The 113,031-nt window shown below is 63.4% G+C and carries 108 protein-coding genes and 2 riboswitches (1 of these 110 only partly in view); of the genes, 62 read left to right on the forward strand and 46 right to left on the reverse strand.

Annotation, left to right across the window (positions count from 1 at the left end):
- Positions 1–2,105, reverse strand: a 2,105-nt coding sequence (locus tag EKN06_RS12960; RefSeq protein WP_240654971.1) for a DUF5801 repeats-in-toxin domain-containing protein, incomplete at its 3' end; no start/stop codon positions are given.
- A gap of 573 nt (positions 2,106–2,678) precedes the next feature.
- Positions 2,679–3,242, reverse strand: coding sequence for a type 1 glutamine amidotransferase domain-containing protein (locus EKN06_RS12965; RefSeq protein WP_127613347.1), 564 nt, complete (start codon positions 3,240–3,242; stop codon positions 2,679–2,681).
- Positions 3,243–3,478: 236 nt separating this feature from the next.
- Here EKN06_RS12965 and parC point away from each other — a divergent pair, with 236 nt between their 5' ends.
- Both parC and EKN06_RS12975 read left to right on the forward strand, forming a co-directional pair.
- Complete coding sequence (parC, locus tag EKN06_RS12970; RefSeq protein ID WP_205693898.1) at positions 3,479–5,803, forward strand: DNA topoisomerase IV subunit A; 2,325 nt, start codon at positions 3,479–3,481, stop codon at positions 5,801–5,803.
- 126 nt (positions 5,804–5,929) lie between these two features.
- Positions 5,930–7,552 (forward strand): long-chain-fatty-acid--CoA ligase, encoded by a 1,623-nt coding sequence (locus EKN06_RS12975; protein ID WP_127613348.1) that lies wholly within the window; start codon positions 5,930–5,932, stop codon positions 7,550–7,552.
- 24 nt (positions 7,553–7,576) lie between these two features.
- Here EKN06_RS12975 and EKN06_RS12980 read toward each other — a convergent pair whose 3' ends face one another.
- The 7 genes from EKN06_RS12980 to EKN06_RS13010 all read right to left on the reverse strand — a co-directional run bounded on the left by EKN06_RS12980 (position 7,577) and on the right by EKN06_RS13010 (position 14,106).
- Positions 7,577–8,977, reverse strand: a complete 1,401-nt coding sequence (locus EKN06_RS12980) for a DEAD/DEAH box helicase (protein WP_127613349.1) — start codon at positions 8,975–8,977, stop codon at positions 7,577–7,579.
- Positions 8,978–9,186: 209 nt separating this feature from the next.
- The gene (locus tag EKN06_RS12985) at positions 9,187–9,849 is read right to left on the reverse strand and encodes a retropepsin-like aspartic protease family protein (RefSeq protein ID WP_127613350.1); all 663 of its coding nucleotides are present in this window, start codon (positions 9,847–9,849) and stop codon (positions 9,187–9,189) included.
- A gap of 76 nt (positions 9,850–9,925) precedes the next feature.
- On the reverse strand, positions 9,926–11,107 hold the full coding sequence (locus tag EKN06_RS12990) for a CCA tRNA nucleotidyltransferase (protein ID WP_127613351.1): 1,182 nt from the start codon (positions 11,105–11,107) through the stop codon (positions 9,926–9,928).
- Entirely contained in the window at positions 11,104–11,715 is a 612-nt protein-coding gene (locus EKN06_RS12995; protein WP_240654940.1) for a CoA pyrophosphatase, read from the reverse strand. Before EKN06_RS12995 ends, EKN06_RS12990 begins: the two co-directional genes overlap by 4 nt.
- Positions 11,712–12,272 carry a DUF1285 domain-containing protein gene (locus EKN06_RS13000; protein ID WP_127613352.1) on the reverse strand — a complete coding sequence of 187 codons (561 nt, stop codon included), beginning with the start codon at positions 12,270–12,272 and terminating at the stop codon, positions 11,712–11,714. Before EKN06_RS13000 ends, EKN06_RS12995 begins: the two co-directional genes overlap by 4 nt.
- Before the next feature lie 28 nt (positions 12,273–12,300).
- Positions 12,301–12,813 (reverse strand): GNAT family N-acetyltransferase, encoded by a 513-nt coding sequence (locus EKN06_RS13005; protein ID WP_127613353.1) that lies wholly within the window; start codon positions 12,811–12,813, stop codon positions 12,301–12,303.
- Between the two features lie 129 nt (positions 12,814–12,942).
- Entirely contained in the window at positions 12,943–14,106 is a 1,164-nt protein-coding gene (locus EKN06_RS13010; RefSeq protein WP_240654943.1) for a PQQ-dependent sugar dehydrogenase, read from the reverse strand.
- A 102-nt stretch (positions 14,107–14,208) separates the two neighbouring features.
- Here EKN06_RS13010 and EKN06_RS13015 point away from each other — a divergent pair, with 102 nt between their 5' ends.
- A complete protein-coding gene (locus EKN06_RS13015; protein ID WP_127613355.1) occupies positions 14,209–14,793 on the forward strand; it encodes a ribonuclease HII in 585 nt (194 codons plus the stop codon).
- 22 nt (positions 14,794–14,815) lie between these two features.
- Positions 14,816–15,727: an oxidoreductase gene (locus tag EKN06_RS13020; RefSeq protein ID WP_127613356.1), complete on the forward strand. Its 912-nt coding sequence runs from the start codon at positions 14,816–14,818 to the stop codon at positions 15,725–15,727.
- Between the two features lies 1 nt (position 15,728).
- Here EKN06_RS13020 and EKN06_RS13025 read toward each other — a convergent pair whose 3' ends face one another.
- A complete protein-coding gene (locus EKN06_RS13025; protein WP_127613357.1) occupies positions 15,729–16,424 on the reverse strand; it encodes a sulfotransferase family protein in 696 nt (231 codons plus the stop codon).
- A gap of 279 nt (positions 16,425–16,703) precedes the next feature.
- Between EKN06_RS13025 and EKN06_RS13030 the strand changes: the two genes are divergently transcribed.
- The 3 genes from EKN06_RS13030 to EKN06_RS13040 are packed head-to-tail and all read left to right on the forward strand — an operon-like array spanning position 16,704 to position 19,544.
- A complete protein-coding gene (locus EKN06_RS13030; RefSeq protein ID WP_240654974.1) occupies positions 16,704–17,798 on the forward strand; it encodes a site-specific DNA-methyltransferase in 1,095 nt (364 codons plus the stop codon).
- A gap of 49 nt (positions 17,799–17,847) precedes the next feature.
- Positions 17,848–18,990 carry a dihydropteroate synthase gene (gene folP, locus EKN06_RS13035; protein WP_127613359.1) on the forward strand — a complete coding sequence of 381 codons (1,143 nt, stop codon included), beginning with the start codon at positions 17,848–17,850 and terminating at the stop codon, positions 18,988–18,990.
- Positions 18,987–19,544, forward strand: coding sequence for a DUF1643 domain-containing protein (locus tag EKN06_RS13040; protein WP_127613360.1), 558 nt, complete (start codon positions 18,987–18,989; stop codon positions 19,542–19,544). Before folP ends, EKN06_RS13040 begins: the two co-directional genes overlap by 4 nt.
- Here the strand turns inward: EKN06_RS13040 and EKN06_RS13045 are convergent.
- Together EKN06_RS13045 and EKN06_RS13050 are read right to left on the reverse strand one after the other, a co-directional pair.
- Positions 19,534–20,301, reverse strand: coding sequence for an SDR family NAD(P)-dependent oxidoreductase (locus EKN06_RS13045; RefSeq protein ID WP_127613361.1), 768 nt, complete (start codon positions 20,299–20,301; stop codon positions 19,534–19,536). The two genes, EKN06_RS13040 and EKN06_RS13045, sit on opposite strands and share 11 nt — an antisense overlap.
- A 51-nt stretch (positions 20,302–20,352) precedes the next feature.
- Positions 20,353–21,768: a sigma-54-dependent transcriptional regulator gene (locus EKN06_RS13050; RefSeq protein ID WP_127613362.1), complete on the reverse strand. Its 1,416-nt coding sequence runs from the start codon at positions 21,766–21,768 to the stop codon at positions 20,353–20,355.
- 329 nt (positions 21,769–22,097) lie between these two features.
- Here EKN06_RS13050 and EKN06_RS13055 point away from each other — a divergent pair, with 329 nt between their 5' ends.
- The 16 genes from EKN06_RS13055 (at position 22,098) to EKN06_RS13130 (ending at position 37,088) form a co-directional block, all read left to right on the forward strand.
- The gene (locus tag EKN06_RS13055) at positions 22,098–22,220 is read left to right on the forward strand and encodes an aa3-type cytochrome c oxidase subunit IV (protein WP_127613363.1); all 123 of its coding nucleotides are present in this window, start codon (positions 22,098–22,100) and stop codon (positions 22,218–22,220) included.
- 18 nt (positions 22,221–22,238) lie between these two features.
- Positions 22,239–23,378 carry an NAD(P) transhydrogenase subunit alpha gene (locus EKN06_RS13060; protein WP_240654946.1) on the forward strand — a complete coding sequence of 380 codons (1,140 nt, stop codon included), beginning with the start codon at positions 22,239–22,241 and terminating at the stop codon, positions 23,376–23,378.
- Between the two features lie 11 nt (positions 23,379–23,389).
- Positions 23,390–23,707, forward strand: a complete 318-nt coding sequence (locus EKN06_RS13065) for an NAD(P) transhydrogenase subunit alpha part 2 (protein WP_127613364.1) — start codon at positions 23,390–23,392, stop codon at positions 23,705–23,707.
- Complete coding sequence (locus EKN06_RS13070; RefSeq protein WP_127613365.1) at positions 23,707–25,191, forward strand: NAD(P)(+) transhydrogenase (Re/Si-specific) subunit beta; 1,485 nt, start codon at positions 23,707–23,709, stop codon at positions 25,189–25,191. Before EKN06_RS13065 ends, EKN06_RS13070 begins: the two co-directional genes overlap by 1 nt.
- Positions 25,192–25,342: 151 nt before the next feature.
- Positions 25,343–26,503 carry a S8 family serine peptidase gene (locus tag EKN06_RS13075; protein ID WP_127613366.1) on the forward strand — a complete coding sequence of 387 codons (1,161 nt, stop codon included), beginning with the start codon at positions 25,343–25,345 and terminating at the stop codon, positions 26,501–26,503.
- A 108-nt stretch (positions 26,504–26,611) separates the two neighbouring features.
- A complete protein-coding gene (locus tag EKN06_RS13080; RefSeq protein WP_127613367.1) occupies positions 26,612–27,307 on the forward strand; it encodes an aspartate/glutamate racemase family protein in 696 nt (231 codons plus the stop codon).
- A gap of 43 nt (positions 27,308–27,350) precedes the next feature.
- Positions 27,351–28,604 carry a deoxyguanosinetriphosphate triphosphohydrolase gene (locus EKN06_RS13085; RefSeq protein ID WP_127613368.1) on the forward strand — a complete coding sequence of 418 codons (1,254 nt, stop codon included), beginning with the start codon at positions 27,351–27,353 and terminating at the stop codon, positions 28,602–28,604.
- Entirely contained in the window at positions 28,597–29,325 is a 729-nt protein-coding gene (locus EKN06_RS13090) for an NAD(P)H-binding protein (RefSeq protein ID WP_127613369.1), read from the forward strand. The genes EKN06_RS13085 and EKN06_RS13090 overlap by 8 nt, the downstream gene beginning before the upstream one ends.
- A gap of 36 nt (positions 29,326–29,361) precedes the next feature.
- Positions 29,362–29,471, forward strand: a riboswitch (glycine riboswitch).
- Positions 29,472–29,589, forward strand: a riboswitch (glycine riboswitch). It abuts the riboswitch before it with no gap.
- Positions 29,590–29,641: 52 nt separating this feature from the next.
- On the forward strand, positions 29,642–30,793 hold the full coding sequence (gcvT, locus tag EKN06_RS13095) for a glycine cleavage system aminomethyltransferase GcvT (protein ID WP_127613370.1): 1,152 nt from the start codon (positions 29,642–29,644) through the stop codon (positions 30,791–30,793).
- 6 nt (positions 30,794–30,799) lie between these two features.
- Positions 30,800–31,171 (forward strand): glycine cleavage system protein GcvH, encoded by a 372-nt coding sequence (gene gcvH, locus EKN06_RS13100; protein ID WP_127613371.1) that lies wholly within the window; start codon positions 30,800–30,802, stop codon positions 31,169–31,171.
- A gap of 2 nt (positions 31,172–31,173) precedes the next feature.
- Positions 31,174–31,920 (forward strand): class I SAM-dependent methyltransferase, encoded by a 747-nt coding sequence (locus EKN06_RS13105; RefSeq protein ID WP_127613372.1) that lies wholly within the window; start codon positions 31,174–31,176, stop codon positions 31,918–31,920.
- Between the two features lie 23 nt (positions 31,921–31,943).
- Positions 31,944–33,305, forward strand: coding sequence for an aminomethyl-transferring glycine dehydrogenase subunit GcvPA (gene gcvPA, locus EKN06_RS13110; protein WP_127613373.1), 1,362 nt, complete (start codon positions 31,944–31,946; stop codon positions 33,303–33,305).
- Complete coding sequence (gene gcvPB, locus EKN06_RS13115) at positions 33,302–34,906, forward strand: aminomethyl-transferring glycine dehydrogenase subunit GcvPB (RefSeq protein WP_127613374.1); 1,605 nt, start codon at positions 33,302–33,304, stop codon at positions 34,904–34,906. The genes gcvPA and gcvPB overlap by 4 nt, the downstream gene beginning before the upstream one ends.
- Positions 34,907–34,964: 58 nt before the next feature.
- Entirely contained in the window at positions 34,965–35,984 is a 1,020-nt protein-coding gene (locus EKN06_RS13120; protein ID WP_127613444.1) for a bile acid:sodium symporter family protein, read from the forward strand.
- A complete protein-coding gene (locus EKN06_RS13125) occupies positions 35,984–36,463 on the forward strand; it encodes a methyltransferase family protein (protein ID WP_127613375.1) in 480 nt (159 codons plus the stop codon). The genes EKN06_RS13120 and EKN06_RS13125 overlap by 1 nt, the downstream gene beginning before the upstream one ends.
- Positions 36,420–37,088 (forward strand): DUF938 domain-containing protein, encoded by a 669-nt coding sequence (locus tag EKN06_RS13130; protein WP_338068107.1) that lies wholly within the window; start codon positions 36,420–36,422, stop codon positions 37,086–37,088. Before EKN06_RS13125 ends, EKN06_RS13130 begins: the two co-directional genes overlap by 44 nt.
- 61 nt (positions 37,089–37,149) lie before the next feature.
- Here the strand turns inward: EKN06_RS13130 and EKN06_RS13135 are convergent, their stop codons facing one another.
- Entirely contained in the window at positions 37,150–37,278 is a 129-nt protein-coding gene (locus EKN06_RS13135) for an entericidin A/B family lipoprotein (protein WP_127613377.1), read from the reverse strand.
- 60 nt (positions 37,279–37,338) lie between these two features.
- Positions 37,339–38,262 carry a DMT family transporter gene (locus tag EKN06_RS13140; protein ID WP_127613378.1) on the reverse strand — a complete coding sequence of 308 codons (924 nt, stop codon included), beginning with the start codon at positions 38,260–38,262 and terminating at the stop codon, positions 37,339–37,341.
- 68 nt (positions 38,263–38,330) lie between these two features.
- On the opposite strand from EKN06_RS13140, the gene EKN06_RS13145 reads away from it, so the two are divergent.
- Entirely contained in the window at positions 38,331–38,552 is a 222-nt protein-coding gene (locus EKN06_RS13145) for a hypothetical protein (protein WP_127613379.1), read from the forward strand.
- Between the two features lie 13 nt (positions 38,553–38,565).
- Here EKN06_RS13145 and EKN06_RS13150 read toward each other — a convergent pair whose 3' ends face one another.
- Complete coding sequence (locus EKN06_RS13150) at positions 38,566–39,948, reverse strand: TadA family conjugal transfer-associated ATPase (RefSeq protein WP_420810796.1); 1,383 nt, start codon at positions 39,946–39,948, stop codon at positions 38,566–38,568.
- Between the two features lie 696 nt (positions 39,949–40,644).
- Between EKN06_RS13150 and EKN06_RS13155 the strand changes: the two genes are divergently transcribed.
- A complete protein-coding gene (locus EKN06_RS13155) occupies positions 40,645–41,868 on the forward strand; it encodes a glycosyltransferase (protein WP_164844070.1) in 1,224 nt (407 codons plus the stop codon).
- The gene (locus tag EKN06_RS13160; protein WP_127613382.1) at positions 41,837–42,634 is read left to right on the forward strand and encodes a glycosyltransferase family 2 protein; all 798 of its coding nucleotides are present in this window, start codon (positions 41,837–41,839) and stop codon (positions 42,632–42,634) included. The genes EKN06_RS13155 and EKN06_RS13160 overlap by 32 nt, the downstream gene beginning before the upstream one ends.
- Positions 42,635–42,641: 7 nt before the next feature.
- Here EKN06_RS13160 and EKN06_RS13165 read toward each other — a convergent pair whose 3' ends face one another.
- The 5 genes from EKN06_RS13165 to EKN06_RS13185 all read right to left on the reverse strand — a co-directional run bounded on the left by EKN06_RS13165 (position 42,642) and on the right by EKN06_RS13185 (position 49,202).
- On the reverse strand, positions 42,642–43,544 hold the full coding sequence (locus EKN06_RS13165; protein ID WP_164844071.1) for a glycosyltransferase family 2 protein: 903 nt from the start codon (positions 43,542–43,544) through the stop codon (positions 42,642–42,644).
- A gap of 162 nt (positions 43,545–43,706) precedes the next feature.
- Positions 43,707–44,804, reverse strand: a complete 1,098-nt coding sequence (locus EKN06_RS13170) for a glycosyltransferase family 4 protein (RefSeq protein WP_164844072.1) — start codon at positions 44,802–44,804, stop codon at positions 43,707–43,709.
- A 4-nt stretch (positions 44,805–44,808) separates the two neighbouring features.
- The gene (locus EKN06_RS13175; RefSeq protein ID WP_127613385.1) at positions 44,809–46,488 is read right to left on the reverse strand and encodes an ArnT family glycosyltransferase; all 1,680 of its coding nucleotides are present in this window, start codon (positions 46,486–46,488) and stop codon (positions 44,809–44,811) included.
- Positions 46,488–48,080, reverse strand: a complete 1,593-nt coding sequence (locus EKN06_RS13180) for an ArnT family glycosyltransferase (protein WP_205693899.1) — start codon at positions 48,078–48,080, stop codon at positions 46,488–46,490. Before EKN06_RS13180 ends, EKN06_RS13175 begins: the two co-directional genes overlap by 1 nt.
- A gap of 84 nt (positions 48,081–48,164) precedes the next feature.
- Entirely contained in the window at positions 48,165–49,202 is a 1,038-nt protein-coding gene (locus EKN06_RS13185) for a glycosyltransferase family 2 protein (RefSeq protein ID WP_127613387.1), read from the reverse strand.
- Positions 49,203–49,388: 186 nt separating this feature from the next.
- Here EKN06_RS13185 and EKN06_RS13190 point away from each other — a divergent pair, with 186 nt between their 5' ends.
- Both EKN06_RS13190 and EKN06_RS13195 read left to right on the forward strand, forming a co-directional pair.
- Positions 49,389–50,291, forward strand: coding sequence for a DMT family transporter (locus EKN06_RS13190; RefSeq protein ID WP_127613388.1), 903 nt, complete (start codon positions 49,389–49,391; stop codon positions 50,289–50,291).
- Positions 50,251–51,957 (forward strand): tetratricopeptide repeat protein, encoded by a 1,707-nt coding sequence (locus EKN06_RS13195; RefSeq protein WP_164844073.1) that lies wholly within the window; start codon positions 50,251–50,253, stop codon positions 51,955–51,957. Before EKN06_RS13190 ends, EKN06_RS13195 begins: the two co-directional genes overlap by 41 nt.
- Positions 51,958–52,039: 82 nt before the next feature.
- Here the strand turns inward: EKN06_RS13195 and EKN06_RS13200 are convergent, their stop codons facing one another.
- The 6 genes from EKN06_RS13200 to EKN06_RS13225 form a co-directional block, all read right to left on the reverse strand.
- Entirely contained in the window at positions 52,040–52,297 is a 258-nt protein-coding gene (locus EKN06_RS13200; RefSeq protein ID WP_127613390.1) for an ATP synthase F1 subunit epsilon, read from the reverse strand.
- Between the two features lie 2 nt (positions 52,298–52,299).
- On the reverse strand, positions 52,300–53,769 hold the full coding sequence (gene atpD, locus EKN06_RS13205) for a F0F1 ATP synthase subunit beta (protein ID WP_127613391.1): 1,470 nt from the start codon (positions 53,767–53,769) through the stop codon (positions 52,300–52,302).
- A gap of 50 nt (positions 53,770–53,819) precedes the next feature.
- Entirely contained in the window at positions 53,820–54,701 is an 882-nt protein-coding gene (locus EKN06_RS13210) for a F0F1 ATP synthase subunit gamma (protein WP_127613392.1), read from the reverse strand.
- Positions 54,702–54,741: 40 nt separating this feature from the next.
- The gene (gene atpA, locus EKN06_RS13215; RefSeq protein WP_127613393.1) at positions 54,742–56,271 is read right to left on the reverse strand and encodes a F0F1 ATP synthase subunit alpha; all 1,530 of its coding nucleotides are present in this window, start codon (positions 56,269–56,271) and stop codon (positions 54,742–54,744) included.
- Between the two features lie 40 nt (positions 56,272–56,311).
- Positions 56,312–56,866 carry a F0F1 ATP synthase subunit delta gene (locus EKN06_RS13220; protein WP_127613445.1) on the reverse strand — a complete coding sequence of 185 codons (555 nt, stop codon included), beginning with the start codon at positions 56,864–56,866 and terminating at the stop codon, positions 56,312–56,314.
- Positions 56,867–57,096: 230 nt separating this feature from the next.
- On the reverse strand, positions 57,097–58,635 hold the full coding sequence (locus EKN06_RS13225) for a trypsin-like peptidase domain-containing protein (RefSeq protein ID WP_240654952.1): 1,539 nt from the start codon (positions 58,633–58,635) through the stop codon (positions 57,097–57,099).
- 254 nt (positions 58,636–58,889) lie between these two features.
- On the opposite strand from EKN06_RS13225, the gene EKN06_RS13230 reads away from it, so the two are divergent.
- Positions 58,890–59,918: a bifunctional transcriptional activator/DNA repair enzyme AdaA gene (locus EKN06_RS13230; protein ID WP_127613446.1), complete on the forward strand. Its 1,029-nt coding sequence runs from the start codon at positions 58,890–58,892 to the stop codon at positions 59,916–59,918.
- Between the two features lie 45 nt (positions 59,919–59,963).
- Positions 59,964–60,995: a CPBP family intramembrane glutamic endopeptidase gene (locus tag EKN06_RS13235; RefSeq protein WP_127613395.1), complete on the forward strand. Its 1,032-nt coding sequence runs from the start codon at positions 59,964–59,966 to the stop codon at positions 60,993–60,995.
- Here EKN06_RS13235 and EKN06_RS13240 read toward each other — a convergent pair.
- The gene (locus EKN06_RS13240) at positions 60,980–63,145 is read right to left on the reverse strand and encodes a primosomal protein N' (RefSeq protein ID WP_127613396.1); all 2,166 of its coding nucleotides are present in this window, start codon (positions 63,143–63,145) and stop codon (positions 60,980–60,982) included. The two genes, EKN06_RS13235 and EKN06_RS13240, sit on opposite strands and share 16 nt — an antisense overlap.
- 73 nt (positions 63,146–63,218) lie before the next feature.
- Between EKN06_RS13240 and EKN06_RS13245 the strand changes: the two genes are divergently transcribed.
- The 5 genes from EKN06_RS13245 (at position 63,219) to cysS (ending at position 68,739) form a co-directional block, all read left to right on the forward strand.
- Positions 63,219–63,902 carry a DUF4197 domain-containing protein gene (locus EKN06_RS13245; RefSeq protein WP_127613397.1) on the forward strand — a complete coding sequence of 228 codons (684 nt, stop codon included), beginning with the start codon at positions 63,219–63,221 and terminating at the stop codon, positions 63,900–63,902.
- A 115-nt stretch (positions 63,903–64,017) separates the two neighbouring features.
- Entirely contained in the window at positions 64,018–64,674 is a 657-nt protein-coding gene (gene fsa / locus EKN06_RS13250; RefSeq protein ID WP_127613398.1) for a fructose-6-phosphate aldolase, read from the forward strand.
- A 19-nt stretch (positions 64,675–64,693) separates the two neighbouring features.
- The gene (cobT, locus tag EKN06_RS13255) at positions 64,694–66,517 is read left to right on the forward strand and encodes a cobaltochelatase subunit CobT (RefSeq protein WP_127613399.1); all 1,824 of its coding nucleotides are present in this window, start codon (positions 64,694–64,696) and stop codon (positions 66,515–66,517) included.
- The gene (locus EKN06_RS13260) at positions 66,514–67,173 is read left to right on the forward strand and encodes a nitroreductase (RefSeq protein WP_127613400.1); all 660 of its coding nucleotides are present in this window, start codon (positions 66,514–66,516) and stop codon (positions 67,171–67,173) included. The genes cobT and EKN06_RS13260 overlap by 4 nt, the downstream gene beginning before the upstream one ends.
- Positions 67,174–67,233: 60 nt before the next feature.
- The gene (gene cysS, locus EKN06_RS13265; RefSeq protein ID WP_127613401.1) at positions 67,234–68,739 is read left to right on the forward strand and encodes a cysteine--tRNA ligase; all 1,506 of its coding nucleotides are present in this window, start codon (positions 67,234–67,236) and stop codon (positions 68,737–68,739) included.
- Here the strand turns inward: cysS and EKN06_RS13270 are convergent, their stop codons facing one another.
- From EKN06_RS13270 to EKN06_RS13280, 3 genes are all read right to left on the reverse strand, one after another.
- Complete coding sequence (locus EKN06_RS13270) at positions 68,740–69,651, reverse strand: YihY/virulence factor BrkB family protein (protein ID WP_240654954.1); 912 nt, start codon at positions 69,649–69,651, stop codon at positions 68,740–68,742. It lies immediately after the preceding gene.
- 75 nt (positions 69,652–69,726) lie between these two features.
- On the reverse strand, positions 69,727–70,098 hold the full coding sequence (locus EKN06_RS13275) for a hypothetical protein (RefSeq protein WP_164844074.1): 372 nt from the start codon (positions 70,096–70,098) through the stop codon (positions 69,727–69,729).
- Positions 70,088–70,300 (reverse strand): hypothetical protein, encoded by a 213-nt coding sequence (locus EKN06_RS13280; protein ID WP_127613402.1) that lies wholly within the window; start codon positions 70,298–70,300, stop codon positions 70,088–70,090. Before EKN06_RS13280 ends, EKN06_RS13275 begins: the two co-directional genes overlap by 11 nt.
- Positions 70,301–70,418: 118 nt before the next feature.
- Here EKN06_RS13280 and EKN06_RS13285 point away from each other — a divergent pair, with 118 nt between their 5' ends.
- From EKN06_RS13285 to EKN06_RS13315, 7 genes are all read left to right on the forward strand, one after another.
- Positions 70,419–71,078: a S24 family peptidase gene (locus EKN06_RS13285; protein WP_127613403.1), complete on the forward strand. Its 660-nt coding sequence runs from the start codon at positions 70,419–70,421 to the stop codon at positions 71,076–71,078.
- A 97-nt stretch (positions 71,079–71,175) separates the two neighbouring features.
- Complete coding sequence (locus EKN06_RS13290; RefSeq protein ID WP_420810795.1) at positions 71,176–71,865, forward strand: MBL fold metallo-hydrolase; 690 nt, start codon at positions 71,176–71,178, stop codon at positions 71,863–71,865.
- Between the two features lie 161 nt (positions 71,866–72,026).
- On the forward strand, positions 72,027–72,206 hold the full coding sequence (gene rpmF / locus EKN06_RS13295; RefSeq protein ID WP_127613404.1) for a 50S ribosomal protein L32: 180 nt from the start codon (positions 72,027–72,029) through the stop codon (positions 72,204–72,206).
- 31 nt (positions 72,207–72,237) lie between these two features.
- Positions 72,238–73,284 carry a phosphate acyltransferase PlsX gene (gene plsX / locus EKN06_RS13300; RefSeq protein WP_127613405.1) on the forward strand — a complete coding sequence of 349 codons (1,047 nt, stop codon included), beginning with the start codon at positions 72,238–72,240 and terminating at the stop codon, positions 73,282–73,284.
- 5 nt (positions 73,285–73,289) lie between these two features.
- A complete protein-coding gene (locus EKN06_RS13305) occupies positions 73,290–74,270 on the forward strand; it encodes a beta-ketoacyl-ACP synthase III (protein ID WP_127613450.1) in 981 nt (326 codons plus the stop codon).
- 153 nt (positions 74,271–74,423) lie between these two features.
- A complete protein-coding gene (locus tag EKN06_RS13310) occupies positions 74,424–74,720 on the forward strand; it encodes an integration host factor subunit alpha (RefSeq protein WP_127613406.1) in 297 nt (98 codons plus the stop codon).
- A gap of 3 nt (positions 74,721–74,723) precedes the next feature.
- Positions 74,724–75,236, forward strand: a complete 513-nt coding sequence (locus tag EKN06_RS13315; RefSeq protein WP_127613407.1) for a MerR family transcriptional regulator — start codon at positions 74,724–74,726, stop codon at positions 75,234–75,236.
- A gap of 56 nt (positions 75,237–75,292) precedes the next feature.
- Here the strand turns inward: EKN06_RS13315 and EKN06_RS13320 are convergent, their stop codons facing one another.
- From EKN06_RS13320 to EKN06_RS13345, 6 genes are all read right to left on the reverse strand, one after another.
- Positions 75,293–75,844 carry a SixA phosphatase family protein gene (locus EKN06_RS13320; RefSeq protein ID WP_127613408.1) on the reverse strand — a complete coding sequence of 184 codons (552 nt, stop codon included), beginning with the start codon at positions 75,842–75,844 and terminating at the stop codon, positions 75,293–75,295.
- Positions 75,845–75,850: 6 nt separating this feature from the next.
- Entirely contained in the window at positions 75,851–78,622 is a 2,772-nt protein-coding gene (locus tag EKN06_RS13325; protein ID WP_127613409.1) for an ATP-dependent DNA helicase, read from the reverse strand.
- A 119-nt stretch (positions 78,623–78,741) separates the two neighbouring features.
- Positions 78,742–79,371, reverse strand: coding sequence for a hypothetical protein (locus tag EKN06_RS13330; RefSeq protein ID WP_127613410.1), 630 nt, complete (start codon positions 79,369–79,371; stop codon positions 78,742–78,744).
- A 79-nt stretch (positions 79,372–79,450) separates the two neighbouring features.
- Positions 79,451–79,981 carry a thermonuclease family protein gene (locus EKN06_RS13335; RefSeq protein ID WP_127613411.1) on the reverse strand — a complete coding sequence of 177 codons (531 nt, stop codon included), beginning with the start codon at positions 79,979–79,981 and terminating at the stop codon, positions 79,451–79,453.
- Between the two features lie 71 nt (positions 79,982–80,052).
- Entirely contained in the window at positions 80,053–80,463 is a 411-nt protein-coding gene (locus EKN06_RS13340; protein WP_205693900.1) for a response regulator, read from the reverse strand.
- Positions 80,464–80,599: 136 nt separating this feature from the next.
- Positions 80,600–82,648, reverse strand: coding sequence for a protein-disulfide reductase DsbD family protein (locus EKN06_RS13345; RefSeq protein WP_127613412.1), 2,049 nt, complete (start codon positions 82,646–82,648; stop codon positions 80,600–80,602).
- Positions 82,649–82,779: 131 nt separating this feature from the next.
- Between EKN06_RS13345 and EKN06_RS13350 the strand changes: the two genes are divergently transcribed.
- On the forward strand, positions 82,780–83,997 hold the full coding sequence (locus EKN06_RS13350) for a UbiH/UbiF/VisC/COQ6 family ubiquinone biosynthesis hydroxylase (protein ID WP_127613413.1): 1,218 nt from the start codon (positions 82,780–82,782) through the stop codon (positions 83,995–83,997).
- Here the strand turns inward: EKN06_RS13350 and EKN06_RS13355 are convergent.
- The 3 genes from EKN06_RS13355 to hemC are packed head-to-tail and all read right to left on the reverse strand — an operon-like array spanning position 83,994 to position 86,668.
- Positions 83,994–85,025, reverse strand: coding sequence for a hypothetical protein (locus EKN06_RS13355; protein ID WP_127613414.1), 1,032 nt, complete (start codon positions 85,023–85,025; stop codon positions 83,994–83,996). The two genes, EKN06_RS13350 and EKN06_RS13355, sit on opposite strands and share 4 nt — an antisense overlap.
- Before the next feature lie 24 nt (positions 85,026–85,049).
- Positions 85,050–85,748, reverse strand: coding sequence for a uroporphyrinogen-III synthase (locus EKN06_RS13360; RefSeq protein WP_127613415.1), 699 nt, complete (start codon positions 85,746–85,748; stop codon positions 85,050–85,052).
- Positions 85,745–86,668 (reverse strand): hydroxymethylbilane synthase, encoded by a 924-nt coding sequence (hemC, locus tag EKN06_RS13365; protein ID WP_127613416.1) that lies wholly within the window; start codon positions 86,666–86,668, stop codon positions 85,745–85,747. The genes EKN06_RS13360 and hemC overlap by 4 nt, the downstream gene beginning before the upstream one ends.
- A gap of 143 nt (positions 86,669–86,811) precedes the next feature.
- Here hemC and tsaD point away from each other — a divergent pair, with 143 nt between their 5' ends.
- The 6 genes from tsaD to EKN06_RS13390 all read left to right on the forward strand — a co-directional run bounded on the left by tsaD (position 86,812) and on the right by EKN06_RS13390 (position 92,051).
- Positions 86,812–87,855, forward strand: coding sequence for a tRNA (adenosine(37)-N6)-threonylcarbamoyltransferase complex transferase subunit TsaD (tsaD, locus tag EKN06_RS13370; protein ID WP_127613452.1), 1,044 nt, complete (start codon positions 86,812–86,814; stop codon positions 87,853–87,855).
- On the forward strand, positions 87,852–88,871 hold the full coding sequence (locus EKN06_RS13375; protein WP_127613417.1) for an NAD(P)H-dependent glycerol-3-phosphate dehydrogenase: 1,020 nt from the start codon (positions 87,852–87,854) through the stop codon (positions 88,869–88,871). The genes tsaD and EKN06_RS13375 overlap by 4 nt, the downstream gene beginning before the upstream one ends.
- Before the next feature lie 113 nt (positions 88,872–88,984).
- Positions 88,985–90,460, forward strand: coding sequence for a lipopolysaccharide biosynthesis protein (locus EKN06_RS13380; RefSeq protein ID WP_127613453.1), 1,476 nt, complete (start codon positions 88,985–88,987; stop codon positions 90,458–90,460).
- Positions 90,461–90,473: 13 nt separating this feature from the next.
- Positions 90,474–91,232, forward strand: a complete 759-nt coding sequence (locus EKN06_RS13385) for an OmpA family protein (protein ID WP_127613418.1) — start codon at positions 90,474–90,476, stop codon at positions 91,230–91,232.
- Positions 91,233–91,243: 11 nt separating this feature from the next.
- Positions 91,244–91,420: a hypothetical protein gene (locus tag EKN06_RS15830; RefSeq protein ID WP_205693901.1), complete on the forward strand. Its 177-nt coding sequence runs from the start codon at positions 91,244–91,246 to the stop codon at positions 91,418–91,420.
- On the forward strand, positions 91,413–92,051 hold the full coding sequence (locus EKN06_RS13390) for a hypothetical protein (RefSeq protein ID WP_127613419.1): 639 nt from the start codon (positions 91,413–91,415) through the stop codon (positions 92,049–92,051). The genes EKN06_RS15830 and EKN06_RS13390 overlap by 8 nt, the downstream gene beginning before the upstream one ends.
- Before the next feature lie 37 nt (positions 92,052–92,088).
- On the opposite strand, the gene EKN06_RS13395 is transcribed toward EKN06_RS13390, so the two are convergent.
- The 3 genes from EKN06_RS13395 to uvrB all read right to left on the reverse strand — a co-directional run bounded on the left by EKN06_RS13395 (position 92,089) and on the right by uvrB (position 96,519).
- Positions 92,089–92,688: a hypothetical protein gene (locus tag EKN06_RS13395; protein ID WP_127613420.1), complete on the reverse strand. Its 600-nt coding sequence runs from the start codon at positions 92,686–92,688 to the stop codon at positions 92,089–92,091.
- Positions 92,689–92,789: 101 nt separating this feature from the next.
- Positions 92,790–94,280: a S10 family peptidase gene (locus EKN06_RS13400; protein ID WP_240654957.1), complete on the reverse strand. Its 1,491-nt coding sequence runs from the start codon at positions 94,278–94,280 to the stop codon at positions 92,790–92,792.
- 52 nt (positions 94,281–94,332) lie between these two features.
- Entirely contained in the window at positions 94,333–96,519 is a 2,187-nt protein-coding gene (gene uvrB / locus EKN06_RS13405) for an excinuclease ABC subunit UvrB (protein WP_127613422.1), read from the reverse strand.
- A 111-nt stretch (positions 96,520–96,630) separates the two neighbouring features.
- Between uvrB and EKN06_RS13410 the strand changes: the two genes are divergently transcribed.
- From EKN06_RS13410 to EKN06_RS13440, 7 genes are all read left to right on the forward strand, one after another.
- Positions 96,631–97,224, forward strand: coding sequence for a DUF3617 domain-containing protein (locus EKN06_RS13410; protein WP_127613423.1), 594 nt, complete (start codon positions 96,631–96,633; stop codon positions 97,222–97,224).
- Positions 97,225–97,340: 116 nt separating this feature from the next.
- A complete protein-coding gene (locus tag EKN06_RS13415) occupies positions 97,341–98,279 on the forward strand; it encodes an esterase/lipase family protein (RefSeq protein WP_205693902.1) in 939 nt (312 codons plus the stop codon).
- A complete protein-coding gene (locus tag EKN06_RS13420; RefSeq protein ID WP_127613424.1) occupies positions 98,276–99,706 on the forward strand; it encodes a circularly permuted type 2 ATP-grasp protein in 1,431 nt (476 codons plus the stop codon). Before EKN06_RS13415 ends, EKN06_RS13420 begins: the two co-directional genes overlap by 4 nt.
- Positions 99,707–99,715: 9 nt before the next feature.
- Positions 99,716–100,660, forward strand: coding sequence for an alpha-E domain-containing protein (locus tag EKN06_RS13425; protein WP_127613425.1), 945 nt, complete (start codon positions 99,716–99,718; stop codon positions 100,658–100,660).
- A gap of 12 nt (positions 100,661–100,672) precedes the next feature.
- Positions 100,673–101,485: a transglutaminase family protein gene (locus tag EKN06_RS13430; RefSeq protein ID WP_127613426.1), complete on the forward strand. Its 813-nt coding sequence runs from the start codon at positions 100,673–100,675 to the stop codon at positions 101,483–101,485.
- Between the two features lie 82 nt (positions 101,486–101,567).
- Positions 101,568–102,317 carry a proteasome-type protease gene (locus EKN06_RS13435; RefSeq protein ID WP_127613427.1) on the forward strand — a complete coding sequence of 250 codons (750 nt, stop codon included), beginning with the start codon at positions 101,568–101,570 and terminating at the stop codon, positions 102,315–102,317.
- Between the two features lie 137 nt (positions 102,318–102,454).
- Complete coding sequence (locus EKN06_RS13440) at positions 102,455–103,084, forward strand: response regulator transcription factor (protein ID WP_240654960.1); 630 nt, start codon at positions 102,455–102,457, stop codon at positions 103,082–103,084.
- A 76-nt stretch (positions 103,085–103,160) separates the two neighbouring features.
- Here EKN06_RS13440 and EKN06_RS13445 read toward each other — a convergent pair whose 3' ends face one another.
- Positions 103,161–103,733, reverse strand: coding sequence for a TMEM165/GDT1 family protein (locus EKN06_RS13445; RefSeq protein WP_127613428.1), 573 nt, complete (start codon positions 103,731–103,733; stop codon positions 103,161–103,163).
- A gap of 321 nt (positions 103,734–104,054) precedes the next feature.
- On the opposite strand from EKN06_RS13445, the gene EKN06_RS13450 reads away from it, so the two are divergent.
- Positions 104,055–104,987, forward strand: coding sequence for an META domain-containing protein (locus tag EKN06_RS13450; RefSeq protein ID WP_164844075.1), 933 nt, complete (start codon positions 104,055–104,057; stop codon positions 104,985–104,987).
- Positions 104,988–104,997: 10 nt separating this feature from the next.
- On the opposite strand, the gene EKN06_RS13455 is transcribed toward EKN06_RS13450, so the two are convergent.
- Complete coding sequence (locus EKN06_RS13455) at positions 104,998–105,705, reverse strand: extensin-like domain-containing protein (RefSeq protein WP_127613430.1); 708 nt, start codon at positions 105,703–105,705, stop codon at positions 104,998–105,000.
- A 207-nt stretch (positions 105,706–105,912) separates the two neighbouring features.
- On the opposite strand from EKN06_RS13455, the gene EKN06_RS13460 reads away from it, so the two are divergent.
- From EKN06_RS13460 to EKN06_RS13480, 5 genes are all read left to right on the forward strand, one after another.
- Positions 105,913–107,034 (forward strand): phosphoserine transaminase, encoded by a 1,122-nt coding sequence (locus tag EKN06_RS13460; RefSeq protein WP_127613431.1) that lies wholly within the window; start codon positions 105,913–105,915, stop codon positions 107,032–107,034.
- Positions 107,035–107,109: 75 nt separating this feature from the next.
- The gene (gene serA, locus EKN06_RS13465; protein WP_127613432.1) at positions 107,110–108,693 is read left to right on the forward strand and encodes a phosphoglycerate dehydrogenase; all 1,584 of its coding nucleotides are present in this window, start codon (positions 107,110–107,112) and stop codon (positions 108,691–108,693) included.
- 158 nt (positions 108,694–108,851) lie between these two features.
- A complete protein-coding gene (locus tag EKN06_RS13470) occupies positions 108,852–109,430 on the forward strand; it encodes a carboxymuconolactone decarboxylase family protein (RefSeq protein WP_240654963.1) in 579 nt (192 codons plus the stop codon).
- Between the two features lies 1 nt (position 109,431).
- Positions 109,432–110,151, forward strand: a complete 720-nt coding sequence (locus EKN06_RS15995; RefSeq protein WP_240654966.1) for an EthD domain-containing protein — start codon at positions 109,432–109,434, stop codon at positions 110,149–110,151.
- Between the two features lie 67 nt (positions 110,152–110,218).
- Positions 110,219–111,337, forward strand: coding sequence for an ATP phosphoribosyltransferase regulatory subunit (locus EKN06_RS13480; protein ID WP_127613433.1), 1,119 nt, complete (start codon positions 110,219–110,221; stop codon positions 111,335–111,337).
- A gap of 75 nt (positions 111,338–111,412) precedes the next feature.
- On the opposite strand, the gene EKN06_RS13485 is transcribed toward EKN06_RS13480, so the two are convergent.
- Together EKN06_RS13485 and EKN06_RS13490 are read right to left on the reverse strand one after the other, a co-directional pair.
- Complete coding sequence (locus tag EKN06_RS13485; protein ID WP_127613434.1) at positions 111,413–112,252, reverse strand: aldo/keto reductase; 840 nt, start codon at positions 112,250–112,252, stop codon at positions 111,413–111,415.
- Between the two features lie 152 nt (positions 112,253–112,404).
- A protein-coding gene (locus EKN06_RS13490) for an alpha/beta hydrolase (protein ID WP_127613435.1) crosses the window boundary here: on the reverse strand, positions 112,405–113,031 show its 3' portion. 267 nt of this gene lie beyond the right edge of the window; 627 of the gene's 894 nt are visible here — the last part of the coding sequence; its start codon lies off the right edge, out of view — the gene reads right to left on this strand; the stop codon is at positions 112,405–112,407.

Raw genomic sequence — 113,031 nt, forward strand, 5'->3', positions numbered from 1 at the left:
GGGCCGTCGTCCTCGATGGTGAAGGCGCCCGCGATGTCGAAGCTGGCGGTGTCGAAGTCGCCGTCGGCGTCGGTGACGGTGAGCACCACGTCGATGGTCTCACCCTCGGGCAGGGCCAGCGAGACCGGCTCGTCGTATTCGCCGTCCGAGTTGTCGCCCGCATCGGGATGCCAGACATTGTCGAGCTGGGTGAAGGTCACGTCGCCGAATACGCCGTCGGCGTCGTTGGTGGCATCGGTGGGGTCGTTGTTGACCGCGATGGTGAAGTACACCGCATCGGGCGCTTCGGGATCGGCACCGGTATAACCGATGACCGTGCCGTCGGCCTGCTGGTAGAGCAGGATCGGATCGCCCGCCGCACCGTCGGTGCCTAGCGTGAACAGGCCCGAGGCAATGCTCTGCGTGCTCAGCGCCAGGGCATAGCTGGTGGAGCCTGCGCCGTCGGTGCCGAAGTCGGAGCCTGTGAAGTTGTCGATGACGTTGAAGCTGGCCGAGCGGATGCCGTCGCCGCCTGGCGCCAGCGGGCTCTCGTCGACGAGCGCGACGTCCTCGCCCAGCGAGCCGGTGCCCGCCTCGGGGCCGTCGTCCTCGATGGTGAAGGCGCCCGCGATGTCGAAGCTGGCGGTGTCGAAGTCGCCGTCGGCGTCGGTGACGGTGAGCACCACGTCGATGGTCTCACCCTCGGGCAGGGCCAGCGAGACCGGCTCGTCGTATTCGCCGTCCGAGTTGTCGCCCGCATCGGGATGCCAGACATTGTCGAGCTGGGTGAAGGTCACGTCGCCGAATACGCCGTCGGCGTCGTTGGTGGCATCGGTGGGGTCGTTGTTGACCGCGATGGTGAAGTACACCGCATCGGGCGCTTCGGGATCGGCACCGGTATAACCGATGACCGTGCCGTCGGCCTGCTGGTAGAGCAGGATCGGATCGCCCGCCGCACCGTCGGTGCCTAGCGTGAACAGGCCCGAGGCAATGCTCTGCGTGCTCAGCGCCAGGGCATAGCTGGTGGAGCCCAGGCCATCACCGCCCGCACTCGCGTCGGGAAAATTGTCGATGACGTTGAAGCTGGCCGAGCGGATGCCGTCGGCGGACAAGGGGCTTTCGTCGACGAGCGCGACGTCTTCGCCCAGCGAACCGGTGCCCGCCTCGGGGCTATCGTCTTCGATCGTAACGGTCAGCGAAGTGGGGACGCTTTCCGTCCCGTCGTCGACCGTTACCGGGAAAACGATGTCGAAAGCGCCTTCGATATTGCCGTCGCCGCCGGGAATCTCACCGTGAAAGACAGGGCCGTCGAGGAACACATCGTATTCACCGGTAGCAGTGTTCAGCACAACGTGAATGACGGTATCGCCGCCTTCGCCAGCAGTGCCCGTCAGAGTCTGGATCCCGTCGACGGTTTCGCTGCTCCATACGACCTCGGTTCCATCGGCGGCGTAGAATACGTCGAGCGGAGCACTGATCGAGTACGTAAGATCGTCGCCGTTCGGATCGGTGAACTCGAACTGGCCGCTGAACGATGCGCTGTCAGTGCTATCGGATCCGGCAGGGTTCCCGTCCGGGTTGCCGCTCGCCAGTCCTTCTTCCGAGACGACCGCGAAAGCAGGAAGATTTTCGGGCGGTTCGTTGACGACATAGGGGATTATTTCTTCGCTCTGCTGCTCCGGAAAGAACAGTTCGGTATAGGGGAGAAGGTCGCCGATATCGTAGGCTGGATCGATCGGATTGACCGCGTCTGCAAAATTGCCGCCCGAGCTGCGGGGATTACCGGCGGCCGGTTCCGGCACGTCGGAATCCAGCAGCGCCGCCAGGTTCATCGGCGGGACGGTCACGCCGTTGATGACGATTTCCGGCATGTAGATGGCGCCGTTGATGACGATCATCTCGGTACCGTCAGGAAGCTTGATGACGAGATCGTCGCCCCGCACGTCTATATCGTCCAGTGAAACGCCGGCGGGCAGGACGAGGACGTTTTCACGCGCAGGATCGGCGATCACGCGCTTCACGCTACTCGTTCCGTTGAAGATCGGCGTTGCCTCTGTCAGGCCGGAAGTTGCGTTTTCGCTGTTCGAACCGTTCGACTGGAAATCCATCTTCTTCTTGCCCCACATCCGGGCCACGCATTCATACGCAGCCGATCATTCCGTTTTTCGATCGCCCGGACATTCCGGCGCGTTCGTTGCAAGGCATCGAATGAAGAAGAGAAGGCAACGACAGAAAGGTTCTGTAATCCGGAGGTTCCGCTCAGTAGCGACAACCCCGACCGTGCTACTTCCTCAACTTGATAATCAAGCCCTACTCAGGCCCATACCTTAAGACATTAAGATGCAATCGTTAAAGCGAATGATTCAAGCACACGCTCGCGAGTGCCCCAATATGGGAAAAATGGGTGGGTGGCAATGAACGTCCGTTAATTAAATTATTGAAAATGTGACTTTTTAATTTGTTCGCTTGTTTAGGCCGGGATGCTCAGATCATCAATTCAAGTCTAACAGGAATGGTTAACGATTGCCGCCAATTTGGCGCTCTACTCTAGCGACTCGGAAAGTTTGGGGCTCGCCCAAACACTCAAGATCAGCCCTGCGATGAACCGGCGTTAGCCCGCGCAGACCGCCAATGTGGAAGACCCGCCCATGGCCTTCACTTGCCATGGACGGGTCTTCGAACGTTGACTCAAGTTAGTATTAATGTGTGGTCGAAAGTTCTTCGGTCGGGGCAGATGCGCTGCTTTCCAGAAGCGCGATGAATGCTTTGCTGAAAGCCGGGATATCGTCGGGGTTTCGACTTGTCACAAGATTGTCGTCTTCGGCGACCTCTGCATCGACCACGTTCCCGCCTGCGTTGGCGAGATCGGTTCTGACCGAGGGCCAGGCCGTCACGGTGCGTCCGTCTACGATATCCGCTTCGATCAGCAACCATGGCGCATGGCAAATGGCGGCGATCGGCTTGCCAGCCTCGTCAAATGCGCGAACGAGGTCGATCACCCTTTCATCCATACGCAGGATGTCGGGGTTCATCTGGCCGCCCGGCAGCAGCAAACCGTCGAAGTCATCGACCGATACATCGTCGATACTGACGTCAACCTTTACGCTTTCGCCCCAATCCTTTTGGTCCCAACCCTTGATCGAGCCGGATTCAGGACTGGCGAGCGTTGTCGCAATGCCTGCGTTTTCGAGGTTTTCACGCGGTTTGAGCAATTCTGACTGCTCGAAACCGTTGGTGGCGATAATAAGGACCTTGGCGGCCATGGGCGTCTCCATATTTCTGTGAGGTTCGTTTGGTTAATGAACGGTGATTGGCGCTCTACGTTCCGGCGGTTGCGACAAGGCGTCGCAAGGGTCGGACCAATGCGGTCGGCAGAGTGGCGGACGTGGTCGCTCTCAAGGGCTGATGCGCGCTCACACCATTCTTAGCGCCGTAACCGTGGACGGGATGATGAAGGACGTTTTCGCCTGGAGAGCCGCCTGCTAGACGGTCAGGCCTGATGGCCGATGATATCTCCGAAATTACCGAACCCGATCCTTTCGACCGGCTGATCGACGCACCGTTCGACGCGGCGTTGTCCGAACGATACCTCGTCTATGCGCTGTCGACGATCACCGCCCGATCGCTCCCCGACCTTCGCGACGGTTTGAAGCCTGTGCACCGCCGCCTGTTGTGGGCGATGAGGATGCTGAAGCTCGATCCGCAGTCGGGCTTCAAGAAGTCGGCCCGCGTCGTCGGCGACGTGATCGGCAAGTACCACCCGCACGGCGACGCCAGCGTCTATGACGCGATGGTTCGCCTCGCGCAGGATTTCGCCCTGCGCTACCCGCTCGTCGAAGGGCAGGGCAACTTCGGCAATATCGATGGCGATAACGCCGCCGCCTACCGTTACACCGAAGCGCGGCTGACCCGCACGGCCATGCTGTTGATGCAGGGGCTGGACGAGGGGACTGTCGACTTCATCCCGACCTACAACGGGGAGGAAGAAGAGCCCGAGATATTCCCCGGCCTGTTTCCGAACCTTCTGGCAAACGGCTCCAGCGGCATCGCGGTCGGCATGGCGACCAGCATCCCCAGCCACAACGTCGCCGAAATCATCGACGCGACGCTGAAGCTGATCGACAATCCGAAGACCGAACACCCAGAATTGATGGAGGTATTTCACGGTCCCGATTTCGCGACTGGCGGATTGGTCGTCGACACCGCTGCCATCATCAGCCACGCCTATGAGACGGGACGCGGGTCATTCCGTATGCGCGGGCGCTTTCACGCGGCGGAGGTGGAAAAGGCCGAGGATCGCGATGCCGGGATCGAACGGCTTGGCGGCGGGCAGTGGCAGCTGGTCATCAGCGAAATCCCGTATCAGGTGCAAAAGGGCAAGCTGATCGAGCAGATCGCAAGCCTTATCGCCGACAGGAAACTGCCCATCCTGGAAGACGTGCGCGATGAAAGCGACGAACAGATCCGCATCGTCATCGTGCCGAAAAGCCGGAACGTTGATCCCGAACTGCTGAAGGAAAGCCTTTACAAGCTCACCGACATGGAGAGCCGGTTTTCGTTGAACCTCAACGTGCTGGACGCACAGCCGGGGGGCGGTCGCACGCCGGTCGTCATGGGGCTGGGCGAATTGCTGCGGCACTGGATCGTGGCGCAGATCGAGATTCTCGTTCGCCGGGCGCGCTACCGGCTTGAACAGATCGCCAAGCGGCTGGAACTCGTCGAAGGCTATATCATCGCCTACCTCAATCTCGACCGGGTGATAGAGATCATCCGCACCGAGGACGAGCCCAAGCCGATCATGATGGCTGAATTCGCCCTGACCGACCGTCAGGCCGAAGCAATCCTCAACATGCGGCTGCGGTCCTTGCGCAAGCTTGAGGAGATGCAGCTTCGCAAGGAACGCGACGAGCTGATGGCCGAACGTGAGGAACTGGACAAGCTGGTCGAAAGCCCGGCCCGCCAGCGCACCCGGCTGAGGCGCGACCTGACCGCGCTTCGCAAGGAATATGCCGAAACGACTGTGCTAGGCCGCCGCCGCACCACGATCGCGGAGGCCGCGCCGACGGTCGAATTCAGCATGGACGCGATGATCGAGAAGGAGCCAGTGACGGTCATCCTGTCCCAGCGCGGCTGGATTCGCGGGATGAAGGGTCACGTCGACCTTGGCCCCGATGGCATCGGCGGCGAATTCAAATTCAAGGAAGGCGATGGCCCCGCCTTTGCCGTTCACGCGCAGACGACCGACAAAGTGCTCATCGCCAGCGCCGACGGGCGGTTTTACACGCTGGGCTGCGACAAGCTGCCGGGCGGGCGTGGCTTCGGGGAACCTGTGCGCAGCACGCTGGACATCGACCCCAATGCCCCGATCATCGCCATGCTGGTCGCCAAGCCCAAGGGCCAGGTCCTGCTGGCGTCGAGCAACGGGCGTGGGTTTGCGGCAGGGATGGACGAACTGCTGGCCGAAACGCGCAAAGGCCGCGCGGTTGTCAATGTGAAGCCCGGCGTGACGTTGAAGGTCGTGCGCGAAATACCGTCGGACCACGACCACGTCGCGATTGTCGGCGACAATCGCAAGCTGGTGATGTTCAACCTCGAAGAACTGCCGGTGATGACGCGCGGGCAGGGTGTGCAGCTGCAACGGTATCGCGACGGCGGGATGGCCGACGCGACGACGCTCAAGCTTGAAGACGGCCTGTCGTGGAAGATGGGCGGCGATAGCGGGCGGACCCGGACGGAAAGCGACATGTGGCAATGGCGGGTCGCGCGCGGCGCGGCCGGTCGCTTGCCGCCACAGGGTTTTCCGCGCGACAACAGGTTTGATTGACACCGGAACGGGCGGGGTGATCTCGCCGGACTGATCACGATTTTAACAACCGGCGATTGCCTTGCGCGCAAATCCCCATCACCCTTGCGACCGTTCCGAAAGAGAACGGCGAAAAAGGGCAGCAGGATGTTGGGTCAGATGCAGGATTGGCCGCTCACGGTCGACAAGGTACTCGACCGTGCGGCGCAATATGCCGGCGACAATGAAATCGTGACGCGGCGGGCCGATGGGTCGATCCACCGGTCGAACTACGCCACACTGCATGCCCGCGCGAAACAGGTATCCGCAGCGCTCTTGGATCTTGGCATCGTACCGGGCGACCGGGTCGCAACTTTGGCCATGAACAGTGAGCGCCATCTGGAAAGCTGGTACGGCACGATGGGGATCGGTGCGGTGCTCCATACGCTGAACCCGCGGCTTCATCCCGATCAGCTGGCATGGATCGCCAACCACGCCGGCGATCGGGTCGTGATCCTCGACAGCATGTTCGTGCCCCTCATCGAAGCGGTGAAGGACCGCATCGCAGCCGAACATTATGTCATCATCGCAGACCGCGACCAGATGCCCGAAACCAGCTTTGCGGCGATCTGTTACGAAGACTGGATAGGCGGACACGGCACCGATGTGCAGTGGGGCGGGTTCGACGAAAACGCCGCATGCGGACTATGCTATACCTCTGGCACAACGGGCGATCCGAAGGGCGTGCTCTATTCGCACCGGTCCAACGTGCTGCACGCCATGATCTCGCTGACTAACGACTGCTTCGGCCTTGGCTATCAGGACACGGTGATGCCGGTCGTCCCGATGTTCCATGCCAATGCCTGGGCGCTGGCCTTTGCCGCCCCGATGGTGGGCGCAAAAATGGTCATGCCGGCTGCGGGGATGGACGGCGGATCGCTTTACGAACTGCTTGATACGGAACGGGTCACGGTCAGCGCTGCGGTACCGACCTTGTGGATGGGGTTGCTAGATCACTTGCGCGCACACAACCTGATGCTGCCGCATTTGCGCTTCGTCGCGATCGGCGGCTCGGCCTTGCCCGAAGTGGTGCTTCGCGCGTTCGAACAGGAATACGACGTGCGCATCGGCCACGCGTGGGGAATGACGGAGATGTCGCCCATCGGCACGGTGTGCCGCCTGCCGCTGGGTGGCGAAGATGCGCCACTGGACGAACAGATCGTCCACAAGCTGAAACAGGGCGTGCCGTTGTTTGGAACCGAAGTGAAGGTGGTGGGCGACGATGGCGCCGAACTGCCGTGGGGAACGGGGCGTTCGGGCCGCCTGCTGGTGCGCGGGATGGCGGTGGTTGATCGCTATTTCCGCGCGGACAAGACGGCGTTGGACGCCGACGGCTGGTTCGATACCGGCGATCTTGCAACGGTCGATGACAGCGGTGCGATGAAGCTGACCGACCGGGCCAAGGACGTCATCAAGTCGGGCGGCGAATGGATCAGTTCGATCGATCTGGAAAACGCGATATTGTCACACCCCGGCGTGGCGTTTGCCGCTGCGATCGCGATGCCCGATCCGCGCTGGGGCGAAAGGCCGCTGCTCGTCATTCAGCCCGCGGCGGGCGCAAATCCCACCGAAGCGGACTTGCGCGCGTTTCTTGCCGACCGGATCGCGAAATGGTGGATGCCGGACGAATTCGCCTTTGTCGACGCGATCCCGTTGGGTGCGACGGGCAAGGTGAACAAGCTGGCGCTGCGCGAGACCTTTACCGGCCGGGCCACGGTGGGCCCGGCCTAGGTTCGCGCAGCAGCAGCCTATGCGTCAGCTCGCGCGGACGGCGTTCTTGTGCGATCCGACGGTCTTGGGACCCTTGGGCCGGAAGCGGCGCTTGGGGTTGCCCATGTCGTCGCGCGGCTGGCCGTCGCCGCGGTTTTCCGAAGTCTTGCGGGCCTTGCGCTGGTCGAAGTTGCGGCTGTCGCCACCCTTCTTCGGCTGACGCGGGCGGCGATCGCCACGGTCGGCATATTCGGCACCGGCCGGTTCGCGTCCTGCCTTGGGCAGGGCGGCGGCACGCGCCTGGAAATTCTCGACCAGCGGCATCGTCGTCAGTTGCACGCCAGTGAGCTTTTCGATGTCGCGGATATAGGGCTTCTCGTCCGGCGCGATGTAGCTGATCGCCACGCCGTCAGCGCCGGCGCGCGCGGTGCGGCCGATGCGGTGGACGTACTGTTCGGCCACATTGGGGATTTCGAAGTTGAAGACATGGCTAACGCCCGTCACGTCGATGCCGCGTGCCGCGATGTCCGTCGCGATCAGCACGGGCACTTCACCCTTGCGGAAACCGTCAAGGGCGCGGGTGCGTTGGGCCTGCGACTTGTTGCCGTGGATGGCGGCGGCGCTGATGCCTGCGGCCACGAGATGGCGGACCACCCGGTCGGCGCCGTGCTTGGTGCGGGTGAAGACCAGCGTCTTCTCGATCTCGCCACTGGCAAGCCCGGCCTGAAGCGACAGCGTCAGCAAAGCCTGCTTTTCGGCTTGGTTCACGAAGGTTGCGTATTGTTCGACACGCTCTGCCGTGGTGGCCTGCGGCGAAACTTCGACCTTCACCGGGTCCTTGATGAACTTGCGGGTCAGGTCGGCGATGGCGCGGGGCATGGTCGCCGAAAAGAACAGCGACTGGCGATTTTCGGGCAGCATGTTGGCGATGCGGGTCAGCGGCTTGATGAAGCCGAGATCCATCATCTGGTCGGCTTCGTCGAGCACGAAGATTTCGACATGGCGCAGCGTCAGCGCGCGCTGATCGATCAGGTCGAGCAAGCGACCCGGTGTCGCCACCAGCACATCGACGCCGGGGACAAGGCGCCGCGACTGCTTGCCGACGGGCACGCCGCCGAACACGCATTCGACATTGAGCGCGAGATGCTTGGCATAACGGCTCATGTTTTCGGCGATCTGCGCGGCCAGTTCGCGGGTCGGCGACAGCACCAGCATCCGGCACGAAGCAGGCTTGGGCTTGTACGCATCCTTTGCGAGGCGGTGGAGTGATGGCAGAGAAAAGGCGGCGGTCTTGCCGGTACCGGTCTGGGCGATGCCCAGAAGGTCGCGACCTTCCATCAGCGCGGGGATCGCCTGACGTTGGATCGGGGTCGGTTCGGCATAACCCTTGGCGTTGAGCGCACGAAGGATAGGCTCGGCAAGGCCGAGGGATTCGAAATAGGACATGAAAACACTCACATAGGCGCAGCAGCCGTATCGGCCGCGCGCGGGGTCGAAACAGGCGACCCGTGCGTGAAAGGGGAAGCTTAACGAATGTGACCTTCGATCCGCTGCGGGCCATCCCGCACATTTCATGCGGGTGATCACGCTGGCAGCAAATGGCCGATCTGGCCGTCACATGGGCGCTATCTAGTGCTGCAATTGCGAAAAAGCAATCAACTTTGTGCAGGCGCTTGCGGATCGTGGGGAACGAGCACGAGCGTACCGTCCTCGACGCTCCACCGTTCGAGCCGCGACAGGAAGTTCATGCCCAAGACGTTCATCCCGTTCATCGTGGGCGCAATGACCGCGCGCAGGTCCTTCGCCCGGATGGTGCCCGTCTCCAGCCTGTCGATGCTGGTGAGGTGCGCAGGCGCGCTGCCGTTCGCGGTTTCAAGCCGCACGGTGCCTAGCACCGACTGCGCGTCTATGCCCGCAGCCTCCGCCGTTTCGGGAGAGATGGCCGTCAGGCTCGCGCCAGTGTCGACAAGAAAGCGGACGGGGTGCCCGTTCACTCGCGCATTGATCCAGTAATGCCCGTCACCCGCCAGCGGCACGTGCGTTTCTTCGCCGTCAACAACCTGTTCGGGCACACCCAATTGCGGCATGGCCAGATCGGGGTTCAGCCGGGCGAGGTCGATCACGGTCAAGACCAGTACGGCGACAAGGCCGAAACTGCCCACGCCGCGCATCAGCCCGCCGATCGCGGGCGCACCCTTGCGTATCGCGCCGCCCACCATGGACAGGCACAGCGCCAGCAAGGCGACGGCAAGCAACGGGTTCGCGGCAAAGACGTCGCCATATGGCAGGGTGTGAAGAAATTCGATGAAATCGGCCATGGCGCGGCATTAGCACGATTTGGCTTTCGCCAACCTGACGGATTTCGCCCGACCGCCCCGACCGCAAGGCGCAAAACTAGGCCAGAGCGGCAATTTCCTCGGCAAGAATGACCCGGGTCCTAACCTCGTCGGGAAAGCCTTCTTCGATCCAGCGGGTCTCGATCTTGCGGAGCACGCGGGCCACCTCCGGCCCGGCAGCTACGCCCGCAGCGACGATTTCGCCGCCTTTTACCGGAAGTCTCGGCACGTCCCAGTCCTTCAGCCGGTCGATCGGCGCGTCGCACAGCAACAAGCGATCGCAAGCGACCTCCTTGCCCAACCGATAAGCCAGCGCGCGCGGATCGTCGCAATCGGCATCCTGCCGCGCGGTATCCTCCTTGATCCGCTTCTTCTGGGCGTTCGAAAGCCGCAGTCGGGCCGCGACTTGTTCGGCCACCAGCGGATCGGGCGGCAATAGCGCGACCAGCCGCCGGATCGGATCGGGTTCGACCCCGGCTTCGCGCTCTGCCTTGATGAGCGTGCCCAGCTTGTGGACTTGCACCCCGCCGGTTTCCGGCAGAACGACCTTCAGCACGCCAAGATCGGCCATCAGCGCGACAGTCTTCGACGGATCGGGCAGGGCCAAAAGGTTCTGCAGTTCCCACCCTACGCGTTCACGCGACAGGCCTTTGAGCATGGGGGCAAGTTCGGCGCAGGCCTCCACCGCCTCTCTGTCGAGAGGGTCCGAACCGAATCGCGTCTGAAACCGGAAATAGCGCAGGATACGCAAATGATCTTCACGGATGCGCTGGCGCGCGTCGCCGATGAACCGCACGCGATGGGCGGCAAGATCGTCCAGCCCGCCGAAATAGTCGAAAATCTCCAGCGTTTCGGGATGGGCGTAAAGCGCGTTGATGGTGAAGTCGCGGCGGGCGGCGTCATCCTCCCACGCGTCGGAAAATTCTACCGTGGCGCGGCGGCCATCGGTTTCGACATCGCGGCGCAGGGTCGTCACCTCCACCGGTCCGCTGTCGAGCACGGCGGTTAGGGTGCCGTGTTCGAGGCCCGTGGGCACGGTACGGATGCCTGCTTCGTCCAGCATCACGACGACGCGGTCGGGATGGTGGCGGGTAGCAAGGTCGATGTCGTTCGCCTCGTGCCCGACCAGTGCGTCGCGAACGCACCCGCCGACATATCGGCATTCATCCGCGCCCAGCGCATCGACGAGCTGCTTCAGGCCGGGGCGGCGGATCCATTCGGCTTCGCTTAGCGATTTCATGCGGAATGTTCCCAGCGCAGTCGGCGTGAAAGATTGGCCAGCATCCCGGCGGTCGCGCCCCAGACGCGGTGGCCTTCCCAGTGGAATTCGATGAAACTGCGCATCTTGCCGCGCCAGAAAATCTCGCGCTCTTCGTGATTGGCCGGGTTCAGCGCGTAGCGCAGCGGGACTTCGAACCATTCGTCGACTTCGGCCGGGTTGGGGCGCAGTGGCAGGTCGGGCGGAACGGTCGCCAGCACCGGGGTCACGGCAAAGCCGGTGCCGGTGCGGTAGCTGTCGGTTTCGCCGATGACGTGAACCTTGGAAAGCGGCAGGGCGATTTCCTCGTTCGCTTCGCGCAATGCGGCCTGTACCGCGGTTTCGCCGGGGTCGATCGCGCCGCCGGGAAATGCGACTTGCCCCCCATGGGTGCGCATTTTTGCCGGGCGTTCGATCAGCAGAATACCTGGGCCATGCCCGTCGTCTTCGGCCCGTTCGGTTACGGCGATCAGCACGGCGGCGGCGCGCGGGGCCCGGTCGGTCATGTTGGGTTCGAACCGCATGTCGGGGATCGGATGCAGATGGCCTGCGCGATGCATCTCGATCAGGCGATGGCGGATCCCGCTCACGCCGGGTCCAGCACGAACGTTGCGCCCTTGCTCGACACCGCGGGCGGCGTGCGATCTTCGGCCAGCGCGATTTCGGCCAGTTGCAACCACGTCGAACGGTCCAGCCGCGCCTCCAACCCCTCGCGCACGACGACGTAAATCGCCGGTTCGTCGGCCGATCCACGCGCGATGACCGGATGTTCGGCGTCGGCGGTGACGAATTCGTCGGTGTTGATCCGGAACGTCAGCACCTGCTCGCCCCCTTCGCGGTCGGCGCGAACATCAGTGGCGACAAAGGGCGCGTCCTCAACCTCGATCGAAAGCTTCTGATAGGGCACGACAAGCCAGAACCCGTCGCCATCGCGCCGCAGCAGCCCGGCAAAGGCGCGGACCATGGCGGGGCGGGTGATTTCGCCGCCGTCGTGATACCAGCGGCCGTCGCGCGCGATGCGCATGTGGCTTTCGCCGCTGTCCTGCGGATTCCAGGTCGCCACCGGGGGCAGCTTGCGCGACTCCACGGCCTGCGCGATTTCCGCAAGGCTCATTCCGGCAAGTTCGGGGGGGACGTCATATGGCATCGCTTGGCTAACGCGATGCCAGAAGCTTTTATCCCCGCCAAGGCCCCAATTGGCCAGTTTCGGGCAGAACGGCAGGATTCGCGCAACGAACCAGCAGCCTCGCGGGGTCCCACGGACCGGGAAGGGTCCAGCCACCCGTGCGGTCTGCCGAAAAACCGAAGAATCGGCCGTAATAGCCCGCATCGCCGATCAACACCTGCGGCAGCGGATTTTCGCCCGCGTCGATCGTCGCCAGCGCGGCCAGCGTGAGCGCCTTGCCGTATCCTTCGTTCTGAAGCGCGGGAAGCACCGCTACTGGCCCAACCATGACCATCGGATGCGCGCCGCCCTGCGGATCGGTCAATGCCACGGGCCAGCACTGGATCGTGCCGGCAAGGTAATCGTCGTCATCGAGTGCGGCATACGACAGCGCGGGTAGCCAGTCGGCACCTTCGCGCACCATGTAGGCGGTGCGTTTCTGGCGATCGGGTTCGAACGCGCGGTCCAGCAGTGCCTCGATCATCTTGGGATCGACCTGGTCGAGGGGAATGATCGTGGCCATCGGGCTGAAGAGTTGCCTTCATGTTGGGAAAGGGCGCGCCGATAGGCCGCAGTGCCCCCGATGTCGAGCGTTTCGTCAAAGGGGCGGCGACGATCGGCGCGGCGACATGGTTCAGCGTGGCCAGATGGTTCAGCTTGGTTTGGCAGTCAGCCGCCACAGTGTCGCGTCCGGCCCATCCTCTGCCACCCAGAGCGCGCCGTCGCGCCCTTCGGCAATGGCGCGGACGCGGTTGCCGATGCCATATCGTGCCAATTCGCGTGCCTTGGCCTCGCTTACGTCGATGACCACCAGCGCTTCGGCAACCAGCCCCGCTGCGACCGCCTTGCCGGCAAGTTCTGGGAACATGCGGTCCGAAGGAAACAGCAGGTCGCCCGGTCCGATTACCGGGTCCCAGCTGATCACAGGCACGGCGAATTCGGGGCGGGTGGCGTGGTCGGGAATGTCCCGCCCATCATAATGCTGCCCGTTTGAAACGACGGGCCAGCCATAGTTCTTGCCAGCCACCACAAGGTTAAGCTCGTCCCCGCCGGCAGGGCCGTGCTCCAGCTCCCACAACTGGCCCTTGGCATCGAAGGTTAGGCCCAGAACGTTGCGATGGCCCCATGACCAGATCGCGGCATCGGCATCGGGCTTGTCCGCCAGCGGATTGCCGGGCGCGGGCGTCCCGTCGAGATTTAGCCGTACGATGGTGCCAAGTGTGTTCGAAGTATCCTGTGCCGGATCGAGTTTTTGGCGATCTCCGGACGATACGAAGAGATGCTGCCCATCGGGCGCGATGGCGAGCCGGTGCGAATAGTGGCCACGGCCCGAAACCTTGGGGTTCTGGCGCCAGATAACCTTCAGATCGAGGATCGCGCAGTCGCCGGCATCGTCGCAGATCAGATTTCCGCGACCGACAGCCGCGCCGCGCACGTCGCCGTTACCCGCTTCGGCCCATGACAGGTATATCGTGCGAGGGGTGAGCGAGGCGGCGCTTTCCGACGGCAGGAACGCGATATCGCCCAGCCCGCCCTGACCACCGTAATCGACCTTTGGCGCGCCGGTTATGGCAAATGTGCGGCCGGTCGCGGTGTCGATGCCGCGGATGCTTCCGGCCTTTTGCGTCACGACCAACACGTCGGTGCCGGGCACGAACGCCATTGCCCAAGGCTCTTCGAACGTCCCGAACGCCTTTATCGCAAAAACGCTGTCGGCAGCGACATCGCCCATCGGAAGCGCATTTTCGACAGGCTGTCCCCCCTGGGCGGTGGAGTTGCCCATGCCGCAACTTGCCAGCAGGAGTAAGGCAGGCAAGAAGGCTGGTCGCATGAACATGTTTCGATCCGTTTCCATCAATTGGCATTTTCGCCGTTTCGGCGCTGGTTTCATCCCTGGCGTCTGCTCCGGCGCACGACGATGATTGTCGGCGTGGACGAAGCAGGGCGCGGGCCGCTTGCCGGTCCGGTTGTGGCGGCAGCCGTCGTTCTGTGCAAGCCGCGACCGTCAGGGCTCGGCGATTCCAAGGTTTTGAGTCGCGCCCGCCGCGCCGTGCTCGAGGAAATGATCTTGCGCCGGTGCCAGTGGGGGATCGGCGTCGTCGATGTCGACGGGATCGACAGCCTCAACATATTCGGCGCGACGATGCTGGCAATGACGCTGGCGGTGCAGGCGCTTTGCGAGAAGATCGGCTGCGATCCGCTGGAAGTGCTGATCGACGGCAATCTCACGCCTATTGGTCGCCGGGCCGAATGGCGCTGGCCGGCGCGCGCCATCGTCAAAGGCGACGCGACGGAACCGTGCATTTCGGCCGCGTCGATCCTTGCCAAGGAACACCGCGACCGGATCATGCGCGCCGCGGCACAGGAACATCCGCACTACGGCTGGGAACGCAATGCCGGGTATGGCACGCCCGAACATCTCGACGCGCTGCGCCGCCATGGCCCGACCCCGCTGCACCGCCGCACATTCGCGCCGGTCGCACAACTTGAAATGCCGCTGTGACGGCTTGCCTCAGGATAGCTTGATGCCCGGATTTACCGCCGCCGACGTCCCGGACCTGACCGGCAAGACCTTTGTCGTGACGGGCGCCAACACCGGCCTCGGCTTTGAAGCGGCAAAGGTGATTGCCGCGCGGGGCGGGGAAATCGTGATGGCCTGCCGCAGCGAGGACAAGGCGCGCGCGGCAATGGCGAAGATCGCGGCCGAAACGCCGGGTGCGGTGCTGGACTTCGTCGAGCTGGATCAGGCCGACCTGGAAAGCGTCAGACGCGCGGCACAGGCTTTGAAAGAACGCGGCAAGATCGACGTGCTGATCAACAACGCGGGCGTGATGATGCCGCCGTTAAGCCGCACGGCGCAGGGCTACGAGCTGCAGTTCGGCGTCAACCACCTTGCCACCTTCGCGCTCACCACGCTGCTTCTGCCCAAGCTGGAAGAGACGCCCGGCGCGCGGGTGGTCGTGACCGCCAGCATCGCCCACCGCAACGGAGAGGCGATCTGGTCCGACCCGAAAGCGGAGCAGGGTTACACCCGCATGCAGCGCTATTATGATTCGAAACTCGCCAACGCGCTGTTTTTCCTGGAACTTGACCGCAGGTTGCGCGCGAGCGGATCGGGCGTCGCGGCGATCGGTTGCCACCCCGGGATCGCATCGACCGAACTGGGCCGCAATTTCGGCATTGCCCGGTATGTCATGCCGATAGCGGGCAAACTGCTCAACAGCGCGCAGCAGGGTGCATGGCCGACGTTGCAGGCCGCGACCGATCCTGAAGCCGTGGGCGGTGGCTATTACGGTCCGCGAGGCCTTCGCGAGATGAGTGGACCGTCCGGCCCGGCATTCCTGACCCGGCTTGCCCGCGATCCGGGCGCGGCGCAGTGGTTGTGGACCCGTTCGGTGGAATTGACCGGCGTCGATCCGGGCCTGCCACCGGCCTGAGTCAGATGGCGAACGCCTTGGCCTTCAGCTCGGCGCAATAACTTTCGGCAAAGGCTTCCAGTTCGGCCGGATCGGACGGAAGCCCGCCGCGCTCGTCCGAAGCTGCGCCAAGTTCGTCGCGGCTGTTGACGCGGGGGAAGGGCTTGTCCGGCACTTCGGCGCCAAGAAAGCGGCAGAGCGGCTCCCATCCGTCGCGCGGGTGGAAGACCAGCAAACGTTCTGGCGGTAACGAAGCGATGACATCGGCGTTCCTGCGTTCGTACCAGTCGGTCATGAATGAACGATCACGCACCTTTCCGTCGAAGGCGGCGAAGATGGTGCCTTGCAAGAAACGTTCGCTGGGCGAACCCTTCAGCTTGTCCAACATGCGCGGTGCGAAGATCGTCTCGCTCACCGAATCGAACCAGCTGTCTGCGTCGCGCACGGTCAGCACCACTTTGGCGTCCGGGAAATGATCGGCCAGTTCGCGCCAGTAGGTACAGGCAGGATAGTCTGTGGTGGAACGATACCCTTCGAAAATCGCGCCCCAGTTTGGCGTGCCGTTCACCACGTCGAGCCACAACGGGATCGTCCGGCGCGCACCGCGAAATACCTCGACCATGTGATAGCAAGGCCCGAAACCGATTTCCTCGAGCGCGAACTTGGTCGAAAACGTGGCGTTACGGCCAAGGCCTGCGCCGATGACTTCCAGTGCCATCCACAATTCCCCAAAAGCTTTCCATGACCCCGTAGGCACCATGACTATTATGGACAGGTCGAGTCCTAAAAGCCACACCACACGATCTTGAGTCCGCGAAAGTGGTGTGGACTCAACATGATGTGGATGACTGTTGCGACACGGACTCACCAGCGCGGCCATTCCGACATCGGGTTTCCAATCCGCGCTTGACCCGGACTCAACGAAGACTCACCATAGGTTATCCACAGGGGGTCTAGAATGGCGACGGTGCTTCTCAACAAGCCTGAAAAGGCAAAAATGCACGCGACGAATGTGCGCGAAACGTTGCCGCTGGGGCAGATCCTGGACGGCGACTGCATCGCCGCGATGCGCTCCATCCCTGCGAAATCCATCGACATGATCTTCGCCGATCCGCCTTATAACCTGCAGCTGGGCGGTGATCTTTCGCGCCCCGACGGCAGCGCGGTCGACGCCGTGACCGACGATTGGGACAAGTTCGAAAGCTTTGCCACCTACGATGCCTTTACCAAGGGCTGGCTGGCCGAAGCGCGCCGCATCCTGAAACCGGGCGGTTCGATCTGGGTGATCGGTAGCTATCACAACATCTTTCGCGTCGGCACCGCGATGCAGGATGCCGGGTTCTGGATCCTGAACGACGTTATCTGGCGCAAGTCCAATCCCATGCCCAATTTCAAGGGCACCCGGTTCACCAATGCACATGAGACGCTGATCTGGGCGAGCATGGGGGAAAAGGCGAAATACACCTTCAACTATCGCGCGATGAAAACGCTGAACGATGAATTGCAGATGCGGTCCGACTGGGTGCTGCCGATCTGTTCGGGGGCCGAACGGTTGAAGAAGGGCGGTACGAAAGTGCACCCCACGCAAAAGCCCGAGGCGCTGCTTTATCGGGTCATGCTGGCGACGACAAACCCCGGCGACGTCGTGCTCGACCCCTTTTTCGGCACTGGCACGACCGGTGCTGTCGCAAAGCGTCTTGGCCGCGAATGGATCGGCTGCGAGCGTGAAAGCAATTACCGCGAGGCGGCGCTCGAACGGATCGAGATGGCGCTGCCGTTGGACGAATCGGCGTTGAAGACAATGCAGTCCAAACGTCAGGCCCCGCGCGTGGCGTTCGGCGCGCTGGTCGAAAACGGCTATGTCCCCGCGGGCACGACACTGTTCGACAAAAAGCGGCGGCATTCTGCGGAAGTGCGTGCCGACGGTTCGATCGTTGCGGGCAAGGAAGTCGGATCGATCCACGGCGTCGGCGCGGCGGTGCAGGGCGCGCCGTCCTGCAACGGCTGGACGTTCTGGCACGTGGATGGCGAAGGCGGGCTGACCCCGATCGACGCCGCGCGTCAGCTCTACCTGCTCGCGACAGAGGATTAAGCGCCGCTTCTTCATTGGCCTGACGCTTTTGCCCGGTTAAAGGGCAGCCATGCCGAAGCTTTATATCCAGCCGCTGACCTTCGCTCCATCGCCACAGGCGGTGGAGGGGCCGGACGACATGCCCGGCGCAATCCGGCTTGCGGGCACGATGTGTTATGCCCGCGATTTCGCGCTGATCGTTCGATCAAACGCGGGTGATGTGCAAAGCCGCCAGATCTTCGCCGCACCCGATGTCGCGGCGGCGCTGGCCCGACTGCCCGATCCCCTGATCGAGGATGGGGAGCGGCAGTGGTCGAACCTGCGCATGGCGCATCCAGCGCTTGAGCTTTCGTTTGCCGACGGGACGGGGCGCACGATCCGGTTGGACCAGCCGCAGGTGATGGGCATCCTGAACGTCACGCCCGACAGTTTTTCGGACGGCGGCACGTTCGACGATGACGTCGCCACGGCAGTCAGCCGCGGGGTCGACATGCTGGAGGCAGGCGCGGCGATCATCGACATCGGCGGCGAATCGACCCGGCCCGGCGCAACGACGATCTGGGAGGGCGACGAGATCCGCCGCGTTATCCCGGCGGTCGAACGGCTGGCCAACGGGGGCGCGGCGGTGTCGATCGACACCCGCAAGGCCGCCGTGATGGAGGCGGCGCTTGAGGCAGGGGCGCGGATCATCAACGATGTGTCGGGCCTGCAATACGATCCGCGCAGCGCGCAAGTGGCTGCGGATTCGGGCTGTCCGGTCATCATCATGCACGCACCGGGCAAGGGCGACGACCTGCACGCGGGGGCGAAATACCAGAACATCGCTCTCGATGTGTTCGACGCCTTGCGCGACCGGCGCGACGCGGCGCTGAAGGCGGGGGTGAAGCGCGACAACATCGTGCTCGATCCCGGCATCGGCTTCGGCAAGTCGGTGGCGGAAAACCTGGCCTTGATCAATGCCCTGCCGCTGTTCCACGCGCTGGGCCAGCCGCTGTTGCTGGGCGTCAGCCGCAAGCGATTCATCGGCGCGCTGTCGAACGAGGCTCCGGCCGACAGGCGGCTGGGCGGTTCGCTGGCGGTGGCGACGATGGCGCTGGACATGGGCGTACACATCCTGCGCGTTCACGATGCGGCGGAAACGGTGCAGGCGATGCGCGTGTGGCGTGGCCTTCGCGATGGGGCGCTGACAGACTTTTCCCAATTGGCACCATGATCGCGGCGGTAACTGCCATCGCCACATGGGCAGCAGCGCGCGAGCTCGATTTTCGGCATGACGAGACAAGCGGCCATGGCGCGGTATTCAGTCGCTGTGGGCGTTATCGTTACTTGTTGTGGCGGGATGCGGTTGACGGGGTAAATCGGCGCGAGATGCTGGCCATCGCCATGCTCAACCCATCGAAAGCGGACCATCTGGCGAACGATCCGACCATCGCGCGCTGCCACCGCTGGGCAACGGGCGCAGGTGACGCATTGCTGGTCTGGAACCTGTTCGCACTGCGCGAAACCGATCCGTCACGGCTGAAACGGCGGCGCGGGCCGGTGGGGCGGCATAACGACGATGCGATCCGACTGGCGCTGAACCTTGCGCCCACCACCGTCGCGGCGTGGGGCGTGCACGGCACCCACCGTGGTCGCGACGTCGAGGTTGCGACCCTATGCGGATCGCACGAACTGCGGTGTTACGGAGTGACGAAGTATGGCCATCCGCGCCACCCGCTTTACCTGAAGAACGAAACGATACCGCAGGTCTGGCCGATCAGACCCTGAGGCTGGCGCCACCGTCGCTGAGCAGAACCGTGCCGGTGATGTTGGCGGCAAGATCGGACAGCAAAAAGCCGATCGTGCCCGCGATCTCGCCTGTTTCGGGCACGCGTTTCAACAATGTGCCCTTGGCCAGTTCGCTCATCATCGCCGCGCGGGCATCGTCGCCGTGCAGGCCGCCGGTTATGTCCGATTTGTCCCAGATCGGCGTATCTACCGGGCCGGGTGCGACGGCATTGACGCGGATGCCCTGCCGCGCGCCTTCTGCCGCGGCGACGCGCATCAATTGGATGATGGCCGCCTTGCTGGTCGCATAAGCGGCGGTGCCGGGATAGGGCTTGGTGCCCGAAACCGAGCTCATCACCACGATGGACCCGCCATTATCGGCCATGGCCCGCATCGCGCAGGCAAGCCCGAGGAAGACGCCGTCGACGTTGACCGCCATGCATTTGCGCCATTCGGCCAGATCGGCCTCGACGATGGCCATGCCGCCGGGCGCGATGCCGGCGTTGAGCAGCGCGCAATCGATCGCACCGATATCGCGCAGGCCATCGGCCCACAGCGCTTCGTCGCTGACGTCGCCCGCGATGCGATCGACTTCGCAAGAAAACTCCGCTGCGCCCAGCCCTTCGCCGTCCATGTCGATCAGCACCAGCCGCGCGATTCCCCGCGCCTCAAGCCAGCGCGCGGCTGCCAGGCCGATGCCCGATGCGGCGCCGGTGATAAGCGCCGATTTGCCCGTGAAATCGAAATCCGTCGTCATGCACAGGCTGCTACCCGCGATGGGGCGCCCCTGTAAACACGCTGGCACGCGTCAGGCGGCGTTGTCGATGCCGAGGTCGCCGACCTTGCGATAAAGCGTGGAACGCCCGATGCCGAGCCGGCGTGCAACTTCGCTCATCCGGCCGCGATAGTGACCGATGGCCAGCCGGATGACATCCGACTCGATTTCCTCCAGCGTGCGAAGATGCCCATCGGGGCCGAACAGTGTCACTCCGCCGCCATGGTTAATGTTGGCTGCCGGCAAGGCATCGCCGACGAGGTCGAACAGCTGCGGGAAATCCTGCACCGTAAGCGCGTCGCGGTCGCAGAACACAGCAGCGCGGAACAGCACTGCCTGCAACTGCCGCAGGTTGCCCGGCCATTCGTATCCTTCGAGCAGGGCCAACGCCTCGTCCGTCACGCCAAGCCGCCTTAGGCCCGGCTGTTCGCCGATCAGGGCGAGGAAATGCCGCGCCAGCGGGGCGATGTCGCCATGCCTTTCGCGCAACGGGGGCAGGTGGATCGACGCGCCGGTAAACACCGAAGCCAGCGCCGGATCGAGCATGGCGTGACCGACCAGCAGCCCGTATTCTTCTGCCGCCGTGGCGATCACCCGCACGTCCAGCCGGAAGCTGTGGTTCGCGCCCATCGGTCGCGCTTCTCCGGTGGTGATCGTCTTGGCCAGACGTTGTTGCAGGGCAGGGGGCAGGCGTTCGATGTCGTCGATGAGCAAGGTGCCGCCGTCGGCATCCTGAAGGCAGCCGATCCGCCGGTCGAATGCACCGGGAAACGCGCCACGTTCGTGGCCATAAAGCGCCGATTCGAGATTGCCCGCCGACATGCCCGCGGTGTGGAGCACGACGACCGGGGCCTTTGCGCGCGGGCTGGCCGAACGCATCGCACGGCCGAGCAATTCCTTGCCGGTGCCCGGTTCGCCGGTAATCAGCACGGGCGTATGGCCCCGAGCGGATTTGGCGGCGCGGGCCATGGCATCGCGGAAATTGGACGCCGATCCGATCATCATGTCGAAATCGAGCGGCGCGTCGATCTTCTCCGACAGGGGCGCCAGTTCGTCGCGGCGCACGTCTGCATGAACCGAACTGTCCAGCGCATAGAGTACGCGTTCCGATGCGATCGGTTTCATCAGGTAATCGGTCGCACCGGCGCGCATCGCCTCCACCGCCATCAGGGGCGATGCGGACTGCGCCAGGAAGAGGATCGGCAGGCTGGGGGCCGCGGCGCGGATCTGCCCGATCAGCTGGCAACTGTCTTCGCGGGCCACCATGCTGTCGAGCAGGAGTGCCTGGGGCGATTCGGTTTCGTCGCTGGCGAGATAGGCCAGTGCCGTCGCGCTATCGGATTCGGCATGAGTGCGCCAACCCGCGCGTGCGGCCAGTGCGCCCACCAGCCGCACTTGCGCCGGGTCCCGATCCACCAGCAAGAGCAGACGCGGTTCGTCCTCGCCCATACATGCCCCCTAAGGCCGTCGCGCCAATCGCGAACAGCACACTGCAATTTCAATAAACGGCTATCGTAAATAATGCCTTTAGATCAGGTCCGAGCATGTTGCGTGATGCAGGATTGTTGCCTCGCTGCCACGTCGCCATCGACGACAGCAGGCGGTTTTTCGCGCATGCCGCCCCTTGGCCCGCCTGCCTTTAGTGTCAGTTTGGCAGGGCTTGTGCCTTTAACCCGGCGGCGATACAGCCGTGCGTCCGGCGGCAAGCTCCGCCTGACAGACAGGGACCGCCGCGATGCAAAACCGGCGGTGACAGCGAAGGGGATAATCGGACGACCATGGCTACCGAAAACAATATGAAGGCCGCCCGCTCGACCTACGAGAGCTTCATCCAGATGGCGAAATGGGGCACGATCGTTTGCGCGATCATTGCCGCAATCGTCGTCATGATCATCTCCTGAACCGGTTCGGATCGAACTGTGGGGGGAACTGAAGGGCCGATCATCGCGGTCGTGGCCGAACGTGCCGATGGCGAAACACGCGTCGCGGCAACACCGGAAACCGTCAAGAAGCTGACGAAGCTGGGCGCGCGGCTGCGTGTCGAAAGCGGCGCCGGCGTCAACGCGTCGATTTCCGATGCCGATTACGCCGATGCCGGGGCGCAAGTGGGCGAACCGGCCGCGATCATGAAGGACGCGGACTGGGTGCTGGGCGTTCGCGCGCCCGCTGTGCCCGATCTGGCCGGCGCGAAACCGGGTGCCAAGGTCGCTGCGATCTTCGATCCGTTCCGTTACCGGAGCACGGTCGACGATTACGCCGCCGCCGGGTTCGAAGCGCTGACCATGGACTTCATGCCGCGCATCACGCGCGCGCAGTCGATGGACGTGCTGTCGAGCCAGTCGAACCTTGCCGGGTACAAGGCGGTGCTGGTCGCCGCCAATACCTATGGCCGCGCATTCCCGATGATGATGACCGCGGCCGGTACGATTACCGCGGCCAAGGCGTTCATCATGGGCGTGGGCGTTGCGGGGCTTCAGGCCATCGCCACGGCTCGCCGGCTGGGCGCACAGGTTTCGGCGACCGACGTACGTTCGGCGACGCGCGAACAGATCCAGTCGCTGGGCGCCAAGCCGATCTTCGTCGAAAGCGTCGCGGGGATCGAAGGCGAAGGCAGCGGCGGTTACGCCACGGAAATGAGCGACGAATACAAAAAGGCGCAGGCCGAGCTTGTTTCAAGCCATATTGCCAAACAGGACATCGTGATCACCACCGCGCTGATCCCGGGCCGGCCCGCGCCGCGCCTGATCAGCGACGAACAGATCGCGTCGATGCGCCCCGGCTCGGTCATCTTCGACCTTGCCGTCGCACAGGGCGGCAACGTCGAGGGTTCGGTGCCCGATCAAGTGGTTGAAAAGCACGGCGTGAAGATCGTCGGCTATTCGAACACGCCCGCGCATCTTCCCGCAGACGCCTCGGCGCTGCTGGCACGCAACTTCTTCAACTTCCTTTCGGCGTTCTGGGACGCGGAAAAGAACGAAGTCGTGCTCGACGAGGAAATCGGCGACGCCATCCGCCTGACGCAGGGCGGCAAGGTCGTGAACGAACGGCTGTTGGGCTGAGGGGACGCCAAATGGACTTTATATCAATCCTGTCGATCTTCGTGATGGCCTGCTTCGTCGGCTATTACGTCGTATGGTCGGTTACACCCGCGCTGCACACGCCGCTGATGGCGGTGACCAACGCGATTTCCTCGGTCATCATCGTCGGCGCGCTGATCGCAGCCGCCGAAGCGGGTAGCCCCGCTGCCAAGTGGCTGGGCCTCATCGGAATCGTCTTCGCCAGCGTTAACATCTTCGGCGGCTTCGCGGTCACCGAGCGCATGCTCGCGATGTACAAGAAGAAGGAGCGTCCTGCTCCGGCCAAGGCTTCTGGGGTGGAGGGCAAGTGATGGGCTTTCTTTCCGCATTGGCCGTCGCCTACGAACAGGTCGACATCATCGAAGCTCCGCTCGAAGCCGCGACTCATGCGGTGAATCCGTGGGTCTCGCTGGCCTATCTTATCGCCGGCGTGTGCTTCATCTTTGCGCTGCGCGGGCTTTCCAGCCCGGCAACTTCGCGCAAGGGCAACCGTTACGGCATGATCGGCATGACCATCGCGGTCGTGACGACCCTGCTGACCCACGACATCGCCAGCCTGCCTGAAATCATGATCGCGATCGCGATTGGCGGCGGCATCGGGTTCGTCATCGCGCGCAAGATCGCGATGACCGACATGCCGCAGCTCGTCGCCGCTTTCCACAGCCTTGTCGGCATGGCTGCGGTGCTGGTCGGCTGGGCGGCCTATCTCAATCCGGGCGCCTTCGGCATCCTGAACGAGTTCGGCACCATCAGCGCGGTCAGCCGGGTCGAAATGGGTCTTGGCATCGCCATTGGCTCGATCACCTTCTCCGGCTCGGTCATCGCCTTCCTGAAACTGGCCGGCAAGATGAGCGGTGCGCCGATCATGCTGCCGGGTCGGCATGTCATCAATCTGGGCACTTTGGCCGCGATCGTCCTGTTGACTGCGTATTTCACGCAGGACCAGTCGTTCTGGATCATCGCGACGATCACTGCGTTGGCGTTCATCATCGGCTTCCTGCTGATCATCCCCATCGGCGGCGCGGACATGCCGGTCGTCGTCTCGATGCTCAATTCCTATTCGGGCTGGGCTGCGGCGGCGATGGGCTTCACGCTGCACAACACGGCGATGATCATCACCGGCGCGCTGGTCGGCGCATCGGGTGCGATCCTGTCGTACATCATGTGCAAGGCGATGAACCGTTCCTTCATTTCGGTCATCGCTGGCGGCTTCGGCGGCGATGCTGGCGGTGGCGGCGGTGCCGGCGCGGCGGCGAGCGATCGTCCGTGGAAGCGCGGCAGCGCCGAGGACGCGGCCTTCATGATGGGCCAGGCCGAACAGGTCATCATCATCCCGGGCTACGGCATGGCGGTGGCGCAGGCCCAGCACGTGCTGCGCGAGATGACCGACCTGCTGAAGGCCAAGGGCGTCAACGTGAAGTTCGCGATCCACCCGGTCGCGGGCCGCATGCCGGGGCACATGAACGTGCTGTTGGCCGAAGCGAACGTGCCCTACGACGAAGTCTTCGAGCTTGAAGACATCAACGGCGAATTCGCGCAGACCGATGTTGCGTTCATCATCGGCGCCAACGACGTCGTGAACCCTGCGGCAAAGACTGACAAGTCCAGCCCGATCTACGGCATGCCCGTGTTCGACGTGGACAAGGCCAAGCAGGTCTTCTTCATCAAGCGCAGCATGGGCGGCGTGGGTTACGCAGGCGTCGACAACGACGTCTTCTACATGGACCAGACGATGATGCTGCTCGCCGACGCCAAGAAGATGGTCGAAGAGATCAACAAGGCGCTCGCCGACTGATCACATCCAGCCGGCGAACGGACCATCCTACCGGGTGGACCGTTCGCCGGCTGGTTTCAAAAGATGCTAAATGGCGTTGCGCCCTGCGTTCAAGGGCGTAGTCTTCCGCAGTTGCCTCGGGATCGGGGGATTGTCAGGGAGACAAAGGGTCATGTTTAAAACCGGACTGATCGTAGCCGCGCTCGCCAGCGCCAGCACCATTGCCATGCCGGCAGCCGCGCAGGGCAGATCCGGCGACAAGATCGAAAACCAGTACATCTGCTTTTTCCATCCCGCCGCTGTGCCCAAGGGACTGGCCCGCGTCGCAGCAGAAGGGGCAGCACGCCCCAATGGCGGACGCGTGATGCACGTTTATACAACGGCGGCGCGCGGATTTTCGGTCTACGCCTCCGAACGCGGTGTGCAGCAGATGCAGGCGAGAAACCCCGGCATCGCAAGTTGCAAGGCAGACCGCGTCGTGACGCTCGCTCCCCCTCCGGGCAAGGGCCCCGGCGGCAGCCCCACGCCTTCGCCGACGCCCTCCGAAGTCCGCTGGGACATTACCCGCGTGAATGGCGGCACGACAACCAGCAGCAAGACTGCGTGGGTCATCGACACCGGGATCGATCTCGATCACCCCGATCTCAACGTCGACCGCGCGCGCAGCGTCGACCTCGTTTCGCGCGGGAAAGATAACGGCGGCAACGACGAAAACGGCCACGGCACCCATGTCGCGGGCACCATCGCTGCAAAGAAGAATAACGTCGGCATGGCTGGCGTGGCGCCGGGATCGAAAGTTGTCGCCGTTCGGGTTCTCGATCGCAACGGCAGCGGATCATGGTCCGACGTGCTGGCGGGGATCGACTATGTCGCGATCAATGCGGCCGACGATGACGTCGCGAACATGAGCCTTGGCGGCGGAGCCGATGCCGACATCGACAATGCGGTCTACAATGCATCCATGGGCATTTCCGCGGACGGGGCCGACCTCGGCAAGAATATCTTCTTCGCGCTTGCTGCCGGCAACGATAGCGACAATGCGAACAACCATTCGCCCGCGCGCGCGGAAGGGCCCTATATCTATACGATCAGCGCGATCGGAGAGGGCGACACTTGGGCCTACTTCTCCAACTATGGCAACCCGCCGATCGATTTCGCCGAGCCGGGCTTTTACATTTATTCGACTTACAAGGATGGGGGCTACGCGACGTTGAGCGGCACTTCGATGGCCGCCCCGCACGCGGCGGGCATCCTGATGCTGGGCGCGATCCGTTCGGGCGGTACGGTCGCCGACGATCCGGATGCCACCAAGGATACGATCGGCATTCACTGACCATTAGTTCTTCGTGAACGATGAAAGGAGCGGCACGTCGCTGGACGCGCCGCTCTTTTTTTACCTAAGGTGGCCAGACGGGCCAGAACTCATGAGGGATTCGGGAATTTGCGCAAACTTGGGCTGATCGGTGGAATGAGCTGGGTTTCCACCCGCGGCTATTACGAAGATATCAACCGCATCGTGCAAAAGGCGAAGGGCCCGCAATCGTCGGCGCCGTTGATGATCGAAAGCCTCGACTTCGCGCCGCTCTATCGGCTTTCCACGCGCGAGGAATGGGAGCAGGCCGCCGACACGCTGGCCGCTTCGGCCAGGCGGCTTGAAGCTGGCGGGGCGCAGGCGCTGGTGATCGCGGCGAATTCGATGCACTGTATCTACGACCGGTTGGTCGATGCGGTGTCGATCCCGATCCTGCACATCGCCGATTGCGTTGCCGACGCGATGATCGCCGAAGGGGCGAACAAGGCGGCGATCCTGGGTACGCGTAGCGTGATGATGGAGGAATTCTATCGCCGCCGGCTCTTGTCCCGCGACATCGAACTGCTTCCGCCCGAGATGGAGACGGTCGAAACGATCGACCGCATCATCTACGAAGAAGTGATGCTGGGCAAAGTCCGACGGCAGAGCGAGCGCGAATTGCGCACGATCATCACCAACCTCGAAAAGGACGGAGCAGAGGCGATCGTGCTGGCTTGTACCGAGCTGAACCTGATCGTCCATACCGAAGCGAACGTCCTGCCGATCTTCGACGGGGCGGAAATCCACGCGGTCGCTGCGGCGCACTGGATTCTCGGCGACGACTGATCCCCACTTCAAACACGGGTCGGTTTCTGGCAGGGGCGCGCGGATGGACACGACAGGCGCAGCCTTGAACCCCACCGGCGAACACGGACCCGGTCATGGCCAACCCGTCCCGGCGGCATCGGGTGCACGAGCGCCCTATGCATCCGATCCGGCGCTTACCCGTGGCCGCGAATTCGGCGAGCCGGGTGGTGGCGTCCGCGGGCCACGCAGCGCGTTTCAGCGCGACCGGGACCGGGTTATCCATTCGATCGCGTTTCGCCGGATGAAGCACAAGGCACAGGTGTTCGTCGCACCCTATGGCGATCATTATCGCACCCGGCTGACCCACAGCCTTGAAGTGGCGCAAGTCGGCCGTGTCATCGCGCGCTCGCTCGGGCTGGACGAGGATCTGACCGAAGCCCTGTGCCTTGCCCACGACATCGGCCACGCCCCGTTCGGCCATGCCGGGGAGGATGCGCTTGCCAGTGCGCTGGCGGACCATGGCGGCTTCGATCACAATGCCCACACCCTGCGCGTGCTGATGCGGCTGGAAAGTCCCTATTGCACGCACGACGGGCTGAACCTGTCGTGGGAAATGCTCGAAGGGCTGGCCAAGCATAACGGCCCGGTTTCCACCGAGCGGCCATTGCCCTGGGCTCTGGCGGAACTGGACCGCGCGTTCCCGTTCGACCTGACCCGCTGGCCCAGCCTGGAGGCGCAGGTCGCGGCGGTTGCCGATGACATCGCATACGACAACCACGATATCGAAGACGGCCTTCGTGCAGGTTTCATCGACCTCGACCAGTTGCTGGCGATCGATTTCATAGCTGATCAGTGGCGCGCGATCGAACGCCGGTTTCCCGGCACGGCGCAAGACCGGCTGCAGCGCGAGCTGGTGCGCGGACAGATCGGCTGGATGGTCAACGATGTCATTGCCGAAACGCGCGGTCGGATCGCCAGCGAAGGGATCGTCAACGCGATGGACGTGCGGCAGGCGGGCAAGCCGCTGTCCGGTTTTTCGCGCGGAGTGAGCGAGGCGGAACGGCGGCTCAAGCGGTTCATGTACGATAACGTATATTACCACCCGCAGCAGAAGCGGACCGCGGAACTTGCGGTCGATCTGTTGCAGCGGCTGCACGAAGCCTATGCCGCCGATCCGGCCCTGCTGCCCGCCGATTGGCAGGCGGCCTTGCCCGAAAGCCAGCCGGGCCGCGCGCGCCACATCGCCGATTTCATCGCGGGGATGACCGACCGTTACGCCATCCGGCAGTACACCGCGATCTTCGGTCCCCCGCCCGAGGAACTGAGCAATGTCTGAGGCAAAAACCCAGCGCATGGTGCTGATCGGCGCGACCGGACTTGTCGGCATGAGCCTGATCGCACAAGGGCGCGATTTCCCGCATGTGCGCCTGACCGCGCTGGCCCGCAGGGAAGCGCCGCTGCCCGATGGCGCGCGGATGGAAATGATCATCGCCGATCCCGCCAATTGGCCGGGGGCCATCGCCGACATGAAGCCCGACGTGCTGGCCTGCGCGCTGGGCACCACATGGCAAAAGGCGGGCAAGGACGAACAGGCGTTCCGGGCGGTCGATTACGGTCTCGTTCTGCAATGCGCCAAGGCGGCGGCGCATGCGGGCACGCGCCAGATGGTGACGATCAGCTCGGTCGGCGCGGACCCGCATGCAAAATCGTTTTACCTGCGCGTTAAGGGCGAGCTGGAAGAGGCGATCAAGAAGCTCGACTTCCAGCGGGTCGATATCCTGCGCCCCGGCCTGTTGCGCGGGCATCGCGGAGATGACCGCCGGACGGCCGAACGCCTCGCCATCGCGGCCAGCCCGCTGCTCGACGTTGTGCTTCACGGTCAGTACCGGCGATTTCGATCGATCGGGGCAGACGACGTCGCGCGGGCGATGCTGGCCCTGGCGGGGGCAAAATCGGATGGGCGTTTCCTGCATGACAATGACGGAATCCATCGCGCGCCGGTAATGGCTCGTGCCCAACGCGGGATTTTCCCCGTCGCATCGTCGCTCTCCGATTGACTTGGCCGACGCGCGCGGACACAGGTTCGGCACGTCGCTGACCGCGCGGGAGAGTGTTCGTGATTCGGCCCATCGGGCTGAAAAGCGGACCGCCGAAGGAGCAACCGCCCCGGAATCTCTCAGGCACAATGGACCGTGCCGGTCGATAGCGACACTCTGGAAAGCGTGCCTGGCCGTAATCGCGGCGGCACCACCGAAGGGGTAACTTCGCACCTTTGACGGCGCGGGGGAAAGCTCTCAGGTTTCCGTGACAGAGGGGGCCGGTGGGTTGCACGTTCGCGGCCCGCGAGGCCGACTTTTGACGACGGAGCCAGTGTTGACCGATACCGAGAACGAAGTAGCCGAAACTTTCGAAGAGCCGGCCATCGAAAAGCTGCCGCTCGATGCATGGCATCGCGCTCACGGCGCACGCATGGTGCCGTTCGCGGGCTATGAAATGCCCATCCAATACGCGGGCCCGCTTGGGGGCATCATCGCCGAGCATAACTGGACACGTGAAAGCGCGGGCCTGTTCGACGTGTCGCATATGGGACAGATCTCGGTGTCGGGTGACGGCGTTGCCGAAGCGCTGGAGGCGTTGATGCCCGGCGATTTTTCGGCGCTGAAGCCGGGCCGGATGCGTTATTCGATGCTGCTCGACGAACATGGCGGCATCCTTGACGACTTGATGGTGACGAATGCGGGGGATCGCTTCGTGCTGGTCGTGAACGGCGCGACGAAGTGGGAAGACATCGGTCACTTGCGCGAATACCTGCCCGACGAAATCACGCTCAATTATCACGATGAACAGGCGCTATTGGCGCTGCAGGGGCCAAAGTCGGCGGATGCGCTGGGCAGGCTCGTGCCCGCAGTGCAGGAACTCGTCTTCATGCAGGGCACCGAAGCCATGTGGGGCGACGTCCCGCTCTACATCACTCGCAGCGGCTATACCGGAGAGGATGGGTTCGAAATTTCCGTCCCCGCCGAAAGCGCGACCGCGCTGGCCGACGCGCTGGTCGCGATGGACGAAGTGAAGCCGATCGGGCTTGGCGCCCGCGATTCGCTGCGGCTGGAAGCGGGCCTGCCGCTTTATGGCCACGACATCTCCGAAGACACCGACCCTGTCAGCGCCTATCTCGCCTTTGCGATATCGAAGAAACGGCGCGAAGATGGCGGCTTTCCGGCGGCGGACACGATCCTGACAAGGCTGGCCAACGGGCCGGACACCCGACGTATCGGCCTGATGATCGAAGGCCGCATGGCCGCGCGCGAAGGCGCCGCCATCTTTGCGGGCAACGAACAGGTCGGCCAAGTCACCAGCGGCGGCTTTGCGCCGACCATCGGCGCACCCATCGCGATGGGCTATGTCGAAAGCGAACACGCAGCCACCGGCACCCGGCTGGCCATCGAAGTGCGCGGCAAGATGCTGGCCGCGACCGTAATCGACATGCCCTTCGTTCCCCACCGTTACCACCGCAAGAAGGCCTGAAGCCCCATGACCACCTATTTCACCAAGGACCACGAATGGATTTCGGTCGACGGCCCGATGGGCACGGTCGGCATCACCGATTACGCGCAGGAACAGCTGGGCGACATTACCTTCGTCGAGCTTCCGGGCGAGGGCGACAAGGTCGGCAAGGGCGATTCGGTGTCGGTCGTCGATTCGGTGAAGGCTGCGTCGGACGTTTACACCCCGGTGTCGGGCGAGGTGCGCGAAGCGAACGCCGCGCTCAACGACGAACCGGAACTGGTTAATACGAAGCCCGAAAGCGATGGCTGGTTGTTCAAGGTGCTTCTGTCGGACGCGTCGGAACTCGACGGCCTGATGGACGAAGCAGCGTACAAGGCATACGTCGACAGCCTCTGACGATGGCGAGGATCGGAACCCCTCAGGCATGGGATGCCGCGGCGTACGGGACGACGGGTGCGTTTGTCCCGGCGCTGGGGCAGGCCGTGCTCGACCTGCTCGCACCGATGGCGGGGGAACGTGTCCTCGACCTCGGTTGCGGTGACGGGGTGCTGACCGCGCGCATCGCGCAGACCGGCGCCGACGTGCTGGGTTTCGACGCTGACGCGGGCTTGTTGGATCGTGCGCGAGAACGCGGGCTGACCGTGCGGCAGGGCGATGGACAGGGGCTGGACTTCGACGGTGAATTCGATGCCGTCTTTTCCAACGCCGCCTTGCACTGGATGCCCGATCACCCGTCCGTCTTTGCCGGGGTGCACCGCGCGTTGATGCCGGGCGGGCGCTTTGCCTGCGAATGCGGCGGGTTCGGCATCATCGCCGCGATCCGCACCGCCATCCGCGCCGTGGCGACGGCGCATGGTCTGGACCCGGTCGACCGTCAAAACTATCCCAACGTCGCGCGCGCCCGGCGCGAGCTTGAGGCCGCAGGCTTTCGCGTCGACAGCATCGCGCTGATCCCGCGCCCGACGCCATTGGCCGATGGCATGGCCGCATGGCTTCACACCTTTCGCCACGGTTTCTTCGATCAGCAGGACGGGGAGGCGATGATCGCCGAAACCGCGACGCTGCTTGCCCCGCAATTGCAGGACCGGGACGGCAACTGGACCGCCGATTACGTCCGCCTGCGTTTCCTCGCCTTCAAGGCCTGAAAGCCCCAAGGGACCCATCCGACATGCGCTACCTGCCCCTGACCCCCACCGACCGCGAGGCCATGCTGGCCACGATCGGCGCCAGCGAAATAGACCACCTGTTCCGGGACGTTCCGGCAGAGGCGTTGCAGCCCGGCCCGATTGAAGGCCTGCCGATGCATGCCAGCGAGATGGCGGTTGAAGGGCACATGCGCAGGCTTGCGGCCAAGAACCTGTCGGCGGCGGACGCGCCGTTCTTCCTTGGCGCGGGGGCCTATCGCCATCATATCCCGGCCAGCGTCGATCACCTGATCCAGCGCGGCGAATTCCTCACCGCGTATACGCCGTATCAGCCCGAAATCGCGCAGGGCACGTTGCAGGTCCTGTTCGAATTCCAGACGCAGGTCGCCCGCCTGTTCGGCACCGACATCGCCAATGCATCGATGTACGACGGTTCGACCGCATGCTGGGAGGCGATCGCGATGGCCGGGCGCATCACCCGTCGCGACGGCGTGGTGATCGGACCGATCCATCCGCATTACCTGATGACTGCGCAGACGATGGCGAAGTTCACCAAGGACGAAATCCGCGCCCTTTCCCCTGCGCTGGTCGCCGATGCCGGTGACGATGCGATGATCGCCATGATCGACGACAAGACTTCGTGCGTCGTCGTGCAATATCCCGACATCCTCGGCCGCATCCCCGATCTGCGCAAGATCGCTGACGCTGCCCATGCCAAGGGCGCTCTGCTGGTCGCGGTCGTGACCGAACCTGTCGCGCTGGGCATGCTGGAAAGCCCCGGTGCGCTGGGCGCCGACATCGTGGCGGGCGAAGGGCAGTCGCTGGGAGTCGGACTCAACTTCGGCGGGCCGTACCTCGGCCTGTTCGGCGCGCGGGAAAAATACGTGCGCCAGATGCCGGGTCGGCTGTGCGGCGAAACGGTCGACGCCGATGGCAAGCGCGGTTTCGTGCTGACGCTGTCGACGCGCGAACAACATATCCGCCGCGAAAAGGCGACGAGCAACATCTGCACGAATTCCGGCCTCTGCGCGCTGGCGTTTTCGATCCACATGACGCTCTTGGGCGGCGAAGGACTGGATAAGCTCGCCCGCATAAACCACGCTCGCGCGGTGGCGGCGGCGGACAAGCTGGCGGCCATTCCGGGCGTCGATCTGGTCAACACCGACGGTTTCTTCAACGAATTCACGCTTCGGCTGAACGGCCACGACGCGCGCGAAGTCGCGATGCGACTGGCGAAGCGGGGCATTCTGTCGGGCGTGGCGCTGGGCCGGCTCTATCCCGATGCGCTCGACTTGTCCGAAGGGCTGGTCGTGTGCGTGACCGAAACCTGTAGCGACGAGGATATCGATGCCCTTGTCGCCGCGCTTGCGGAGGAACTGGCATGAACGCCCCGAACAAGAGCGGCTGGAAGCCCGAAATGGGCGCTGCTGGCGAAACCGGCGCCCGCCCGATGACGAGCAGCGGCGATGCGGGCCTCGCGCTCGAAGAACCGCTGATCTTCGAACTGGGCGGTTTCGGCAAATGCGGCGTCGATTTCGATAGCGAGCCTGGCGAAATCAGCCCCGCGCTCGCGAAATTCGCACGGTCCGCTCCGGTCGACCTGCCGGGTCTGACCGAACCGGAAACCGTGCGCCACTATACCCGTCTGTCGCGTCAGAACTATGCGATCGACCTTGGCCCGTTCCCGCTGGGTTCGTGCACGATGAAGCACAACCCGCGCCTGAACGAGGCGATGGCCCGGCTGCCCGGTTTCGCCGACATCCACCCGCTGCAACCGATGGACACGGTGCAGGGCGCGTTCGAGGTGATCGAGCAACTGGCCGACTGGCTGTGCAAGCTGACCGGCATGGAAGCGGTCGCGATGAGCCCCAAGGCGGGCGCCCATGGCGAACTGTGCGGTATCCTGGCCATGCGCGCGGCGCTGGAGGCGCGCGGCGATGCGCGCGAGGTCATCCTTGTCCCCGAAAGCGCCCACGGCACCAATCCGGCGACGGCGGCCTTTGCCGGTTACCGTGTCGAAAACATCCCGGCGACCAAGGACGGGCGGGTCGATCTCGATGCGTTGAAATCGCGGCTTGGCCCCGACGTTGCCGGCGTGATGATCACCAACCCCAACACCTGCGGCCTGTTCGAGCGGGAGATGAAGGCGATTTCCGACGCGGTCCATGCCGCGGGCGGGCTCGTCTATTGCGATGGCGCGAACTTCAACGCCATCGTCGGCAAGGTGCGCCCCGGCGACCTTGGCATCGATGCGATGCACATCAACCTGCACAAGACGTTTTCCACCCCGCACGGTGGCGGCGGGCCGGGTTCGGGCCCGGTAGTGCTGTCGGCACGGCTTGCGCCCTTTGCGCCGATCCCGTTCGTGCGCCGCGACGAAAAGGGCCGGCTGCGGCTGATTGAGGAACGCGGGGCCAAGGAACACTTGCCGCAGACGTTTGGGCGCATGACCGCGTTCCATGGCCAGATGGGCATGTTCACCCGCGCGCTCACTTATATCCTCAGCCACGGCGTCGACGGATTGCGCCAAGTGGCCGAGGATGCGGTGTTGAACGCGAACTATGTCCTGCGCAGTCTTGAGGACGTGCTGGACGCGCCGTTCGCCCACGCCGGGCCGTGCATGCACGAAGCATTGTTCAGCGACGACGACCTGCCCGAAGGTTTCTCCACGCTCGACATCGCAAAGGGCCTGATCGACGAAGGGTTCCACCCGATGACGGTGTACTTCCCGCTCGTCGTCCACGGCGCGATGCTGATCGAACCGACAGAGACGGAGAGCAAGGCGGGGCTGGACCGCTTCATCGGGTCGATGCGCAGCCTTGCCGAACGGGCACAGGCAAAGGACGAAAGCCTCAAGACTGCGCCCCATTACGCCCCGCGCCGTCGCCTTGATGAAACCCGCGCCGCGCGCAAGCCGGTGCTGGTCTACAAGGGAGAAGGGGTGCCCCCGGGCGAACCGAGCTTGTCCGAAATCGGCGGAAGCTGACAGCGTTGCCGCCCCCCTTCGTCGCTGCCATAAGCGCAGGCGGGGAAGAGGGGCGATGATGCTGAACCGGATTACCAACTTGTTCGCAGTGTGGACCGTGCTCGGCGTGGGCTGGGCGTGGATGGCGCCCGATCAGTTCGCATGGGTCACGGACGGATCGATCCGGCCGCTGGGCCAGCCGCTCGTGTCCGTCATGCTGGGTGTCATCATGCTGGGCATGGGGTTGACGCTGACGCTGGCCGATTTCCACCGTGTCGCGAAAATGCCGCGAGCAGTTTTGGCGGGCGTCGTCCTACAATTCACGATCATGCCGCTGACCGGTGCGGGACTTGCCGCCGCGTTCGCACTGCCGACGGGGCTGGCGGTCGGCATCATCCTTGTCGCGTGTTGTCCCGGCGGCACGGCCAGCAACGTCATCGCGTTCATGGCGCGGGCCAATGTCGCGCTGTCGGTAACCTTGACGATGGCATCCACCATGATCGCGATCGTCCTCACCCCGCTGCTGACGGGCTGGCTGGCGGGCGTCTATATCGAGATCGACAGGTGGGAGCTGTTTACCGGTATGGTCTCCGTCGTCCTGATCCCGGTTGTCGTGGGCGTCGCGCTGGCGCGAACCGTGCCGCGGCTGACCCATCGCATCGCCCCTGTTGCTCCGCTCGTGTCGATACTGTTCGTCGTCATCATCGTGGCGGGGATCGTCGCGAAATCGAAACCGCTGATAGAAGCGCATGCCGGCGTGCTGCTGGCGGCGCTTTTCCTGCTTCACGCCATCGGCTTTGCGCTGGGCTGGGCGATCAGCCGGATGCTCGGGTTTGGTCGAAACGAGACACGCACCATTTCGATCGAGGTCGGCATGCAGAATTCCGGTCTGGGGGCGAGCCTTGCGTCGGCGCCATCTTTCGCGGCGCAGTTCGTCAACCCGATGCAGGCCGCGCTGGCTCCGGTGCCGGCCGCGATTTCGGCGGTCTATCACGTCGTCATCGGTTCGATCCTCGCCGCGATCTGGCAACATGGCGCCGATGTGGCCAAGTCGGATGGTGTGGTCGACGATACTTCCGCTGAGGAGGCGCTGGCCTGATGGCATTTCTTACCCGCGACAGCGACAGCCCGAATGTAGGATTTCCGCCGCCGTTGGTCTTTGTGGGCTTTTTGTTGATCGGCTGTGCGATCGATGACTTGTTCGGGTTGAACCCGGCCATCTCGAACAGCGTTCGCGTTGTTTTGGGCGGCGGTGCGATCCTGATCGGCTGCGCCTTCGTGCTTGGCGCGCTGCTGCGTTTTCGCAAGGCGGGGAACAATCCCGAACCTTGGAAGCGCGACACTGCGTTCGTAGCGGAAGGCGTTTATCGCATCACGCGCAACCCGATGTATCTGGGCATGGTGATCGCGAGTTTCGGCATCGCCGTTGCGGCCAATTGCCTTGGCGGATTGCTGACCCTGCCGCTGTCGATAGTTGCCATTCATACGCAAGTGATCCGGCGCGAAGAGTCGTATCTCTCCGCCACGTTCGGGGATGAATACCGGGAATATTGCCGACATGTCCGACGCTGGATCTGAACCGCAGCCCTTCGAACTCGGGCCCGGGGCGGGCAAGCAGCACGCGCCCGCAACCCTGCGTAACCGCGAGCCTATCGCCGCAATGCTTGTGGAGCTTTTGCCGAAGACCGGCACCGTGCTTGAGATCGCGAGCGGCACCGGCGAGCACGTTGTGCATTTCGCGCGCTGTTTCCCCGATTTAACCTGGCAGCCGACCGACGTTTCGGCAGATGCGCTGCGTTCCATTGCAGCATGGCGGGATGACACGGGCTTGGACAACATCCTGCCGCCACATCAGCTCGACCTCACGTCGGGCGTATGGCCGGCGATAAAGGTCGATGCGATCTTTTGCGCAAACATGACCCATATCGCGCCATGGGCCGCGACGGTGGGGCTATTCGAGGGCGCTCGGCAAATCCTTAAGCGGGATGGTGCCCTTATCCTCTATGGACCGTTTTTCGAACGGGATGTCGGGACTGCGCCGTCGAACTTGTCCTTCGACCTCAGCCTGAGGGCGCGCGATCCGAACTGGGGCCTGCGCGATCTGGCGCAAGTCGACAAGCTGGCTGTAGAGCATGGGATGCGGCGCACGCGGCGTATCTCGATGCCTGCCAACAACCTGATGCTAGTCTACCAAGCATCATAGAAAAGGCCCGCCGGACAATCTGTCCGACGGGCCGTTGCGCTAAATTGGGATTAGAAAGGGATCAGACCGCGTCGTCGCCGGCTTCACCAACAGATTCGACGTCTTGGCCAAGGCCCTTGACAGTGTTGCAAGCCGAAGCCGAAAGCGTAATGCCGACCAGCGCGGTGGCGAGAAGAATACGACGGATCATAGGACTTCCTTTCCTGAGTAACTTGAATGCGATAACGCACCCGAAGTGATGCGGTTCCCCCTAGGCCATGGTTCGCGACGCATTTTCTTTGGCCAACACGCGTTCGCGCCAAACGATGATCGTTCCCGCCAGGATCACCAGGGGGGCGCCAAGCCAAAGCGTAAATGGCGGCCATGCGTCGAAAACTGCCCAACCGTAAAACGTAGCCCAGAGCAACATCGAATAATCCATGATGATGACACTCGCGACACTGCCCAGCCGCAGCGAGGTCGTCAGCAGCATTTGCGCGGCGATGCCGCTGATGCCGAGGCAGATCAGAATGGTCCAATCGACGGCGGACAGATCCCACGACGTGAACAACGACGCGACGAACAGGAAGGGACTGGCGAAAATCGCAAACCAAGTGACGATGGCGATGGAGTTTTCCGTCCGGGTCAGGTCGCGGATCTGAAGCGAGATCAGCGCAACCATGAATGCGCCGCCGATGCCCACCGCCGCGCCAAGCAAGGGCACGCTGGCCGCGAACGGATCGGCAACGATGACGATCCCGGCAAAACCCAAGGCTGTCGCCGTCCAGCGCCATGGCCCGACATGATCGCGCAGGACGAAATAGGACAGCACCACGGCAAAGATCGGCGCGGTAAAGCCCAGCGTCGTGGCCACCGCCAGCGGCAGCAGGATTGGCGCGAGGAAATTGAGCACCATGCCCACCGAACCGGTTATCGCGCGTGCGGCATGCGATCCGATACGGTCGCTGCGCATGTCCGTAATTCGGCCGCACAGCAGCAGCCAACCCAGCAGAACAGGGACTGTTGCGAACTGACGGATGAACAGCATCTGCGGCAGATCGATGCCGCGCTGGTCGCCCAACTTGATCAGCATGAACATCGTGGCCAGGCAGATCGCGGCGCCTAATCGCACCATCAGCGCGAAAAGCGGACGTTGCTGCGGACCTGACGGCTGAAGGTTTGCGCTTGGCGCCATGGCGCGCCTATGGGGTGCGCGGCGCTTGGGGATCAAGCGCGAAGATGGGCTGGCGACGGAAAAGAGCGATGACGGGACTGTTCGAAAGCGATGCCGCCAATTGGGCCGCGCTGGCGCTGGCCGCTCTCGTCATCGCCGCCTGGTCCATCATCGGCGACCGTCGCCGATCGCGCCGCGCTGAGCCGGATAGGGTCGGCTGCGTCCCTTGGGCTCCGGTCTTTCTTCTCGCCCTGTTCGCCGCCGGGGTCGCCGCCTTTTTCGCGCTGGCAACCTGGCTGTCGCCAGTTTGAACAGGCCTACGCCTTACAGGCAGGCCTGCAGGTAAGCCTTATCGAAGCCGAACTGGCGCGCCTTTTCCAAGGTGTAGGGGCGCAGGCCCGACGGGCGGTGTTCGCCGATGATCTTGCCGTCGTCGCCTTCGTCGAGATATTCGTAGCTGAACAGCTCCTGCGTCACGATGACGTCGCCTTCCATGCCGATCACTTCGGTGATGTTGGTCGTACGGCGCGAACCGTCGCGAAGGCGCTTCACCTGCACGACGAGGTCGACCGAATCGGCGATCTGCTTCGAAATCGCGGCCTTGGGGATCTTGATGTCGCCCATCAGGATCATGTTTTCCATACGGCCAAGGCATTCGCGCGGGCTGTTGGCGTGAAGCGTACACATCGAACCATCGTGGCCGGTGTTCATCGCGGCGAGCAGGTCGAAACATTCCGCGCCACGAATTTCGCCCAGGATGATGCGGTCAGGACGCATGCGCAGGGCGTTCTTAACAAGATCGCCGATGGTAATCGCGCCTTGTCCTTCAAGGTTGGGCGGGCGTGTTTCGAGCGGCAGCCAGTGCGGCTGCTGCAGGCGAAGCTCAGCCGCATCTTCGATTGTCAGCACGCGCTCGCCCGGATCGATCATTTTCGACAGGGCGTTGAGCATCGTGGTCTTGCCCGAACCCGTACCTCCCGAAATAACGATGTTCATCCGGCTTGCGCCCGCGATCTTCAGGCACGTCGCCATCTTGTCGCTCATCGACCCGAAGTCGCGGAGCATGTCGATCGTGATCGGCTTTTCGGAGAACTTACGAATCGAGATCGCCGTGCCCTTGAGCGAGAGCGGCGGTACGATGACGTTGACGCGGCTGCCGTCCTTAAGACGAGCGTCGGCCAGCGGCGTGGTCTGATCGACGCGGCGGCCGACCTGGTTCACGATGCGCTGGGCGATCTGGAACAGGTGGCTTTCGTCGCGGAACTTCACCTTGGCGAGTTCCAGCTTGCCCTTGCGTTCGATATAGGTCTGGTTCGGGCCGTTCACCATGATGTCGGTGATGTCCGGATCGCCGAGCAACTCTTCCAGCGGACCGAAGCCGAGCAATTCGTCGACCAGCACCTTTTCCAGCGCGAACTGTTCGCGCCGGTTTAGGGTTATCTTGAGTTCGGCAAGAACTTCGAGGATGATCGGGCGGAATTCCTCGGACAACTCGTCCTTGGTCAGCGTCGCCGCAGCCTCGGGGTCGACCCGTTCGAGCAGGCGCGGCAGCACCTGTTCCTTGATGCGATGGACGCTGGCCTCGAACCCTTCGACCACCGCTTCGCCGGAATGGTGGGCGGTCGCCCGCTCCGCCAGCTTCGCAAGCGCCTCGTCCTCGGGCGAGGCGGGAGCCATCGGCGGCGGCGGAAAGCTGTCGTCCACCATCGGCGGCGGCATCGGCGGCTGCGTGCGCAGCGGCTCGGCCCCCTTCATCGGTCGAGCCACGCCAAACGCGGGACGCGCCTGCGAGGATCCACTCATACCATTGCGACGGCCGAATGCGTTCATCAGAAACTCCGCTTTGTCTCGACGCGTCAAAAGCGCGCTGTGAGGCAATGGATTACGTTGTGGCGGAATTTGGTGAATAAGGCGTAAAGGGCGAACCAGCCATCGCCTGAATATGTGTGCCACCACGCGGGGACGCGGGCGTGACGCGTTTAGCCATGCAGGGTTCGGGATAACCCGTGATTAACCGTTTCAGCCTATCCTCGGCGGTGGCGGCACTGTACTGTAAATATCTCAATAGAGCTGGAAATTAGGATCAATGCGCAGTAAATTGATCAACTTAGGTATGGTGCTCGGCGAACAAGTCGTGTTCGCGCTCCAAGCCGGGCTGCCGACTGTCGCAATCGATTACACGCTGGGTCGGGGAAAGGTAGGCCATCTCGCTGCCCGAGCCGGCATCCCATGCCACCGACCGGACTCGATCGACCCCAAGGGGTTGGCACATGATCTGGCCGGGGCACTTGTTTCTGAAGGCGGAGCCGGAAGGGTTATCGGCGACACATTCGCGACAGCCTTTAAGAGTGGGATGGCGAGGCTTTTGCAAGAACCGTGAGCATTACTGAGCTCATCCTTCACGTGAATGCCAACGATGCGGGTGGTGGTGCCGCGATTGCGGCGCGGCGGCTTGTCGAAGCGCAGCGGGCTGCCGGGATGGATGCCCGCATGCTTGTGGCAGACAAGACTGGCTCGGATTCATGGATTGACGACATGGGCGCGCCCCGCGCCCTGCTGGCCCGGTTGTTGCGTGCTGGTTCTCGGCGGACTTTGGGGGCACTGGCACTGGCACATGCGGACAGGCAGGCTATGCGAACGCTGGCGCTCGTATCCACGGGAATTGGCGCGGCCATCCAGCGTTATCGACCGACCATCCTGCATTACCACTGGATGGGCGCCGAAGCCGCCAGCCTTGCAGAGTTCGTGCAGCCCGGCATTCCGATTGCATGGACCTGCCACGACCAATGGGCATTCTGCGGGGTTGAGCATTATGCGAGCGACGACGGCTTTATCGACGGTTACGCCAACCGATGTGCGCATGACGCCGATCGATTTAACATCGAACGCAAGCGGCGGATATGGCAGGGGTGGCGCCCGACGCTTGTTTGCCCCAGTTCCTGGATGGAGCGCACGGCGAACGAGAGCCTGCTGGCGCGCGAATGGCCCAAAGTAACGATCGCCAACACGCTCGATACCGAGATATTCAAGCCCATCGACCGCAGCATGGCGCGTGATCGGTTCGAACTGCCGCAAGATGGCAGGATCGTGCTCTTCGGTGCGGTCAGGTCTGACGACGATCCGCGCAAGGGCGCCGATTTGCTGCGGACTGCGCTCCAAAATATCGGCGCTGAGGACCGGGCGTCTACTAGTCTGGTGACCTTCGGTGGTGCGAAGCGGGAGACGGGTGAGATGTTCGGGATCAAATGCCGTGCACTCGGGCCTGTCAATGACGAGGCGGCGCTGGCCGCGCTCTACAACGCCGCAGATGTATTCGTCGCACCGTCGCGTCAGGACAATCTCCCTAATACGATGGTAGAAGCGCTGTGCTGCGGGACGCCATGTGTCGGATTTGATATTGGCGGATTGCGGGATATCATTCAAGAACCCTGGCACGGCAAGCTTGTGCCACCGTTCGATACTTCCGCCTTGGGAGCAGCGATCATGACGGTATCACGGATCGATGGCCGTGAGCGGAACCGAGCCGATGCGCTTTCCCGGTTCGGCAATTCAACGGTGGTTGCGCAGCATCAGGCTTTGTATCGAAAATTGCTGAATGGATCAGGTAAGCGTGATGGCGATGCCTGACCATCCGCGGATCACGATTGTTACCGCCAGTTTCAACGCGCTCGACGGTTTGAGGCAGACGGTTGAAAGCGTGGCATCGCAGGAATATCCCAACGTTCAGCACGTTATTGTCGATGGTGGATCTACCGACGGCACGCGCGCTTATCTCGAAAGTCTCGGCGGTGCGGTTAGCTGGATCAGCGAGCCAGACGAGGGGATTGCCCATGCCATGAACAAGGGCATCGCGATGGCCGACGGTGAATGGGTCCTTGTGCTTCAGGCGGAGGACACGTTTTTCGAAAATCATAGCCTGAGCCGAGCTGTGCGGCACCTTTCAGGTGATGGCATGGTCGGTTTTGACGTCCTTTTCGACAAGGGCGAGGGTGGGATTGAGCGGTTGCCATCGCGGAAATTCTCGCGCTTTACCAACTACCGGATGCTCAATCCGCACCAAGGGTTGTTTTGCGCCCGTGCGATGTTCGAAGATATTGGCGGCTTCGATCCAAAATTGCGGCTCACGATGGATTATGACCACATCCTGCGCGCCAAGTTTGCCGGATATGGTTTAAAGACTGTGCCACAGATTATTTCGGTAATGCCGGCGACAGGGATCAGTTCGCGGGAGACTTGGAGTGCCCGACATGAGATGCTAGCCGAGCAGGCAAAAGTTCATCGCAAAAACGCCCGAAATTTCCTGCAAAAGCTCAGCTATTATGCCTTTTGGGCTGCATTTTACCCTGCCTACTTTGTGAAATGGCATCTCTTGCGAAACACCCGCTTCTATTGATGCCAGATCACTTGCCTATCGATCCTCGCAAAGCCCCAGCCGCAAAGATCAGCGAACCTAGCAACACGCCGGGGCCGTAGCGTAGAATCCGCGCGACCCGACCGCCCCTGTCTTGCGCCATCCGCCTCAGTACGACGGCGGCCTTGGGGGCGAACAATAAGGCGGCTAGCGGAGGGTGGCGGACAAGTGCAGATCCGGGCATTTCAACTTTTTTCCGAACATTGCTAAAATACAAGCCATGATTGTACTGATGTTGGGAAAATAATCTGATACCTGTTAAGTTGTAATGCCCCACAACGGCATCGGGATTTAGATACTGCTTAAGTCCAAGATTCCTCAGGTTGCGCAAAAGTAACGTGTCTTCGCCGATACGTTGGGATCCATCAAAGCCGCCGACCTTTTCGAAGTCGGAACGACGAACCATCATATTGCAAGATGCCCCGCCATTCTGCTCGCCAGCGGGACGCCACGGTGCCTGTTCGCTGAACTCGCAGTGCCAATTCGTCGTGCCCCAATAACCCCCTGTTTCGGCTATGCCGACAGCGCCCACCACAAATCGATTTTCGCCCTCACAGATCGCCATTCGCAGATTTTTGAGCCAGTTGTCGGCAGGTAGTACATCGCAGTCGCAGAATGCCACGAATTCGGTCATGGCCATCGCCACTCCCCGGTTTCGCGCGGCTCCGGCGTAAAGACGCGTTGGTGAATGGAGGATAACGACCTCTGGAAACTCGCTCTCGATCCATGGCGTGGGATCCGCATCGGCAGAATGGCTGACGACAATCAGGTCCGGGGTGCACGTCTGTCGCCGCAAAGCTTCCAGCACCGAACGCAAATGGGGAGATTGGCCGTACGCAGGAATGACGACCGTGACGTCGCTCGGCTCGGATTGCATCGGTCGTTCCGTCATCGGGGCTAAGGCCTCACTTCGCATGATCGCAATCCTTCGGCCGGTCAGCAAGCCGGCGATGCTTCTTTTCCATGACAGCTTCGAACGCTTTGAACGCTTTGAAAAATTCAAAACATGTATCATCGGCGTAGTCGCTTCGTTGGGCCGGACTTTTGTGATAGCTCAGTTTCGCGAGCTGAGTTGGATGGGCAGGAGCTCGCCACCGAGATATGTCGTCAGCGTCTCTCTAGCCACACGGTCCCAGTTGAAATGTTCTTGCACACGAAGGCGGGCGCCATCGGTAAACCGCACCCGCTCTTCTCTCGTCCACGTTGCGACCGCCATGATCTTTTCTGCCCAAGCTTCCGCGTCACCAGCGGTGACGAGGAAGCCGGTTTCGCCATCAAGAACCGCGTCGATCAATCCGCCGGTGCGAGATGCGAGCACGACGCCTCCGGCCCCAGCCGCTTCCGGAGCGACAAGGCCGAAGCCTTCGAATTGGCCGTTGCCCATGGCCACGTTCGGAACAACGATGCAGATGGCGTTGCGATATTCGCCAGCCAGGGCCTCGCGATCTAGCGTGCCTAGATAGTCCACTCGAGGATGGTTCATACGACGGCGTTCAGTCTCGTCCCATGGTGGTCCGGCCACGTGAAGCCGCATGGTATCCGGTAACAAGGGCAGGACCTGATCGACAAACCAGCCGCAACCTTTGAGCGGTATGAGCCGTCCGGCGAAGAGGAGCGTTCTGCCGTCGATTTCCTGCAGGGGGCTATCCGCAGCTATATCGGTAGCGAGCGGAACGACTCGTAAGTCAGCCCATCCACTTTCCCGTGCAGCCTGCGCTGTCGCCTTCGAATTGGCGATAACTTTCGCCCCGGACAATAGGTATGCGCCGATCCGCTGATAAAGCCGATAACAGCGGCCGCGCCATGATTTCCTGCCAGCATACGACACGTCGGTTCCGTGGGCGCTGAGCACGATCTGGGGACGATGCTTGGCCACCAGAAACGGCAGGGCGAGAGGCCAACTGGCCATGTCGCCGATGTGAACGACATCGTTGTCACGGCTGGTAAACAGGCGCTCTCTGCAAATGCGGAGCGCAAAGCCAAGGAGAGCCGTGGACCCTGGCGGCCTTCCGTCGGCGCGGCCCGGCAGCGAAAGCACTCTCAGGTCGGTCGATTCACCCAGCGCCTCGACCAAACGCATCGAATAGGTTTCCATGCCGCCGATTGCGGGCGCCCATTTGCGGGTGATGAAGAGGATGCGCGGCTGGGCCATCGGGTCAGAATCCGATCCACAGGCGGCCATCGGGCGCGGGAGCCGTTGGCAGTTTATCGACATCGGCCCAGACGATGCGCGCGGTGCGGTCCGAAGTGTTGGCGATTTTGTGCTCGCCGCGCTCCAAATGCACCGTGGAACCTGTCGCGACAGCCGCGCCGTCGATGGCGAGATCGCCGCCTTCGACCCTGTACGTTCCGGGGACGAGGATTTCGGTAGAGATCGACGATCCGCCCGCAATCTCCTTGCCCGCAAGCCAGATCGCACCCCAGACCGGCACGTAATTGTCGCGCAACACGCGGCTGTCTTCGGGATAGAGGTTTTCCGCCGAGGTCGATCCGCGCAATAAGTCTACGAGCAATTCGTCGTTCTCGACGAGCAGAGGGACCGTGCGCGTTTCCATGATCGTACGGAACATCGACTGGCCGTGTGCGCGATAGCCTTCGAGGCCCCACGGGGTCATGAAGCCGTTCGCCTTGCGGTATCCGGCGATCATGCCGTTGTGATCGAAGTAATCGACAGGTTCATCGAAAAGCAGCGATGCGGTGACGACCAACGCTCTCTGGTTGTCGATGACCGCGCGATCCTCTTTCAGCAGCACGACTGCGGCAGGCAGCAGGAATGCAATCGCGAGAATTGGCGCAGAGGCGTGCCGGCGCAAGACGGCAATGGCGGGCAAGGTGCCAAGCACGACGGGTGCAAGCATGAAGGCGTAATAATAAGGCGCCGTGTTGCGATAAAAAGCCAGCGTCAGGATCGGCAGCCAGAACCCCAGAAACAGCACCTTGCGCCACACCCCTCCGTCGCGATTTCGCAGGATCGCGATCGGCGCCGTTACGACGAGCAGTGCGAGGAGGGGCGCGGTCCACAGTCCTTTCTGCACCATCTGGATATAGGGTGGAACGCCCAGGAAGAAGACAGAAGTCCCGGCAGAACGCAGCATCCCGTCGCCCCGGGCTTCGACACCGTCGAAACCGCCGCTGGCAAGGCTGCGGGCGAGCTGCCCCGAATGATAGAGATAGAGCAGAGCGCAAACGACGATCGCTCCGGCAAAACAGGCCATCAAGCGCAGGGCCATCCGCCTGTCGAAATCGCTTTCGGACCAGCGCCAAAGCGCGACGCCGGCAACGGCGGGAGCGAACAGGATCGCCTTGATCGTCACCATTCCCGCAAACCCGGCGATCAGCGCGAAGCCCGCGATGGCGATGATCGAAAGGCGTGCGGTGACAAGGATAGCCAGCCCCGTCATCAAGGCTGCGGTAACGATCGGGTCGACCCTGAACGAAAAACCGTGCTGGAGGACGAAGCCAGCCGAAATGTAGGCAAGCACCGCGATCAAGGCCGATGTCCTATCGGCTAGCCGGACCCCGATCGCATAGATCGCCCCCATCGTGACCAGCTCGCAAAGGAGCATGACAATCCGGGCGATGACGATCGCATCCACTCCGTTGTCGGCGACGGCGGGCAGCCATGTAAAAAGGTGGACGTGGATCGTGTTAAAGGGCGGTAACGCCTCTCCGCGCAGGAATTGATGTACTTGCGAATAGAAGAAGAATTCGTCCCAATTGATTGCGCGGGTAAACACCAGCGTCGCCTGCGCGGCCAGCAGCAGGGCGATTGCGACCGCTGGCCACATGACCGATTGAGCGGAGTTGGGAGAGGCGTTTGGAGTGGTGACAGTCATCAGAACGGTACCCAGGTTGCCTGGAAATCCAGCCGGTCGCGCGGCTCGATACGGTTGCCCCAGACGAGCCGGGCAGGGGTGCCACCGCCCGTTGCGGCAATGCGATGCTCGCCCCTGTTCAGCAGGACGATTGCCCCGATGGCATGGTTCACGCCATCAATCACAACATTTGCGTCACGAACTGTGTACGGGCCGGGAACCAGAATTTCGACCGCCTTGGCAGGACCGGGGGCAATCGTCTTTCCCGCAAGCCAGATCGGTCCATTGAACGGCAGGTAATTCTCGCGCAGCACCTTCGCATCTTCGGGCAGGAAGAATTCGTCGCTGCCGTTCAGCATACCGCGCAAGACCCACCAGTTGGGAACCAGCAACGGCACGGGTTCCCGCTCCATCGTCTGGCGATAGACGGGAACGCCGCGATGCAGATAACCGCGATATCCCCATGGCGTCAGCATGGGGTTCCGCTTGAAGTTGCGCGGCGCGACATCGGCGTGATCGAAATAGGCCACTGGCGCCGGAAACATTGCATCGAGCTCTGTCGCCAGCCGTCGCTGGTTGTCTATCGTGGTCCGATTGTCCCCAATCGCAACCGGAATTGCGAGCGCGACCAGCAAGGCGGTCATCACCATGGCCGGTATCTTTGGCCTGAGCCATGCCACCGACGTGGCACAGGCGACCGCGACCGGCGCGAGCATAAAAACGTAAAAATAAGGCGCGGTGTTTTCGTAGACGAAAGGCAACACGGCCGGCAGCAGCAATCCCGCCAGAGCGATCTTTTCCGCCCGTGAACCTGCCCGTTTTGCAATCGCAAACGGCGCGGCCACAACCAGTGACGTCAAGCCGAGTCCGGTCAGAATACCCTGGATCAGGGACCCGAGATTGTTGGGACGTCCGATAAAGAACATGCGGCTTGCAGCCGAATTGGCAAGGCCGATCGAGCCATCGACCGCCGCGACCTTTGGCGCCAGCATGGCCGAATGAAGGGCAAACACGATAGCGAATGTCGCGATGGCGATGGCGCCGATCGCGACGAACCGAAGCGCTGCCTTGCCGGTCCGCCCGAACTCGCACCACCGCAACCATGCGATTCCGGCAAATGCGGGCGCGTAAAGCACGGCCTTGATCGACAACATGGGCGCAAACCCCGCCAGCAACCCGACGCCGAGGATTCCGCGCCAACCCAGTGTGCTGCGCGTAAAGAGCGCAAGCGCCGCAATCAGCACGGCCGTCACCATTGGATCGGCGCGCAAGGCGAAGCCATGCTGCAAAATATATCCGGTCGCCAGATAAGCGAGCGTGGCAACAATCGCGCTTGTCCGATCGACGAACCGTCGCGCAAGGACGAAAATCATCGCCAGCGTGACCCACTCGCACAGCCATTGCCCGATCCGGGCGATGACGACGTGGTCGATGGCGTTGCCCGGCAATGCGACGATCCAGGTATAGGCGCGCAGGTAAAGCGTTTGCAGCGCGCCCAGCGGCTGACCCGTCGCAAGATCGTAGAGCTGGCCGTAGTGGTAGGATTCGTCCCAGTTCACCGCGTGGGTAAAAATCAGCGCGAACTGCACGATGAGCAGCAACGCGATGGCCATGATTGGCCAAGCGCCGTTGTCCGGGTTCCTGAAATCAATGGCTCGATTGCGTCCGGGACTATCGGAAGCGGTTGCGACTTTCATTCAGCCGCCTCGGCGGCTCGGAATAGGAAGGATTTCGGCATCCTGCGCCGATCGACGATCGTCGATATCCCTCTTGGCCTCACTATCGACACCCGCATCCAGCCGCTCCTCAAGCTTGCGCAGCTTGAACAGCGTGGCTTCCAGCAGCTTGCGGTTCGTGGCGATCAGGTCGGCCAGAATGCCCATCACCGCGACCAGAGTTCCCATCATCAGCAATGCCGCGCCCAGGATCAGCGACTGGATGTGACCGTCGCCATCGCCCGCCACATAAAACCAGAGAAACCGCGCAACCGGCAGCACGCCGATGACGAGAAGGAGCAGGCCCAGACCTACGAACACGCGAAGCGCATTGTTCGTCGTGTAGGCGCGGGTGATCGTCACGCCCGTCTGCATGATGAACCGGGGGATCGATTTGAACAGGCGCGATGGCCGGTCGGTCCGGTGCGTGCGGATCGGTACGCTGGTGATCGACAGCCGCTTGCGGCCCGCCTGGATCAGCATGTCGGTGGTATAGCTGAATTCGGTCGTGATCGTGATGCGCTGCGCCGCTTCGCGGCTGATGGCGCGAAAACCGCTGACCGCGTCGGTGATGGTCGTCCCCGAAGCGCGGCGAACAACCGCGCTGCCCGCACGTTGGAGCCGGCGTTTGAAGGGCCCGAAATGCACGTTGTCCGCCACGCCCCGGTCGCCGACAACGATGTCGGCTTCGCCGCGCAGAACCGGCTGGACGAGGTCCGCGATGTCGCCGCCTTCGTATTGGCCATCGGCATCGGTGTTAACGATGATGTCTGCGCCTGCGGCGAGTGCGCGGTCGATCCCGCTTTGAAACGCGGCGGCAAGGCCCCTGTTGCGGCGGTGGCGCACGATGTGTTGCACGCCCCACTGCCGCGCGATTTCTGCGGTGTTGTCATTGCTGCCGTCGTCGATGACCAGAACTTCGATGGTGTCGATGCCCGCGATGTGCCGCGGCAGGGCCGCAAGCGTCGCGGGCAGATGATCCGCCTCGTTCAGGCACGGAATCTGGATGATCAACCGCACTTTAAAACGCCCCCCGATGGCCGTCCGTTTACTTAGACTATCCTCTGCTCTTCGTCCAATTGGCTTAAGAAATTGCTAACCACGATCGGGATGCGGCGGGAACATGAACCAGCCTCGAAGGGACTGGCCCTCTTGTTCGGCGAGCTCTAGATAGGCGCTCTTGCCAGATTTCGAAAAGGGCATAGCGTGCACCAAACCGAACGCGCGGGCGTTCTGGCGGCCCTAGCCGGTTTCGTCCTTATGTCGATCGGCGATGTCGTGTGGAAATTCGGATCGACCGAATGGGCGCCGACGGCGATGGCCGCCTTGCGCTATACGATGGGCGCGGTGGGGCTGGGCGTCATCCTGCTAATGCGCGAAGGGGCCGAGGGCTTTCGCGTCAACCGGCCGCTGGTGCAATTGATGCGCGGCGGCGGTGTGGCGGTGGCGACGGCCTGCTTCGTGACCGCCATCCGTTTCATGCCGCTGGTAGAGGTTACCGCGATAGCATTCATGAGCCCGATCTTCACAGCCCTGCTGGCAGCTGTGTTCCTGCGTGAACCGGTGGGCAGGGAGACATGGATCGCGACCTTCTGCGGATTTGTTGGGGTTTTGATCGTGCTGCGGCCCAATGTCATGGTGCTCGGCGCGGTGGCCATCCTTCCGCTGTTCACGGCATTTGGGATGAGCCTGCTGGTAATCGGCAACCGGCTGTCTTCGCGTAGCGGCAGCGCGCTTGCGATGCAGTTCCAGGTGGCGGCACCGGCTGCGGTCACGCTCTGGCTTATGGCGATTGCCGGGCATGGCAGCGGGCTGGCCTTCCTCGTCGTCGGCAACCCTACGCTGTTGGCCGTGATATTGTGCGCCATGGTCGCTTGTATCGCGACGGTCGCGCACTGGCTGGTCTATCTTGGCACGACACGTGCGGGTGCCGCGACGATCGCGCCGATGACTTATGTCCAGATCGTCGTGGCAGGCACGCTTGGCTGGGCGCTGTTCGGTGATCGGCCGGACTTGTTCGCAACATTGGGGATCGCCATCATTGTCGGCGCGGGTCTCTACCGCTGGCATGCCAAGCCCGCCGTCGCGGTCGCGGACGAGGCTGCGTGAGCCAATCCTGTTCGCATTGATCGGGATGGACAGCGCGGGCGCCAACGCACAGGATACGCGCTGGGTCGAACAGGGGAGTTGGACAATGCGACTGTTACGAACACTCTTGGCGGGGGTGGCTCTCATCGCGGCAATGCCTGTCGTTCATGCCGCGCCGACCGACCCGGCTGCGCCAGCCGCCCACGCGGCCCACGCGGCCCAAACTGGGCCGAGCGCGGATAGCGGCGCGATCCTTGCGCTCGGCGTCGTCGAATTCGCGAACTCGGGTGCCCCTGCGGCGCAGGCGATGTTCCAACGCGGCCTCGCGCTGTTGCACAGTTTTGAATACGATCACGCGGCCAAGGCTTTTCAGCAAGCGCAGGCGATCGATCCCGATTTCGCGATGGCCTATTGGGGCGAAGCGCTGACCAAGAACTATTCATTGTGGAGCTGGCAGGACCGCGATGCCGCCAATGCCATCCTCAACAAGCTTGCGCCGACCGCAAAGGCGCGCGCGGCGAAGGCGGGGACCGAGCGGGAGAAAGCATACCTGGCAGCGCTGGACGTGCTGTTCGGCGAAGGGACCAAACTGGATCGCGACCGAGCTTATATCGATGCCATGGCGGCGATCCATGCGCGGTGGCCCGACGACGTCGATGCCGCTGCATTCCACGCGCTGGCGATCTTCGGTGCAGAGCATGACGGACGGGATGTCGCCGCCTACATGCGTTCGGCTGCGATTCTGGAAGAAGTGTACCCTGCGCACTCATCGCATCCCGGCGTACTGCATTACATGATCCATTCCTATGACGATCCGGATCACGCCCCCCTCGGCCTGCGCGCGGCACGCCGTTATGGCAAGGTTGCGCCCGGCGCCGCGCATGCGTTGCACATGAATTCGCACATTTTCGTCGCGCTGGGCATGTGGCCCGAAACGGTGGATGCCAACCTGTCTTCCGTCATGGCGACGGATCGCGAATATGCCGCCGAAGGGAAGGGCAAGAGCTGGTGCGGTCATGCCCATTCGTGGCTGGTCTACGGCTATCTGCAATCGGGCGAAGATGCGAAGGCGCGCGAATATATCGACGGGTGCTGGAGCGCGGCGATGGCGCAGATCGCGGCCAAGCCCGGCGACGACAAGCTGACCGGACGGATGATGCTGGGCAGCGCATTCTATGTCCAGACGATGGACGCGGCGCAGAACGGGACGTGGAAAGTGCCCGACGGCATGCCATGGCGGCGGCTCGACACTGAATATCGGTTCTACGACGCCTATGGCCGCATGCTCGCGGCCTATCACGCAGACGACGCATCGAAAGCGGCAGAGGCCGCCGCCGACGTGCGCGCTTTCGGAACCGAAGTGCTTGGCAAGATGAGCGCTGAGGATCGCCCGACCGAAGGCCCGGGGATCGAGGCGGCAATGGCGCAGGCGAAGGGATTGGCGGCGCTGGCCACCGGACAAGGCGAAGCGGCTCTGACCTCCCTGCGCGAAGCGGTGGCGATCGAAGATGCGACGCCGATGCAATATGGCCCGCCGATGGTCGCCAAGCCTTCGCACGAGCTGTTGGGAGAGGTTCTGCTCGACATGGATCGCAAGGCAGAGGCGGCAACGGTGTTCGCCGCTGCGCTACGCCGGACCCCAAACCGGGGCGCGGCAGTTGCTGGCTCTGCGCGGGCGTCGAAGTAGCGGCTGCCGTCCGGGCCTTGACCCATAAGAAAAGGGGCGCCCCGCCGGGACGCCCCTTTTTTTCTTTGAGCCAGAACCCGGCTTATTCGCTGACGTGTTCAGCCAGCACCGTCAGGCCGCTGTCACCGACTTCGGCAAAGCCACCCTGGATCATGATCTCTTCGGGCGCGGAACCGGCGGTCTTGTAGACCTGCACGGCGCCGTCGCGGATCGTGGACATGAAGGGCGCATGACCCTCCAGCACGCCGAACTCGCCTTCCGCACCGGGGACGACCACCATGTGGACATCTTCGGAGCGGACCAGCTTGGCCGGCGTTACGAGTTCGAAGCGCAGTGCCATGATCAGGCGTCCTCGGCCATCTTCTTGGCCTTGGCGACTGCTTCGTCGATGCCGCCGACCATGTAGAACGCCGATTCGGGAAGGTGATCGTATTCGCCTTCGACAACCGCCTTGAACGACTTGATGGTGTCTTCGATCTGCACGAACTTGCCGGGGATGCCGGTGAAGACTTCTGCCACGTGGAACGGCTGCGACAGGAACTTCTGGATCTTGCGCGCGCGGGCGACGGTCAGCTTATCTTCTTCCGAAAGCTCGTCCATGCCCAGAATGGCGATGATGTCCTGCAGCGACTTGTACTTCTGCAGCGTTTCCTGAACGCGGCGAGCCGTGTCGTAGTGCTCCTGACCCACGACGCGCGGTTCGAGAACGCGGCTGGTCGAGTCCAGCGGATCGACCGCGGGATAGATGCCGAGTTCGGAAATCGCGCGGTTCAGCGTGGTCGTCGCGTCCAAGTGGGCGAACGATGTTGCTGGCGCAGGGTCGGTAAGGTCGTCGGCGGGAACGTAGATGGCCTGGACCGACGTGATCGAACCCTTGGTGGTCGAGGTGATGCGTTCCTGCAGCTGGCCCATGTCGGTCGACAGGGTCGGCTGATAGCCCACGGCCGAAGGAATACGGCCAAGCAGGGCCGACACTTCGGCGCCGGCCTGCGTGAAGCGGAAGATGTTGTCGACGAAGAACAGCACGTCCTGGCCTTCTTCGTCGCGGAAGTATTCGGCCATCGTCAAACCCGACAGGGCGACGCGGGCACGCGCGCCCGGAGGCTCGTTCATCTGGCCGAACACGAGCGCGACCTTCGAACCTTCGGACGTGGCATTGCCGTCGGCGTCCTTGGCAATGACGCCCGCGTCGAGGAATTCGTGGTAAAGGTCGTTGCCTTCGCGGGTACGCTCACCGACGCCGGCGAAGACGGACACGCCGCCGTGGCCCTTGGCGATGTTGTTGATGAGCTCCTGGATCAGCACGGTCTTGCCGACGCCCGCGCCGCCGAACAGGCCGATCTTGCCGCCCTTGGCGTAGGGGGCGAGAAGGTCGATGACCTTGATGCCGGTGACGAGAATGGCCGCTTCGGTCGACTGGTCGATGAACAGCGGCGCCTCTGCGTGGATCGGCGAAGTCTTTTCCGCGCCGACGGGGCCGCGTTCGTCGATCGGCTCGCCGATGACGTTCATGATGCGGCCCAGCGTCTTGGGTCCGACGGGGACCGAGATCTGGCGACCGGTGTTGGCGACCGGCTGGCCGCGGGTCAGGCCGTCGGTGCCGTCCATCGCGATCGTGCGGACGGTGTTTTCACCAAGGTGCTGCGCAACCTCGAGCACGAGCTTGTTACCGCCATTGTCGGTTTCAAGCGCGGTGAGGATCGCGGGCAGTTCGCCTTCGAAAGTCACGTCGACGACGGCGCCGATGACCTGGCTGATCTTGCCCTTGGCGGAAATGTTGCTGGTGCTATCAAGCACGGGTGCGGTGGCCATGGTTTCTATCCTTGCCTTCTTAAAGCGCGTCGGCGCCTGGTAAGTTGTTGCTACAGCGCTTCCGCGCCAGCAATAATTTCGATGAGTTCAGTGGTAATCGCGGCCTGGCGGCTGCGGTTGTACTGGATGGTCAGCTTGTCGATCAGGTCGCCGGCGTTGCGTGTCGCATTGTCCATTGCGGTCATCGACGCACCCTGTTCGGACGCGGCGATTTCGAGCAGCGCACCAAAGACCTGCGTCTTGATGAAGCGGGGCAACAGTTCCTCGAGGATTTCTTCCTCGCTCGGCTCATATTCCACGACCGCGCCGCTGTTGACGGAACCTTCGCCGGCGTTCGCCGGGGCGGGAACGGGGACGATCTGCTGGACCGTCGGGTCCTGAACCAGTGCCGACTGGAAGATCGGGTATACCAGATGCGCAACGTCGAAACGGCCATTTTCGAACATGCCGATCACTTCGTTGGCGATCTGTTCGGCCTCCTCGAAACCCGGATCGCGCACTTGCGAGGTGTCGAACTGGGTGCCGATGTCGTTCGGGAAATTGCGCTTCAGCGGCGCACGTCCCTTGCGTCCGACGAGGTAGAACTCGACGTCCTTGCCCTCTGCCGTCAGCTCGCGCGCTTTTGCCGATGCGGCGCGCACGATGATCGAGTTGAGACCGCCGCACAGGCCCTTGTCGGTGTTAACGACGACGAGCAGGTGGCGTTGGTTCGAACCGGTCCCGGCCAGAAGCCGGGGTGCGTTGTCGCCGCTCACCTTGGTGGCGAGGCTGGCCATGACCGCGGCAAGACGCTCGGCATAAGGGCGGGCGGCTTCGGCCCGCGCCTGTGCCTTGCGCAGCTTGGCCGCTGCGACCATCTGCTTGGCCTTGGTGATCTTCTGGGTCGACTTGACCGAGGTGATCCGGCCCTTGAGTTCCTTCAGCGAGGCCATGACGGCTCCCTAGCTAGTGTCTCTTGGGGTCTTGCGAGGCTCAGGCGAACTGCTTGGCGAAAGCGTCGAGTGCGGCGACCGTCTGCTTCTTCTGATCGTCGCCGAATTCCTTCGTGTCGCGGATCAGCTTCAGCGTGTCGGCGTGGCTCTGGCGCATGAAGCTCAGCATCTCAGCTTCGTAACGGGTTACCGCGTCGACCGGGATCGAATCGAGGTAGCCGTTGGTGCCGGCGAAGATCGACACGGTCTGCTCTTCGAACGGCAGCGGCGAGAACTGCGGCTGCTTGAGCAGCTCGGTCAGGCGCGCACCGCGGTTGAGCAGCTTTTGCGTCGAGGCGTCGAGGTCCGAACCGAACTGGGCGAATGCCGCCATTTCGCGGTACTGCGCCAGCTCCAGCTTGATCGAGCCTGCGACCTTCTTCATCGCCTTCGTCTGGGCGGCACCGCCGACGCGCGACACCGAGAGGCCGACGTTGATGGCCGGACGGACGCCCTGATAGAACAGGCCCGTTTCGAGGAAGATCTGGCCGTCGGTGATCGAGATCACGTTGGTCGGAATGTAGGCCGACACGTCGCCTGCCTGCGTTTCGATGATCGGCAGGGCCGTCAGCGAACCGCCACCCATTTCGTCGTTCATCTTTGCCGCCCGCTCGAGCAGGCGGCTGTGCAGGTAGAACACGTCGCCCGGATAGGCTTCACGGCCCGGCGGGCGGCGCAGCAGCAGCGACATCTGGCGATAGGCCACGGCCTGCTTGGAAAGATCGTCATACACGATGACGGCGTGCATGCCGTTGTCGCGGAAGAATTCACCCATCGCGGCGCCGGTATAGGGCGCGAGGTACTGCAGCGGAGCGGGCTCCGACGCGGTTGCGGCGACGACGATCGAATATTCCATCGCGCCGTTTTCTTCGAGTTGGCGCACGATCTGCGCGACGGTCGAACGCTTCTGACCGACGGCGACGTAGATGCAGTAGAGCTTCTTGCTCTCGTCGTCGCCCGCGTTGACTTCCTTCTGGTTGATGAAGGTGTCGATGGCGACGGCGGTCTTGCCGGTCTGGCGGTCACCGATGATCAGTTCGCGCTGGCCGCGGCCGACGGGGACGAGGGCGTCGATGGCCTTGAGGCCGGTCTGCACGGGTTCGTGAACCGATTTTCGCGGGATGATGCCCGGCGCCTTCGATTCGACGCGGGCGCGGGTCACGTCGGTCAGCGGGCCCTTGCCGTCGATCGGGTTGCCCAGCGCGTCGACGACGCGGCCCAGCAGGCCCTTGCCGACGGGGACGTCGACGATGGTGCCGGTCCGCTTGACCTGGTCGCCTTCCTTGATCGTGGCGTCCGAGCCGAAGATCACGGCACCGACGTTGTCGGCTTCGAGGTTCAGGGCCATGCCCTGAATGCCGCCGGGGAATTCGACCATCTCGCCAGCCTGAACCTTGTCGAGACCGTGGATGCGGGCGATGCCGTCACCGACCGACAGCACGCTGCCGACTTCGCTGACTTGCGCTTCGGTGCCGAAGTTGGCGATCTGGTCCTTGATGACCTTCGAGATTTCTGCGGCGCGGATATCCATGCGTAAATAGCCTTTCGTCGAAGCTTTATTGTCGAGGGCCTTAGCCCTTCATCGCCTGGGCGAGAGAATTGAGACGGGTACGGATCGAACCGTCGATCTGCTGCGAACCGATCTTGACGATCAGCCCGCCGAGGATTTCGGGGTCGACGCTCGTGCGGACCTTGACGTCGCGACCCTGACGGGCCGTGAGCTTCGCGGTCAGCGCGGCAAGTTGCATGTCGGTCAGCGCATGGGCGCTGGTGACGTCCGCGGCCACTTCGCCGCGCTGTGCGGCGGCGATGGCGTGAAACGCGCGGATCATGTCGGGAAGCGAGCCGAGCCGACGGTTCTGCGTCAGCGCGCCAAGGAATTTCGCGGTCAGTTCGGCCAGCCCGAGATGCTTTGCCAGCGCGGCAACGGCACTGCCGGCCGCGGCGCGCGAAACCGCCGGGTCACGCAGCAGGGCCGCGAGGTCGTCGGATGCCAGGATCGCCTGACGCAGGCGATCGAGATCGCCTTCGACCGCGGTCACCTGGTTTTGTTCGACCGCGAGATCGAACAACGCCGAAGCGTAGCGGCCTGCGAGACTGGCCGTAATGCCGCCGGAAATTTCCACGCGCGTCACTTCCCTCTTGTTTTCGGAAACGTCCTGTCCGGTTCGGTTCACCCATCGCGTGCCGCCGGATGACGGAGCGGGAGGAACGGGAACAGGGGTATCCTTCTCGGCGGCGCGCCTAGCAATGAAAGCGACAAATGACAACCACGCCCTTGGCCTAATATCACGCAATTGCGAAAAGTGCGCTTGCTGGCCGGAAACCTGAGCGAATCCGGTGGCGCAAATCGCGCTTACTGGTCCTGATCCGCAGGTTCCTTCGACCGTGGCGCGGGCTCGCACCCGTAGACCAGCCGTTCGTTGGGCATTTTCGGCAGAAGCGCGCGAATCGCTTGCTGGTCCTCGCCAAGCTGCATTGCAGCATCCTGACCGGCACCACAGGCCGGGGCCTGGTACAACTTGCGAGCCTTGCGCACCGCTTCCATCGTGGACAAGTCGACCAGATAACGATCGACGGACAGGGTGCGGACCTGCGGATCGTACCGTTTTACCGAAATCGTCTGCTCGCCTTCGGCCATCTCGATTCGCGACCATGCACCATTGGCGGACCCGTATTGCGTGCGCTCATCGACGCAGCCGACGGGCGACCAGTTCAGCGGCACGTCGCGGGTGGCAGACACCGTCACACGGCTGCGTTCGGGCTTGAAGCGGCAAAGGAAGTGCCCTTTGTCGATCAGCGAATCGGTGGGCAGCTTTTCGGGCGTTTCCGCCATGGCGGCGCGTTCGGCGGCGGCGGAGCGTTCTTCGATCTCTGCCACCGTGGGCCGCGAAAACCATGCGGCCAGAATGCCGACGAAGCACAGCACCGCGAAGATCGCGCATGCGGTTCCCTGCTCGCGCTCTTCCCTGTCGTAGAAGTGCATGCCGCCGACAGCGCCCAAAACCATTAGCACCAGCATGAGCCCGGCAAGGCCGACGAGCGTTTCGCGCTGGTCGAGTGCTTCAAGCTCTGCGCGGCGCGAAGCGCGTTCTGCACGAAGGCGAAGTTCGACTGCCGCCGCCTCTGTCCGCGACTGTAGCGCTGCGGCATCGCGCAGCTGCCGGGTGCGTTCGTCGGCGTCGAATTCAGACAGGCTTTGGCAAGGCAACGCGTTGGTATGCGCGGCAACCCCGGCCTTGCGCAGGAAAGGGGCGAGTTCGCGCATGGAGACGGCGAAGTAGAATTCCGAATCGGACCCGTTGTCGCTGATCGTCCCGAAGCTGTTGACGCCAACCACCCGGCCGCATGCATCGAGCAGGGGACCACCCGAATTGCCGGCACCGATCGGCGCGGTGTGCAGGATCGTGTCGAACTGCGACGAACTGCGCCCGCCCGAAACCTGTCCGCGCGATTTCACTGGCGCTTGCGGCGACACGAGCCCGTTGAGACCTTGGCCGAGCGCTTCGTCGACATTGGCGGGATAGCCGACCGCAAAGACATCTGCGCCATCCTCCACCCTTCCCGTATAAAGCGTGGAAACGGGCAGGCTGGCATTTTCCGTCAATTCGATGAGCGCTAGATCGACATTGTTCGACACCCGGACGATGCGGGCGAAATATCCTGTTCTGCCTTGCGCCGGTACGACGCCCAGTCGCAGGTTGCCGTCTTCCATCAGCGGGGCGAGCACGTGGGCATTGGTCACAATGAGTGTCGGCGTCACGGCAAAGCCTGTACCGTGGCCAATCACGTCGTACCCCGATGCATCGCGCATGACGATGACGACACGCACGACACTGCGCGCGGCGGCATTGATATCGCCGCTATCGGCGCGGGCGGGAGCAGGCGCGGCCATTTGCAGCATGCACGCCATCACCAGCGCACAGGCAATTGTGTGCAAAAGGGCGAGGGGCGCGCGCAAAAGGGCGAGACGCGCGTGCAAACAGGCGAGAGGGTTCCGAAGCGGTCGCGGCATGGCCATGTCCGGGCTGTTAGCCGATCCGGCAAGGCTTGGCAGGTGACAATTTCGATTTGCCCGCAGGTTTCGGGATGCGCGTGGCATCGCAGCCGCGCTATGTCCGTCTTATGGAGACCGTCGAAAGCAACACAATGCCCGCAGAGGCCGAAGCACTGGCCGCGTTCGAGCGCCGTGACCGCGCCTTCGATGGCCGATTCGTGGTCTGCGTCACCACGACCATGATCTATTGCCGACCAAGCTGTCCTGCGCGCCGGCCCAAGGCGGAAAACATGTTCATCGCCGCCGGGAACGAAGAGGCGGAAGCGAAGGGATTCAGGGCGTGCCTTCGCTGCCGCCCGGATCAGACGGCGCGCGACGCTAAGGCAGTGGTTGGGGCGATCCGGGTCTTGCAGGGCGCGGAGGAACGCGTCGCACTATCCGATCTTGCCACGTCGGTCGGCTATTCGCCCGATCACTTTTCCCGCGTTTTTCTGCGGGCCACCGGCATGACGCCAGCCGCATACGGGCGTGCGATCAGGATGGAACGCGCACGCGATGCCTTGGGCGGCGAAGACGTGACGGGCGCAATCTCACAGGCTGGCTTCGGTTCGGCATCGCGTTTTTACGATCAGGCGAAGGACAGGTTGGGCATGGAACCATCGGCATGGGCCAAGGGCGGCGCGGGCGTGACGATCCGCTGGGCAACAGTTGCAACCAGCCTCGGTCCGATCCTAGTGGCGGCAACGGACAAGGGTGTTTGCCGCCTGTCGTTCGGAGAGGACGGCGACGACCTGCGCCAGCGTTTCCCCAATGCGGAACTGGTCGAGGGCGGCGATGATTTTGCCAACCTTGTCCGCCAGGTCGTCGGCGCGGTGGAACAGCCGGGTTCGGCGCCCGACATCCCGCTCGATGTCCGTGGCACTGCCTTTCAGGAACGGATCTGGGTCGAACTGCGCAAGATTCCGGCGGGCGAAACGCGCACCTATGCCGAACTGGCGGCATCGGCGGGCAATCCCCGGGCGGTGCGCGCGGCAGGAGGCGCGAACGGCGCGAACAGTGTCGCGGTGCTGATCCCGTGTCATCGTGTCGTGCGTTCGGACGGCAGCGTCGGCGGCTATGCCTATGGCACTGCGATAAAGTCCGAATTGCTGGCGCGCGAACGCGACAAGTGGGAAACCTGATGGACGCATGTTGCATGACGGCGGGACGTGATAGCGCTGCGTCCCATGAATGACACCACATCGACACCGCCCACCGGCTTGGCAGATCGCAGCACCACACCAGTCGATGGGCCGCAGCCAGACATCGTCCAACCAATCATCGCCGAAACGCCCAACGGACAGGCCAATATCAGACGGGCGGATATCGCTCTGCCAGGACGCTTCCGCCGTTTCGTGGCTCATCCATTCGTTCTGATGCTGATCGGCACAGCGATCGTCGTGGCCGCATGGATCGGCACTTCGATCGCCGCGCATTTCAGCGGTCTGACGCGTGGCCCCATTTTGCTGATCGGCGCTGCGATCGTCTCAATCGTGACGATACTTGCCTATCGCGGGTTCGTCCGGTTCGTGGAGCGGGGCGGCGACGGCACTTTGCCTTTTGCGTCTGCAGCAGCTTCGGGGGCTGGATACGGCACCCTCGCCGGCCTTGCGATTTTTGCGTCGGCTGCGCTCGCTGTCACGGCTTTTGGCGGGCTGACCGTCGCGGGTGTGTCATGGCGGATCGGCGATTTGTCGCAGATGGCGGGAATCGCGATCTTGGCAGGCGTAACCGAAGAGATCCTGTTTCGCGGCGTGTTGTTCCGCTTCATCGAACGCATGGGCGGTTCGATCGTGGCGCTGGTCATCACCAGCGGCCTGTTCGGGTTTGCCCATATCATGAATCCCGATGCGACCCTGCTGGCCGCCATTGCCATCACGGTGGAGGCGGGGTTGCTGCTCGCTGCAATCTACATGCTGACCCGCAACCTGTGGGTGGCGATCGGGCTGCATGCCGGATGGAATTTCACGCAAGGTTACATCTTTTCGCTCCCGGTATCGGGGGGTGGCGCGCCTGATGGGCTGTTGTTGACCCAACGGTCCGGGCCCGAGTGGCTGACCGGCGGCCCGTTCGGGCTGGAGGCGAGTCTGGTCACCCTTTGCGTCACGACCGCATTCGGGCTCGCCATCCTGTGGCTGGCGGTGCGGCGCGGTCGTCTGGTGCCGATGCGCGGCGCGCGGGCGGCGCAGGATGCGCTGATGGCTCAGACGAAGCTGTAGGGATCGATATCGACGCCAACGCGCACGCCCGGCGCGAACGATAGCTCGCCCAGCCAGTCGCGGATCGTCTGCTGCACTGCGGCGCTTCGGCGCGCGTTGATCAACAGGCGATAGCGGTATCGCCCGCGCAATAACGACAGCGGCGCGGGCGCGGGCCCATATACCGCCAGATCGTCCAGCCGAGGTGCCGCATTGCCGATGATGCGGGCGGCTTCGCGCGCTTCCGCCTCGTCCTCGCTAGACACGATGATCGCGGCCCAGCGACCGAACGGCGGCGCGCCCGCGTGGCGGCGAGCTTCCGTTTCCGCTTCGTAGAATGCGTCGCGGTCGCCTGCGGCCAGCGCGGCGATAACCGGCGCTTCGGGGTGGCGGGTCTGGATCATGACTTCGCCCGGCTTGCTGGCACGGCCCGCGCGGCCCGCGACTTGCGCGATCTGCTGGTAAGATCGTTCAGCGGCGCGCAGGTCACCGCCTTCAAGGCCGAGGTCTGCGTCGACCACGCCGACCAGCGTGAGTTCGGGGAAATGGTATCCCTTTGTCACCAGCTGTGTGCCGACGATCACGTCAATCGCGCCGCTTTCCGCCGCATCGACAAAGGCCGCGATCTTTTCCGGGTTCGACAGCGTGTCGCTGGTCACGACCTGTATCCGAGCGTCGGGGAAGAGTTCGGCGACTTCGTCGGCGATGCGTTCGACACCCGGCCCGCAAGCGGTCAGGCAGTCCGCCTCGCCGCATTCGGGGCAAAGCGACGGTGACGGCACCTCGTGGCCGCAATGATGGCAGGCGAGCCGTTTGGACAGCCTGTGTTCGACCAGCCACGCCGAACAGTTCGGACACTGGAACCGGAACCCGCAGTTGCGGCAAAGCGTAAGCGGAGCATACCCCCTGCGATTGAGGAACAGCAGCGCCTGTTCGCCGCGCGCCAGTCGCTCCTCGATCCCCGCGACCAGCGGCGGGGCCAGCCAACGTCCGCGCGGCGGCACCTGTTCGCGCAAGTCCACAATCGCGATGTCGGGCAGCGACGCTGCGCCGAACCGGCTGGGCAGGTCGATCTTCTCATAAATTCCCGCCTCTGCCATCTGCAGGCTTTCGAGCGCGGGCGTCGCGCTGGCCAGGATGACCGGGATTTGTTCGAACCGGGCGCGCATCACCGCAACGTCGCGGGCGTTATAGCGCACGCCGTCGTCCTGCTTGAAGCTGACCTCGTGCGCTTCGTCGACGACTATCAGGCCGAGGTTTGCGAACGGCAGGAACAGCGCCGAGCGTGCGCCGACGACGACTTGCGCACCACCCTCGGCCACTTGTCGCCATGCGCGGCGCCGCTCGGATTGCTTCTGGTTCGAATGCCACACGACGGGCGGCACGCCGAACCGGCTCGCGAAGCGTTTGAGGAAATTTTCAGTCAACGCGATTTCGGGCAGGAGGACGAGCACCTGACGCCCTTCGTCGACCGCCTGCGCAACCGCTTCGAAATAGGTTTCCGTCTTGCCCGACCCGGTCACCCCGTCGAGCAGCATGGGCGCAAATTCGCGCGCCTTGACCGCATCGACGAAACGGTCGGCGGCGCCCTGTTGCAGGTCGGACAGGCTGGGCCGCGCATGGTCGGACCGGGCAAGGGGATAAGGCCGGTCGATGTCCACCACCACCGGTTCCATCACACCCGCGTTAACCAATCCGCGCAGGACCGCTTCGGATACTCCGGCAAGGTCGACCAGTTCGCGGATCGTGCCCTGTTCGCCGTCCAATGCCGAAATCGCAACATCGCGCTGCGGCGTCAGGCGCGATGGCATCGCTCCGCTCAGCCGGTATTCGGTCAGCGTACCCCCGCCGCGCAGGGCCGCGCCCGACGACAAGCTCATCCGCGCGACGCTGGCCGGGGCGGCGCAGTAATAGTCCGCCGTCCATTCGATCAGCCGCCGCAGCGGGGCGCGAAGCGGCGGCACTGGCATGACGTCCAGAATCGGCCGAAGCCGCGCGTCCGGAACCTCCGCCCCCGGCAACCGTTCGCTTTCCCAAGCAATCCCGAATACCTGCCGGGGCCCCAGCGGCGCGATTATCACGCTGCCGGGTTCGACATGCAGATGGTCGGGCACGCGATAGTCAAGCGGGCCTAGCGCTGCGTTAAGTACGAGGAGTCGGACACGGTTCATGGAGCCCCTCCTATATGGGGTGCCGCCGTGGCTTGCGACACCCCGGCGCATCCCGCCAACAGGAGTTGTCGTCATGAATCTGCCCGAAACCCAGTCCAGCCGCCGCGCATTTCTTGGCGGTCTCGGTCTTTCCGCCGCTGCGCTCACCCTGCCGGGCTGTGCGTCCTATGGTGGGTTCAGCTTTGTCGAGGCGATCCGCCGGCTGTTGAACGTGTCTTCTGCACGGGCGTTTGATCGCCTGCTGGCCGCAAACGGCTTCTACGACAGCCAGGTTTCGCGCTTGCAGCTCGACAAGTTTCTTGGCGCGCGGGGCGGCATCCTCGGATCTATCCTCACGTCCTCGCTGGTCAAGGACCGGCTTTTTCACGGACTTGCCGATGTTGCCGCCGATGGTGCCGAACGCGCAGCGCCGGTTATTGCCGACACGATCCGCGTCGTCGGCATCCAGAACGCGGCCGCGCTGATCACCGGCAACCCGACTGCCGCGACCGGCTTTTTGCGCGCCAACATGGGCCAGCGACTGGTCGACGTGATGCTTCCCGAGGTGGGTCAGGCCCTGCGTGTCATCAGCGATCCGGTCGTCGGTCCCGCGCTTTCGGCGCTGACCGGCACCAACCTGTCGAGCTTCGTGAGCGGGCTTACCGATGCGGCGGAAGAGACGATCTGGACCGAAATGGCGAACGAAGAAGCCTATATCCGCAAAAACCCGCGCGTCACCAACGACCCGGTGCTGATCGGGGTGTTCGGCGCGGTCTGATCGCCCGAAGGCCAAATTGCCCCGGCAGGCGGGGTGGCGCGGCGCGGATCTACGGCATATAGCCGCCATCAGATTCGTCCAACAGCCACGCGCCATTCCGCCGCCGGGAGCCAACATGAAATTCTTTGCCGACACCGCCGAAATCGACGACATCAAGGATCTGGCCGCCACCGGCCTGCTCGATGGCGTGACGACGAACCCTTCGCTGATCGCGAAGTCGGGTCGCGATTTCATGGAAGTGACGAAGGAAATCTGCGCCATCGTTGAAGGGCCGGTCAGCGCCGAAGTCGTCGCTCTTGATCATGCGACCATGATGAAAGAGGCCGAAGTCCTGCGCAAGATCGCGGACAATGTGTGCATCAAGGTGCCGTTGACGATGGACGGGCTGAAAACGTGCAAGGCGCTGACGTCCGAAGGGACGATGGTCAATGTCACGCTTTGCTTTTCGGCCAATCAGGCGCTTTTGGCGGCCAAGGCGGGCGCGACGTTCGTGTCGCCCTTCGTCGGTCGCCATGACGACAACGGTTTCGACGGGATGGAGCTGATCGGCGACATCCGCCTGATCTACGACAATTATGCCTTTGAAACCGAAATCCTCGTCGCGTCGGTCCGCCATGTGAACCACGTGCTGCAAAGCGCGCGCATCGGCGCCGACGTGATGACCGCGCCGCCTGCCGTCATCCACTCGCTGGTCAAGCATGTGCTCACCGACAAGGGCATCGAAGGCTTCCTCGCCGACTGGGCGAAGACGGGCCAGACCATCCTCAAGTAAGCGGGCAAACCGAAGCAACTTGGCCGATCAGTCCCCTCTTGACCGCTTCCGCACCGCGCTGACCGTGACGGCCCGCGCGGTCGCGCGCGATCGCGAACTCGACATCAACTGGACGTCGGAAGCGCCGAGCCAGGCGGGCAATACCGTCCGCGTGCCGATGCCGGGCCGCAAGCTTGAGGCCGGGCCAGTCGCCGCCGCGCGCGGGGTGGCGGACAGTTTCGCGCTGAAGACCCGGCACCATGATCAGGCGCTGCACCGCAGGACCCGGCCGATGGAGCCGATCGCGGGGCAGGTCTTCGACACGCTGGAGCAGGTGCGGTACGAGGCGCTGGGTGCGAACACGATGCTGGGCACGCGGGCCAATCTGGCCGCGGCGCTCGACCGGCGCATCGCCAGCGATCCGATCCTGCGCGCCGAACGGGCGGAGGACGTGCCGCTGGCCACCGCGTTGGCGCTGATGGCGCGAGAGGCGCTGACGGGCGAAGCGCCGCCTGAAAACGCGGCGGCAGGACTTGAACTGCGTCGCGCCGGGATCGAAGCCGCGATCGGCGACGATCTGGCGGAACTGGCCGAACTGCTGTCGGACCAGCGCGCGTTCTCGCAAAAGATGATCGGGTTGCTGCAGCATCTCGAACTCGTCGCGACGGAGCCTGAGGACGCATCGCAGGACGACGACGGCGGCGACGAACCCGAAGGCGACGAAGAGAACGAAGAACAGGACCAGGAAGACCAGCCCAGCGAATCCGACGCCCGCACCGAAGCCGCTCCGTCCGAAGACACCGACGGCGAAGGCGACGATGACGGCGATGCCGAGGGCGAGGACCAGGATACCGAGAGCGAACCGGGCGAGGGCGAGCCCGACGGCATGATGCCGGTGCGCGCGAACCGTCCGTGGACCGAGATCCCCGACGACTTCGACTATCGCGCCTTCACCACCGATTTCGACGAGGTCGTCGCGGCAAGCGAACTGTGCGACGAAGAGGAACTGACCCGCCTTCGCGCCTATCTCGACGCTCAGCTGAAGGGTTTGCAGGGCGTCGTCACGAAACTGGCGAACCGGCTCCAGCGTCGGTTGATGGCGCAGCAGAACCGGTCGTGGGATTTCGATCAGGACGAAGGTCTGCTCGATGCGGCGCGGTTGGCCCGTGTCGTCGTGTCGCCGGGACAATCGCTCAGTTACAAGATCGAGCGCGAGCAGCAGTTCAAGGACACTGTCGTCACACTGTTGATCGACAATTCCGGTTCGATGCGCGGGCGACCGATTTCCATCGCGGCGATCAGCGCCGACGTCATGGCTCGCACGCTCGAACGCTGCGGCGTGAAGACCGAGATTCTCGGTTTTACCACCCGCGCGTGGAAAGGCGGGCAGAGCCGCGAACAGTGGCTGGCCAAGGGGAAGGCGGCCAATCCCGGACGGCTCAACGACTTGCGCCACATCGTCTATAAACAGGCGGACGAACCGTGGCGCCGCGCGCGTCGCAATCTCGGCCTGATGATGCGCGAGGGGCTGCTGAAGGAAAACATCGACGGCGAGGCGCTGTTGTGGGCCCATTCCCGCCTGCTGGCCCGGACCGAGGATCGCCGCGTCCTGATGGTCATTTCCGACGGCGCGCCGGTCGACGATTCGACGCTGAGTGTGAACAACGCCGGTTATCTCGAACAGCACTTGCGCAAGGTGATCGAGTGGATCGAGAAGAAGTCACCAGTCCAGCTTGTTGCCATCGGCATCGGGCACGACGTGACGCGATATTACAAGCGCGCGGTGACGATCATGGATGCCGAACAGTTGGGCGGAACGATGATCGAACAGCTCGCCGGGCTGTTCGAGGGAGACGATAAATGAACGTGACCGAAGCCGTTGCCGCACGCCGCTCGACCCGCGCGTTCCTGGACAAGCCTGTCGACTTGGCCGTCATCCGCCGTATCCTCGACAAGGCTCGGTTCGCGCCATCGGGCTGCAATTTTCAACCGTGGCGCGGAACGGTGTTGTCGGGCGCCAAACTGCGCGAAGTGCAGGACGCGATGTCTGCCAGCCAGCCGCAGGACCCGGCGGAGTATTCTTGGTCCGATCCCGAACAGTCGCCCGAACACCTGGGGCGGCTCAAGGAACTGGGCGGGTTGCTGTACGGTTCGATGGGGATAGAGCGCGGCGACAAGGATCTGCGGGAGGAATTTGCGCGGCAGAACATCCGATCCTTTGGCGCGCCGGTCGTGCTCATGGTCCACTTCGAACGCTTCATGGGTCCGCCGCAGTGGTCGGATGTCGGCATGTGGCTGCAGACGATCATGCTGCTGTGTCAGGAAGAAGGGTTCGATACCTGTCCGCAGGAATGGATGGCGATGTACGCCCGCGTCATCAAGGAACAGATCGGCGTATCGGACGAAGAGCAGATCCTGTTCTGCGGCATCGCCATCGGTTACGGCGACCACTCCGCATCAGTGAACCACTTCGAACGCCCGCGCATCGCGCTGGACGATCAGGTCCGCTTCCTGAGCTGAACCCACAGCTGGCGCGCGCCGCTTGACCGCGCGCGCCAGCTGTGGGCAGAGGCGCAGGCCATGACGCAAGCGACCGATCACCCGCTGACCCTGTTCAACTCGCTGACCCGGCGGGCCGAGCCGTTCGTGCCGGTCCATGCGGGCGAAGCGCGGGTCTATTCGTGCGGGCCGACCGTCTACAACTACCCACACATCGGCAACATGCGCGCCTATGTCTTTGCGGACACGCTGGGCCGGGTGCTGACGTGGAAGGGCTATGACCTGACCCACGTCATCAACATCACCGATGTGGGGCACCTGACCGACGACGCCGACGCGGGCGAGGACAAGATGGAGAAGATGGCTGCTGCCAAGGCCCAATCCATCTGGGACATAGCGCGCCATTATACCGAAGCGTACTGGGCCGACATCAGGGCGTTGAATATCCGCCAGCCGGCGCAGTGGACGATCGCGACCGATTTCATCGACGACATGATCGCGTTTGCGACCGCGATTGCACCCAAGCATTGCTACGAACTCGACAGCGGGCTTTATTTCGATGTTTCGACCGTGGCCGATTACGGCAAGCTGGCCCGCGCCGTAACCGAAGAAGGGCCGGAGAACGAGCATGCCCGGATCGAGGCTGTGGACGGCAAGCGCAACGCCGCCGACTTCGCGATCTGGCGCAAGACGCCTGTGGGCGAGACGCGGCAGATGGAATGGGACAGCCCATGGGGCCGCGGAGCGCCGGGCTGGCATCTCGAATGCAGCGTGATGAGCGGCAAGGTGCTGGGTTTCCCGTTCGACATCCACACCGGCGGCATCGATCACCGCGAAATCCACCACCCCAACGAAATTGCCCAGAACCAGGCGTTCTGCGAGTGCGGCGGGCCTGAAAGCATGGGCCTTGCCGACGTCGCCAATTCCGGCGCGCGGGTCTGGATGCACAACAACTTCCTCGTCGAGCGGAGCGGCAAGATGAGCAAGTCGTCGGGCGAATTCCTGCGCCTGCAACTGCTGATCGACAAGGGCTATCACCCGCTCGCCTACCGGATGCTGTGTCTTCAGGCGCATTACCGCAGCGAGCTGGAGTTTTCGTGGGAAGGGCTGAACGCTGCGCTGGTACGGCTGAAACGCCTGTTGGCAGCGGCTCGCGGACTGATCGAGGTCGTGACCGACGGGGCGACGCTGGCTTCGGTGCGCGCGACGGTGACGCACCCCAAACTGGCGCCGCTGGTCGACCGGTTCGACGCGGCGCTTTCCGACGACCTCAACACTGCCGTGGCGCTGACGGTGCTTGAGGAGGCGGTGGCGGTGAAGAAGGTCGATCCCGAACAGAAGGCTTCGCTTGTCGGGGCGATGCTGTCCGCACTCGGCCTGCCGTTGATCGCGCGGACCGAACTTCGCATCAGGCCCACGCACGCAGAAATCGACGAGACGGAGATTGAAGCGGCGATGGTCCGGCGCAAGACAGCGCGCGCTGAGAAGGATTTTGCCACTTCCGATGCGATCCGCGACGATCTTGCGGCAAAGGGCGTCGAAGTGATGGACGGCGACCCTTTGGGGTGGGAGTGGTCGCTGGCCTGATCAGCCGAAGAGTTGGGCCGGATCGGGCGTATCGGTCCGGTTCAGCAGTGCCACGTCGCATTCCGCGCCGATCAGCAGGACATAGCTGGTCAGCCAGATCCAAGTGAGCAATACGACGACCCCGCCCAGCGCGCCATACGTTGCGTTGTAATTGCCGAAATTGGCGACATAGACTCCAAAGGCGAAAGTCAGCAGCGCCGCGATGACGGCTGCGAAAATCGCACCCGGCGACAACCAGCGCATCGAGCCGGTCGAGCAGGCGGGCGCGTACCGGAACAGCAATGCTATGCAGAACGCGAGCGCGACGATCAGCAGCAGCCACGTCGCCAGTTGCGCAACGATCGCGATCGCAGCGGAGTCGGGTGCGACAAGCGCTTGCAACGCGCCGAACGCCCCGATTCCCACGAACAGGATCGCCGCCGCCACGACGCTGCCAAGCGTGGTGCCCAGCGCGACGAGGTTCTTTTGCAGAAATCCGCGTTCTTCCTTGCAGTCGAAAGCGATGTTGAGTGCGATGATGATCGATCCCGCCCCATTGCGCGCGCCGAACAGCGCGAGCCCAAGCGCGACGAACAGCGCGATACCCTTGGTCGATCCTTTGGTTTCGACGACACCTTGGATCTGGCTGGCGATGACTTCGGCAGCGGACGCGGGCAGGGCGTTCGACAGTTCGGCGATATGGGTCGCCGCCGTCTGAGGATCTGCGACGATGCCGTAAAGCATGACGATCGCGCCCAGCAACGGCACCATGGCGAGAAACATGTAGAACGCGACGCCCGCCGCGATCAGCCCCATGTTGTGTGCCGAAGCGCGCGCCCAGCCGGCCTTCACCGTTTCCAGCCAGACGCGCATCGAAAGTTTGGTGGGCGATCCGTGGCGGTCGTCGTTGCGATCAGGCGAGATGCCGCTCATGTTTTCTGTCATGCCTTTGCAAAAGGTCGGCATGGGTAACGGTTCCTCGATTAAGACGTTAATCGAAGTGCGCGGTCAGGCATCCTGCAACAGCAAAAGCTCCACCTCGACCCGCAGCACCGGTTCGGGCAGCAATGCATGATCCACCGCCAGCACTTGTGCGTCGGCGACAAGCTGTCCCGGGAACGAGAACTCATGATCGGGCAGTTCCGCGATCATGAGTTCTGCCGCCTCCACCGCGGTGCTGCCCGAAAATGACAGCGACAAAGTGTGCCGGGTGCCCGAAAAAGTGATGCTGGCCCAAGGCGTTTCCCGATGGATTACGACTTGCCCATATCCCGATGCTAGCGCCTTTATGGCTGCTTCGAGCCGCTCGCCGGGAAACCGTTGCGAGCTCCGTTTGGCTGGTGCGCAGTTGGCACCGGGCGGAGATATTTCAGCAAGCATCGGGCGACTCCTGGGTAAGTTGGCAAAAACTGGGTGTATGGTTGTTCATGAAATGTTCCACCCGCATCATCATCCGGCGGCGGGGCTCGCGACCATTGCGCAGATCGAGCACGAGGCGCGGATCGCTCACGGCAAGGCGTCCGAACTTGGTGGCCGGCATGCCGGTCCGGCGTAAGAATTTTTCGACTTCCCTGAGCAACAAGTTGGCCCTCCTCTGTTTGCGTCACCGCATGTTCCCGGCGATTCGCTGTAGGAATAATCCTTTGCTGCTGATCCAAATCCTACTTGTCTAGGAAAAATACATCGTGTAGGAACGAGGAATGGTTAACGATCGCACGCGCAACAGACTGGTCGAACTTGCCGAGCAGAGGGGCGTATCGCTCTCTGCCTTGTCGAAACTGATCGGACGAAATCCAACGTATCTGCAGCAGTTTATCCGCAAGGGTAGCCCGCGCAAGCTGGAGGAGAACGACCGGCGAACGCTGGCCCAGTTCTTTGGCGTGGACGAATCGGAACTGGGTGCACAAGGGTCGGAGGATAATTCCCACGCGATCCCGAAACGGCGGCGGGGTAGCGGCTGGATCGACGTGCCTCGGCTCGCGCTCGGCGCATCGGCCGGACCGGGCGCATTGGCGGATGACGACGCCCCTGTCGGGCATCTGCGCTTTTCCGAAGGCTGGCTGCGTGAACTCGGACTTCAGCCTGGCGTGCTGGCGGCATTGTCGGTCGCTGGCGATTCGATGGACCCGACGCTGGCGGACGGAGACGAGATCCTCGTCGCCCGCGCCGAAGGGCGACTGCGCGACGGCGTGCACGTTATCCGCCGCGACGGGACTTTGCTGGTCAAACGCCTCTTGTTCGAGCGAGAGGGCCGTGTCTCGGTCATTTCCGACAACCGGGCTTATCCTTCCGACGCCGACGTCTCGCTGAACGAGGTCGAGGTGCTGGGTCGCGTCGTCTGGAAGGGCGGGCGGATCTAGTGCCTTTGCCATAGTCCCATTCGGCTGAGAATCGCCCGGCGGCCGCGCCATCGGCTATGCCTTGCATTCGTCCCGTTGCCCCGCCACATCCGGCACCATGACCGAACAGACCCAACCGACTGCCGTCCCTAGCGAGCCACCCATGCGTGCCGCCATCGTGCCCGTCACGCCGCTGCAGCAGAACTGCTCGCTGATATGGTGCACGAAAACGAAGAAGGCCGCCGTCATCGATCCCGGCGGCGACCTCGACCGGATTCGCGACGCCATTACCAAGGCGGGGGTGACGCTGGAAAAGATTCTCGTCACTCATGGCCATCTCGATCATTGCGGCAACGCAGGTGTATTAGCCAAGGACATGGGCGTGCCGATCGAAGGACCGGAAGAGGCCGACCGCTTCTGGATCGCCGCGCTGGACGACGATGGCCCGCGCTGGGGCATGGAGGCGCATACCTTCGAACCCGACCGCTGGCTGCATCACGGCGACACGGTTACGGTGGGCGATCTGGTACTCGATGTTATCCATTGCCCCGGTCACACGCCGGGTCATGTCGTGTTCTACCACGCTCCGTCGCATTTTGCCGTTGTCGGCGATGTCCTGTTCAAGGGATCGATCGGGCGCACCGATTTTCCGATGGGCGATCACCAGACCCTGATCGATTCGATCACGCAGCGGCTATGGCCCTTGGGTGACGAGACGACCTTCATTCCGGGGCACGGACCGATCAGTACTTTCGGTGCGGAGCGCCAATCCAACCCGTTTGTCGCGGATATGGCGCTGAAGCAGTAGGCGCAGCACTTGCGCACCTGTGAAAATTCGCTATAGCGCGCGCCTTCGCCGCACCCTAGTGTCGAAAGCGCGCGCGGGCCCTCTTGTGGGCTTGTGCCGTGCCGGAGGCTGGACTAGGGCGGCCCGCAAAGATCGTCGATTCAGATTGAACAGGTGCCGAAATGGCTGTCCCAAAAAGAAAAGTATCGCCGCACCGTCGTGGCAACCGTCGTTCGCATGATGCATTGAAGGTAGAGGCATTCCACGAATGCTCGAACTGTGGCGAATTGAAGCGCCCGCACAACCTTTGCAACGCATGCGGCCATTACAACGGACGCGAGATCGTTTCCGTCGGGCTCTGATCGCCCGCAGACACTTGCAAGGACGTAAACCATGAATCTCCCGCGTATCGCCATTGACGCGATGGGCGGCGATCATGGCGTGCGTGTCATGATCGAGGGCGCCGCACTGGCGCGCCGCGAACATGACCGCTTCAAGTTCCTTCTCGTCGGTGACGAGGAGCGGATCAAGCGTGCGCTCGACAATCACCCGAACATGCGCGGCGCGTCGGAGATTCTCCACGCACCCGAAGAAGTCACGGGCGATGAAAAGCCGACCCAGGCCCTGCGCCGTGCGCGCAAGACCAGCATGGGTATGGCCATCGATGCCGTGAAGAAGGGTGAGGCCGGGGCCGCCGTGTCCGGTGGCAACACCGGCGCGCTGATGGCGATGGCGAAGCTGAGCCTGCGCACCATGCCGGGCATCGACCGGCCTGCGCTTGCCGCATTGCTGCCCACGCTGGGCGATACCGACATGGTTATGCTCGATCTTGGCGCCAACACGGACTGCGACGCGCGTAACCTCGTCCAGTTCGCGATCATGGGCGCGGCCTATTCGCGAATCGCCACGGGCCTTGCCGAACCGCGCGTCCGGCTGCTCAACATCGGGACCGAAGAATTCAAGGGCACCGAAGTGTTGCGTGAAGCTTCGGAAAAGCTGCGCGCGGCTGACCAGCGGCTGGCCCTGTCGTTCGGCGGCTTCATCGAAGCGGACAAGATCAACCGCGGCGAAGTCGATGTCGTCGTCACCGACGGCTTTTCGGGCAACATCGCACTGAAAGCGGTCGAAGGCGCGGCGCGTTTCGTGGCGGACTTGCTGAAAAGCGCGTTCCAGTCGTCCCTACGCTCCAAGATCGGCTTCCTCGTCAGTCGGCCCGCGACCGAACTTTTGAAGCATCATCTCGACCCCAACAACCACAATGGCGCGGTGTTCCTCGGCCTCAACGGCATCGTCGTGAAGAGCCACGGAAGCGCCAATGCCAAGGGTGTCGCCAATGCCGTGGCCGTCACCGCACGGCTTCTGGAGGAAGATCTCATCGACCGTATTTCTGCCGACCTCGCACGTGGTACCGACACGGCACCCGCGGGGCAGGCTGCGTGAGCGGGATGATCCGTCGTTCGGTCCTTTTGGGAACCGGCTCCGGCCTCCCGGCGCGAGTCGTCACCAATGCCGATCTCGCCACACAGATCGAGACGAGCGACGACTGGATCGTCGATCGCACCGGCATCCGTCAGCGATATATCGCGGGTGAGGGCGAAACCACCGCAACGCTCGCGACAGACGCCGGGCGCAAGGCGATCGAAGCGGCGGGCCTGACCCCCGACGACATCGACGTCATCGTCCTTGCGACCGCCACGCCCGACCAGACTTTCCCGTCGACCGCCAGCAAGGTGCAGAGCGCGCTCGGTTGCAAGCAGGCCTATGCCTTTGACGTCGCCGCAGTCTGTTCAGGCTTTCTCTACGCCTTGGGCACCGCCGACGCCTTGCTGCATCGTGGCATGGGCAAACGGGCGCTGGTCATCGGGGCGGAAACCTTCAGCCGCATCCTCGACTGGGAAGACCGCACGACCTGCGTCCTGTTCGGTGACGGCGCCGGTGCCATGGTGCTGGAACTGCGCGAATTCCCGGCTGATCAGGCGGACACCGCTCCCGGCATCATCGCGACCAAGCTGCACACCGATGGCGAGCACAATTGCCTGCTCTACGTCGACGGTGGTCCTTCGACGACGCAGACGGTCGGTAAACTGCGGATGAAGGGGCGCGAGGTTTTCCGCCACGCGGTAGTGAACCTGGCCGATGTCCTGACCGAGGTTCTGTCCGAAACCGGCTATGCCGCGACCGATATTGACTGGGTCGTACCGCATCAGGCCAATGCCCGCATCCTTGATGCCACCGCCAAAAAGCTTGGTCTGCCGGTCGAACGCATGGTCAAGACGGTGGACATCCATGCCAATACCTCGGCGGCGTCGGTGCCGCTCGCGTTCGACGTGGCCTTCCGCGACGGGCGAATCAAAAGCGGCGATCTCGTCATGCTCGAGGCGATGGGCGGCGGGTTCACGTGGGGCGCCAGCCTGCTGCGCGCATAAATTGCCGTTCGGCGTGACCCGAATTGGTCACAATCGAGACCAAACCCTGAAAAAAGTTAGCTTTTTCGCGCTCGGGCTTGGCGCGGCGGCTCCTGTGTGAGATAAGTCCAATCCGTGGTCGCACACTTCGGGGCAACTGGGGAATTGGGAATCATGCGTTCTGTGGGAACACTGACCCGTGCCGACCTTGCGGACACCGTCCATCACAAGGTTGGCCTGAGCAGGGCCGATTCGCTCACTATGGTCGAATCGATCCTTCGGCTTATGTGTGAATCGATGAGCAAAGGTGAAAACGTGAAGATCTCGGGGTTCGGGACCTTCCTCTTGCGCGACAAGGGCGAACGGATCGGCCGTAACCCCAAGACCGGCATCGAGGTGCCGATCACGCCGCGCCGCGTGCTTACTTTCCGGGCCAGCCAGATGTTGAAGGACCGCGTCAGCGGCTCTTAATCGATGCAGGACAGCCTGTTCGAAGACGGTAAGGACCCTCAGGCTTTCCGCACGATTGGCGAGGTGTCGGCGGCGCTCGATATAAAGCCGCACGTCCTGCGCTATTGGGAAGAGCAGTTTCCGATGCTCCGCCCGGTAAAGCGCAGTGGCGGTCGCCGTTATTACCGGCCTGGCGATGTCGAGCTGCTGCAGAACATCGATCGTCTGCTCAACCACGATGGTTATACGATCCGCGGGGCGGTGAAGGCGATCGAGGACGGGGCGAAAAAACCCGCATCGGTAGAGCCTGAGGCCCGAACCGTGGGCCCTGCGCCCGAAATGGTCGCGCGTTTGCGAGGCGCTGTCCGCGTCCTTGAAGAGAGCACTAGTGAGGGTGCGTCGATCAATGCTTCGCCCCCGGCAACCAGCTCACCTCCAGTGGTCGGGCCAGCACCGGCCGATCGCACCGCCGACATCCTGCTCAAGGCTCGGCTTCGTTCGATCCGCGAGAAGTTGGCGGGTGCGATTCTCGAATGAATTCTTTGGGCGCGGAACGGATTTAACGCGGTCGTTTCCAGCCCGAAAATCAGTATTCAGCGTGCTATTTCGGGGCCGAGCGTCGGGTCGATATCGCGTGGACGCGTCAGGCTGATAAGCCGGGCAGTCGCGCCACCAATGGACGACCAGTCATCGATATCGAATTCCAGGATCGCAAAGGCCCCGGTGGGATATTTGACCGCCACGATATCGCGTAACCGCGAACTGCCGTCGTTGGGTACGTGGTCCAGCACCACATCCTCCAGCCCCGGATTATGCGCGACAAGCAGGATGCTGTCCGCATCGCCGCCAAGTTGCGCCACGACCTCGTCGATGGAATCGCTGGTCGCAAGGTAAAGCCGGCGGTCTTCGATCCGGTCCACCGGCGCGGCCTTGCCCATGGCGTCCAGCGCGATATTCAGCGTTTCCTGCGCCCGCCGGGCGGGGCTGGCGAGAATGCGGTCGAAAGGTGCGACTTTCTTGCCGATGTGGCGACCCATTGCTTCGGCGGCACGGCGGCCCTTGGCACTCAGTTCGCGGTCGAAATCATAGCCCGACGACTGGTCTTCTTCCGATTTTGCATGACGCAGGAGTCCCAAGCGCTTCAAACCCAATTATCCCTCGGTCTCGTGTTCCGTCGGAGCGCAGGAAACACCGGCGACCAACATTTGTAAAGCATCGTCGAGCGTCGTGCGCGTGACAGGCGTTCCAGCAGGGAACGCAGACAGCAGGCGCGACGGAAATGCCGGGGACAGGACGATAAACGCGCCGCTGTCTTGCCGCGTGCGGATCAAACGACCGAACGCCTGCGCCAGCCGCGCCCGCACGATGGCATCGTCGTGGGCCTGCCGTTCGGCCCGTTCGCCGCCGGTCGCAGCCCGGCGCGCGCGGTGCAGGATCGATGGCTTGGGCCAAGGCACTTGTTCCATGACCACGAGCCGCAGCGATTCGCCCGGCACGTCGACCCCGTCGCGCAGGGCATCAGTGCCAAGCAGGCTGGCGCGCGGATCATCGCGAAAGATATCGACTAGCGTGCCGGTATCGATGGGATCGACGTGCTGCGCGAACAACGGCAGGCCCGACCGCGCGAGGCGATCGGCGATGCGGGCGTGAACGACGCGCAGGCGGCGGATCGCGGTAAACAGGCCAAGCACGCCGCCCTGCGACGCTTCGATCAACCGGCCATAGGCGGCGGCGAGGCCCGCGATGTCGCCCTTCTTCACATCGGTGACGATGATGACCTGCGCCTGCCGAGCATAATCGAACGGGCTTTCAGCTTCCGAAATGCGGGGCGAAATGCCAAGCGCATTGGCTCCGGAGCGGCGCACCGCGCGGTCCCAGTCTGGCCCTTCGGGCGAACGGTCGCACAGCGTCGCGCTGGTTTGCAAGACCCCGTGCGCGGGGACGAGCACGGTGGCAGCAAATGGCTTCATCGGGTCGAGCCAGCGGCGATGGATTGCGACATCGAATTCGCGCGCTTCGGCTCGTTCGATCGCCATCCAGTCGACGAAATCGGGGTCGGCAGGGCCGCCCATGCGGGAAAGCAGGGATTCCCAAGCGGTCAGCACGTCGATGCGCCACGCCAGCGAATGGCGCGCCCCTTCGATGCGTTGCCGACCTTGCGGATCGAGCCAATCTGGCGGCTCTTCCAATATTGCCTCCAGCCGTGAGGCCAGCTTCATCAGCGGCTGGCGCAGGCGGGCAAGCGCATCGCGGGCCAGCGCCGCCGCTTCGACCAGCGGGCCGTCGAGGTCGACCGCTTCGGTTTCGAGGCCGTAGCCCGCCTCGCTCCCCGCCTCGTCCCGCGCATATGTGACCCGGCGCACGGATGCGAGCAGCGCCTCGATCGGGCCCCACGGATCACCTTCGCCGAGGCGTTGCAACCAGCCGTCGCCCGGCAGTTCGCCCGCCGCGTCGCGGGCGGCGGCGATGGCGCGCTCTCCGTCCTCGTCATAGCTGGCGACATCGGCCAATCGAGCGGCCAGGCCCCGGCGGCGGCCTTTCGACTTGCCTTCTGGCCCGATGACCCAGCGCCGCATTTCGATCGTTTCGGCGCCCGACAGCGCCGTGGCGAATGTCGAATCGGCGGCGTCGAACAAGTGGTGCCCTTCGTCGAAGACGATGCGCGCGGGGCTTTGCCGTTCGCCGTCCTGCCCGCCCGACCGCGCCGCATGCACCATGACGAGCGCGTGGTTCGCGATGACGAGGTCCGCGTGGGCCGATTGGCGCGCGGCGCGTTCGATGAAGCATTTGCGATAGTGCGGGCAACCGGCATAGACGCATTCGCCGCGCCGGTCGGTGAGAGCGGTCAGCCCGCGTTTGCGGAACAGCGTCGGCAACCAGCCGGGCAGGTCGCCGCCGACCATGTCGCCATCTTCGCTGAATGCGGCCCAGCGCGCGATCAGTTGCGCGAACAACGCGGCCCGGTTCTGAAAGCCGCCTTGCAGCGCATCCTCAAGGTTCAGCAGGCACAAGTAATTCTCCCGCCCCTTGCGCACGACTACGGCTGGTGTGGTACGCTCCTTGCCGCTGGCCGCGTCATCCGGCCATGCACGGCGGCTTTCACGGCGAAGCTGACGCTGCAACGCCTTGGTATATGTCGAAACCCAAACCGTACCCTCTGCCTGTTGCGCCCAAAGCGAGGCGGGGGCGAGGTAGCCCAGCGTCTTGCCTACACCCGTGCCGGCCTGCGCCAGCACCATGTTGGGCCGGCCACGTTCGGCGCGCGCGGCAAAGACATTGGCGGCGGCTTGGGCGTAATCGTGCTGCCCATCGCGCCGTTCGGCATCGTTGCCGGTCAGGGTGTCGAGCCTGTCCGCAATGTCCCGCGCATCGAGCGTGACGTGCTTGGGCTGGGGCCGGGGCGGCTGTTCGTCCCATTCGGGCAGCTTGGCGAACAGCCAGCGTTCTGCCCGTTCGGGCTTGTGCACATGCGGCACCAACATCCCGGACCACGGCCATTTCAACCGGGTCAGCGATTGCAGCACGCTCCACGCCCCGTCGCGCTCGCCCCATTCCTCGCTCTCACAAATCGCGAAAAGACGGGCGGCGGCGCGGGCGAGCAGCATGGGCACTTCGCCCTCATGCTCTGGCACGGGAAGGCCGACCGCTTCGGCCAGCCCCTTGGGTGTGGGGACCATGAAACGGGCGGGAAAGACGAAGGCGAACAGTTCGAGAAGGTCGAGGCCCGAAAGCTCCGGATAACCAAGGCGGCTGGCGACCAGCGGCGCGTTCAGCATCAGCAGCGGGGTTTCCGCCGCGGCCATGATCGCTTCGCCGCGCGACAGCGCACGTACATTGCCCGCCGCGTCGGACAGCCAGCAGCCGGAGTGGCTGGCGTGAACGGCGGGCAGGGGAACGGCTGCGGGAAGGGCGGGGTTCGCCATGTGTTCCTAAATAGGGGAGCGCGGGCTTAAGGGAAGCGACCGTTGCCCGCTATCCCCCGTGCAAAGCAGGTTTTCTCTTGCATCCGCGGCGCAGCGGTGAATGACAGTGGAGCCTTCAATCAGCCGGCGTGAACAGCTTCCCGTGCTTCCGCTTCGTCCATAGGGCAACAGTCGCAACCTGAAACGTCGAGCGTGAGCAGGGCAGTGACATGGGCATCGATCTCGTCGCCATGATCCGCTTCCAGTGAACGCCGCACCAGCCGGGCGAGCACGGACGGTGCATCCTGACCCTTGTTCTCATCGCCGTGGACGAAACCAGATACGTGCATCCACTGGTGCATCAAGTGTGCGGCCATGTTCACACGGTCGCCGGCATCCATGCATTGCGCGACGAACCAGCGGGCTGTGCGGATCGGCAGGGTGCCAAGCCGCGTGCGCCCGATCATCGGATGTGTGGTGCCGGGGCCGTCCATATCCTCGATCTGGATCGCGAGATCGAGCGTGTGGTCGGCAGTCTTGCCGCATTCCCGGCCCATGACGATGCGATCCCAGATCTCGTCGCCGTCCAGCGCGCGGGGCGATCCGTGCATGCCTTTCCAACCTGTATAACCGTACGCCGCCTGACGAACCGAACCGCCAAAGCCCGGACTGCCGACGGCACGCCGCAGCAGGATCACGCTGTCCTTCAGGAACCGTTCTTCGATTTCGGTCGCGCCGATAATCTCGTGAAGCTGCACATCTACGCTCATGGTGCCTCCAACGGCTGCCAGGCACGGGTTGTTCCGCCAAGACACCAAGGCAGCCTACAGCACGAAACAGAATGTCAGATTAACACCAGTTCCGGCGAAAGCCCTGCCATCGTTCGGCGAGCCCTTCGGCAACCAGGATATCGCCCAGCGATTTGCCGCCGCGCGTTATGCGGCGCAGCTTTCGGCCATAGCGGTCGGTTTCCTCCGGCCCTGATTCCAGCGAAAACGGGCCGGCGTTCAGCAATTGGCGCAATCGCTCGGTGGCCGCCTTGCCTAACGCGAATTCCTGATCGCAGCTTGGTGTCGAAGTCTCGGGCGAATTGATGTCGAGCACGCGAATCTTGTCGCCGCGAAACCAGATCGTGTCGCCATCGACCACGCAATCTCGGCGGTCCGATTCGTCACAAATCGTGAAATCGGCGGTGAGAATGTCCTGCGGTCCGGCCGCTGGCAGCTCGCTCGACGCCGTGAGGTCGCCGTGGGCCTGCTGGAAAATGTCGTTGTCGCCATAGCGGACGAAAAGACCGAAGATGACGAGGACGACCGATGCGAGGAGGATCGTGATGCCGGTCCAGCCACCATTGGCTTTGGCATTTCTGGCAATTTTCATGCCGCCGCGTCTGTCAGAACTCTCAAATCGCTGTCAAACGCCGGAAACCAACGGCGCACAGCATTCGTCGTTCAGTCGCCGCCGCCCATGACGGAGCGTACCGCGCTTTCCAGACGGCCGGCGGAACAAGGCTTCGTGCAGACGACCGCGCCGGGAAACTGAAGCTTCAGCTGGCCGGGGTCGGCGTGGCCGGAATGGAACACGATGGGGACGTTCATTTCGTACAACCGCGTGGCCACCGGATAGACATCACCGTCAGCCAATTGCACGTCGAGGATCGCGACGTCCGGCCGGGCGACTTCGATCGCGCTCAATGCCTTGACGTTGCTGGGATGGGGGCCGTTGATGTCGAAACCTGAGGAAATAAGCTGATCGGCTATGTCGAACGCGATGATCATCTCGTCCTCAACCAGCAAAACCACAGTAGTTTCGCCCGGCTTCAGGAGCCTTTGATCGGAACCGCCGTCTGTCATGCTTGTCATTTCCCTGCGATCCGCGACCCGTTCCAAGGCGGCAAGATCGATACTTCATCCCGGCAAAAATGCCGGCCCCTATCCGGACGATAACTGACCTGTAGAAGCTAGGTTCCGAAAAAATATCGCCATTGTCCTATTCGGGTCATTTTGGCGATGATGCAGCGCGTTCAGATAGCATGCCGACGGTCAGCACTTGCGGCAAAAGCTCGGCATCGTTGCCCGGCGCATACCAAGCGTAAAGCGGAACGCCGGCTGCGCCATGTTCTTCAAGATAGCGGGTAATTGTCGGATCGCGACGGGTCCAGTCGCCGCGGATGACGACGACGCCAGCCTTTTCGAAGGCGGCCCTCGTTGCGTCGCGATCGATCGCGCTCGCTTCGTTGACCTTGCACGTGACGCACCAGTCCGCCGTGAAATAGGCAAAAACAGGTTTGCCGCTTGCCCGCGCTTCGGCCAGCGCGACCGGGGAAAAGGGGATTGCATCGAGCCCGGCTTCGACACGGGGGGCGGCCGGCTCCATCGCCGCGCTCGCGCCGCCAGCCAGCAGCGCCAGCGCCATGGCCGCCAGCACCGGTACCGTTGCGGCAGACCCGCGCCGCTGCCTGCGCCCGGCGAGGACAAGCAAGGCAATGACTGCCAGCGCCGCGCCCAGCCCAAGAACCAGCAGTGGCAAGCCGCCGACCCGCCATGCCAGCCACGCCAGCGCCATTGCGGTCAGCGCCATGGGCACAGCCATGATATGTCGAAAGCGCACCATCCATGCGCCCGGCTTCGGCAGCGCGCGGCGCAATGCGGGAATGAACCCGATCGCAAGGAACGGCGACGCAAGGCCAAGTCCCAGCGCGGCGAACAGCAACATGGCGTGGCTCACCGGTAACAACAGCGCCGCGCCCATCGCGGCGGCCATGAAGGGGCCGGTGCAAGGCGTCGCGACGAATGCTGCGAGCAGACCGGTCAGGAACGCGCCACCGCCTTTGGCCCCGGCAATCCCCGGAAGGATCATTTCATAAAAGCCAAGCAGGTTTGCGGTGATCGCAGCGGCAAGGACCAGCAAAAGGATGACCGTTGCCGGTTCCTGCAACTGGAACGCCCAGCCGATTTCCTCGCCCACCGCGCGCAGACCCAGCAGCACCGCGCCCAGCGCCAGCACGGCGACGAGTACACCTGCGGTATAGGCCAAGGCTTCGACATGCGCGCCTTCGCGGTTGGCGCGCGCAAGCGACAAAGCCTTCAGGCTCAGGATCGGAAAGACGCAAGGCATCACGTTGAGGATCAGGCCGCCGACGAACGCGGCCAGCACCAACCATGCGAGGCTCTCTCCGCCAAGATCGGATACCCCGCCTATCGCGCTTCCGGCAGCGGGCACTTCGCCAGGTTCGAGCGTAACCGCCAGCCCGTTGCCTTCGTGGTCCACGCGCAGCACGGCATCGAATTTCGCGCCTGCCTTTGCGCCATCGACCGCTGCGGTCTCGATAATCAGCCAGTCGCCATTGCGCGAAAACGCCTGTGGCACGGCATATTGCGATATCCCGTCGCTGGCCGGAAACAGGTGCGGCCCTGCCACGGTCGCGGTGGCGGCGATCGGAATCGCCATCCGCAACTTGCCGTCGACAATGGCGTAGCGCCCTTTTTCAAGCATTGGTGCGGGAAGCGCAGCGCGCCACTGGGCAAAAGCCTCGCTCTGCGTTGGCAAGGCACTGGCTTGCGCGATTTCGATCGTCGCTTCGAAATGCCCCTTTTCGGGCACGCAGATTTCGTCGGTGCAGGCCAGCCAGTTGGCATCGAGCGAGATCGGGATCGTGCTGCCCGGCTTCGCATCGGCAGGGACCGTCAGCGGCACGAGGATCGCATAGGGACCTTCGTACACATGGTTCATCAGCGGGCCGATCAACAACGGTTCCGGCACCGGATACTCGGGCTCTCCCGCGACGAATCCATCGGGCATGGTCCAGTCGAACGACATGCCAAAGCCGGCGTCGCCGGGGTTCGACCAATACCCGTGCCAGGTCGGCGCCGGCTCCATCGCGATGGCCATTGTCACGGTCTTGCCCGGTGCAACCGGCCCTTCGACCCGCAGTTCCGCCGCGATGTTGTTGGCCAGCGCCGGAAGCGCCATGCACAGCGCGAGAAGCGCGGTCACGAACACGATCAGGCGGCGGAAGTGGATTGTCGTCGGAAGGGTTTGGGCCATCGTGTCCAGGTTTTGCATATGGCGCGCAGGGGTTGCCTTGGAACGGGCCTGCCGCCATCTGTCTGCTTTGTTCAGGCAGGTGTTTAGGGATGGCCGCTGCGGCTGTCCAGCAAGCCCGGTGGAGACGAGTGATGAGCGCACAGCGGCGCGACGTGGTGATCCTGGGTGGCGGGCTTGTCGGCATGAGCCTTGCGCTCGCGCTGGCCCGTTCGGGCGTGACCAGCCATGTGATCGACGCCGCCGATCCCGAAGCGCAGATGGCGCATGGGTTCGACGGGCGCGCTTCGGCCATTTCGACCGCGAGCTGGAACATGTTCGCCAACATCGGGTTGGTCGAAAAGCTTGAGCCGTTCGGATGCCCGATCGACGGCATCGCGGTGTCGGATCAGTTGAAGCCTGGCGAACTGCATTTTCGACCCGAGCCGGAGGAAGGCTCGCTGGGTCGCATGTTCGCCAATCGGCAATTGCGCATCGCCTTGTTCGAAGCGGCGCGCGACGAACCGGCCATCGCCTTTCATCCCAAAAGTCGCATCGTCGTGCGCGAACGCGGCGAATTCGGTGTCGTCGCCGTGCGCGAGGATGGCACTCGGTTCGAAGGCAGCCTGATGGTCGCCGCCGAAGGTCGCCGTTCGCCCACGCGCGAGGAGGCCGGGCTGACGGTCGCGAAGTGGGATTACCGGCACCGCGCGCTGATTTGCGGGCTGACCCATGAAAAACCGCACGGCAACATCGCGTGGGAGATTTTCTATCCGACAGGGCCGTTCGCGCTGCTGCCGATGATCGACGACGATCAGGGCCGGCACCGCACCGCGCTGGTCTGGACGGTCGACGAAAAAGAGGCGAACGCGTGGCTCAAGCTGCCGGACCGCGCCTTTGCCGCCGAATCGCAGCGCAAGATGGGCGGCGTGCTGGGCGAAATCGCGCTGGACGGTGCGCGTTCGTCATTCCCGCTCGGTTTCCACCATGCGCCGACCATCGTGGCCGAACGGCTGGCGCTGGTCGGTGATGCCGCGCACGGCATTCATCCCATCGCCGGACAGGGGCTGAACCTTGGCCTGCGCGATGCGGCGGCATTGGCCGACGTGATTGCCGACGGGTTGCGGTTGGGCCTTGAACCTGGCGATGCGCAATTGCTGAAGCGGTATCAGGACTGGCGCGCGCTGGACGATTTCACGGTGGCGTTGGCGACCGATTCGCTGACGTGGATATTCGGGGTGCCCGGCAAAACCGCCAGCGCTGTGCGGCGCGCCGGCATGGGCGCGATCGATCGCATCGCTCCGCTGAAACGGTGGTTCATGGACGAAGCGCGCGGCGTTTCTGGAACGCTGCCCGCGTTGTTGCAGGGTTAATTCAACGCTGCTGCTGCAGTTTCGGCCGCAGTCGAGGTCTGGGCCGCCGATGTTTGGGCCGGGGATGTCTGGGCCGGCGCGGCTGGGCTGCGTTGGCGCACTGGCTGGCCTTCGCCATCGTTGAACTGGCGCGGTTCCAACAGAGCCGCCGTCTCGATCAGGTCGAGCGCGTCGTGCACGGTCACAAATCGCCGCGCATCGGCCAGCCACGGTTCGACACCTTCACGATTCGGCAGTCGTTCGACCAGCGCGGCAGCGGCTTCGACCCGGCCGTCGTCGAGCAGTTGCCGAGCGCGGTCGAGGCGCATTTCCGGCTGCGGCGATGGGGCGCTGGCGCTGCGCAGCACGAACAGGCCCGCAATCTCGGACTTCAGCCGTTCCCAGCCCGACAGCGTCTCCGGCTCTTCGACGGCGGTCAGCGAGATGTTTTCAAGGCCGGTCCGCAACGAATCGAGCGTCACGGGATTGCGCGATCCATTGATGATCGCGCGCACCGCATTGGGCTGGGCATTGCCGAAACGCAGCTGCAGCTGGTTTTCGAGATAGCCGAGCGGAGCCCCGCGTTCGAGCAATCGACGCGCGGCGAACGCGACCAGCAGGCCTTCGGCACGAGCGGCGTGACCCGATGCTGCCTCTGCCTGAAGATCGATGCGGTTCAGCCGCCGCTCCAGCTCATCGAGGCGGATGTCGATCGCTGCCTGGGCAGGGGCCGCGATGGCCGATCCGGTCGATGTCGCAGCGCCCGGCAGTGCATTATCGGGCAAAGCCGCCGCGGTTACGACATCTTGCGATTGCGTGGCGTCCGGTAATATCCAGCCTTTGCTATAGGCAAACCAGAACGCGACAGCCGCACCCAGCGCAAAGGCGACGAGGACCGCCACGGCGATGTCGCGGACCGAATTCATCTTGCGATGGCGCTTTTCGGCACGGGCATTTTCGCCGTGCCCGCTGTCGCCAAGGCCGCCATCTCGTGCGGCGGTTCCATCGGGGCTTGCGATGGGGGTCGCAGTGGGGGGTGTCGCTTCCATGTGTCCTTCAAAGTCCGTCGGCGATCAGGCTTGGCACATTTGCGCGGCCAAGGCCAGAAGGGCACGATCCTCTGTCCTGCCGGCGATGGCAAGCGCCGCCCAGCCCGTTCCCGCTCGTTCGGCAACGCGGGGCGCAAGGCAGGCGACGGCAATGCCGGATCGCGCGATGCCCAGCCTGTCGACCTCTGCCGTGAAATGCGCGGCAGCCTCGCCCGAATGAAGCATGACCACCGCGCCGCCGCGCAGCGTCGCGGCAAGATCGTTGCCGACGGGCAGGTCGCGGACGCGATAACAAGTTACCGTATCGATGGTGACGCCCGGCGGCTGGGCCAGCGGAACGTGCGCCTCTCCCGACAGGCGCAGCAGTTTCGTGCAACCTTTCTCGATCGCGACCGGCAGCACAGCCTGCAATCCGCCACTGCCGGTTGCCGCGATGATGAAACCCGCGTCGCGCGCGGCGAGCGCAGTCGTCTCTCCGACGCAATAGGCGGGCAGCGAGGTCAGGGCGCGCAGCCCTTCGCCGCCATGGCGCAGTACGTTGGCACTGCCGAGCAGCAGTCCGTCATAGGCAGCGCCGGTGATGCTCCACGCCACGGGTTCGACCGCGAACAGCGGGGATCCGGCGACCGGGATGCCCATTTCGGCACCCAGCGTAATGGTAGCGCTGCAAGCCGACTCGGGCCGGATGGCGACGATCGTCTTAACGCACGCGGGCGCCTTCATGCAGGCGGGCCTGAAAAATGCACGGCCACGGCCTCGGGCGCGTCGGACAAAAGGCGGGCAGCAAGTTCGGCCGGGCCGTTGCTGTCGGCTGGGAACGTCGCTTCTCCCCCTGTCCGAACCAGTCCGTCGGGGCTGTAGAGGCGGACGGTCATCGTCACTTCGTCACTGCCCTGCGTCCACACCGCGATGGGGCTGTGGCAATTGCCGCCCAGCGCCAGCAGCAGCGCGCGCTCTGCCGCCACCTGCGCGCGTGTCGGGGCATGGTCGATGGCGGACAGGGCGCGGCGCGTCATAGCGTCATCCGTGCGGCACTCGATTCCGATCGCGCCTTGTGCCGGAGCGGGCAACCATTCGGGTGCATCGAGCGCGGTGCCCACGCCCGTCTGACCCAACCGTTCGAGGCCGGCTGCCGCCAGCAGCGTGACATCCGCCTCGCCCGCCTGCAGCTTGGCCAGACGCGTCGCGACATTGCCGCGAAAGCCCACGATGGTCAGGTCCGGCCTGATGTTCAGCATTTGCGCGGCGCGGCGCGGGGCGCTGGTCCCGATGCGCGCGCCAGGTGGAATCGCGGCGATCGATCGCGCGCCGACAAGCACGTCGCGGACGTCGGCGCGCGGCAATAGCGCGGCGATGGTCAGCCATTCGGGCCGGATCGTTTCGACATCCTTCATCGAATGAACCGCGAAATCGATCGACCCGTCGTGCAGCCAGCCGTCCAGTTCCTTGGTCCACAGCGCCTTGCCGCCGATATCGGCCAATGGCCTGTCCTGAACCTTGTCTCCGCTGGCCAGCACGGGCACGATCTCGATCGCATCCTCCGTCCAGCCATGGGCGCGGCACAACCGGTCTCGCGCTTCGTGCGCTTGCGCCATCGCCAGCGGCGAACGGCGGGTGCCCAGTTTGAGCGGCTTGGCGGGCATGGGCGCAAGTGTGGACTTCGGTGCAAGGTCTGGCATCGCGGCTTGTGCTAGCGGCGCAAAGCGTTCAGGGAAAGCCGCGATGGACCGGAACGGGAAAGTGGGGTGACCGACACCGTGACCAGAAAGCCGACACCGTGACCCGAATGGTCGTACTCGGCATCGAATCGAGTTGTGACGAAAGCGCCGTGGCGCTTGTCGCAAACGATCGGACGATCATTGCGCAGGCCATCGCCTCGCAAGATGCGCTGCATCGCCCCTATGGTGGCGTCGTCCCCGAAATCGCCGCACGCGCGCACGTCGAAGTGCTGGGCCCGATGGTGGCGCAAGTGCTGAACGAAGCGGACATGACGCTGGCCGATGTCGACGCGGTCGCGGCCACGGCCGGGCCGGGGTTGATAGGTGGGGTCATGGTCGGGCTGGTGACGGGAAAGGCGCTGGCGATGGCAGGCGGAAAGCCGCTGATCGCAGTCAACCACCTTGAGGGTCATGCGTTGAGCCCGCGGCTGGCCGACGCCAGGCTTGCCTTTCCCTACCTTCTGCTTTTGGCCAGCGGCGGGCATTGCCAGATTCTGGAAGTGCGGGGGGTCGGCAATTATCGCCGTATCGCCACGACGATCGACGACGCACTGGGCGAAGCTTTCGACAAGACTGCCAAGATTCTCGGCCTGGGCTTTCCAGGCGGCCCGGCGGTGGAGCGATTGGCGGCAACCGGCGATTCGCGGGCTGTCCCACTTCCCCGCCCGCTGGCAGGATCGGACGAGCCGCACTTTTCCTTTGCCGGATTGAAAAGCGCCGTGATGCGCGCGCACGAAAGCGGCAAGTACGCTCCAGCCGATATCGCCGCCAGTTTTCAGCAAGCCGCATTGGACTGCGTGCTGGACCGGACAAGGCGGGCGCTGGCCAATGCCGATGACGTCGGTTCGCTGGTCGTCGCGGGCGGGGTGGCCGCCAACCTGTCGCTGCGAACGACGTTGGAAACATTGGCCAACGACAATGATCTGCGCTTCGTCGCGCCGCCGATGCAGCTTTGCACCGACAATGCCGCGATGATCGCATGGGCGGGACGGGAACGCATGAATGCGGGGCTATTGGCCGAAGGCGGCGATCCGCTCGATATCGCGGCGCGGCCCCGCTGGCCGCTGGACCCCGACGCCGAACCCGTGCGCGGGGCAGGGGTAAAGGCATGACCGCTTTGCCAAAGATCGGCGTCGTCGGCGCGGGCGCGTGGGGCACCGCCCTGGCGCAGATGTTGGCCAGCGACGGGCGCGACGTACTGCTCTGGGCGCTGGAGCCCGAAGTGGTCGAGGCGGTCAATTCCCGGAACCTCAACCCGAACTATCTGCCCAGCGCGCAGCTATCGCCGCAGATAACGGCCAGCGGCGAAATCGCGGATTTCGCCGCGATGGACGTGCTGCTCGCGGTAACGCCGGCGCAGCATCTGGGCCGGGTGATGGCGAACTTGCCGGATTTTGCCGGCGATCTCGTCCTGTGTTGCAAAGGGATAGAGGCGGGCACCGGCCGGTTGATGGCCGATGTCGCCCGCGCTGCCGCGCCGCGCGCGCAGCTTGCCGTCCTGTCAGGCCCGACATTCGCGCACGAAGTGGCCGCCGGCTTGCCGACCGCGGTAACGCTGGCTTGCGAGGGCGGGTCGACGCAGTGGCATCGCCTGTCGGCCTATGTCGGGCGCCATAATTTCCGGCCCTATTATTCGGACGACCTCGTCGGCACGGAAATCGGCGGCTCGGTCAAGAACGTGCTCGCTATCGCATGCGGCGTGGTCGACGGGATGGAACTGGGGCAGAACGCCCGCGCCGCGTTGATCGCGCGTGGCTATGCTGAAATGCTCCGCTTCGGTCTTGCCAAGGGTGCGCACGCCGAAACACTGTCGGGTCTTTGCGGTCTGGGCGATCTGGTGCTGACCTGTTCGTCGACATCCAGCCGCAATTTTTCCTTGGGCAAGGCGCTGGGTCAGGGACACGATCCGGCTGAACTTATGGCCAACCGGCGCACTGTCGCCGAAGGGGCGCACACTGCCCCGGTGCTGCAATCGCTGGCGCGTGACATGGGTGTCGACATGCCGATCACCGACGCGGTCTGCGCGTTGTTGTCGGGCAAGGTGAGCGCGCATCAGATGGTGGAGGCGTTGCTTGCCCGTCCGCTTCGGCCCGAAGTGCCGGCCGATGGCGCGGAGTCGGCAAGGTGACCCAGCCTTCGACGCCCGCGCCCGGTGAACCGGCGCGGGACGGCGACGTCGCGCCCGGCGCCGATCTTGCCGCGCTGGCCAAGGGCGGACGCACCAATTTCTTGGGCTTCCTGATGCGGTTGGCCGCGCGCCTGCCGTTCCTGTTCATTGCCGGGCGGCTTTATGGCGCGGATCAGCTGGGCCGGTTCGCGTCGGCGCTGATCGTCATAGAAATCTGCGGTCAGCTCGCCACGCTGGGCCTGAAGCGCGGGCTGGCCAAGGAGCTGAACGCCGACGATCGCGACGATTCCCACGTCGTTGCCGACGGACTGCTGCTGTCGCTGATCACCAGCACGGTGTTTGCCGCCATCCTGTTCGTCTTTCCCGATCCGATGTTTCCCAACGGGCGCAACAGCGACTGGGATCTATGGTTGCCATTGGCGATCGTGATGCTGGGCATGACCGAAGTGATGCTGGCGGCGCTGGCCTATCGCTATAACATCGCCGCCACTGTGCGCAGCCGGTCAGTCGTCGAACCGTGGTCGATTTCGATCATGGCAGGCGTGTTCTACTTGATCCCCGTGACGCAGGATGGCGGGCTGGCGCTGGCCTATCTTTTTTCCGTAATTGCCGCCGCGATCACCGCGCTTGTGCCGCTGGTTCGCGATTACGGCATGCCGCACGGGTGGCGACCCAAAGTCATTCCTCTGGCCCGGATCGCGCGCGACAACTTCCCGCTGGCCATGGCCGATGCGATCGAATGGGGCACGCGGCGGCTGGACATCGCGCTGCTCGGCATATTCGTCAGCCCGGCGACGGTCGGCATCTACTACGTCGCGCAGCAGGTCGCCAGCCTGCCGCAAAAGCTGAAGACGAGCTTCGAGCCGATCCTCGGCCCGGTGATCGTTCGCAAGCTGAAGGACAAGGACTATGCCGCCATCGCGCGGCAGGTGTGTCAGGCGGGTTTCTGGATCGTCGCGGCGCAAGCGGGCATCGGGCTGGCTCTGGGCATTCCGGGCGAAGCGGTCATGGGTCTTGTCGGGCCGCAGTTCGTGTACGGAACCGGTGCGCTGGCGTTCCTGTTGCTGGCCGAAGTCGTGGCGGCGACCGCCGTGGTGTCCGAAGCGGCGCTCATCTATCTCGCGCGGTTGAAGAACCTCGCGATTTCCGCCGCGACGATCGTTTTGCAGGGGTTGCTAACCGTCGCAATAATCACGTTGATCCAGCGGGCGGGCATGGGCGAACTGTTTCAGGCCGCCGGCGCCGCCATGGCGCTGACGCTGGCGCTGGGCTTTGCGTCTTTGGTGAAATCGCGGATGCTGGCGCGAATTCTGGAACACCGCATCAACAATTTCCGCTGGCCGCTGGTCTGGGCGGTCGCCCCGGCGGCCGCGGTGGGATATGGCTTTACGTTCCTGCCTGAATGGATGGAGCTTGCGTTCGGTATCCCCGCCATTCTTGCGACATACGGCTTCGCAATCTGGAAACGCGGATTCGGACCTGAAGACCGCATCCTGTTCAAGAACGCTCGGAAATCTGATCTCGTCCCGGATCAGGCCAACCCGGATCAGGCGACCTCCACTCTTCCGCAAGAAGGCGCGGCAGGTTAACGATCGGCTCGCCATGCATGAACTTCTTTCCCTGCCGCCCTGGATCAAGGTCGCCATCGGCGCTGTGCTGGTCACGCTTGTCGCGCTGGTGGCCGAAGCGCAGACCGGCAACGCCTTCGTAACCCGGTTGGAGGATCGGGCCCGGGTTGCCATCGCGGCAGAGGGCGGGAAGGGCATCGTCGCCGATTTCCATACCAGCGTGGGCTGGCCGACGCGGCACCCGACGCTATCGGGTGGCGACGATCTGAACGACGATGTGCGTGGCCGGGTAGCCCGAGCCGTGGCTGCAATTCCGGGCGTCGGCGGGGTACATTGGATGACGAGCCGCGCACGGGCGGCGCAAGCAACGAAGCCTGCGGACACCGGTCCCTATCACTGCGAGCGCGATGTCGAAACGTTGCTGGCGGTGCGCGTCATCCTGTTTGCAGAAGGCAGCGCGCGGATCGAAAAGGCCAGCGACGTCCTGCTCGACGAGGTCACGGCCGCGCTCGAACCGTGCAAGGGCAGCATCATCGCGATTGCCGGGCATTCGGACGCGGTGGGCGATGCGGCGGTCAACCTGAAATTGTCGCGCGAGCGGGCCGCGGCGGTGCGCGACGCGCTGGTGACGCGCGGGCTGCCGTTTGATACGATACGTGTCGAAGGGTACGGATCGGCGCGCCCGGTCGACGGGCTGGATCCCGCCGATCCCGCCAATCGCCGCATCGAATTTTCGGTCATTTCGATAGCACCGCAAGTGCCGACCCCGGTCGACACTCCGGACGCGGGATAGGGTCGCGGGCAATGCCATTGTGGATCGAATTGCTGGTTGCGTTGCTCATCGTCTATGGTGGCATCTTGACGTTGGCCTTGATGTGGTTGTCGCGTCGCATGCGCCTTTCGCAATTGCTCCGGCTGCGCGCGGCACGCGACTTGATGGCGCGTTCGGTCACGAGGAAAGAGGATTTGTCTGATGGTTGAACTGATCCAGGCGAACTGGGTTGCCTTTGCGATCGTCGCGGCGCTCGCGGTGTTCGTCGCACTCTGGTTACTGGCCCGGCCAAAAAAGAAACGTGTGCGCAGCCACCGGCCCGACGTTCTTGACGAAGGAGTAGGCCCGGCGCGCCGCAATCAGGCGCTGATCGACAGCGCGCCCGCCGCGCAGCAGGTCCTTCACGAACACGAACCTCCGCTTGCACCCGAAGGGTTGGCTGGGGCCGGGATTGCCGTTGCCGCCGCCGCGCTGGCGCATGACGAAAAATTGCATGCGCCCGAAATCGTGGACCAGATGCCAGGCAACGCCGAAGATGCGCAGGCCGTTGCCGCCGCGATCAAGATCGATGCGGCTGATCGGGCTGCGGAACGCGGCACCGATGCGGACGATCTTTCGCGGATCAAGGGGTTGGGCCCCAAGCTGCTCGCTATGCTGGGCGACATGGGCATTTCGCGGTTCGACCAGATCGCGGCGTGGAGCGACGATGACGTTCAGCGTATCGACGCAGGGTTAGGGCGCTTTTCGGGCCGGATTACGCGCGACGACTGGCGCAATCAGGCCAAGTACCTGGCCGAAGGCGACCGTGCGGCTTACGAGGAAAAGTTCGGAAAGCTCTAGTTCCGGACGTCCCGGAGCCTACTGTCGAGCCGTCTGTTCAGGCGCCGGGGCTTTGCGCCGCTGAGCTTTCGACGCCTTCGACCTTCTCGCCTTCGCCCGGCGCACCCTTGATCGTGGCGTCGGGCTGGGGCTTGCACGATTGGATGACTTGCGCGGCGATCGAACTGGCGGGAGAGATCACTTTGCCGCCCCCTGCGACCGTCGCGTAAAATGGCCCGCCGGTCACCGCGATCCAGTGCGGGTCATCGGACCGAAGCGCGCCGCGCCATGCCTTGCCATCGCTTTCGACCTTGAGCCGCAGAATGCCGCGATAGCCGACAAAGGCGAACAGTGCCTTTGCACCCTTGTCGCTGGCGATGTTGCGCGTGGCCGCGACCATGCCATCGTCGCAGACCAGTTCGATCAGCGGGATCCTGCCCGGTTCGCCATAAGTCGCGCCGTTCGCAGTCGCACGCCAGACCGCGTCGGGCGGATCGATCTTGCCGGGCATCGTGTCGCTGCCAGAGCCCGCGCCCGCATCGTCGTGGCTGGCAAGGTCGAACTTCGCCACGGCATTGCCCTTTTCAGCGCTATCCTTGTCCGAACATCCAGAAAGCGAAAGCGCCAGCATGGCGGCGATAATGTGCGACCGGTTCATGGAAAGGCGCGGTATCACCGGTCGCGCGCCGGCAAAAGGGGGCCGGAGCCGGGTTGCACCGATTTCGCCCCGTTCCGAGACCGGCGCGCCTGCCGATAGCCTCAACGCGCGCGAATAAAGGCGCGCACGTCGCGCGACAATTTCTGCCGGTCTTCGTCCCGGACGTACATCATGTGCCCCGACCCGTAGTATTCGAATGCGATCCGGTCCTGCGGAATACCGGGCCGGTTCAACGATTGTTCGGCGGCCAGGAACGGCGTTGCGAAATCGTAGTATCCCTGCCCCACGAACACGCGAAGGTCGCTGTTTTCCCGCATTGCGCGGCCCAGAGTTGGCGCCACGTTGAGGTAAGTCGCCACGCTGCCCTCGCCCGCCGGGCGCCAGTCCCATGCGCCGACTCCGCCGATCGGGCTGTAGTCGCGTTCGGTCTTGTACCCGAGAGTGCGGCGGAACCAGTCGTTGGCCGCCGCGGTGTAGCCGCCGTCTATTCCGTAAAAGCTGGGATCGTTGTCGGGGCTTTCACCCGCGTTGTCGATGTCTACGCCAGTATAGCGGGCATCGAGCCTGCCGATGGTCAGGCCACGGTCGCGCAACAGTTCCTTGTAATAACGGTCTGGCGAAACGCGCAGGTTTGCCCTGTCGAGATAGGCTTCGGACAGTCCGCTGAATCGCGCCAGATCGCGGCGAACCGCAGCCTTTTCCGTTTCGGGCAGGGCCTGCCCCTTCAGCAATGCGGTGGCATAAGGGCCGATGGCGAACGCCCGCGCCTCTGCCACGAATTGTTCGAGCGACGGGGCGCTCGCCTTGCCGTGATAAAGTGCCGCCGCCGCCATGTTCGGGACATAGGAAACATAGGACACGTCGCTGCCCTCGTCGCCCCAGACTGCCGCGAAATCGAGGATCGCAGAAATCAGGATGACCCCGTTCAGTGCGACATCGTTGTAATCGTTTTCCAGCTTTCCGGCGACGAGCGCCGACCGCGTCGTCCCATAGCTTTCGCCACCCAGGAATTTCGGGCTGTTCCAGCGGTCGTGTTCGGAAAGCCACTGCCGGATGACCTGCGCTACGCTGGTCGCGTCTTGGTCCATGCCGTAATAGTCGCTGGGTTTGGTGTCGCCGATGACATGCGAAAAGCCGGTGCCGACAGGATCGATGAATACGAGATCGGTGACATCCAGCAGCGAATCCGGGTTGTCCAGAATGGGGTAGGGCGGCGCGCCGTCGTCTTTTGCGTCGGACGGGATGGCGACGCGCTTCGGCCCGAATGCGCCTAGTTGTAGCCAGAGCGAAGCCGAACCCGGCCCGCCGTTGAACAGGAACGTCACGGGCCGCGACGGATCGTTTGGCTCGGCGATATAGGTGGTCGTGACAATCGCGGCCTTGGGATTGCCCTTGTCGTCTTTCAGCACTTGTTCCGCGACGGTGGCGGTATAGTTTACGCGCTGGCCGCCGAAGGTGCCGGAAAGCCGCTTTTCCGCTTTGTTGGCCGTGTATTCGGTGACCGGCGCGGGCGCGGACTTCGCGGCTTCATCCGTGGCAAACGCAGTTTGTGGCAGAAGGCCCAGCAAGGCGGCAGCGCACAAAAGTTTCATCTGAAATTTCATGGCACGGATATGCCAAGCGTATGGGGGCCGGTAAAGCCGCTTATTTATTCCACTTGGCTTTCGACTTGCCATAACGCGTCTTGCGCATGCCGGGCTTCCCTTCGTTGCTGCGACCGACGATCGGCGCGCGTTTCTCGCTGTCGGGCAAGCCGAGTTCCTCGTTCTCCAGCTTGCGGATTTCGTCGCGCAGGCGGCCCGCTTCCTCGAATTCCAGATCGGCGGCGGCGGCGCGCATCCGGGCCTCCAGCTCCTCGATATAGCCGCGCAAGTTATGCCCGACGAGGTTGTTGCGATGATCGTCGCCGATATCGACGATGACGCCGTCACGGCTGGCGGTGTCGGCAACGATGTCGTGGATATTGCGCTTGATCGTGACGGGCGTGATGCCGTGTTCGGTGTTGTACGCTTCCTGTCGTGCGCGGCGACGGTCGGTTTCGGCGATGGCGCGTTCCATGCTGCCGGTCATGCGATCGGCATAAAGGATGACGCGCCCGTCGACGTTGCGCGCGGCGCGGCCGATCGTCTGGATCAGCGACGTTTCGCTTCGCAGGAAACCTTCCTTGTCGGCGTCCAGAATGCAGACCAGCCCGCATTCGGGAATGTCCAGCCCTTCGCGCAGCAGGTTTATGCCAACCAGCACGTCATAGACGCCAAGACGAAGATCGCGGATCAGCTCGATACGTTCCAGCGTTTCCACGTCGGAATGCATGTACCGCACGCGCACGCCCGCTTCGTGCATGAATTCGGTCAAGTCTTCGGCCATGCGCTTGGTCAGCGTGGTGACCAGCGTGCGATAGCCGTTGGCCGCCGTCGCCTTGCACTCCACGATGCAATCCTGCACCTGATCCTCGACCGGCCGGATGGTGACCGGCGGATCGATCAGGCCGGTGGGGCGAATGACCTGTTCGGCAAAGACGCCGCCCGACTGTTCCATTTCCCACGAACCGGGGGTCGCGGAAACCGCAATGGTCTGTGGGCGCATCGCGTCCCATTCGTTGAACCGCAGCGGCCGGTTGTCGATGCAGCTGGGCAGCCGGAAGCCGTATTCGGCGAGCGTCAGCTTGCGCCGGTGGTCGCCCTTGGCCATCGCGCCGACCTGAGGCACGGTCTGGTGGCTTTCGTCGACGAACAGCAGGGCATTGTCGGGCAGGTATTCGAACAGGGTCGGCGGCGGTTCGCCCGGAAGGCGGCCGGTCAGGAAGCGCGAGTAGTTCTCGATCCCGGCGCAGCTGCCAGTGGCGGCGATCATTTCAAGATCGAAATTGGTCCGCTGTTCCAGCCGCTGGGCTTCGAGCAGCTTGCCTTCTGTCTCCAGCTCCTTCAGCCGTTCGGTCAATTCGAAACGTATCGCCGCGCTCGCCTGCTTCATGGTGGGGCCGGGCGTGACATAGTGCGAATTGGCATAGACCCGCACCTTGTCGAGGCTGGCGCCAGACTTGCCGGTCAGCGGGTCGAACTCGCTGATGTTCTCGATCTCGTCGCCAAAGAACGAGATGCGCCAAGCCACGTCCTCATAATGCGAAGGGAAAATTTCGAGACTGTCGCCGCGGACACGGAAATTGCCGCGCGCGAACGCGACGTCGTTGCGTTTGTATTGCAGCGCGACGAGCTTGCGGATGATCTCGCGCTGATCCTCGACCTTCCCCTTTACGAGATCGAAGATCATCGCCGAATAGGTCTCGACCGAACCGATGCCGTAGATGCAAGAGACCGAAGCCACGATGATCACGTCGTCGCGTTCGAGTAGCGAGCGGGTGGCCGAATGGCGCATCCGGTCGATCGCCTCGTTTACCGAGCTTTCCTTCTCGATGTAGGTGTCTGACCGGGGGACGTAGGCTTCGGGCTGGTAGTAATCGTAATAGGAAACGAAATACTCGACCGCGTTGTTCGGGAAAAAGCTCTTGAACTCGCCATATAGCTGCGCGGCAAGGATCTTGTTGGGCGCAAGGACGAGCGCGGGGCGCTGCATTTCCTCGATAACCTTGGCCATGGTGAAGGTCTTGCCCGACCCGGTCACGCCCAACAGGACCTGCGTCTGTTCTCCGGCCTTTGCCGCTTCGACGAGTTCGGCGATGGCGGTCGGTTGGTCGCCGCTCGGCTCGTAGTCGAAGACCACTTCGAAACGCTTGCCGGCCATCGTCTTGGGGGGACGCTGCGGCTTGTGGGGGACGAAGCTGCCCGAAGTGTCCGGTTCTTCGAGGCCGCGACGGATGACGAGTTCTGCCATGCGCCGCGATATGGGTGCGGGTTGCCGGTGTTGCAATCCGATCCTGTTGCTTTCGATGGGTCTTCGACTAGCCTTGCCGGTGATTGACCATTTCCCTTCTGGAGAATTTGCATGAAGCCTGTTCGCATGATCCTTTGCCTTGCGACGCTCGCCTTGGCGGCTTGCGGATCGAGCGGCGCCGATAAGGACGCGGAGAAGGTTGGGACTGGTACAGCAAGCGCGAGCGAAGGCGAAGCGGGTGCCGAAAGCATGAGCGCCGAGGAAGTCGCCGCGCAGATGGACAAGGCCGTCCGGCCGCTGCCGGGGCAATACGAATCCAAGGCGGAACTGATCGCGCTGGATCTGCCCGGAGTTCCTGCTGATCAGGCCGCGCAGATGAAGGAGATGATGGCGACTTCATTCTCGCGCACCACTAGCCGCTGCCTGACCAAGGACGAAGCAGACAAGGGTTTCGAGGAACTGGCCAAGGGCGCGCAGGAAGACTGCAAGATCGACAGCTTCAAGGTCGACGGCGCGAAGTTCGCCGGGCGCATGATCTGCGATACTGCAGATGCGAAGGGAACGGTCACAATGAAGGGCACCGGGACCACGACCGGGTCGGACATGACGATGGCGATGGACATGGCTTCGGATGGTCTGCCGGGCGGGCGGATGGCCATGACGATGGGTGTCGTGAGCAAGCGCGTTAGCGATTGCGCGAGCTGATTACGTGCATCCGGAATTATAGAGAAACCGACGTGCCGTCAGCGCGTTGTGCAATAATCAAGCAACCGAACTCCATTTCTTTTGCAGGTGCGAACAGTTTTGCTAAGCTATCCCTGATGACCGCGGCCAGAACCCACAATGCAAGGCAGCCGGACGATGTCCCCGCAAGGGGCCGGACGACACCTGCCGGCTTGACTTCTGCCTTGCCCGGTCGCGGGTTTTCCCTGCTTTTCGACGAGTTCCGGCGCCGCCATCGGCTGGCGTCGCGGCCTCATCCGGCAGGCGTGGCGACGCCGCGTGCCAAGCTGCTTTTTTCCGAGTTCGCATCGCTTGCCTTTCCGCGCGTCTATTCGTCGCGCTACGGCAAACCGGTCATAGAGCGTTGCGACGTTCCGCGCGCGGTGATGCTGCTGCCGGGGTTCGGCTCGCACCCGTGGCGCATGTCGGCGATGCGGCGCGAACTTGTCAAAGCCGGTCATTCGGTAACCGACTGGGGACTTGGCTGGAATCTGGGCGCGAGCGAAGATCGCTTCGATCGACTGCTGTCGCGCATAGAACGCGTATCGCAAGTAGAGGCGCGCAAGATCGTGCTGGTGGGTTGGAGCCTTGGTGGCGTCTTCGCGCGCGAAGCGGCCAAGGCATTGCCCGATCATGTCGCGATGGTCGTTACCATGGGCTCTCCCTTTTCGGGTAACATGCATGGCAACAACGCATGGCGCGTCTATCACTGGATCGCCGGCCATGCGGTCGACAATCCCCCTGTCGGACAGGATTTCGCCGCGAAACCGCCAATGCGCACCGTCGCGTTGTGGAGCGCGAAGGACGGCGTGGTTCATCGCCATTGCGCCTGCGGTCGGGCGGGAGAGCGCGATGCGTCGGTTGCGGTGCGCTGCACGCACATGGGCTTTGCCTGGCACCCCGCCGCGATTGAGGCGGTGGCGAAGGTTCTGCACAGTACCCCCACCGATGGCATGCCGGGCGATGGAACATATTCAAGCGTTGCCCACACCACACCTCAGCCAATCGCGATGACAGGAGCAGGCCGGACAGCATGAGCTTTTCAGGCACCGATACCTTCGATGAAATGATCGACGCCGAAGGCGGTGTCAGGCCCGCCTACGCCAGTTATCGGGAGTGGTTCGACGAACAGGACCCGCGGGCGCTGCACCGCAAGCATCAGGAAGCGGAAGCGTTCTTTCGCAAGACCGGCATCACTTTCAACGTTTATGGTCAGGACGAGGCGGAAGAGCGGCTGATCCCGTTCGACCCTGTGCCGCGGATCATCGCCGCGCACGAATGGCGCCGCCTGTCCAAGGGGATCGAACAGCGCGTTCGGGCGCTGAACGCGTTCCTGCACGATCTTTACCACCGCCAGGAAATCATCCGTGCGAAACGGGTGCCCGAATCGCTACTGCGCGGGAACGCAGCCTATCTTCCGCACATGAGCGGGTTCACGCCTCCGGGCGGGGTCTATACCCACATTACCGGCATCGACCTTGTGCGGACCGGCACGAACGATTTCCACGTGCTCGAAGACAATGCCCGTACGCCCAGCGGCGTCTCCTACATGCTGGAGAACCGCGAGACGATGATGGCGATGTTCCCCGAACTGTTCACGCGGGTGAAGGTCGCGCCGGTCTCCGATTACCCGCGCCGGCTCGCGCGCAGCCTTGCCGCCTGCGCTCCGCCCGCGTGCAAAGGCAAGCCGGTCGTCGCGGTGCTAACGCCGGGCATTTTCAATTCCGCCTATTACGAACATGCCTTTCTCGCCGATCAGATGGGCGCCGAACTGGTGGAGGCGGCGGACCTGCGGGTTGTCGACGGACGGGTGCAGATGCGCACGACGCGCGGCTTTACCCCGGTCGACGTGTTGTATCGCCGGGTCGACGACGATTACCTCGATCCTCTGACTTTTAGGCCGGAAAGCATGCTGGGCGTTCCGGGCATCATGGACGTCTATCGCGCGGGCGGGATCACCATCGCCAATGCGCCCGGCACCGGCATTGCCGACGACAAGGCGCTCTATTCCTTCATGCCGGAAATCGTCGAGTTCTACACCGGCGAGAAGCCGCTTCTGCCGAATGTCGAAACCTTCCGCTGCATGGAAGAAGACGGCCTGAAATACGTCCTCGACAACATCGCCGACCTGGTGGTCAAGGAAGTCCACGGATCGGGTGGCTATGGCATGTTGATCGGCCCGACGTCGTCGCGGCGCGAGATCGAGAAGTTCAAGGCGAAGCTGAAAGCGAACCCCGCCAATTACATCGCGCAGCCCACACTGGCGTTGTCGACGGTTCCGATCCTTACCAGGAAAGGCCTTGCCCCCCGCCATGTCGATCTGCGTCCTTTCGTCCTGATGAGCCCCAAAGGTATCGAGATTACCCCCGGCGGGCTTACCCGCGTCGCCCTGAAGCGCGGCAGCCTGGTGGTGAATTCAAGCCAGGGCGGCGGCACCAAGGACAGCTGGGTTCTGGAGGAGTAGACGAAGGACATGCTCGGACGCTCCGCAAACGCCATCTTCTGGATGTTCCGCTATCTTGAGCGGGCAGAAAACCTCGCTCGCCTGATCGACACGGGCTTCCGCATGGCGCTGACCCGTGACCACCTGACTGCGGAGGAGGAATGGCGATCGGTCATCGAAACCGCTGGGATGCGCCATGCATACCAGACGCAGAACGGCACTTATGCCGGGATCCAGGTTTGGAACTACATCCTGCGCGACCGCCACAATCCCAACTCGATCCGTTCGCTGATCGGGCAGGTCCGCGCCAATGCGCGATCGGCTCGCAATTCGATCACCACCGAAGTGTGGGAGGCGGTGAACGAAAGCTACCTGCATCTCACCGACCTGCTGAACCGCCCCGTCACGCAATCGGGGCTGGCCGACGCGATCAATGCGGTTAAGCGGGAATCAACGCAGGTGCGCGGCGCGATGGATGGGTCGATGTTGCGCAACGACATCTATAATTTCGCGCGGATCGGCGCCTTTCTCGAACGCGCCGACAACACGTCGCGCATTCTTGACGTGAAGTACTACGTCCTGCTGCCGTCGCTGTCCTATGTCGGGTCCAGCCTCGACAACGTGCAGTGGGAAACGATCCTGCGGTCGCTTGGGGCAGAACGCGCCTATCGCTGGCTGAATGCGGGACAGCTGGATGCGCGCGGCATCGCCGACTTCCTCATCCTCGACGGGCGTTTTCCGCGCAGCCTGCGGTTCTGTTATGCCCAGATGCGCGCTAACCTGCACGAACTGGCGCTGCAATATGGCGGGGAACTGCGTTCGCACGAAGTCATGCGCAATGCCGACCTGAAGCTGCAGGATCGAGATATCGATCTTGTCATCGACATGGGCCTTCACGAGTTCCTGTCCGATTTCATTTCGACCAATAACGAGATCGCCCACGCGATCCAAACCGATTACCGCTTCACCGACTGACGGGAACAGCCCATGCGCCTCGCCATCACTCACCGCACCCGTTACGACTTCGAAGAGCCGGTCGTGCATGCCTTGCAGCGCTTGCGCCTCACGCCCAAAAGCACCAGCGGCCAGTCGGTTATCGAATGGAAGATGACGATGGAAGGTGCGCGCTGCGAACTGGAATACGAAGATCACAACTGCAACACCACGGCGTTGTTGTCGGTGGAGCCCGGGGTTCGTCAGGTCGAAATCGAATGCAGAGGTGTGATCGACACCGACGATCAGGCCGGGGTGATTGGTCGCCATGCGGGCCACTTGCCGATCTGGCATTTCGCCGGGCAGTCGAGCCTGACGAAGCCGGGGTCGGCCATGAAATCGCTGGTGTCCGGCCTTTCTGCCGATCGCGACCGATTGCAGATGTTGCACGAATTGTCATCGCGCGTTGCCGATTGCGTAAAATACGAAACCGGTTTCACGACCAGCGAAACGACTGCCGAAGAAGCGGTCGCGGCGGGTCACGGCGTATGCCAGGACCATGCCCACATCTTCATCGGATGTGCGCGGCACATCGGCGTGCCGGCGCGGTACGTATCAGGCTATCTCAAAATGGACGATCGCACGATGCAGGAGGCCGGGCACGCCTGGGCCGAAGCGTTCGTCCCCGAACTCGGCTGGGTCGGTTTCGACATATCCAACGGCATCAGCCCGGACGCCCGTTATGTCAGGGTCGCCACCGGTCAGGATTACAAGGAAGCGGCACCGATCACGGGCATGAGCTTTGGCAGCAACGACGACAGGGTCAGCGTCGAGCTTGAAGTCATGCAACAGACAGTGGCGCAATAAGCCGCATTCGCGTTAGGCGCATATCGAGCGGGGCGGAGAGTCGGGAGACTTCCGGACCCCATGGCCATCAAGGGGCAGGTTTTTGACGTATTGCGTAGGTATGATGCTGGACAAGGGTCTGGTGTTGATGAGCGACACCCGGACCAATTCGGGCGTCGACAACATCTCGGTCTTCAGCAAGATGCACCATTGGTCCGTACCGGGCGAACGGATCATCTCGGTCATGACTGCGGGCAACCTTGCCACGACGCAGGCGGTCATCAGCTTGCTGGAAGAACGCACCAAGGCGCCGGAAGATCGCGAGCCGTCGATCCTGAAAGCGCCAACGATGTTCCAGGTGGCATCGATCATAGGCGGACTGCTTACCGAAACGATCCGCGATCGTCAGGAATCGAGCCACCACATGTCGGGCGGTCCGAAATTCACCGCCTCGGTCATTCTTGCCGGCCAGATCGCCGGGATGGAGCCGCGGCTGTTCCTCATCTATCCCGAAGGCAACTTCATCGAGGCGAGCGAGGATACCCCGTTTTTCCAGATCGGCGAGACCAAGTACGGTCGCCCGATCATCATCCGCGCCTACAACCGGCAGATGTCGTTCGAAGATGCGTCGAAGCTGCTGATGGTGTCGATGGATTCGACGCTGGCCGCGAACCTTTCGGTCGGCATGCCGCTCGATCTCATGGTGCTCGAACGCGACAAGTTCGAACCGCTGCACGAACGCCGCATCCACGCCAGCGATCCGTTTTTTCAGGCGATCTCGACCGGGTGGAGCGAGGCGCTTCGTACCGCTTTTCATTCGCTTCCGGGTTATGACCTGACCGAAAAGTCCTAAGCGTAGCGAACGCCAAGTTGCCGATTGCTCCATATCGGAGGGATCGTGCACGGAGTTCGGTGGGCTAAAAAGGTTAAGTAAAACAATACCTCCATATCGGAATGGTCCTTAATGGCTCTCTGCGGTGCGGGGTGCGCATGGTTGCGACCATGGAACAGCGCAACATCATACACATCGTCGATGCCGACCCTCGCAACCGCGCGACATTTGCCCGCGCGATTTTCGAGATGGGCCATCATGCAGAAGTTTATGACGATATCGGCGAACTGACGAGCCACATGCCGCAAAACGGGATCGTGCTTGCCCACGACGACCTGAACGCGGGCGGTATAGCCGGCCTGGTCGATATCATGTCGGAACGCGGGGCGTGGCTGCCGGTCATCGCCATGGCCGCCGTGCCGGACATCGAACGGGTGGTGACCGCGATGCGGGCAGGCGCTTTCGATTACCTTCAGCAGCCGATCGATACCGACGCTTTGGCCAGTGCGATCGAGCGCGTTTCGAAGGAGGCGGCGACCCACGTCGAATATCGTCGCCGCTCGATCGAAGCGCGGACGCGGATCGCCATGTTGTCGACGCGTGAGCTGGAGGTGCTCGACCGCCTGACGCGCGGTTGCTCCAACAAGGCGATAGCGCGCGAACTGGATATCAGCCCGCGGACGGTCGAAATCCACCGCGGCAACATGATGGACAAGCTGGGCGCGCGCCACGCGGCCGAAGCGGTCCGATTGCGGCTAGAAGCATCGATGGGGGAATGGCTGCATTGACCCCCATCCCGCCGCGGCACAGTGCTCGTGCCGTGGCGGACGAAGCCATTCCGTGCATATCGAACCGGTCGCCGAGTTAGCCGAACAGGCCCGCCGTTTCCGCCGCCAGCCACAGCCCCAGCACCACGAACAGGATCGCCGCCGCCAGTCTGATTTTCCCCAGCGGCAAGCGGTCGGCCAGCTTGTCACCCAGCCACAGCACCGGCGCGTTGGCCAGCATCATGCCGATGGTCGTGCCCGCCGTCACCAGCAGCGCATCGCCATATCGTGCGCCCAGCGCGATGGTCGCGATCTGGGTCTTGTCGCCGATCTCGACGAGGAAGAACGCGATCAACGTCGTGAGGAACGCGCCGCCGCGCGATGCGGGCTGGTCGTCCTCTTCGAACTTGTCGGGGATCAGTGTCCAAAGGCCCATGGCTACGAAACCCGCGGCGACCAGATAGCGGAAAATCTCGCTGTCGAACCATGCGGCCGCCTGCGCGCCGACCAGCGCGGCAAGGAAATGGTTGGCCAGCGTTGCGAACAGGATTCCGAACGCGATCGGCACCGGCTGGCGGAACCGCGCCGCCAGCAACATGGCAAGCAGCATCGTCTTGTCGCCGATTTCGGCAAGAGCGACCACGACGGTGGAGGTAAAGAACGCTTCCATGAAAATCTCCGAGCCGGGCTGTTACCGCGCTGAAACCATGCAACACCGTTCCCCCGCCCGGCCGGACAGGAGGTTCGGTGTCACGCAGTCTCGCCGGAATTCAATCCCCACGCGCCGGAGCCTCTCGGCCCAGTGTGTCGACGGTGGGCCCACGATGCCAATGCTGGCGGCGCGGGTGGCTACTCCCCGGACGACGCGGCGGCGATTAGGGCAATCGGAGCCTGCGTTCAAGAACCATTAAAACGCGTTCCGCAAACTCCATAGCCGTAACCGCCGACACGAATTTTGCGGGGAAGGGGAGCTTCAATGGTGCGCGCTAACATGGTCATGGCCGTCGCCGCGCTTGCGGCATCGCTGATCGCTTGCAGTCCATCGGGTGCGAGTTCCAATCCGGCCGCCAGCGTGGCAGGCCCGCAATTTCCCGCCGCGGTCGCATCTCTCGATGACGTCGAGGGTACGTGGCAGGTTGTTTCGTTCGGCGGATACGAGCCCGCCCGCGTCACTCATCCCCAGCCGGCCGCTTTCGCCAACTTTACGCAAAGCGGGGTCGGCCTGCGCATCGGATGCAACTGGTCCGGCGCGCCCGGCACGGTCAGGGACGGGCATTTCGCGGCACCCGCAGGGGAGGTCGACGCTCAGGCCCAGACGGCGATGGGCTGCGGCAAGGAGCGTGAGGATCGCGACAGTCGCTACTTCGCCTTTTTCCGCGAGAGCCCGACGATGGAGCTGCTGAATGCGGACAGGCTGAAGTTACAGGCGGGCAATACGGTCCTGATCCTCCAACGACCCGAAGCGATACGGCGCGAAACCCTGCCCGACATGGCCGACATGGCGGGCGAATGGCGGGCCGAAGGGCTGATGCTCATCAATGAAGAGGGCCGTCGCGGCATCGGACTATCCGAACTGCAGGCCCGGATTGCGATTACCGGCGGCAGCCTTGCCATGACTTCGTGCCCTGCATCCACTGTCGCCATCGAATACACCGCCGATGGCCGGTTGGCGCGGGTGGGCGGAGCCGATGCGGCGCAGATCAACGCGCAGTGCGGAACGTTCGACGAAGCCGGATTCGGTATGCCCGATCTCAAGCCAACAAGGCTGGCGGATTTGCTGGCCGGAAGCCCGAAGGTCTATTACGGCGGGCCGGACCGGCTGACGCTGCAATCCGGCGATCTAGTTCTCGACCTGACGCGAGAGCCTTGCACGATGTTGAACCAGTCGGATGATCACAAACGCACCTGGACCAGCGATTGTTGAGCCGCAGGCGTTACCGGCAAAAACTGCCGTCGCCCATTTCGACGTGGAAGTGATCGTTGTGGGCGGCGTTGTAATCGGGGCCCAGCACGGTTCCGAACCGCTTGCAGGCGCTGCCCTGAACGACGCGCAGGAAGCGGCGTTCGATTTCGGTGCCATTATCCCAGCCATCCTTCACGCTGATCCGGCGTCCGTCGGCCAGCACGAATGCCGCGATGTCGAGCGCGTTGGCGTTGGAATGGGCGGAACGGCGTGTGCTGCCCGCGACGTTGCGGCAGCTGTAGGAACCGAACGTTTCGATCTTCACCAGCCCGCTGCCCAGCATCTGCCGCGCGGCGCGATCGACGCCATAGCGCGCCCATGACGCGACCGTCTGTGACAGGGGGCAGCCGATCCGGTCGACATTGGTGACCGTGAACCGTGAGGTATCGCCGACAAGGTGATAGAGCGCGACCGCATTCGTGCTCGAACAACCGCCGCCGGTCAGCAAATCGTCCAGCGCCACGAAGTCCGCGCCCTGTTCGGTCAGCTCGCGGCGGCACATCTGATACTCAGCCGACGTGGCGGGGCGGGCAACGGGCGCGGTCCCGGTCGTCGGGCGCGCCGGCGCCGGCTTGTCCGAAGCGCAGGCGGAGAGAAGCGCGACGGCGCCAAGACCGGCTGCGATGGTGCCGATGCGCGGCAAGCGGGGGAACGGGATCGCACGGATTCGGTTGGACATGCATGCATCGTAAGTTCGCAAACGCGCCCCGCCAAATGCGGTGCCCCACATATCCCGCGCTAATTTGTCTCGCCATTTCCGCGAGTTGTGGCTTGTCCACGAATTGATCGTCCAGGGGCCCATTGACAGCACGCGCGGCATCTATAGGGCGACCGGCGGGCCACGCGGTCCCAACGCCGCGCGAGCTCTCTGCAAGGAGAGTCTTAAATGACTGAAACGAAACCGACACTGCCGGCACGTCCCTTTTTCTCGTCCGGTCCCTGCGCCAAACCTCCCGTTTGGTCTCCCGAAAAACTCGATATCGCCGTTCTCGGCCGCTCGCACCGCTCGAAATTGGGCAAGGCGCGGTTGCAGTATTGCATCGACCTGATGCGCGAGCTGCTCGAACTGCCCGACACCCACCGCATCGGCATCGTGCCGGGGTCGGATACGGGCGCGTTCGAAATGGCGATGTGGACGATGCTGGGCTCACGCCCGGTGACGACGCTGGCTTGGGAAAGCTTCGGTGAAGGTTGGGTCACCGATGCGGTCAAGCAGCTGAAGCTCGATCCGACCGTGTTGATGGCCGATTACGGTCAAATTCCCGATCTCGACGCAGTCGACTGGTCGAACGACGTTCTGTTCACATGGAACGGCACGACTTCCGGCGCTCGTGTGCCGAATGCCGACTGGATTGCGGATGACCGCGAAGGCCTCGCCTTTGCCGACGCGACCAGCGCCGTTTTCGCGCAGAAGATCGACTGGACCAAGATCGACGTCGCGACGTTCTCTTGGCAGAAAGTCATGGGCGGCGAAGGTGCGCACGGCGTGCTGATCCTTGGCCCTCGCGCTGTCGAACGGCTCGAAACCTATACGCCCGCATGGCCGCTGCCCAAGGTGTTCCGCCTTGTTTCTAAGGGCAAGCTGGCCGAAGGCGTATTCAAGGGCGAGACGATCAACACCCCGTCCATGCTCGCCGTCGAAGACGCTATCCTTGCGCTGGAATGGGGCAGGGACATCGGCGGCGCAGCAGCCATGCGCGCCCGTGCCGATGCGAATGCCGCCGCGCTCAACGCTATTGTCGAGGCGCGTGACTGGCTCGGCCATCTCGTGACCTATCCGGCGATCCGGTCGAACACGTCGGTGTGCCTGACCGTGCAGGGCGCGGACGCGGACTTCATCAAGAAGTTCGCCAAGCTGCTCGAAGACGAAGATGCCGCCTACGACATCGCGAGCTATCGCGATGCTCCGGCGGGTCTGCGCATCTGGTGCGGTTCCACCGTCGACACTGCGGATATCGAAGCTCTCGGCCCTTGGCTCGACTGGGCCTGGGCCAGGCTTTCGGCCTGATCCGACGATCCCGGCGGGCCTGCTGATGCAGGTCCGCCAAGTTTTTCCAGAAAATCACGATTGAAGGAGGCTACCATGAGCAAGCCCCGCGTACTCATTTCCGACAAAATGGACCCCAACGCCGCGCGCATTTTCGAAGAGAACGGTTGCGATGTCGACGTCATTACCGGCGAAACCCCGGAACAGTTGATCGCCCGCATCGGCGATTACGACGGTCTCGCCATTCGTTCGTCGACCCGCGTGACCAAGGAAATCCTCGACGCCGCGACGAACCTGAAGGTCATCGGCCGCGCCGGCATCGGCGTCGACAACGTCGACATCCCTTATGCCAGCTCCAAGGGCGTGGTGGTCATGAACACTCCGTTCGGCAATTCGATCACGACCGCCGAACACGCGATTGCGCTCATGATGGCGCTCGCCCGGCAAATCCCCGAAGCGAACGCCCAAACGCAGGCGGGCCTGTGGCCCAAGAACGGCTTCATGGGCGTCGAAGTCACCGGCAAGACGCTGGGCCTGATCGGTGCGGGGAATATCGGTTCGATTGTCGCCAGTCGCGCACAGGGGCTGAAGATGAAGGTCATCGCGTTCGACCCGTTCCTGTCGGCCGAACGCGCTATCGAAATGGGCATCGAAAAGGTCGAGTTGGAACAGCTTCTGGCCCGCGCTGATTTCATCACGCTGCACACGCCGCTGACTGCCGAAACGAAGAACATCCTGTCGAAGGAAAACCTCGCCAAGACCAAGAAGGGCGTGCGCATCGTCAATTGCGCCCGCGGCGGATTGATCGACGAAGCTGCGTTGCGTGAAATGCTCGACAGCGGGCATGTCGCTGGGGCTGCGCTCGATGTGTTCGCGGTGGAACCGGCCAAGGAAAACGTGCTGTTCGGCGCGCCCAACTTCATCTGCACCCCGCACCTTGGCGCATCAACGACCGAAGCGCAGGTCAACGTCGCGCTGCAGGTCGCGGAACAGCTGTCCGACTATCTCGTCAACGGGGGCGTCACTAACGCGCTCAACATGCCGTCGCTGTCGGCAGAAGAAGCGCCGAAGCTCAAGCCATACATGGCGCTGGCCGAAAAGCTGGGCAGCCTTGTCGGGCAGCTCGCCCACGGCAACCTTACTCGCATCGGGATCGAGGTCGAAGGCCATGCCGCCACGCTCAACATCAAACCGATCACCGGTGCGGTGCTGGCGGGCCTGATGCGCCGCTATTCCGACACAGTGAACATGGTCAACGCTCCGTTCATCGCCAAGGAGCGGGGCATGGAAGTGCGCGAGATCCGGACCGAACGCGAAGGCGCTTACAACACGCTGATCCGGATCAAGGTGGATACAGAGCAGGGCGAACGCACGGTAGCAGGCACCCTGTTCGGCAAGAACCAGCCGCGTCTCGTCGACATATTCGGCATCGGCATCGAAGCCGATCTTGACGGGCACATGCTTTACATCTCGAACGAGGATGCGCCCGGTTTCATCGGCCGCGTCGGTTCGATCCTGGGCGAAGCGGGCATCAACATCGGTACATTCCACCTTGGCCGCCGCAATGCAGGCGGCGAAGCGGTCCTGCTGCTGTCGGTCGATCAGGCGATCCCCGAAATCGTGCTCAAGACCATCTGCGACACGCAAGGCGTCAGGACGGTCAAAGCGCTCAGTTTTTGAGCATGACCCGATAATTGCGAAAAGGGCTGGTGCTGCGAGGCACCGGCCCTTTTCTTTGGATTTTTATGCCGGGCTCACTATCCTTTATCGCAGTGCCCGCACCTTGACTGCAAGTGAGCCTCACTTACACTCCGCCCAAACACCTGGGAGATTGTGTGATGGCAAGGATTAGACTGCTCGAGAAGTCCGAGATGGATCCCGAAATGGCTGGCATGGTCGATCAGATGGCCGAGCTCGTTGGCGACACGACGGCCCTGCGCGCCATCGCGCACCGCCCGGACATCGTCAAATCGTTCGGCACATTCTATTGGCCGCTGCAGATGGACGGGCTGCTCAGCCGCAAGCTGGTCGAGCAGGTCCGGCTGGCCGTGGCGCAAGTGAACCAGTGCGCCAACTGTCTTGGCTCGCGGTATCAGGATTCCATCGACGAAGGACTGTCCGAGGAAATGGTCGCCGCCCTGCCGCAGGCCGAAACCTCACCCATGTTCAACGAGCGGGAGCGGGCGGCGATCGCGTTCGGCCAACAGATGGCGGCCGATCATTTCGGCGTCGACGATGCGATGTTCGAACGTCTGCACCGCAGCTTTAGCGAAAAGGAAATCGTCGAGCTGTGCTTCGACGTGTCGCAGTTCGTAGGGATCGGGCGGATGTTCGCGGTGCTCGATGCGACGAACACGGCGTGTCAGATCCCGAACCTCGCTACGCGCGAAGCCGCCACCGCCGAAGCGGCCGAATAGGATGGCCGGAACGACAGGGCGGCCCAAGGTCGCCCTTTACGCCCGCATCGGTGATAGGGCCGATGCGGACGCGGTTTTCGCCGATGCCAATGATGCCGCATCGCGGCTTGTCGCCGGGCTGGATAGCTCGGTCGATGCCCGCCTGGCGCGCCGGATCGTCGATATGCCCGAACTCGAACACCACCGGATCATGGCCCCTCCGGGTTCGCCGCCGCCGTTCGATCTCGTATGGCAACTCGTCGCCGATGACGGGGAGATCTCCACCGCGATGACCGACGCTGTCGTCGGTATGGCAAAAGCGCTGGCGGGCAGGATTGTCGATGGTGAGGTTTTTGCCGGGCGCGAAGTGGCGATCACGGCGGGAGACGGACCGATCCTGGTCGTCATGCCCCTGCGGCGTCTTGCTTCGCTGGACCGGTCGGGCTTCATGCAGATGTGGTTCGGCGGCCATGCCCAGCTTGGCGAGGAAGTCGCAGGCGTCCGTTATCGTCAGAACCACATCGATGTCACCGCTGCGACCGAACTGGGCGAGCGGGTCGGCAGCGTGGCAGAGCCATTGGACGGGCTGGCCGAATCCTATTTCGACACGCTGGACGATGCCGTGGCAATCATGAGCCAGACCTCGGTGACGGTCGACGCCATCGTGGACGAGCGGCGCTTTATAGATCATTCGCGGTCCCGGTTCGCGCTTTACGAGACCGAATGGCGCCGCCCGGCTTGACGCCGAGATCGGGCGCAGCCCGATAGGTATTCGACAAGTGCTGCCGTGGTGGCTAAAGCGCCTCGCCATGCAGGATATGACCCACGACCTACTGCCAGAGGGGCTGAGCGACCGGCTGCCCCCGCTTGCCGCCGAAGCCATGCGCGTGACCCGCGCGATGAACGACGTGCTGGCGGGACATGGCTACGATCCGGTTCAGCCGCCAATGGTGGAATTCGAACGCTCGCTCGCCAGCCGGATGGCGGGGACGGAGCGGCGGCGCATGGTGCGTTTCGTCGATCCGGCCAGCCTGCGCACGCTGGCACTGCGGACGGACATGACGGTGCAGGTCGGACGTATTGCCGCCACGGGGCTGAAAGATGCGCCGCGCCCGCTGCGCCTATCCTACGCCGGGCAGGTCCTGTTGCTGAAGGGCGACGGGCTCGAGCCTGAGCGTGAACGCCTTCAGGTCGGTGCCGAGATCGTCGGCAACGATACGGTCGCCGCGGCCAGCGAAAGCGTCGTCGTCGCGATAGAGGCGCTGAAGGCAGCCGGCGCGACCGATATCTCGGTCGATTTCACGCTGCCCGACCTTGTCGATACTCTCGCCGCAGAGGCATTGCCGCTGCCGACCGCTGCGATCCCGACGGTTCGCCGCGAACTGGACGCCAAGGATGCAGGCTCGCTCGTCGCCGCAGGGGGCGCGGCCTACCTGCCGCTATTGTACGCGACCGGTCCGTTCGACAGCGCCATCGCCAAGCTGGCGGCCATCGACGCGAGCGAGGCGCTGGCGACGAGGCTGGAGGGGTTGAAGCAGATCGCGGCCCGCATCGGCGATTCCGCGCGTCTGACGCTCGATCCCACCGAACGGCACGGATTCGAATACCAGTCTTGGTTCGGCTTCACGATCTATGCGGCTGGCGTTCGCGGCGCGTTGGGCCGGGGCGGGACTTATCGCATCACCAGCGAAGGCGGGCACGACGAGGCTGCGACCGGTTTCTCGCTCTATCCCGATCCGCTGATCGCGCGCAGCGCGGGTTCGGCCAGCAAGGATCGGCTGTTCCTGCCGCTGGGCCATGACGCGGCTGTCGCGGCGCGGTTGCGGATGATCGGTTGGCACACGGTTGCCGCGTTGGACGAAAGCGACGACGCGGCGAAGCTGGGCTGCACGCATGTCTTGCACGGGGCGGAACCGCACAAGCTCTGACCTTGTCCAGCACGAGGCAGGCTGGTTCCGAAGGCCGCCAATGAAAAGGGGCCATGTCGGGCCCCTCTCTCGTCGCTATATGTCGTTGCCGAAAGTCATCGGATCGGGACCCAATCGACCGTCGGGATGATCAAGCGCGTCGATCCGCGCCATCTGTTCGCGGCTCAGCACGACGCTCATCGCCTCGAGGTTCTCGCTCATCCGTTCAGGCGTGCTGGTCTTGGCGATGGGGCCAAGCCCGTGCTGGAGATGCCAGCGCAGAATGACGGCGGCGACCGGCATTTCGAGTTCGTCGGCAATCGCCTTCAGCACCGGCTGCCTGAGCAGCTGGCCTGATCCCAACGGGCTCCACGATTGGGTCACGATGCCGTGTTCGCGGTTATAGGCGCGTAGATCGCGCTGCTGGTACATCGGATGAATCTGGATCTGGTTCACCGACGGGGTCACGCCGGTATCCGCGACCAGGCGGTCGATATGTTCAGGCAGGAAATTCGATACGCCGATCGACTTCGCCTTGCCCTCTTCACGCAGCTCGATCAGCGCTTTCCACGTATCGACGTAAAGGTCCCTGGCAGGGCAAGGCCAATGGATCAGCAGCAGATCGACTTCGTCCCGGCCAATCTGCGCCAACGCCTCATCCAGTGCGCTCTTTGCTTCGGCAAATCCCTGCCGGTCGTTCCAAATCTTGGTCGTCAGGAAAACGTCGTGTCGCGTGCCAATCCCTTTGCCGACGCCTTCTTCGTTGCCGTAGATCGCGGCGGTGTCGACAAGGCGATAGCCGCGCTGGATGGCTTCCGACACGGAGTCGTCAGCCTGATCGTTATCGATACCGAGGGTGCCGAAGCCGAATTGCGGTATCTCGCGACCGTCATTGAGGATGGCAGTAGGAAAAGTCGTCTGGACTGGATGAAGCATCAAGACTCCGATGTGTCGTGAACGGGAAGGTGCAGGCGAACGTCAACGCAAACGGGCATCGCCCACCGGCTTGGCCTTCTAACTGGCACGCAATCGCGGAATTTCAACCGTTGGCATGCCCGAACGGCTTGCCCGACAAAGGCCGATCGGGCTTAGCGGCGGATGGCGAATGTCGCGGCCAGCCACTCATCGACGGGCACAGTCGCGGGTGAATCGCGACGACCGAGCATGGCGTTGAGCAGATTGTGCCCCTCCATCCCACGACCGGGGAAGGCCATGACTTCGGCATCGGTCCCCTCACGTTCCAGCACATCGGCCAGCTTTTCGGCCTGCCTTTTCGCGTCGGGTCGCTCGACATGGATCATCAGAAATCGCCTGGCATCCTTGCCATCGGCGTGATGCACCGGCGACAGGGTTTCCTGCCGCCCTATCCGGTTCCCGAACGCGAGTTGATAGCCAAAACCGAGCAACGGACCGGCATCGACGATCTGGCGCGGCACGTCATAGGCCGGACCGTCGAGCAGGACGACGCCGGCGATGTCGCGGGGCGAACGGTCGTGCGCGTCCAGATACGATGGATCGGTAGCCAATAATGCGGACAAGTGCGCACCGGCGCTATGCCCCATCAACACGATCCGGGTCGGATCGACACCCAGCTTGCGCGCATTCACCAATATGTCGTCCAGCGCGCTCGCCACGTCCTGCGCCTGTTGCTCGATCGTGACTTCGGGCAGCAGGCGATAGTTGACGCTGACAAGGTTGTACCCCGCCTCGGTATA

The sequence above is a fragment of the Croceicoccus ponticola genome (assembly GCF_004004515.1).
In the GTDB taxonomy this organism is placed as follows: Bacteria; Pseudomonadota; Alphaproteobacteria; order Sphingomonadales; family Sphingomonadaceae; genus Croceicoccus; species Croceicoccus ponticola.

What these genes read in the sequence shown, in the direction of transcription:
- rpmF (WP_127613404.1), top strand. Translation starts at nt 72,027, where the DNA reads ATGGCTGTCCCAAAAAGAAAAGTATCGCCGCACCGTCGTGGCAACCGT.
- EKN06_RS12975 (WP_127613348.1), top strand. Translation starts at nt 5,930, where the DNA reads ATGTTGGGTCAGATGCAGGATTGGCCGCTCACGGTCGACAAGGTACTC.
- EKN06_RS13200 (WP_127613390.1), bottom strand. Translation starts at nt 52,297, where the DNA reads ATGGCACTGCGCTTCGAACTCGTAACGCCGGCCAAGCTGGTCCGCTCC.
- EKN06_RS13005 (WP_127613353.1), bottom strand. Translation starts at nt 12,813, where the DNA reads ATGGCCACGATCATTCCCCTCGACCAGGTCGATCCCAAGATGATCGAG.
- EKN06_RS13375 (WP_127613417.1), top strand. Translation starts at nt 87,852, where the DNA reads ATGACCGCTTTGCCAAAGATCGGCGTCGTCGGCGCGGGCGCGTGGGGC.
- EKN06_RS13195 (WP_164844073.1), top strand. Translation starts at nt 50,251, where the DNA reads ATGCCAAGCCCGCCGTCGCGGTCGCGGACGAGGCTGCGTGAGCCAATC.
- EKN06_RS13165 (WP_164844071.1), bottom strand. Translation starts at nt 43,544, where the DNA reads ATGACGGAACGACCGATGCAATCCGAGCCGAGCGACGTCACGGTCGTC.
- EKN06_RS12980 (WP_127613349.1), bottom strand. Translation starts at nt 8,977, where the DNA reads ATGTCCTATTTCGAATCCCTCGGCCTTGCCGAGCCTATCCTTCGTGCG.
- EKN06_RS13245 (WP_127613397.1), top strand. Translation starts at nt 63,219, where the DNA reads ATGAATCTGCCCGAAACCCAGTCCAGCCGCCGCGCATTTCTTGGCGGT.
- EKN06_RS13400 (WP_240654957.1), bottom strand. Translation starts at nt 94,280, where the DNA reads ATGAAACTTTTGTGCGCTGCCGCCTTGCTGGGCCTTCTGCCACAAACT.
- EKN06_RS13380 (WP_127613453.1), top strand. Translation starts at nt 88,985, where the DNA reads ATGCGGTTGGCCGCGCGCCTGCCGTTCCTGTTCATTGCCGGGCGGCTT.
- EKN06_RS13070 (WP_127613365.1), top strand. Translation starts at nt 23,707, where the DNA reads ATGGGCTTTCTTTCCGCATTGGCCGTCGCCTACGAACAGGTCGACATC.
- EKN06_RS13065 (WP_127613364.1), top strand. Translation starts at nt 23,390, where the DNA reads ATGGACTTTATATCAATCCTGTCGATCTTCGTGATGGCCTGCTTCGTC.
- EKN06_RS13090 (WP_127613369.1), top strand. Translation starts at nt 28,597, where the DNA reads ATGTCTGAGGCAAAAACCCAGCGCATGGTGCTGATCGGCGCGACCGGA.
- EKN06_RS13340 (WP_205693900.1), bottom strand. Translation starts at nt 80,463, where the DNA reads ATGACAAGCATGACAGACGGCGGTTCCGATCAAAGGCTCCTGAAGCCG.
- EKN06_RS13235 (WP_127613395.1), top strand. Translation starts at nt 59,964, where the DNA reads ATGAATGACACCACATCGACACCGCCCACCGGCTTGGCAGATCGCAGC.
- EKN06_RS12965 (WP_127613347.1), bottom strand. Translation starts at nt 3,242, where the DNA reads ATGGCCGCCAAGGTCCTTATTATCGCCACCAACGGTTTCGAGCAGTCA.
- EKN06_RS13285 (WP_127613403.1), top strand. Translation starts at nt 70,419, where the DNA reads ATGGTTAACGATCGCACGCGCAACAGACTGGTCGAACTTGCCGAGCAG.
- EKN06_RS13415 (WP_205693902.1), top strand. Translation starts at nt 97,341, where the DNA reads ATGACCGCGGCCAGAACCCACAATGCAAGGCAGCCGGACGATGTCCCC.
- folP (WP_127613359.1), top strand. Translation starts at nt 17,848, where the DNA reads ATGCCGAAGCTTTATATCCAGCCGCTGACCTTCGCTCCATCGCCACAG.
- EKN06_RS13120 (WP_127613444.1), top strand. Translation starts at nt 34,965, where the DNA reads ATGCTGAACCGGATTACCAACTTGTTCGCAGTGTGGACCGTGCTCGGC.
- EKN06_RS13150 (WP_420810796.1), bottom strand. Translation starts at nt 39,948, where the DNA reads ATGGTGGACGACAGCTTTCCGCCGCCGCCGATGGCTCCCGCCTCGCCC.
- EKN06_RS13450 (WP_164844075.1), top strand. Translation starts at nt 104,055, where the DNA reads ATGGTCATGGCCGTCGCCGCGCTTGCGGCATCGCTGATCGCTTGCAGT.
- uvrB (WP_127613422.1), bottom strand. Translation starts at nt 96,519, where the DNA reads ATGGCAGAACTCGTCATCCGTCGCGGCCTCGAAGAACCGGACACTTCG.
- EKN06_RS15830 (WP_205693901.1), top strand. Translation starts at nt 91,244, where the DNA reads ATGCCATTGTGGATCGAATTGCTGGTTGCGTTGCTCATCGTCTATGGT.
- EKN06_RS13130 (WP_338068107.1), top strand. Translation starts at nt 36,420, where the DNA reads ATGAATACCGGGAATATTGCCGACATGTCCGACGCTGGATCTGAACCG.
- EKN06_RS13260 (WP_127613400.1), top strand. Translation starts at nt 66,514, where the DNA reads ATGAACGTGACCGAAGCCGTTGCCGCACGCCGCTCGACCCGCGCGTTC.
- EKN06_RS12985 (WP_127613350.1), bottom strand. Translation starts at nt 9,849, where the DNA reads ATGGCCGATTTCATCGAATTTCTTCACACCCTGCCATATGGCGACGTC.
- EKN06_RS13230 (WP_127613446.1), top strand. Translation starts at nt 58,890, where the DNA reads ATGCCCGCAGAGGCCGAAGCACTGGCCGCGTTCGAGCGCCGTGACCGC.
- EKN06_RS13290 (WP_420810795.1), top strand. Translation starts at nt 71,176, where the DNA reads ATGACCGAACAGACCCAACCGACTGCCGTCCCTAGCGAGCCACCCATG.
- EKN06_RS13355 (WP_127613414.1), bottom strand. Translation starts at nt 85,025, where the DNA reads ATGGAAGCGACACCCCCCACTGCGACCCCCATCGCAAGCCCCGATGGA.
- EKN06_RS13385 (WP_127613418.1), top strand. Translation starts at nt 90,474, where the DNA reads ATGCATGAACTTCTTTCCCTGCCGCCCTGGATCAAGGTCGCCATCGGC.
- EKN06_RS13225 (WP_240654952.1), bottom strand. Translation starts at nt 58,635, where the DNA reads ATGGCCGCGCCTGCTCCCGCCCGCGCCGATAGCGGCGATATCAATGCC.
- EKN06_RS13240 (WP_127613396.1), bottom strand. Translation starts at nt 63,145, where the DNA reads ATGAACCGTGTCCGACTCCTCGTACTTAACGCAGCGCTAGGCCCGCTT.
- EKN06_RS13445 (WP_127613428.1), bottom strand. Translation starts at nt 103,733, where the DNA reads ATGGAAGCGTTCTTTACCTCCACCGTCGTGGTCGCTCTTGCCGAAATC.
- EKN06_RS13455 (WP_127613430.1), bottom strand. Translation starts at nt 105,705, where the DNA reads ATGTCCAACCGAATCCGTGCGATCCCGTTCCCCCGCTTGCCGCGCATC.
- EKN06_RS13325 (WP_127613409.1), bottom strand. Translation starts at nt 78,622, where the DNA reads ATGGCGAACCCCGCCCTTCCCGCAGCCGTTCCCCTGCCCGCCGTTCAC.
- EKN06_RS13430 (WP_127613426.1), top strand. Translation starts at nt 100,673, where the DNA reads ATGCGCCTCGCCATCACTCACCGCACCCGTTACGACTTCGAAGAGCCG.
- gcvPA (WP_127613373.1), top strand. Translation starts at nt 31,944, where the DNA reads ATGCGCTACCTGCCCCTGACCCCCACCGACCGCGAGGCCATGCTGGCC.
- EKN06_RS13000 (WP_127613352.1), bottom strand. Translation starts at nt 12,272, where the DNA reads ATGCCATATGACGTCCCCCCCGAACTTGCCGGAATGAGCCTTGCGGAA.
- EKN06_RS13440 (WP_240654960.1), top strand. Translation starts at nt 102,455, where the DNA reads ATGGTTGCGACCATGGAACAGCGCAACATCATACACATCGTCGATGCC.
- EKN06_RS13345 (WP_127613412.1), bottom strand. Translation starts at nt 82,648, where the DNA reads ATGGCCCAAACCCTTCCGACGACAATCCACTTCCGCCGCCTGATCGTG.
- EKN06_RS13390 (WP_127613419.1), top strand. Translation starts at nt 91,413, where the DNA reads ATGGTTGAACTGATCCAGGCGAACTGGGTTGCCTTTGCGATCGTCGCG.
- EKN06_RS13025 (WP_127613357.1), bottom strand. Translation starts at nt 16,424, where the DNA reads ATGGCACTGGAAGTCATCGGCGCAGGCCTTGGCCGTAACGCCACGTTT.
- atpD (WP_127613391.1), bottom strand. Translation starts at nt 53,769, where the DNA reads ATGGCCACCGCACCCGTGCTTGATAGCACCAGCAACATTTCCGCCAAG.
- gcvPB (WP_127613374.1), top strand. Translation starts at nt 33,302, where the DNA reads ATGAACGCCCCGAACAAGAGCGGCTGGAAGCCCGAAATGGGCGCTGCT.
- EKN06_RS13145 (WP_127613379.1), top strand. Translation starts at nt 38,331, where the DNA reads ATGACGGGACTGTTCGAAAGCGATGCCGCCAATTGGGCCGCGCTGGCG.
- EKN06_RS12990 (WP_127613351.1), bottom strand. Translation starts at nt 11,107, where the DNA reads ATGAAATCGCTAAGCGAAGCCGAATGGATCCGCCGCCCCGGCCTGAAG.
- EKN06_RS13270 (WP_240654954.1), bottom strand. Translation starts at nt 69,651, where the DNA reads ATGAGCGGCATCTCGCCTGATCGCAACGACGACCGCCACGGATCGCCC.
- EKN06_RS13040 (WP_127613360.1), top strand. Translation starts at nt 18,987, where the DNA reads ATGATCGCGGCGGTAACTGCCATCGCCACATGGGCAGCAGCGCGCGAG.
- EKN06_RS13175 (WP_127613385.1), bottom strand. Translation starts at nt 46,488, where the DNA reads ATGACTGTCACCACTCCAAACGCCTCTCCCAACTCCGCTCAATCGGTC.
- EKN06_RS13105 (WP_127613372.1), top strand. Translation starts at nt 31,174, where the DNA reads ATGGCGAGGATCGGAACCCCTCAGGCATGGGATGCCGCGGCGTACGGG.
- EKN06_RS13125 (WP_127613375.1), top strand. Translation starts at nt 35,984, where the DNA reads ATGGCATTTCTTACCCGCGACAGCGACAGCCCGAATGTAGGATTTCCG.
- EKN06_RS13030 (WP_240654974.1), top strand. Translation starts at nt 16,704, where the DNA reads ATGCACGCGACGAATGTGCGCGAAACGTTGCCGCTGGGGCAGATCCTG.
- EKN06_RS13330 (WP_127613410.1), bottom strand. Translation starts at nt 79,371, where the DNA reads ATGAGCGTAGATGTGCAGCTTCACGAGATTATCGGCGCGACCGAAATC.
- EKN06_RS13085 (WP_127613368.1), top strand. Translation starts at nt 27,351, where the DNA reads ATGGACACGACAGGCGCAGCCTTGAACCCCACCGGCGAACACGGACCC.
- EKN06_RS13170 (WP_164844072.1), bottom strand. Translation starts at nt 44,804, where the DNA reads ATGGCCCAGCCGCGCATCCTCTTCATCACCCGCAAATGGGCGCCCGCA.
- fsa (WP_127613398.1), top strand. Translation starts at nt 64,018, where the DNA reads ATGAAATTCTTTGCCGACACCGCCGAAATCGACGACATCAAGGATCTG.
- EKN06_RS13420 (WP_127613424.1), top strand. Translation starts at nt 98,276, where the DNA reads ATGAGCTTTTCAGGCACCGATACCTTCGATGAAATGATCGACGCCGAA.
- EKN06_RS13160 (WP_127613382.1), top strand. Translation starts at nt 41,837, where the DNA reads ATGGATCAGGTAAGCGTGATGGCGATGCCTGACCATCCGCGGATCACG.
- EKN06_RS13425 (WP_127613425.1), top strand. Translation starts at nt 99,716, where the DNA reads ATGCTCGGACGCTCCGCAAACGCCATCTTCTGGATGTTCCGCTATCTT.
- EKN06_RS13485 (WP_127613434.1), bottom strand. Translation starts at nt 112,252, where the DNA reads ATGCTTCATCCAGTCCAGACGACTTTTCCTACTGCCATCCTCAATGAC.
- EKN06_RS13410 (WP_127613423.1), top strand. Translation starts at nt 96,631, where the DNA reads ATGAAGCCTGTTCGCATGATCCTTTGCCTTGCGACGCTCGCCTTGGCG.
- EKN06_RS13360 (WP_127613415.1), bottom strand. Translation starts at nt 85,748, where the DNA reads ATGAAGGCGCCCGCGTGCGTTAAGACGATCGTCGCCATCCGGCCCGAG.
- EKN06_RS13015 (WP_127613355.1), top strand. Translation starts at nt 14,209, where the DNA reads ATGATTGTCGGCGTGGACGAAGCAGGGCGCGGGCCGCTTGCCGGTCCG.
- hemC (WP_127613416.1), bottom strand. Translation starts at nt 86,668, where the DNA reads ATGCCCGCCAAGCCGCTCAAACTGGGCACCCGCCGTTCGCCGCTGGCG.
- EKN06_RS13050 (WP_127613362.1), bottom strand. Translation starts at nt 21,768, where the DNA reads ATGGGCGAGGACGAACCGCGTCTGCTCTTGCTGGTGGATCGGGACCCG.
- gcvH (WP_127613371.1), top strand. Translation starts at nt 30,800, where the DNA reads ATGACCACCTATTTCACCAAGGACCACGAATGGATTTCGGTCGACGGC.
- EKN06_RS13460 (WP_127613431.1), top strand. Translation starts at nt 105,913, where the DNA reads ATGACTGAAACGAAACCGACACTGCCGGCACGTCCCTTTTTCTCGTCC.
- EKN06_RS13275 (WP_164844074.1), bottom strand. Translation starts at nt 70,098, where the DNA reads ATGCTTGCTGAAATATCTCCGCCCGGTGCCAACTGCGCACCAGCCAAA.
- EKN06_RS13310 (WP_127613406.1), top strand. Translation starts at nt 74,424, where the DNA reads ATGCGTTCTGTGGGAACACTGACCCGTGCCGACCTTGCGGACACCGTC.
- EKN06_RS13135 (WP_127613377.1), bottom strand. Translation starts at nt 37,278, where the DNA reads ATGATCCGTCGTATTCTTCTCGCCACCGCGCTGGTCGGCATTACGCTT.
- cysS (WP_127613401.1), top strand. Translation starts at nt 67,234, where the DNA reads ATGACGCAAGCGACCGATCACCCGCTGACCCTGTTCAACTCGCTGACC.
- parC (WP_205693898.1), top strand. Translation starts at nt 3,479, where the DNA reads ATGGCCGATGATATCTCCGAAATTACCGAACCCGATCCTTTCGACCGG.
- tsaD (WP_127613452.1), top strand. Translation starts at nt 86,812, where the DNA reads ATGGTCGTACTCGGCATCGAATCGAGTTGTGACGAAAGCGCCGTGGCG.
- EKN06_RS13470 (WP_240654963.1), top strand. Translation starts at nt 108,852, where the DNA reads ATGGCAAGGATTAGACTGCTCGAGAAGTCCGAGATGGATCCCGAAATG.
- serA (WP_127613432.1), top strand. Translation starts at nt 107,110, where the DNA reads ATGAGCAAGCCCCGCGTACTCATTTCCGACAAAATGGACCCCAACGCC.
- EKN06_RS13140 (WP_127613378.1), bottom strand. Translation starts at nt 38,262, where the DNA reads ATGGCGCCAAGCGCAAACCTTCAGCCGTCAGGTCCGCAGCAACGTCCG.
- EKN06_RS13180 (WP_205693899.1), bottom strand. Translation starts at nt 48,080, where the DNA reads ATGGCCATCGCGTTGCTGCTCATCGTGCAGTTCGCGCTGATTTTTACC.
- EKN06_RS13055 (WP_127613363.1), top strand. Translation starts at nt 22,098, where the DNA reads ATGGCTACCGAAAACAATATGAAGGCCGCCCGCTCGACCTACGAGAGC.
- EKN06_RS13395 (WP_127613420.1), bottom strand. Translation starts at nt 92,688, where the DNA reads ATGAACCGGTCGCACATTATCGCCGCCATGCTGGCGCTTTCGCTTTCT.
- EKN06_RS15995 (WP_240654966.1), top strand. Translation starts at nt 109,432, where the DNA reads ATGGCCGGAACGACAGGGCGGCCCAAGGTCGCCCTTTACGCCCGCATC.
- EKN06_RS13075 (WP_127613366.1), top strand. Translation starts at nt 25,343, where the DNA reads ATGTTTAAAACCGGACTGATCGTAGCCGCGCTCGCCAGCGCCAGCACC.
- EKN06_RS13335 (WP_127613411.1), bottom strand. Translation starts at nt 79,981, where the DNA reads ATGAAAATTGCCAGAAATGCCAAAGCCAATGGTGGCTGGACCGGCATC.
- plsX (WP_127613405.1), top strand. Translation starts at nt 72,238, where the DNA reads ATGAATCTCCCGCGTATCGCCATTGACGCGATGGGCGGCGATCATGGC.
- EKN06_RS13350 (WP_127613413.1), top strand. Translation starts at nt 82,780, where the DNA reads ATGAGCGCACAGCGGCGCGACGTGGTGATCCTGGGTGGCGGGCTTGTC.
- EKN06_RS13305 (WP_127613450.1), top strand. Translation starts at nt 73,290, where the DNA reads ATGATCCGTCGTTCGGTCCTTTTGGGAACCGGCTCCGGCCTCCCGGCG.
- EKN06_RS13210 (WP_127613392.1), bottom strand. Translation starts at nt 54,701, where the DNA reads ATGGCCTCGCTGAAGGAACTCAAGGGCCGGATCACCTCGGTCAAGTCG.
- EKN06_RS13020 (WP_127613356.1), top strand. Translation starts at nt 14,816, where the DNA reads ATGCCCGGATTTACCGCCGCCGACGTCCCGGACCTGACCGGCAAGACC.
- EKN06_RS13045 (WP_127613361.1), bottom strand. Translation starts at nt 20,301, where the DNA reads ATGACGACGGATTTCGATTTCACGGGCAAATCGGCGCTTATCACCGGC.
- atpA (WP_127613393.1), bottom strand. Translation starts at nt 56,271, where the DNA reads ATGGATATCCGCGCCGCAGAAATCTCGAAGGTCATCAAGGACCAGATC.
- EKN06_RS13480 (WP_127613433.1), top strand. Translation starts at nt 110,219, where the DNA reads ATGCAGGATATGACCCACGACCTACTGCCAGAGGGGCTGAGCGACCGG.
- EKN06_RS13315 (WP_127613407.1), top strand. Translation starts at nt 74,724, where the DNA reads ATGCAGGACAGCCTGTTCGAAGACGGTAAGGACCCTCAGGCTTTCCGC.